The 115,343-nt window shown below is 46.2% G+C and carries 90 protein-coding genes and 1 pseudogene (2 of these 91 running past the window's edge); 22 read left to right on the top strand and 69 right to left on the bottom strand.

From position 1 onward, the window contains the following. The 3 genes from ACR8BL_RS17480 to ACR8BL_RS17470 all read right to left on the bottom strand — a co-directional run. Positions 1–1,272 carry the 5' portion of a helix-turn-helix domain-containing protein gene (locus ACR8BL_RS17480; protein ID WP_434748786.1) on the bottom strand. Its footprint begins 111 nt before the window's first position, so only the first 1,272 of its 1,383 coding nucleotides appear in the window; its start codon is at positions 1,270–1,272; its stop codon lies off the left edge, out of view. Between the two features lie 307 nt (positions 1,273–1,579). Then, complete coding sequence (locus tag ACR8BL_RS17475; RefSeq protein WP_434748785.1) at positions 1,580–2,497, bottom strand: aldo/keto reductase; 918 nt, start codon at positions 2,495–2,497, stop codon at positions 1,580–1,582. A gap of 192 nt (positions 2,498–2,689) precedes the next feature. After that, the gene (locus ACR8BL_RS17470) at positions 2,690–3,580 is read right to left on the bottom strand and encodes a diacylglycerol/lipid kinase family protein (protein ID WP_434748784.1); all 891 of its coding nucleotides are present in this window, start codon (positions 3,578–3,580) and stop codon (positions 2,690–2,692) included. A 238-nt stretch (positions 3,581–3,818) separates the two neighbouring features. Here ACR8BL_RS17470 and ACR8BL_RS17465 point away from each other — a divergent pair, with 238 nt between their 5' ends. Both ACR8BL_RS17465 and ACR8BL_RS17460 read left to right on the top strand, forming a co-directional pair. After that, positions 3,819–5,345, top strand: a complete 1,527-nt coding sequence (locus ACR8BL_RS17465; protein ID WP_434748783.1) for a leucine-rich repeat domain-containing protein — start codon at positions 3,819–3,821, stop codon at positions 5,343–5,345. A gap of 325 nt (positions 5,346–5,670) precedes the next feature. After that, positions 5,671–7,011 carry a glycoside hydrolase family 30 protein gene (locus ACR8BL_RS17460; protein ID WP_434748782.1) on the top strand — a complete coding sequence of 447 codons (1,341 nt, stop codon included), beginning with the start codon at positions 5,671–5,673 and terminating at the stop codon, positions 7,009–7,011. Positions 7,012–7,209: 198 nt separating this feature from the next. On the opposite strand, the gene ACR8BL_RS17455 is transcribed toward ACR8BL_RS17460, so the two are convergent. After that, complete coding sequence (locus ACR8BL_RS17455) at positions 7,210–8,172, bottom strand: endo-1,4-beta-xylanase (RefSeq protein ID WP_434748781.1); 963 nt, start codon at positions 8,170–8,172, stop codon at positions 7,210–7,212. 253 nt (positions 8,173–8,425) lie between these two features. On the opposite strand from ACR8BL_RS17455, the gene ACR8BL_RS17450 reads away from it, so the two are divergent. The 4 genes from ACR8BL_RS17450 (at position 8,426) to ACR8BL_RS17435 (ending at position 14,641) form a co-directional block, all read left to right on the top strand. Beyond that, the gene (locus tag ACR8BL_RS17450) at positions 8,426–10,762 is read left to right on the top strand and encodes a 5'-nucleotidase C-terminal domain-containing protein (protein ID WP_434748780.1); all 2,337 of its coding nucleotides are present in this window, start codon (positions 8,426–8,428) and stop codon (positions 10,760–10,762) included. Between the two features lie 316 nt (positions 10,763–11,078). Continuing rightward, positions 11,079–12,524, top strand: coding sequence for a DEAD/DEAH box helicase (locus ACR8BL_RS17445; RefSeq protein WP_434753156.1), 1,446 nt, complete (start codon positions 11,079–11,081; stop codon positions 12,522–12,524). A 138-nt stretch (positions 12,525–12,662) separates the two neighbouring features. Beyond that, entirely contained in the window at positions 12,663–14,108 is a 1,446-nt protein-coding gene (locus tag ACR8BL_RS17440; protein WP_434748779.1) for a helix-turn-helix domain-containing protein, read from the top strand. Beyond that, positions 14,105–14,641 carry an ABC transporter substrate-binding protein gene (locus ACR8BL_RS17435; RefSeq protein ID WP_434748778.1) on the top strand — a complete coding sequence of 179 codons (537 nt, stop codon included), beginning with the start codon at positions 14,105–14,107 and terminating at the stop codon, positions 14,639–14,641. The genes ACR8BL_RS17440 and ACR8BL_RS17435 overlap by 4 nt, the downstream gene beginning before the upstream one ends. Positions 14,642–14,757: 116 nt before the next feature. On the opposite strand, the gene ACR8BL_RS17430 is transcribed toward ACR8BL_RS17435, so the two are convergent. Further along, positions 14,758–14,958, bottom strand: a complete 201-nt coding sequence (locus tag ACR8BL_RS17430) for a hypothetical protein (RefSeq protein WP_434748777.1) — start codon at positions 14,956–14,958, stop codon at positions 14,758–14,760. A gap of 195 nt (positions 14,959–15,153) precedes the next feature. Continuing rightward, a complete protein-coding gene (locus tag ACR8BL_RS17425) occupies positions 15,154–15,543 on the bottom strand; it encodes an FRG domain-containing protein (RefSeq protein ID WP_434748776.1) in 390 nt (129 codons plus the stop codon). A gap of 314 nt (positions 15,544–15,857) precedes the next feature. Between ACR8BL_RS17425 and ACR8BL_RS17420 the strand changes: the two genes are divergently transcribed. Beyond that, the gene (locus ACR8BL_RS17420; protein WP_434753155.1) at positions 15,858–17,675 is read left to right on the top strand and encodes an AbfB domain-containing protein; all 1,818 of its coding nucleotides are present in this window, start codon (positions 15,858–15,860) and stop codon (positions 17,673–17,675) included. 123 nt (positions 17,676–17,798) lie between these two features. Beyond that, a complete protein-coding gene (locus tag ACR8BL_RS17415) occupies positions 17,799–19,715 on the top strand; it encodes a CAP domain-containing protein (RefSeq protein ID WP_434748775.1) in 1,917 nt (638 codons plus the stop codon). A 111-nt stretch (positions 19,716–19,826) separates the two neighbouring features. On the opposite strand, the gene ACR8BL_RS17410 is transcribed toward ACR8BL_RS17415, so the two are convergent. The 3 genes from ACR8BL_RS17410 to ACR8BL_RS17400 form a co-directional block, all read right to left on the bottom strand. After that, complete coding sequence (locus tag ACR8BL_RS17410; RefSeq protein WP_434748774.1) at positions 19,827–20,402, bottom strand: hypothetical protein; 576 nt, start codon at positions 20,400–20,402, stop codon at positions 19,827–19,829. Between the two features lie 242 nt (positions 20,403–20,644). Next, complete coding sequence (locus ACR8BL_RS17405; protein ID WP_434748773.1) at positions 20,645–20,911, bottom strand: CD3324 family protein; 267 nt, start codon at positions 20,909–20,911, stop codon at positions 20,645–20,647. Between the two features lie 284 nt (positions 20,912–21,195). Next, positions 21,196–22,128: a helix-turn-helix transcriptional regulator gene (locus ACR8BL_RS17400; RefSeq protein ID WP_434748772.1), complete on the bottom strand. Its 933-nt coding sequence runs from the start codon at positions 22,126–22,128 to the stop codon at positions 21,196–21,198. Between the two features lie 179 nt (positions 22,129–22,307). On the opposite strand from ACR8BL_RS17400, the gene ACR8BL_RS17395 reads away from it, so the two are divergent. From ACR8BL_RS17395 to ACR8BL_RS17385, 3 genes are all read left to right on the top strand, one after another. Further along, the gene (locus ACR8BL_RS17395; protein WP_434748771.1) at positions 22,308–22,877 is read left to right on the top strand and encodes a hypothetical protein; all 570 of its coding nucleotides are present in this window, start codon (positions 22,308–22,310) and stop codon (positions 22,875–22,877) included. 404 nt (positions 22,878–23,281) lie between these two features. After that, positions 23,282–24,298, top strand: coding sequence for a phosphotransferase (locus ACR8BL_RS17390; protein ID WP_434748770.1), 1,017 nt, complete (start codon positions 23,282–23,284; stop codon positions 24,296–24,298). A 129-nt stretch (positions 24,299–24,427) separates the two neighbouring features. Continuing rightward, a complete protein-coding gene (locus tag ACR8BL_RS17385; protein WP_434748769.1) occupies positions 24,428–25,000 on the top strand; it encodes a dihydrofolate reductase family protein in 573 nt (190 codons plus the stop codon). Between the two features lie 96 nt (positions 25,001–25,096). Here the strand turns inward: ACR8BL_RS17385 and ACR8BL_RS17380 are convergent, their stop codons facing one another. From ACR8BL_RS17380 to ACR8BL_RS17355, 6 genes are all read right to left on the bottom strand, one after another. Next, complete coding sequence (locus tag ACR8BL_RS17380; protein WP_434748768.1) at positions 25,097–26,566, bottom strand: GDSL-type esterase/lipase family protein; 1,470 nt, start codon at positions 26,564–26,566, stop codon at positions 25,097–25,099. A gap of 265 nt (positions 26,567–26,831) precedes the next feature. Beyond that, positions 26,832–27,554: an amino acid ABC transporter ATP-binding protein gene (locus ACR8BL_RS17375; protein WP_434748767.1), complete on the bottom strand. Its 723-nt coding sequence runs from the start codon at positions 27,552–27,554 to the stop codon at positions 26,832–26,834. Then, positions 27,551–28,207: an amino acid ABC transporter permease gene (locus ACR8BL_RS17370; RefSeq protein WP_434748766.1), complete on the bottom strand. Its 657-nt coding sequence runs from the start codon at positions 28,205–28,207 to the stop codon at positions 27,551–27,553. Before ACR8BL_RS17370 ends, ACR8BL_RS17375 begins: the two co-directional genes overlap by 4 nt. A gap of 18 nt (positions 28,208–28,225) precedes the next feature. Beyond that, entirely contained in the window at positions 28,226–29,023 is a 798-nt protein-coding gene (locus ACR8BL_RS17365; RefSeq protein WP_434748765.1) for a transporter substrate-binding domain-containing protein, read from the bottom strand. A gap of 304 nt (positions 29,024–29,327) precedes the next feature. Continuing rightward, a complete protein-coding gene (locus tag ACR8BL_RS17360; protein ID WP_434748764.1) occupies positions 29,328–30,224 on the bottom strand; it encodes a response regulator in 897 nt (298 codons plus the stop codon). After that, on the bottom strand, positions 30,196–31,512 hold the full coding sequence (locus ACR8BL_RS17355; protein WP_434748763.1) for a sensor histidine kinase: 1,317 nt from the start codon (positions 31,510–31,512) through the stop codon (positions 30,196–30,198). Before ACR8BL_RS17355 ends, ACR8BL_RS17360 begins: the two co-directional genes overlap by 29 nt. Before the next feature lie 244 nt (positions 31,513–31,756). Here ACR8BL_RS17355 and ACR8BL_RS17350 point away from each other — a divergent pair, with 244 nt between their 5' ends. After that, the gene (locus ACR8BL_RS17350; RefSeq protein WP_434748762.1) at positions 31,757–32,254 is read left to right on the top strand and encodes a DinB family protein; all 498 of its coding nucleotides are present in this window, start codon (positions 31,757–31,759) and stop codon (positions 32,252–32,254) included. Between the two features lie 199 nt (positions 32,255–32,453). On the opposite strand, the gene ACR8BL_RS17345 is transcribed toward ACR8BL_RS17350, so the two are convergent. The 4 genes from ACR8BL_RS17345 to ACR8BL_RS17330 all read right to left on the bottom strand — a co-directional run bounded on the left by ACR8BL_RS17345 (position 32,454) and on the right by ACR8BL_RS17330 (position 38,825). After that, the gene (locus ACR8BL_RS17345) at positions 32,454–33,425 is read right to left on the bottom strand and encodes an SMI1/KNR4 family protein (RefSeq protein ID WP_434748761.1); all 972 of its coding nucleotides are present in this window, start codon (positions 33,423–33,425) and stop codon (positions 32,454–32,456) included. A 235-nt stretch (positions 33,426–33,660) separates the two neighbouring features. Beyond that, the gene (locus ACR8BL_RS17340; RefSeq protein WP_434748760.1) at positions 33,661–35,286 is read right to left on the bottom strand and encodes a rhamnogalacturonan lyase B N-terminal domain-containing protein; all 1,626 of its coding nucleotides are present in this window, start codon (positions 35,284–35,286) and stop codon (positions 33,661–33,663) included. Between the two features lie 268 nt (positions 35,287–35,554). Then, positions 35,555–36,172, bottom strand: coding sequence for a hypothetical protein (locus ACR8BL_RS17335; protein WP_434748759.1), 618 nt, complete (start codon positions 36,170–36,172; stop codon positions 35,555–35,557). A 181-nt stretch (positions 36,173–36,353) separates the two neighbouring features. Then, a complete protein-coding gene (locus ACR8BL_RS17330) occupies positions 36,354–38,825 on the bottom strand; it encodes an S-layer homology domain-containing protein (protein ID WP_434748758.1) in 2,472 nt (823 codons plus the stop codon). Positions 38,826–39,033: 208 nt separating this feature from the next. On the opposite strand from ACR8BL_RS17330, the gene ACR8BL_RS17325 reads away from it, so the two are divergent. Together ACR8BL_RS17325 and ACR8BL_RS17320 are read left to right on the top strand one after the other, a co-directional pair. Beyond that, positions 39,034–41,367 (top strand): AraC family transcriptional regulator, encoded by a 2,334-nt coding sequence (locus ACR8BL_RS17325; RefSeq protein ID WP_434748757.1) that lies wholly within the window; start codon positions 39,034–39,036, stop codon positions 41,365–41,367. 26 nt (positions 41,368–41,393) lie between these two features. Beyond that, positions 41,394–43,049 carry an extracellular solute-binding protein gene (locus ACR8BL_RS17320; RefSeq protein WP_434758260.1) on the top strand — a complete coding sequence of 552 codons (1,656 nt, stop codon included), beginning with the start codon at positions 41,394–41,396 and terminating at the stop codon, positions 43,047–43,049. Positions 43,050–43,416: 367 nt separating this feature from the next. Here ACR8BL_RS17320 and ACR8BL_RS17315 read toward each other — a convergent pair whose 3' ends face one another. Then, on the bottom strand, positions 43,417–44,160 hold the full coding sequence (locus ACR8BL_RS17315) for a hypothetical protein (protein ID WP_434748754.1): 744 nt from the start codon (positions 44,158–44,160) through the stop codon (positions 43,417–43,419). Positions 44,161–44,609: 449 nt separating this feature from the next. On the opposite strand from ACR8BL_RS17315, the gene ACR8BL_RS17310 reads away from it, so the two are divergent. After that, positions 44,610–44,978, top strand: coding sequence for a hypothetical protein (locus tag ACR8BL_RS17310; RefSeq protein ID WP_434748753.1), 369 nt, complete (start codon positions 44,610–44,612; stop codon positions 44,976–44,978). A 174-nt stretch (positions 44,979–45,152) separates the two neighbouring features. Here the strand turns inward: ACR8BL_RS17310 and ACR8BL_RS17305 are convergent, their stop codons facing one another. Continuing rightward, positions 45,153–47,234: a TerD family protein gene (locus ACR8BL_RS17305; RefSeq protein WP_434753154.1), complete on the bottom strand. Its 2,082-nt coding sequence runs from the start codon at positions 47,232–47,234 to the stop codon at positions 45,153–45,155. Positions 47,235–48,059: 825 nt separating this feature from the next. Next, positions 48,060–49,205: a response regulator gene (locus ACR8BL_RS17300; RefSeq protein WP_434748752.1), complete on the bottom strand. Its 1,146-nt coding sequence runs from the start codon at positions 49,203–49,205 to the stop codon at positions 48,060–48,062. A gap of 172 nt (positions 49,206–49,377) precedes the next feature. Between ACR8BL_RS17300 and ACR8BL_RS17295 the strand changes: the two genes are divergently transcribed. Beyond that, a complete protein-coding gene (locus ACR8BL_RS17295; RefSeq protein WP_434748751.1) occupies positions 49,378–52,494 on the top strand; it encodes a hybrid sensor histidine kinase/response regulator in 3,117 nt (1,038 codons plus the stop codon). A 128-nt stretch (positions 52,495–52,622) separates the two neighbouring features. On the opposite strand, the gene ACR8BL_RS17290 is transcribed toward ACR8BL_RS17295, so the two are convergent. The 18 genes and pseudogenes from ACR8BL_RS17290 to ACR8BL_RS17205 all read right to left on the bottom strand — a co-directional run bounded on the left by ACR8BL_RS17290 (position 52,623) and on the right by ACR8BL_RS17205 (position 68,036). Beyond that, complete coding sequence (locus ACR8BL_RS17290; RefSeq protein WP_434748750.1) at positions 52,623–54,128, bottom strand: malate:quinone oxidoreductase; 1,506 nt, start codon at positions 54,126–54,128, stop codon at positions 52,623–52,625. 404 nt (positions 54,129–54,532) lie between these two features. Continuing rightward, entirely contained in the window at positions 54,533–55,315 is a 783-nt protein-coding gene (locus ACR8BL_RS17285) for an ABC transporter ATP-binding protein (RefSeq protein ID WP_434748749.1), read from the bottom strand. Beyond that, on the bottom strand, positions 55,312–56,112 hold the full coding sequence (locus ACR8BL_RS17280) for an ABC transporter ATP-binding protein (protein WP_434748748.1): 801 nt from the start codon (positions 56,110–56,112) through the stop codon (positions 55,312–55,314). Before ACR8BL_RS17280 ends, ACR8BL_RS17285 begins: the two co-directional genes overlap by 4 nt. Next, positions 56,109–56,963: a nickel transporter permease gene (gene nikC / locus ACR8BL_RS17275; RefSeq protein WP_434748747.1), complete on the bottom strand. Its 855-nt coding sequence runs from the start codon at positions 56,961–56,963 to the stop codon at positions 56,109–56,111. The genes ACR8BL_RS17280 and nikC overlap by 4 nt, the downstream gene beginning before the upstream one ends. Then, complete coding sequence (gene nikB, locus ACR8BL_RS17270) at positions 56,960–57,907, bottom strand: nickel ABC transporter permease (RefSeq protein WP_434748746.1); 948 nt, start codon at positions 57,905–57,907, stop codon at positions 56,960–56,962. The genes nikC and nikB overlap by 4 nt, the downstream gene beginning before the upstream one ends. Continuing rightward, complete coding sequence (nikA, locus tag ACR8BL_RS17265; protein ID WP_434748745.1) at positions 57,907–59,478, bottom strand: nickel ABC transporter substrate-binding protein; 1,572 nt, start codon at positions 59,476–59,478, stop codon at positions 57,907–57,909. Before nikA ends, nikB begins: the two co-directional genes overlap by 1 nt. 190 nt (positions 59,479–59,668) lie before the next feature. After that, entirely contained in the window at positions 59,669–60,823 is a 1,155-nt protein-coding gene (locus tag ACR8BL_RS17260; RefSeq protein WP_434748744.1) for an immunity 26/phosphotriesterase HocA family protein, read from the bottom strand. Between the two features lie 42 nt (positions 60,824–60,865). Continuing rightward, a pseudogene (locus tag ACR8BL_RS17255) lies at positions 60,866–61,263 on the bottom strand (Imm7 family immunity protein). A gap of 59 nt (positions 61,264–61,322) precedes the next feature. Further along, positions 61,323–61,745: a contact-dependent growth inhibition system immunity protein gene (locus tag ACR8BL_RS17250; RefSeq protein ID WP_434748743.1), complete on the bottom strand. Its 423-nt coding sequence runs from the start codon at positions 61,743–61,745 to the stop codon at positions 61,323–61,325. A 20-nt stretch (positions 61,746–61,765) separates the two neighbouring features. Next, the gene (locus ACR8BL_RS17245) at positions 61,766–62,179 is read right to left on the bottom strand and encodes a hypothetical protein (RefSeq protein ID WP_434748742.1); all 414 of its coding nucleotides are present in this window, start codon (positions 62,177–62,179) and stop codon (positions 61,766–61,768) included. 76 nt (positions 62,180–62,255) lie between these two features. Then, positions 62,256–62,528, bottom strand: a complete 273-nt coding sequence (locus ACR8BL_RS17240) for a hypothetical protein (protein WP_434748741.1) — start codon at positions 62,526–62,528, stop codon at positions 62,256–62,258. 189 nt (positions 62,529–62,717) lie between these two features. After that, positions 62,718–63,320: a pentapeptide repeat-containing protein gene (locus ACR8BL_RS17235; protein ID WP_434748740.1), complete on the bottom strand. Its 603-nt coding sequence runs from the start codon at positions 63,318–63,320 to the stop codon at positions 62,718–62,720. 14 nt (positions 63,321–63,334) lie between these two features. Continuing rightward, positions 63,335–63,661 carry a hypothetical protein gene (locus ACR8BL_RS17230; protein ID WP_434748739.1) on the bottom strand — a complete coding sequence of 109 codons (327 nt, stop codon included), beginning with the start codon at positions 63,659–63,661 and terminating at the stop codon, positions 63,335–63,337. After that, the gene (locus ACR8BL_RS17225) at positions 63,658–64,200 is read right to left on the bottom strand and encodes a hypothetical protein (RefSeq protein ID WP_434748738.1); all 543 of its coding nucleotides are present in this window, start codon (positions 64,198–64,200) and stop codon (positions 63,658–63,660) included. The genes ACR8BL_RS17230 and ACR8BL_RS17225 overlap by 4 nt, the downstream gene beginning before the upstream one ends. A 108-nt stretch (positions 64,201–64,308) precedes the next feature. Further along, positions 64,309–64,812 (bottom strand): hypothetical protein, encoded by a 504-nt coding sequence (locus tag ACR8BL_RS17220; protein WP_434748737.1) that lies wholly within the window; start codon positions 64,810–64,812, stop codon positions 64,309–64,311. Positions 64,813–64,823: 11 nt separating this feature from the next. Further along, on the bottom strand, positions 64,824–66,101 hold the full coding sequence (locus ACR8BL_RS17215) for a WXG100 family type VII secretion target (protein ID WP_434748736.1): 1,278 nt from the start codon (positions 66,099–66,101) through the stop codon (positions 64,824–64,826). 221 nt (positions 66,102–66,322) lie between these two features. Next, positions 66,323–67,141 (bottom strand): hypothetical protein, encoded by an 819-nt coding sequence (locus ACR8BL_RS17210; protein ID WP_434748735.1) that lies wholly within the window; start codon positions 67,139–67,141, stop codon positions 66,323–66,325. Positions 67,142–67,223: 82 nt separating this feature from the next. Continuing rightward, complete coding sequence (locus ACR8BL_RS17205; protein WP_434748734.1) at positions 67,224–68,036, bottom strand: DNA-binding protein; 813 nt, start codon at positions 68,034–68,036, stop codon at positions 67,224–67,226. Positions 68,037–68,202: 166 nt separating this feature from the next. Here ACR8BL_RS17205 and ACR8BL_RS17200 point away from each other — a divergent pair, with 166 nt between their 5' ends. After that, complete coding sequence (locus tag ACR8BL_RS17200) at positions 68,203–68,541, top strand: helix-turn-helix domain-containing protein (RefSeq protein WP_434748733.1); 339 nt, start codon at positions 68,203–68,205, stop codon at positions 68,539–68,541. An 83-nt stretch (positions 68,542–68,624) separates the two neighbouring features. Here the strand turns inward: ACR8BL_RS17200 and ACR8BL_RS17195 are convergent, their stop codons facing one another. The 18 genes from ACR8BL_RS17195 to ACR8BL_RS17110 all read right to left on the bottom strand — a co-directional run bounded on the left by ACR8BL_RS17195 (position 68,625) and on the right by ACR8BL_RS17110 (position 93,140). Then, a complete protein-coding gene (locus ACR8BL_RS17195) occupies positions 68,625–70,274 on the bottom strand; it encodes a hypothetical protein (RefSeq protein WP_434748732.1) in 1,650 nt (549 codons plus the stop codon). Between the two features lie 299 nt (positions 70,275–70,573). After that, positions 70,574–72,280 carry a diguanylate cyclase gene (locus tag ACR8BL_RS17190; RefSeq protein ID WP_434748731.1) on the bottom strand — a complete coding sequence of 569 codons (1,707 nt, stop codon included), beginning with the start codon at positions 72,278–72,280 and terminating at the stop codon, positions 70,574–70,576. Between the two features lie 414 nt (positions 72,281–72,694). Continuing rightward, positions 72,695–72,874: a hypothetical protein gene (locus ACR8BL_RS17185; RefSeq protein ID WP_434748730.1), complete on the bottom strand. Its 180-nt coding sequence runs from the start codon at positions 72,872–72,874 to the stop codon at positions 72,695–72,697. Between the two features lie 49 nt (positions 72,875–72,923). Beyond that, positions 72,924–73,694 (bottom strand): AAC(3) family N-acetyltransferase, encoded by a 771-nt coding sequence (locus ACR8BL_RS17180; protein ID WP_434748729.1) that lies wholly within the window; start codon positions 73,692–73,694, stop codon positions 72,924–72,926. Positions 73,695–73,947: 253 nt separating this feature from the next. Further along, positions 73,948–77,337, bottom strand: coding sequence for an ATP-binding protein (locus tag ACR8BL_RS17175; RefSeq protein WP_434748728.1), 3,390 nt, complete (start codon positions 77,335–77,337; stop codon positions 73,948–73,950). A gap of 82 nt (positions 77,338–77,419) precedes the next feature. Then, positions 77,420–78,421 (bottom strand): substrate-binding periplasmic protein, encoded by a 1,002-nt coding sequence (locus tag ACR8BL_RS17170; protein WP_434748727.1) that lies wholly within the window; start codon positions 78,419–78,421, stop codon positions 77,420–77,422. Position 78,422: 1 nt separating this feature from the next. Further along, positions 78,423–78,638 carry a hypothetical protein gene (locus ACR8BL_RS17165; protein WP_434748726.1) on the bottom strand — a complete coding sequence of 72 codons (216 nt, stop codon included), beginning with the start codon at positions 78,636–78,638 and terminating at the stop codon, positions 78,423–78,425. A gap of 58 nt (positions 78,639–78,696) precedes the next feature. After that, positions 78,697–79,428 (bottom strand): SDR family oxidoreductase, encoded by a 732-nt coding sequence (locus ACR8BL_RS17160; protein WP_434748725.1) that lies wholly within the window; start codon positions 79,426–79,428, stop codon positions 78,697–78,699. A 30-nt stretch (positions 79,429–79,458) separates the two neighbouring features. After that, positions 79,459–80,202, bottom strand: a complete 744-nt coding sequence (locus ACR8BL_RS17155; RefSeq protein WP_434748724.1) for an SDR family NAD(P)-dependent oxidoreductase — start codon at positions 80,200–80,202, stop codon at positions 79,459–79,461. Then, positions 80,199–80,504: a phosphopantetheine-binding protein gene (locus ACR8BL_RS17150; protein ID WP_434748723.1), complete on the bottom strand. Its 306-nt coding sequence runs from the start codon at positions 80,502–80,504 to the stop codon at positions 80,199–80,201. The genes ACR8BL_RS17155 and ACR8BL_RS17150 overlap by 4 nt, the downstream gene beginning before the upstream one ends. Before the next feature lie 66 nt (positions 80,505–80,570). Beyond that, the gene (locus ACR8BL_RS17145) at positions 80,571–82,982 is read right to left on the bottom strand and encodes a beta-ketoacyl-[acyl-carrier-protein] synthase family protein (protein WP_434748722.1); all 2,412 of its coding nucleotides are present in this window, start codon (positions 82,980–82,982) and stop codon (positions 80,571–80,573) included. Positions 82,983–83,001: 19 nt separating this feature from the next. Further along, positions 83,002–83,889 (bottom strand): GNAT family N-acetyltransferase, encoded by an 888-nt coding sequence (locus tag ACR8BL_RS17140; protein ID WP_434748721.1) that lies wholly within the window; start codon positions 83,887–83,889, stop codon positions 83,002–83,004. Continuing rightward, positions 83,861–85,090, bottom strand: a complete 1,230-nt coding sequence (locus ACR8BL_RS17135; RefSeq protein ID WP_434753153.1) for a dicarboxylate/amino acid:cation symporter — start codon at positions 85,088–85,090, stop codon at positions 83,861–83,863. The genes ACR8BL_RS17140 and ACR8BL_RS17135 overlap by 29 nt, the downstream gene beginning before the upstream one ends. A 211-nt stretch (positions 85,091–85,301) precedes the next feature. Further along, complete coding sequence (locus ACR8BL_RS17130) at positions 85,302–85,685, bottom strand: NHLP leader peptide family RiPP precursor (RefSeq protein WP_434748720.1); 384 nt, start codon at positions 85,683–85,685, stop codon at positions 85,302–85,304. A 101-nt stretch (positions 85,686–85,786) separates the two neighbouring features. Further along, positions 85,787–88,705, bottom strand: coding sequence for an NHLP bacteriocin export ABC transporter permease/ATPase subunit (locus tag ACR8BL_RS17125; RefSeq protein ID WP_434748719.1), 2,919 nt, complete (start codon positions 88,703–88,705; stop codon positions 85,787–85,789). Between the two features lie 27 nt (positions 88,706–88,732). Beyond that, entirely contained in the window at positions 88,733–90,889 is a 2,157-nt protein-coding gene (locus tag ACR8BL_RS17120; RefSeq protein WP_434748718.1) for an NHLP family bacteriocin export ABC transporter peptidase/permease/ATPase subunit, read from the bottom strand. A 59-nt stretch (positions 90,890–90,948) separates the two neighbouring features. After that, positions 90,949–91,908 (bottom strand): NHLP bacteriocin system secretion protein, encoded by a 960-nt coding sequence (locus ACR8BL_RS17115; protein WP_434748717.1) that lies wholly within the window; start codon positions 91,906–91,908, stop codon positions 90,949–90,951. Between the two features lie 41 nt (positions 91,909–91,949). Further along, positions 91,950–93,140, bottom strand: a complete 1,191-nt coding sequence (locus ACR8BL_RS17110; protein WP_434748716.1) for an ABC transporter substrate-binding protein — start codon at positions 93,138–93,140, stop codon at positions 91,950–91,952. A gap of 270 nt (positions 93,141–93,410) precedes the next feature. Here ACR8BL_RS17110 and ACR8BL_RS17105 point away from each other — a divergent pair, with 270 nt between their 5' ends. Beyond that, the gene (locus ACR8BL_RS17105) at positions 93,411–94,136 is read left to right on the top strand and encodes a response regulator transcription factor (RefSeq protein WP_434748715.1); all 726 of its coding nucleotides are present in this window, start codon (positions 93,411–93,413) and stop codon (positions 94,134–94,136) included. A gap of 111 nt (positions 94,137–94,247) precedes the next feature. On the opposite strand, the gene araA is transcribed toward ACR8BL_RS17105, so the two are convergent. The 3 genes from araA to ACR8BL_RS17090 form a co-directional block, all read right to left on the bottom strand. After that, positions 94,248–95,672, bottom strand: coding sequence for an L-arabinose isomerase (gene araA / locus ACR8BL_RS17100; protein ID WP_434748714.1), 1,425 nt, complete (start codon positions 95,670–95,672; stop codon positions 94,248–94,250). Between the two features lie 512 nt (positions 95,673–96,184). After that, the gene (locus ACR8BL_RS17095) at positions 96,185–96,880 is read right to left on the bottom strand and encodes an L-ribulose-5-phosphate 4-epimerase (RefSeq protein WP_090923505.1); all 696 of its coding nucleotides are present in this window, start codon (positions 96,878–96,880) and stop codon (positions 96,185–96,187) included. 2 nt (positions 96,881–96,882) lie between these two features. Then, the gene (locus ACR8BL_RS17090) at positions 96,883–98,502 is read right to left on the bottom strand and encodes a xylulokinase (RefSeq protein WP_434748713.1); all 1,620 of its coding nucleotides are present in this window, start codon (positions 98,500–98,502) and stop codon (positions 96,883–96,885) included. Positions 98,503–99,001: 499 nt separating this feature from the next. Here ACR8BL_RS17090 and ACR8BL_RS17085 point away from each other — a divergent pair, with 499 nt between their 5' ends. Next, entirely contained in the window at positions 99,002–100,093 is a 1,092-nt protein-coding gene (locus ACR8BL_RS17085) for a GntR family transcriptional regulator (RefSeq protein WP_434753152.1), read from the top strand. 56 nt (positions 100,094–100,149) lie between these two features. Here the strand turns inward: ACR8BL_RS17085 and ACR8BL_RS17080 are convergent, their stop codons facing one another. The 3 genes from ACR8BL_RS17080 to ACR8BL_RS17070 form a co-directional block, all read right to left on the bottom strand. Further along, positions 100,150–102,090 (bottom strand): hypothetical protein, encoded by a 1,941-nt coding sequence (locus ACR8BL_RS17080; protein WP_434748712.1) that lies wholly within the window; start codon positions 102,088–102,090, stop codon positions 100,150–100,152. A 118-nt stretch (positions 102,091–102,208) separates the two neighbouring features. Then, on the bottom strand, positions 102,209–103,423 hold the full coding sequence (locus ACR8BL_RS17075; RefSeq protein WP_434748711.1) for an ATP-binding protein: 1,215 nt from the start codon (positions 103,421–103,423) through the stop codon (positions 102,209–102,211). Between the two features lie 173 nt (positions 103,424–103,596). After that, positions 103,597–104,142 (bottom strand): 50S ribosomal protein L25, encoded by a 546-nt coding sequence (locus ACR8BL_RS17070; protein WP_434748710.1) that lies wholly within the window; start codon positions 104,140–104,142, stop codon positions 103,597–103,599. A gap of 338 nt (positions 104,143–104,480) precedes the next feature. Between ACR8BL_RS17070 and ACR8BL_RS17065 the strand changes: the two genes are divergently transcribed. Further along, positions 104,481–105,953: a hypothetical protein gene (locus ACR8BL_RS17065; protein ID WP_434748709.1), complete on the top strand. Its 1,473-nt coding sequence runs from the start codon at positions 104,481–104,483 to the stop codon at positions 105,951–105,953. Between the two features lie 164 nt (positions 105,954–106,117). Continuing rightward, a complete protein-coding gene (locus ACR8BL_RS17060; protein WP_434748708.1) occupies positions 106,118–106,981 on the top strand; it encodes a hypothetical protein in 864 nt (287 codons plus the stop codon). A gap of 116 nt (positions 106,982–107,097) precedes the next feature. Here ACR8BL_RS17060 and ACR8BL_RS17055 read toward each other — a convergent pair whose 3' ends face one another. The 4 genes from ACR8BL_RS17055 to ACR8BL_RS17040 all read right to left on the bottom strand — a co-directional run bounded on the left by ACR8BL_RS17055 (position 107,098) and on the right by ACR8BL_RS17040 (position 113,906). Further along, a complete protein-coding gene (locus ACR8BL_RS17055) occupies positions 107,098–108,957 on the bottom strand; it encodes a hypothetical protein (RefSeq protein WP_434748707.1) in 1,860 nt (619 codons plus the stop codon). A gap of 11 nt (positions 108,958–108,968) precedes the next feature. Next, the gene (locus tag ACR8BL_RS17050; RefSeq protein WP_434756380.1) at positions 108,969–111,260 is read right to left on the bottom strand and encodes a glycosyltransferase family 2 protein; all 2,292 of its coding nucleotides are present in this window, start codon (positions 111,258–111,260) and stop codon (positions 108,969–108,971) included. After that, positions 111,260–112,354: a GtrA family protein gene (locus ACR8BL_RS17045; protein ID WP_434756379.1), complete on the bottom strand. Its 1,095-nt coding sequence runs from the start codon at positions 112,352–112,354 to the stop codon at positions 111,260–111,262. Before ACR8BL_RS17045 ends, ACR8BL_RS17050 begins: the two co-directional genes overlap by 1 nt. Before the next feature lie 283 nt (positions 112,355–112,637). After that, complete coding sequence (locus tag ACR8BL_RS17040) at positions 112,638–113,906, bottom strand: L-lactate MFS transporter (RefSeq protein ID WP_434748705.1); 1,269 nt, start codon at positions 113,904–113,906, stop codon at positions 112,638–112,640. Positions 113,907–114,149: 243 nt separating this feature from the next. Between ACR8BL_RS17040 and ACR8BL_RS17035 the strand changes: the two genes are divergently transcribed. After that, positions 114,150–114,878 carry a YheC/YheD family protein gene (locus tag ACR8BL_RS17035; RefSeq protein WP_434758259.1) on the top strand — a complete coding sequence of 243 codons (729 nt, stop codon included), beginning with the start codon at positions 114,150–114,152 and terminating at the stop codon, positions 114,876–114,878. Between the two features lie 130 nt (positions 114,879–115,008). On the opposite strand, the gene ACR8BL_RS17030 is transcribed toward ACR8BL_RS17035, so the two are convergent. Next, positions 115,009–115,343, bottom strand: partial view of a hypothetical protein gene (locus tag ACR8BL_RS17030; RefSeq protein WP_434748703.1) — the 3' portion only. 1 nt of this gene lie beyond the right edge of the window; 335 of the gene's 336 nt are visible here — the last part of the coding sequence; only part of the start codon is in view: it crosses the right edge, with 2 bases visible at positions 115,342–115,343; it ends in the stop codon at positions 115,009–115,011.

The following is a 115,343-nucleotide window of genomic DNA, read 5'->3' as shown; positions in this document are numbered from 1 at the left end:
CTCAAACAGTCCGACTCCTCTAAGCATACCTCGTCCGCTGCTAATTTCAATAGCAAATTTTAAACTATCTAACACAAATCTTATACCTGAGTGATACTCTTCTTTCCTTAAATAATATGCACCCAAATCCAATAAAAGTCGTAAATATCGATCATCTGTAACCTGGGTGCTGACTTTACCAATTCGGTTACTTTGCTCCTGATATATAAAATAGGATTGGTAGTCCCGCAAGACATGATCGATATTCTGGTTATAGTGTAGAGCTGCCTTCACAATATCACAAAGTGCTGGGAAAATTTCGTTCTCTTTACTTGAAATATACTCCAGATAATCAGGCAAAACTTCAAACTGTCCAGCCATCAACTTGTAGATATACCGGTTAGCCTCCGCCCATTCCTGGAACTGATTCATGACAACGCGTTCTTCTTCATCGGGGTCTTTCACCCAGCTGTTATTTGCGTATAAAGCAACATACTCCAATGCCGTATGGTAATTCTTTTGATGATAATGCGCGCTTCCTGAGGCAAGGTAGGAATAGAGAATATAAAAAACAATCGGCCTTTTGGTCTCCTCCTGTTTCCTCCTGCCGTTAAGTTCATAATGGACTGTAGCTTTAATTTTTAATTTGTCGGATAGTTCCTGTACTTTGTTCCATCTATGCAAAGCTCCGAACGCATTAATCAGTTCATTTAGTGCATCCAGTTGATAACGTTCATCCAGCCGATCCACATAATATTCAAATTGAGCTGCAATAATGACATTCCGCTGCTGATCACTCGTCAGTCCAAGCTTGAACAGGCGATACTGACAGAGCGCAAGCCGTTCAGAATGCTGCATTTTCTCACTTTCGGCGATCGTTTCATATAAAAGAGTTGCCGGTTTCCTTTTGCCAGCATGGTAGAATTCCTCGGCCACATCAAATAACAACGGGATATACGACAGGTTGTCCATCATCAGACGAATGACCTCTTCGATACAGTCCAGCTTGTCGAGTTCAGCACATCGATGCAGGAAAGGCCCTAATCTCCGCCAATCCGGGGTAGCATGCACAAAGCACTCATCAATATACAACTCGTAGAAATGGCCCGCCTCAAGCTTCATGGCTACTGTAATACGATCCAACTGCTGCATGGAGATCGGTCGATTCTTGTTCAATATGTTGCTGAGAGTGCCAGAATTAATTCCGGACAGCTCTGAAAAAAGACTGATCGACATCTGTTCACGCTTCAGATAACGTTCTAAATGATCGCGTATCGTGGTTGTCGGCTCCAAGGGAACACCACCCTCCAAAATAAAAACACCAAAAACGAGACTGTGTGGTACGCAAAAGTAATTAAAAGTAATTATATGTAATATGTACGTGCTTTTCAATAAAATAATTTCAACTAATTTGTATTAATTACATTTTAATCCTTTTAGAAGGAATAAATATGTACCTATATTTTATATCGAAATGCGCTGTTCTTCCAAGCCCTAAGTGTACAAAAAACACGAGCCGGACGGGCCCGTGTCAGTCAAGTATTTATCCGTGCACATGTTCACTACACTTCCTGTTGTCTTATAACTCAATTTGTCTAACTTAAGGCAGCACATTACCTGCAGCACGGTAAATCTCATACCACTCTGGACGAGTGAGATGAATTTCACTGGCTTTCACACAATCTTGCAGACGTTCAATATTCATCGTGCCCGTCACAGGTTGCATATGTGCAGGGTGACGAAGCAGCCACGCAATCGCAATCGTTGTATTACTCACGTTATACTTCGCAGCGATCTCATCGATCTTGGCATTTAACTCCGGGAACTTCTCACTACCCAGGAAGACACCCTCGAAGAATCCATATTGGAACGGAGACCACGGCTGAATAGTAATGTCATGCAAACGGCAGTAATCCAGAATGCTGCCATCTCTGTTCACCGCAGCATCATTCTCCATATTCACATTGATGCCGCTGTCGATCATGGTGGTATTGGTAATACTCATCTGCAGCTGGTTGGCTACCAGCGGCTGTTTGACGTATTTTTTCAACAAGGCAATCTGATTCGGGTTCTGGTTCGATACGCCAAAGTGACGCACTTTACCCTCACGTTCCAACTGATCGAACGCTTCTGCTACTTCCTCTGGCTCAACGAGCGCATCCGGGCGGTGCAGTAACAGCACGTCCAGATACTCGGTTCTCAGACGTTGCAGAATACCATCTACCGAATTCAGGATATGCTCTTTGGAGAAATCAAACATGCCTTTGCGAATACCGCATTTGGATTGCAGAATCAAATTTTCACGAACTTGGGGATTCATCTGCACAGCATCGGCAAAAATCTCCTCACATGTCCCTGTGCCGTAAATATCGGCGTGATCGAAGAAATTCGCTCCTACTTCCATGGCAGAACGTACAAAATGCTCCGCATCCTTACTGTCCAATGAATTGATTCGCATGCAACCTACAGCAACTACAGGCACATCGAGTGCACTGCTGCCCAGTTTAATGGTTCTCAAGATGTTTCCCCTCCATATTCAATAAAATAGTTTTGGTTTGCATGAGACCTGTTACGTGATATGCATGTCCATGCCTGTCTTCCGTCTATGATTGTGACATATATCTGCAATCGGTTTCAATAGACTTTCCCCACATTTATATGGAGAAATGATTCGTTTTTCACCGGGACTGACGGACCAGTGGAAGAAATCTTAACTTTTTTCCGGCACGATGACCTTCATATAACCAGGCTGAACACGAATATCTATGGGCAAGGCAGGCCCTTCCTCTCCATCTACATTCGTACGAATGGTTTCCTCTGAGCGGACACGTACTTCTTTGGCTGTAAAATAGTCCACGTCCTTATGCTCCTTCAGGTTTCCGAAGAACAATGAAGTACCCAGGGTCAAGCTGTTGAACACGCCGATGTTCCGGATCACAAAGCAGTGGATCAATCCGTCATCCACCTCTGCATCCGGTGACAATTTTTCGAATCCCCCAACCGAGTTGGTGAGTGCTGCCAGAAAGAGCGGTGACTCTCCCTCCCATGACTGCCCGTCATATTCGATCTTCAGGGTGTTCGCAGGTGTGTTCACCAGATCCTTCAGTCCTTCCTTCAAATAAGCGAACGAGCCCAGCTTCGACTTTTCCTCTGCCGAAACAGAGAACAGTGCCTCCGCCAGCGATCCAGCAGCCACCACATTGGCAAAAAGCCGCCCATTCACCATGCCGAGGTCTACCCACCGAGTCTGTTCCGAGCGAAGTTGCTCGATCGCTTCATCCGGGTCAAGAGAGATATGTAACGCCCGCGCAAAATCATTTACCGTTCCTAGTGGAACAATACCTAGAAGAGGACGATGCTCCTGATCCAGCATACCGTTGATGGTTTCATGCAATGTACCATCTCCACCGATGGAGATCACCAAGTCACACCCATCCTTACAGGCATTCAGACCGTAATGAGCAGCATCACCTTCCCCAGCCGTTTCGTTAACGACCACCGCGTACTGCTTGGCTTGCAGAATAGCCTGAACCTGAGACACGTACTGCTCCGCTTTTTCCTTGCCTGACGACGGGTTGCTAATGATCATCGCTTTCTTCATCAATATCTCCCTCTCCACATATGGCATCTGTACATCTTTACCCTTTTCATAAAGGAGTTGAATACGATCCCATACAAATCTGTTTAATTTGTACAAAGATATTCTGAAAAAGTGCAGGGCAAGGCCTTCATCATATAGAATAAAGGTATAGATCAATGCAAGTTATATAATCACTGTTCCTATTTCCCCAAGACGGGTTAATAACTAGAGAAGTTATGATTTGGAGGGAAGGCATGTAATGAAAAGAATTACACTGTTATTGATGATATGTATTCTAAGTATAGGTGCAGCAGGGCAAGCGATGGCCTATCCGGCCTCTGAAACAGAAAATCCCCTCATCAAAGATCCTGCACTGGAAGACGGACTTAAGCTGATTTTGAATATATCTGTAGGTGAACCCCTAACGTCCAACGATCTGAGGCAGCTTCGTGTGGTGGATCTGAGTAATGTCGGTATTCAGAATCTGTCCGGGCTGGAACATGCCGTGAATCTGACCCATCTGCGTCTATATGGCAACGAAATTAAAGATCTTACACCACTGGAACACCTGACTCAGCTTCGCGAGATTGACGTACGCAATAATTACATTACATCCATTCAGCCTCTTGCTGCATTGCAGCAACTGGGACGACTATATATCAGCAACAATTCGATAACCTCCATTGACGTTGTGCGGGAATTCCCCAGATTACATACACTGCATGCCAGCGGCAATCAGATCTCAAGTCTGGACGCTCTATCCGAACTGCGTTCGCTGAAATGGCTTGAAATCTCAAACAATTACATTACAGATCTCACCCCACTTACAAAACAGACAGAGCTAACACAGTTAAATGTGGCAAACAATCATATTTCGGTACTTGATGCACTCTCTGATCTGCCGAATACACTGCGAGAGCTAAATGTAGCAGGTAATCATATATCCAGTCTTACACCCTTGAGCCACATGACACAACTTCGATCACTGGATATCTCGGGTAACCAGATTCAGCGACTGAGTGACATTGCGGTATTAACAAACTTAACCGAGTTAAACGCGGATTCGAATCAGATCTACGATCTGGAGCCTCTGCGCAAGCTAACCAAACTGAACATATTGAAGTTATCCAACAACCGGATATGGGATCTGGCACCAATCTCTGAATTATCTCTTACACCTGACAATTCAGGGCTTCCAAGTGTAGATCCTATCTCCGCTTCCACCTCTATGTCCTCTGGCGCACAGAATGTGCTAACAGAGACAGAGGCTACCGGACTAACTGTACAGAATAATTATCTGGATGTGGCCAGTGGCAGTCATACGATGCACCTCCTCAACCAAATGAATGTCAGAGAGCAGAAACGCACGCCCCAGGGACGTTTTCAACGCCTAATCGAAGGATCTGCCACGGCATATGTAGGTGACCGTGCGTACGTACTGGATGCAGCTCCTTTTATTGATAAGGGCCGGACATATGTGCCTCTGCGCTTTGTATCCGAGCAGTTAAATGCTCGTGTGAACTGGAATAGCGATACACGTGAAGCTGTAATTACACAGGAGGATCTAACGATTCGCTGGAGCGTAGGCAATAAACAAGTCGCGATCAACGATGAACTCACCGTGAATGATGCTCCGCTGTTAATGAAAGATGGGAACGCCTATGTTCCGGTTCGATTTATTTCAGAGCAGCTTCATACCACCGTTGGATATATAGCCAATAGCAAAACGATTCTGATCTTTGAAAATAAACCGCAGCTCGAAAATGTTGTTACACCATCACCTTAAGCAAGGTAGTTCATTAATACATCTCATTCATTGCAAAATGTGACTGCATCCCCGCCTGAATGCCCAGCGGGGATTTTTGTTCTCTTTTTCATGAGGAACAGGACATATTATTCTACCCCTCTGATGGCCCAATCCGTACAGCCTACATCTGTATTACACGTATACTGGCCTTCTCCTTCCCTTTCCATGATGGTTCATTTCTAAGCTCTCCACCTTGGATTTGGGTAAATAATGCACGGTTTAGCACATCTGCTTTTGTAGCGAAAGTTGGTATACTGAACGTAATCAAGCGAGTCACTGAGAAGCAACCAAGGAGGATCATCATATGACATTTACGTTTAACGGATTTTCGACTACCCCCACAGATCCATGGATGGAGATACCTGCTGTACTCTCGAATGAAAGCGCTAACTTAAAATTCACCGGTGAGCAACATCAGCTTGTCGAAGGATTCGGTGGCTGTTTTAACGAGCTGGGATATCTGGCTTTGGCTCATTTAAGTGACGAGCAGCGGCACGAAGTCATGCACTCCCTGTTCCACCCGGAAGGAGAGCATCGGTTTACAATCTGTCGCCTGCCGATTGGCGCGAGTGATTATGCGGAGCAGTGGTACAGCCACAACGAGGTCGACGGAGATGTGGCCATGAACCATTTTTCCATCGAACGAGACTTCAAATATCTGATCCCTTATATCAAGGAAGCTTTAAGTTATAACCCGGAGCTGCAATTATTTGCATCACCATGGAGTCCGCCAACCTGGATGAAGTTCCCCAAAGCCTATAACTACGGAACACTGCGCTGGGAAAAAGAAATTCTGGAGGCTTACGCTCTATATTTTGTGAAATTTGTTGAGGCTTACCGTGAAGCTGGCATTACAATTCATCAGGTGCATGTGCAGAACGAAGTGATCGCGGATCAGAAGTTCCCGTCCTGTATGTGGACAGGCGAGCAGCTGCGTGAGTTCATTGCTGATTATCTGGGGCCTGCTTTTGACAAGCATGGTCTGGATACGGAAATCTGGCTCGGCACCATTAATGCGCCTGATCCATGGGAAGAACTGATGAAAAAGAAAACGACCGGATTCGATGAATACGCCGGGCTGGTGCTCAGTGATCCCAAAGCTTACTCCTATATCAAAGGAGTCGGATATCAATGGGCAGGCAAACACGCCATCCAGCGTACCGTGGCAAGTTACCCGGAGCTTCGTTACATGCAGACCGAGAATGAATGCGGAGATGGTAACAACTCCTGGAATTACGCCAAGCATGTATATAACCTCTATCAGCACTATTTCAGCAACGGTGTTAACGCTTATATCTATTGGAATATGGTGCTGGAGCCCAAAGGTCGCAGTACATGGGGCTGGGAGCAGAACTCGATGATTACAGTGGATCCTGCACACAAGGACGTTACTCGCAATCCGGAGTATTATGTGATGAAACATTTTGCTCACCATGTCGTTAACGGCGCTCGCCGGCTGGGTCTTTCCGGAGCATGGGGCGGCAAGGCGGTTGCTTTCCGTAACCCGGATAACAGTCTGGTCATCGTGATTAACAATCCATTCCCGGAACGCCGCGACCTGCACCTGGCTCTGGGCGAAAGAGAGACCGTTCATGTGAAGCTTGAAGCCGATTCATTCAACAGTATGGTGATTACAACACATTAAAATAGTGATTCAGAACAGCAAGAAACGAAACCAGAATGCTGGTATAAACTTAAAAAAGCCTGTCCGCATGGTTAGCGAGGCAGGCTTTTTTTGAGGGGATAATGCAGGTTAACTGATTTTAAAAGTAGAATGAGTCCGGTCTGCTTTTGCTTATACTGAGATTTATACAAAAGCCAACTCTAAAGCCTGTTCCTAGACTTAAGGGTTGTTAGCCAGGTAGCTTTTCAGCCATTGCATTGCAGGACGTTCTGTACCGTTGCTTCTTACCAGGTGAGAACCACTAACCCAAGTTTGGTTTTCGTTGTAACCCCACAGCGTAACACCTTTAACAGCCGGGTGCTTCCACAGTACTGGGAATTTTTGTTGGTAACGTTGCAATTGAGTATTGTCATCACCTGTCATATCCAGCTCGGATACGTACACCGGAAGACCTGTTGCTTGCAGCTTGTTCAGAACGGTGTTCATCGTGTTCACAGATACGTTGTCCATATTAAAGTGATGCGCTTGAATACCGATCCCATCAACAAGGCCTCTGTTTTTCAGAAGGTTGATAATTTGGATGTATTGATCTGCTTTGGCAGGATCACCGATAATGCCGTATTCATTGATCAGCAACTTGGAATTCGGGAAGGCTTGTCTCGCTTGTTGGAATGACCAGATGACCCAATCCCAACCCGTCTGTCCCTCTCCGCCAATTGCATTGCGGAAGGCTGGCTTCGCATGCAAAGGCTCATTAACTACATCGACATACTCCGACTGGGAATAGCGCTGCCCTGCCGCTCTGATCCATTGAAGCACTTCGTTTCTCTGATCTGTTGCAGAAAGGCCATTAATCCAGTTAGGTGCCTGACTTCCCCAAACAAGGGTGTGGAATTTGAAAGGCATTTTATTGTTTTTCGCATAGTTGTAAGCCATATCTGCCTGGCCCCAGTTCATCACATTACGCGTGCCTTCTACTGCTCCCCATTTGGTGGAGTTCTCAGGCGTTACCTGATTCCAGTAGGGACTGAAATTGTTTGGCACCTGGCTAGCTATAATATTCCCCAGGAATTTACTGCCTTTAGCCAATCCGGCACTGACACTGCCCACCGCGACTGACGCAGCCAGCACACCCGCCAGAGCAAGTGTACCTACCGTCTTAAACCATTTGGACTTCAACATAATATTCCTCCTTGGTTTGGTTTATTTTATAAAGCGCTTACAATGACATCATAATGGATAATTTTGGTTTTATACACATATAAATCATACTATTTACTTTGAAAAGAATACTTCTTATTGCTTTATTTTTTCCCCTACTTTACTCAACTGTATCAAACATATATGTTACATCAGCGTTTACATTACGTTGATGTTTCTCTAGTATGGATTGATAGATATCATTACACACACTACAACACAAGGGAGATTACACATGCATACACATGGTTTCAAACGTTTTGCCAGTTGGTCATTATCCATTCTGTTAGGCTCTTCCCTGCTGCTCACGCCGCTTGCTTCGGAAAGTGCTCACGCAGCTGCAGCAGATCAGGAAACTAAAATCACTTTGCTTGGCACATCCGATATTCATGGCCGATTTATGCCATGGGACTATGCATTGGATGGCCCCAACCCTGCCGGCAGCATGACACAGCTCTATACGATGGTGAAAAAGGTTCGTGCTGAGAATCCCAACACCATCCTGCTGGATGCAGGAGATATGATTCAGGATAATTCAGCCGAGCTGTTCAATGACCAGCCCAAGTCTCCGATGATGGTGGCGATGAATGAGATGAACTATGATGCCTGGGTTATGGGCAACCATGAGTTTAACTTTGGCCTGGACGTGCTGGCGAAAATCTCTTCGCAGTTCAAGGGCCAGGCGCTTGTCGGTAACATTTTCAAAGAAAACGGCGACCGTTACATGCCTGCATATACCATTATTGAGCGCGACGGCATCAAAGTAGGCGTAATTGGTATGAACACCCCAATGATCACCGAATTCGAAAAAGGAACTGATCACCTGGATGGTGTAATTGTGAAAGACCCTGTCGAGGAGACTCGCAAAGCCATTGCCGAGCTGAAAGGCAAAGTCGATGTGATGGTTGGCCTCATGCATATGGGACTGGATAATGAGAACGGAAAACCGGGAACCGGGGTAACGGATATCGCGAATGCCAACCCGGAGCTGGCTGCTATTTTCGCCGGACACATGCATCAGCTGATTGAATCACAGACGGTGAACGGTGTGCTGATCTCCGAGCCCAACAAATATGGTACACACATGTCGCGCATTGACCTGACGTTTGCCAAAGAGGACGGCAAGGTTGTGTTGAAGAGCAAAGAAGCCAAAGCACTCGCTGTCAAAAAAGCAGACGGCACTTATGAAGTTTCCGATCCTTCTCTGGAAAAAACACTGCATCCGTTCCACGAGTTCGCTCGTGCCGATGCTAATATCGTGGTCGCTGAGTTGAAAGGAATGAATCTGGTTCCGGCGGATGAGATCAAAGGCATCCCTGCCGTACAGATTCAGGAAACGCCACTTTCCGATTTCTTCACCGAAGTGATGCTCCATTACAGTGATGCAGATGTTGTTGCACATCAGATTGATAATGACAAAGCCAAACTGGACGTTGGCCCAATCAAGAAAAAGGATATTGCATTCAACTATCAGTACACGTTTGGTGAAGTAACTGTATACGAAGTGACCGGCCGCGATCTGAAGGATTACATGGAATGGTCTGCGGGATACTTCAACTCTACTCGTCCCGGAGATGTAACCATCAGCTTTGATGCGAAGCGACGTGCTTCCAAATATAGCACCGATGATTTCTTTGGTGGTGTAACCTATGAGATTGATCTGACGAAGCCATATGGCAGCCGAATTACGAATTTGAAGTACAGTAATGGAAAATCCGTTCAGGCCAATGATATGCTCAAGCTTGGTATGAATGCTTATCGGATGGAAGCACTCATTGCCAAAGGCGGGGCACTTGAAGGACGCAAGTTCAAACAGCTCTGGTCCTCCAAGGATGCTTCGGCTTTCGGTGAGATTCAGGGGACTATCCGTAACCTGTCGATCGCCTATCTGAAAGACGTAATGAAGGGTGTCTACGAACCGAAGATTCAGCATAATTGGAAAATCACTGGTGTAGACCTGACTGCACCGGAACGTGCAGATGTCGTAGAACTCATTAATGCTGGCATTATGACCGTTCCGACTACGGAAGACAGCAAATATACGAACATTGCCTCCATTAACATTTTGGACACGGTAACAGCGGATGAGATTGAAGCCCTCTCTTCCAAAGCAGGGATAAATGCAGCACAGTTCAAAGGCGTAAAAACAAAAGGCGCGTTCTATCAGCAGTTGAACAAGGCTCGCAAAGCTACACCCGGCCAAGGCACTGATGGTACCTCCCCATCTCCAGTACCTGCATCGGAGAAACCGGTAACTCCAGCGAAGCCGAAACCAACTCCGGTTCCTACACCTGGAGCGCCAAAACCAGGCACTCAGAAACCAGGTAAACCACCTGTGTCTTCAGACAATGGCAAGCCAACTGTCGCAGTTCCAGGCAAACAAGCCAAGGTCACGGCCGCTCATCTGAATGTACGTGCGGGTGCATCCTCCAAATCTAAAGTGATTACTTCTGTGCCACAAGGTACGATGCTTGAAGTAGTTAACACAGGCCCTGCCTACGGCTGGGTCAAAGTGAAGTTGAATGGACAGATGGCATACGTTTACGGCAAATATGTGAGTATTCTAAAATAAAACGAGATGTATCAAGGGCGATGCCCCCATGTGATGATGGGAAGGTATCGTCCTTTTCCTATTCTGAGCTGTCTATAGATGTAGGATCACTGCGGAATGCTACAAAACGTTTCACGTGGAACGTTGCACATATAGGAGAGTCTCTTTATTTGCCACACGCTTCTCTTGCACATAGAGTATAATAAGCAGGTATATGTTACATGTACGGTGCAATGCTTGTAAGTGAGATCAAGTAAGTAAGATCATGGACATGTCGATTGAACCAACACAACGTAAGTACACTGCATTCCAAACTAAAACGCAAAAGAGGTAAATGATGAGCACTCAGCAATTTAAAGACTACGGTCTTGGTGAAGAAATTATAAAAGCACTGGACAGCCTGGGTTACGAGAACCCTACCGAAGTTCAGACCCGGGTCATTCCCGTCGCACTGGAGAATCAGGATCTTGTGGTAAAATCACAGACCGGTAGCGGCAAAACAGCCGCATACGGTATTCCGCTCTGCGAACTGGTAGACTGGAACGAAAATAAACCGCAGGCTCTGATTCTGACTCCTACACGAGAGCTGGCCTTGCAGGTCAACGAGGATATTACCAACATTGGACGCTTTAAACGTATTAAAGCAACCGCACTGTATGGACAGTCACCTTTTCATATTCAAAAAGCCGAGCTGAAACAACGAACCCATGTGGCCGTAGGCACGCCAGGCCGGGTTTTGGATCATATTGAACGGGGTACGCTGCCGCTGGATCGCATCGCATATCTGGTCATTGATGAAGCGGATGAGATGTTGAACATGGGCTTTATCGAGACAGTTCAAGCGATTATCCAGGCATTGCCACAGGCACGGACAACCATGCTGTTCTCCGCAACGTTCCCGGAAGATGTAGCGAAGCTGTCACGGAAATATATGAACACACCTGTAGAGATTGAGATCAAGGCCAGCGGACTGACTACAGCCACCATCGAACATGCTGTGGTTCACACTTCGGAAGTGAACAAAACCGCACTGCTACAGGACTTGTTGATTACGGAAAACCCGGATAGCTGCATTGTATTCTGTCGTACACAAGAAAATGTTGATAAGCTGTTCCGGGTCATGGCTGATCTGGACTATCCGGCTGATCGTATCCATGGCGGCATGGAGCAGGATGAGCGAATTGAAGTCATGAATGCGTTCAGACGTGGACAATTCCGTTATCTGATTGCTACCGACGTTGCGGCGCGTGGGATTGACATCACAAACATCACCCATGTCATCAATTATGATATCCCCCTTGAAAAAGAAAGCTATGTTCACCGTACAGGTCGTACGGGTCGTGCAGGTAAAACAGGCAGAGCCTTTACTTTGGTAACCCCGAAGGACGGCAGACGTCTTGCGGAGATTGAATCCTATATTGGATTTGAGATCCCGGTTATGAAAGCTCCTTCCGAGGAAGCGGTCGATCGCCGCAGAGAAGAATTCGAGAAGCGCCTCAAGATCGTGCCTGAACGCAAAAAGGACAAGCGTGAGCAGTTGAACCAGCAGATCATGAAGCTGAACTTCAACGGAGGTAAGAAGAAGAAACTTCGTGCGGTTGATTTTGTAGGTACGATTGCAAAGATTGAAGGGGTTAGCGCAGACGATATCGGGATTATTACCATTCTGGATAACGTAACGGATGTGGAAATCCTGAACGGCAAAGGGCCGCTTGTACTGGAAGTTATGCAGCATACTACGATCAAACGTATGCAGCTCAAGGTACGTAAAGGTCATAAATAGACCGATCATAGGATCATATATAATGAGGGATAACGGAGAATTGCCAAGATCCGTTATCCTTTTTTTATCCCTTTACGTTGAGAATCATTATCAATATAATAAAAAGAAATGCCCACGCACGGCAGGAGGTTCGTACGAATGACAATAACACTAGATGATCATATCCGAGTATGGAATTATTCTTCGGTCAAAGTCATGGATATTCGCCTTGCCGTGCTGGAACCCGGAGAAAGAGTACAGCGATACCAACTCCCCGCACATTCATTCATATACGTGCTGGACGGACATGCTCAAGTGCGCCTGGATCAATCGCAATATAACATGAGTCGATTTCATATCCTCCATGGAGGGCGCGGCGCGTTCATAGATATTGTCGCAGAGGATCGATTGGAATATTATTTGATTCTTTACAAAGCCGTGATGATGTTACCCACTTCTCATCCACTGCTTAAGCACCATGGAGTCGATTCTTCCTTTAGATATCAATATGCTTTCGTCCCGGGTCATCCAGCCTCTTTGCTGTTGAAGCTGGATGATATGTATGAAAATTGGACGACTCCCGATATGCTCCATCAATTTCAGGCTCGGACACTATTCTACCAGTTTGTTCATGCACTTCTTTTACAGATGAAACAGCAGGGAATTGAACCCGTGGCCCCGGATTTGCTCTCACAGGTGTTGCATTACATGCAGGAACATTATATGGAACCCATCACGCTTAAATCTCTGGCAGAGCTGTTCGATTGCAGTGTCAGCTACCTGACCAAACTGTTCAAGTCTCGTCTGAATGACAGCCCCATACGGCTGTTAGCCAAAGTTCGTGTACAGGAGGCTGCCAAGATACTGGCACGCAGAGGAGCTTCCCTTCAAGAAATCGCCGAAATTGTTGGTTATCCGGATGCCCATACCTTAAGCCGCAGTTTCAAAAAAGTATACGGCATTACCCCTGCTCAGTACCGGGCAGCTGTCTCCCAGACGGGGAACCTGATACCGGATATGCCCAAGCTGCGTACCCGATCTGCCCTTGTTGTGACTGAACCTCAATGCTATAGTTTCAATGATTACGATTCTCATTTATATTTAAGCGGAGGTTTATCCATGGTTAAGACAAGCAGATCATCATCCATTGCCACAGCGGCATTGCTCTTGTGTTTCACCTTAATTCTCTCGGCATGTGCCGGTGGATCAACAGCACCCCCTACTGCAGCATCCGGAAAAGGGACTGTTTCCGAATCGGGAACGGGGCAACAGAAACAGGCCTCCACATCTGAGGCAACAATCTCAGCTACCCAGACATACACCGACAGCAAGGGAACGATCACCATTCCGGCTCATCCGGAGCGGATCGTTGATCTGACTGGCAGCGCAATTGGTAACTTGTTAGCACTTGGCGTAAAACCTGTGGCAGCAACCTATGATGCTATGCGAAGTCCTTATCATAAAGGCATGCTGGAAGGCATCGTTAATTTGGGAGAAGGAAGCAACGCTGAAGCCATACTGAATCTGGAACCTGATCTGATCATCACGTATGACTATCTGGAGGATACGCAGTATGAAGCATTATCTCAGATTGCTCCAGGTTGAAGTATGGCGGGGCAACTCCGCAAGATCTACTGCTGGAATTCGGCAAAATAACGGGTAAAGTGCAAGAGGCTCAGGCTTGGGTTGATCAATGGAATGCCAAAATTGCAGAGGTTAAACCCAAGATTCAAGCTGTCGTGGGGGATCAAACGGTTTCTATCCTTCAGCCCTATGCCAAAGGCATCTACGCATGGGGAAACAAGGGTGCACGTGGGGGAGAGATTTTATATCGAGATCTCGGTCTCAAAGCCCCGGCTTTAATCCAGAAGGATCTGATTGATGGGGAAGGCGCAGGTGCGAATCTATCACTGGAGCAGCTGCATGATTATGCGGGTGATTACATCTTCACAAGTAATTGGGGCTGGGATGACGGCAACCCCGAGGTCGTCTATGAGAGCAAGGTGTGGAAGGGACTGCCGGCGGTTCAAAAGAAACATGTCTATTTCATCAATGTGGATGGCTCGTATTATAATGACCCTATCTCTTTGGAGGCACAGCTCCAATTCATTGTAGATAGCTTTTTGAACCCATCTTAATAGAGTCAGAGTCACTGCTTTGACAACAAACAAGCTGACAGCTCAGGCAAAATCCCCTCCTTCCAACACACGGAACAGGAGGGGATTTTGCTCTCAATACTGCCGAGGTTCTATTTTCACCTGTACAGCCCCAATCGGTGATGAAGTTGCTCTCGAATCTCTGTCTGATTGCTCACTTTAACGATCAGTGAAGGTGTGTACTGCTGCTGCATAATTTCATAAGAAAACTCCGGACCGGATGATGGGGAGACCGTCTGAAACAACTGGTAGAAGTATAGTCCGTTCGGCTCGTCTGAACCGCTATACTTGTACGACACCTGATAAGTCAGGAAAGGGAATTGCGCCAGATCAGTTCTAGAAGATACCTCGTTATCGTTACCCGATAGTAGACATATTCACCATGGGTCATCGCACATATCCTCAATCAAGTTATAACGAGGTGAGTTCATATTTACATTTGCCAATATTAGTTCAGTCACATCAGCTGTATTTTCTCTCGCAAAACCATACACCTATCCCTCCTGACTTGGCTCCCCGCCATGATCGGTACGACTCAAACAGGCAAAGTACAATGCGCGCAGCGGAGACACGGTCAGTTCCAGCAAATTCGTAGGTAAACCCTCGTGATGACACCAGGCCAGCACATGCTCACGCTCCCACTCTCCGGCTTGATCAGCCGTATCTCGGACATAGTCGTTTACTGCATCCATATAATATTCCGGGTTAGCTCGAAGCATTCGTGCCATTCCTGATCGCAGTAAGGATGATGATTGCGTGTCATACCGCCTGTTTTCTCCACGATAATAACACCCATCCTGACCATTCGGTAACTCTTTGATAATCGATATGTAGTCTTCAACAGAGCTTATCTCGTAGTACAAAGGATTTTTCGTTGCATTCATCTCATCCAGTACCTCCAGCGTTTATGTGTAACTCTTAATCACTTTTTCGGAATACTCTCTGTCCGTTATACGCCAAAATCTCCCCATTGGCTTCAAATCCAATCCCTTGTTTTGGACTGGGATCGACGCTATCTCTGCTTACTGTCTTAAGATAGTACTTTGTTCAGCAATAATTGAATTGTTCACTTGCTAAATATTGTAAATCAACTACAATATATTTGAAAGCGCTTTATTTATTTACAATCTTGATGGAGGTGTACGTAATGGGAAAACGTAAGACGGTCTGGCTTCTGGTTTTCACACTCGCATTAACGATGTTTAGTCTACATCCTGAACGAAGCAACGCGGCAAGTGTAGCAATTACCAATGGTACCGATTGGCTTGATACGGCCGGCAATCCCATTCACGCCAACAGCGGTAACATCCTGCAAGTCGGTTCAACGTATTATCTGTACGGAGAACATGCGGTGGGCGGCAAATTTGACAGTGTAAACGTCCACACCTCAACGGATTTGAAAAATTGGACGTTCAGCAACGCTATTCTGACCAAAGGCTCCGCGACAGAACTCGCCTCCAGCAAGATTGAACGTCCAAAAGTGATCTACAACGCCTCCACCAAGCAATATGTACTCTGGGCTCACTATGAGAACGGTACGGATTACAATCTCGGCCGCGTTGCTGTAGCCACAAGCAGTACACCCAACGGTAAATTTACGTATGAGGGCAGCTTCCGCCCGCTTGACTACGAATCCCGTGACATGACTGTTTTTGTGGACACGGACGGTACAGGTTATCTCGTAACTGCCTCCCGCAAAAACGGCGGTGCGAATGATACGATGGCTGTTTTTAAAATGAATGCAAGTTACACAGGGGTGCAATCTTTTGAAGGATGGTTGTTTGAGAATGCATACCGTGAAGCCCCTGCTGTTGTGAAAAAAGGGAATCGCTACTACCTCTTTACCTCCCAGGCGGCTGGCTGGTATCCGAATCAGGGTGCATACGCGACAGCCACATCGATGACCGGGCCATGGTCTGCACTTACACCTTATGGGAACCCGTCCGCCTTCGGCTCCCAGATTCATGATATTGCCACGATCCAGGGCAGCAGCAACACTTCCTATATCTATATGGCAGATCGTTGGAATCCGATGAACCTTGGCGAGCACAAACACATCTGGTTGCCCCTCACGTTGAATGATGGCAATGGAACGGCCTCGCTGGAATGGTATACGACATGGAATATTGACGCAGCAACAGGACAAATCACGCTGCCTGCACTCGTGAATCACGCCCAAGGTAAAACGGCTTCCGCCAGCTCCACGGCCTCTGGCTCATCCGCTTCTCTCGTTAATGACGGTAACTACCAGACCTCATGGGTGGCTTCCTCCAATAGCTGGCCTGCGTGGTGGCAGGTAGACTTTGGAGCACCGAAGACCATTACGGAGATCGATATTTCGTGGTTTATGTATAAAGGTTCTGAAGGGTATTACAAATACAAAATCGAGATTAGCAACGATGGCGTCAATTACTCCACGCTAGACCGCACCAACAATCTGACATATGGTTTCACCACGGATTCGGTGCACTTTACCGCCCGCTACGTGCGAATCAATATGGTCAATGCCGTCTTGTGGAACAATCCGAGCAACTGGTACACCCCAACGCTGCATGAAGTCAAAATGTTAGGACCATCCACGCCTGAAGCTACAGGCTACAGCCAGTTTACTTCACACAATGTTCCGGATCGAATGATCCGTCACGCCAACTATATCGCTCGCATTGATGCAAATGTCTCCCCGGCTCTGGATGCCCAGTTCCGCGTTGTACCAGGTCTTGCCAGCTCTACAGGTGTTTCGCTAGAGGCAATCAACCACCCTGGTTATTTCCTGAAACGTAATGCAAGTAACAAAATTGTACTTGAGCCCTTCACAAACACCACCACATATAAGGGTGATGCCACGTTCCTGATTAGCCCCGGCTGGGCAGACAGCACCAAAGTATCTTTGCAATCCTATAACCAACCCGGATTTTACATCCGACATTACGATTATGTGATGCAGCTGGATGCCGTGAATGCTACCAGCAATGCTACAGTGAAGGGCGATGCCACGTTTGGTCGATTGAATTTCTAGTCTGTATAATTAAGGAGCGGTTTTTCTAAGCGGATTTGCATCTTAGAAAAGCCGCTTTTGATTGGGAGGATTTACAAAGATTATGTCGAATTTTATCATATTAATTCCAAAGGAGGTTACATTTTGTTAAAGCCAAAACAAGCTTCAAAGCGGCAAACAAGCTTTATTAGTAAAGTTACATATTTATCAGTATTATTGTTTCTTCTTACCCCAACGGTTGCCGTCTTCAGCCACAATGCTGTATCACAAGCAAGAGCAGACAGCAGTTCAGTTTCGGAGTATAGTCAGGATCAAATCGAAGCCCTTGATTTTCTCAACTCAGTTCGTGCCAAAGTCGGTGTACCACCAGTAAAGTTGAATGCAGCGATCACGCGAGCTGCTGAGAGTCACGCCTTATACTATAATTATAATGTTAACAAAAGTGAGCTTCCCGATTTAAAAACACATTCAGAAATTAACGGCACCCCAGGATTCACTGGAAAAAATGTAAAAGATCGCTTGACTAAAGCAGGTTATAAATCTTCGAACCGGGATTTTCTCTACGCAGAAGTTATACATTTTCAGCAAAAGAGTAGCTCGGATGCGATGCAGGCATGGATGGATACCGCATACCATCGCCAAATTGTTTTAGATCCTGACTTTGACGAAATAGGGATCGCTTTGGTTGATGGTACAGTGGTTGCAGATTTCTCCCAATCTGGAACAGGCTCAGTTGGCGAGGGCTCACTAGCTGTATATCCTTATGATCAACAGAATGATGTTCCTGTGGGATTTTATGGACATGAAACTCCCAATCCATTGGATCAATTTCAAGCTGAATTCTCCGGTTATATCATTTCCGCAACCTCAACAGCAACAGACATAATCAATGATTATCAGGTAGAGATCAAGGACAATCAAGGCAATGATATTCCTTATTATGAGGAGTTATACGACAAGACTTTGTATATCTATCCCGAGTCTATTTTAAAAGGCAATCATACGTATACAGTCTCACTTACCTATTCCACCAGAAATCGTTCAGAGACCAACTCAAAAGTATGGTCGTTTACTACAGGAGAGGGACACCATCTGGCTTCCATTCGTCCTTTTACAGATGAAATTACTTTAAATCAAGATGAGCAGCAGCAACTGAACTGGATTAGTCACTATGATGATGGGGCTTTTGATGAGGAAATAGAAGGATTCCTCCGATACATAAGCAGTAATGATACAGGACTTCGTATATCTGCAACGGGAATGATTACCGCAATCAAACCTGGAGATTACACCATCAAAGCCACATTGGAAGGAAAAGCAGCGTTAGTCAACATTAAGGTCTATCCCAAATGGAAAACGAAGAATTACAACATTGTGTCAAAGAAATTGCCTCCTGATTCTATCGGTCACCCTTTACTAGCAGCAATAAAATGGGGACTGAATTCTGCTATTGTTACCCCAACAAGCAATGGAAAACTGCAACCCAATGCCACGGTAAGCGAAGCAGAATTTTGGATAATGTTATTAAAAACATACCGGGTTAATATCGCATCCTATCAAAGTACCAACAAAACACTAGTTGACACCACATACCAAATTGCTAAGGATCGAAACTATCCACTTACAGGTATAACAAAAAAGGAGTACCGCAATCGACCAATCAGTCGTCAGAAAATAGCCGAGATTATATCTGCCGCAGATGGGAAACATTTTAGGGATACCAACGCTATTCACTATGTACTCGCTAAAGATTATATTCGGGGCATAACCGAATTGTCTTATTCTGGATATAAAGGCTCCCGTACTGTCACCAAGGCAGAAGCCCTTGCTATATTAAAGTATTTACACGGCTCACTCGATAGTTTGAAAGGTAGCCCCTTAAAGCCCACGGACATATCTACTCTCCCTGAAATGCCTGAGAGAGAATTATATATAAAACCTGTCACTTATGAAAATTATACGTTCTTTGCTCAATACCGGAGTGATGGACGTCTGGTGATGGAGGGTAAATTCCTGAGCCTAAAGGGACAGCGCGTTGTTATTCAAGTACAGCATATCTGAATATCGTCACTAAATCGTGCTTCAACATTTCTACAGGCAGACACTACAGATGTTCAGAGCTTATTGTCTGCCTGGTTTGTTTATCAGTTCGTATGAAGGGGACACAAGTACCTATTTGTCAATTTCAACGGTATGATTCGAGAAACGAAAGATTAATTTGAGCCCATCCTCGTCTGCATCTGCGGTTATTGCAACGTTCTCCTCGTAAAATCCTTGCGTATAATTCGCTACCGTCTTGCGCCAGAAATGCTGGCCCACTTTGTTTTTCTCCCCTGGATTGGTGAATATCTCCCAGTTGCCTTTAAACATAGCGAAAATTTTTACCGCTGCTTGCTCCGCAATGCCCATCCCCCGATACGGCTGCAGCAGGAAGAATTCGTGCATGAAAAAATCAATACCCGGTGCACAATGAGGTGGTGTAGCCACAAATGCAAATCCAGCAGGCATATGCTCAGCCATGATCAGGAAAGGATAGAGACAGCCCGACTTTTCCCACCATATATTTTGCACATTATATTGGTCTTGTAACGTTCGGTAAGCAGAACTTTCCTCGTAAATGCCATGTTTATTTGGTCGATGTCCCTCCTGCAGACCATAATGTCCAGACAGGTCATGCAGGTATAACGGATACATGTTTTTGATGATATATGCCTTATCCAGATTCGTCAGTTCCACTTGGATGTTCATGTTGCAGATCACCGTTCCTTCCGCTGGTTACGCCCGCTTCCTTACTCTATATAAATAAACGTGCCCTCTGGACTCTATTGTACGGATGCTGTCGGTAGACAGATATGTAATATTCGTTTTCTAACCATTCTGTACACCCGCATCTCTGCACATGAAAAGTGCATAGTAAAAAGCCACATCCAATAGCTCGAATGTGACTCACACTTCATCCAATCTCATTTCGCTTTGATTTCAACTTCACTTCACTTTTTGCAATATACAATTTTCTTGATGCTCTCGATGGATAAACAATATTGCTCGGCCAGCTGATCCACGGTTGTCCTCGAAGCAAACTTCTTGCGAATCTCGCTGTTTCGTTCCTGAATCAGTTGCCGACCTCCCGAATTCTCTCCCCACTTCTTATGGGTATGCTTCGGCTTCGGAATATAGATTAATCCACCGGAAACGTGACGCTGTATTTCTTCGAGCAATTGTTCTGGAAAGATAGTATCGGCATTAATATATTTCATTGCACTCCACTCCTTAAAAGTTAAAATCTTTAAGGTAGCAGAGTCTTACGAGAAACTTCTGACTTTATCGCGTCAATGATGGCGGAAAAGGATATCAGGCTCTATGCAAACAACCGCCGTTGTTCCTCGCATGGACTCTGCATAGAGCGGATGGTAAAACTTCTTATGAATCGAATCATGGTAGCCCCCCATTCGGTGAATAGATATAAGATCGCGTCAGGTCTTTCTCACGCATACTCAGATTACACTCCTATATCTTCCATATGAGAAGCCGATATCCTCTATTAATTTTCCCATTTGTCCCTAAATTCGTTCCTATACTGCGCTAAACCTTGCTCCAACATCACACGAACCCGCTCCTGCAATTCCGGTGGAGATACCACCTTAACCTCGGGTCCATATGAGAGCAGCCTACGCGCGGTAAAAGAAAACTCCGAGCGCGGCACGATCCCGCGCCACTCCTGATCTGAAACCGTACTGAATAACGCATCGGACGCGGCTATTCTTGCCCCAAATTCTGTGAATCGCAGCACAACCTCTTCGCCATCTCTGTCCTCTGCCTGTTTCAGCCATGTCTTTAGTGTGGGTACAGATTCATCCCTTTGATCCAATACCATCACCTGCTGCATTCGATCCACGCGATATAACAACACATGATCTTTATTTCGCGCAGGCATGTACCAATATCCCTGCTCATAATAGATGCCAAAGGGGTGCGCTTTTACTTTTTTCAGACCGTTGCGAGCCTGGTACATGAATGAAACAGCTCTCTTCTCGACTGCGGCCGTTAATAGATCGGATGTTAGAGACTCGCGATGTTCACCCGGATGCTGCATAAATGCAATGTGTTCCCTCATCCCTGCAATCCGTTCCTGTACGTCCGCAGGCAACGTGGAGAAATACTGCTCGGCCAGATGCTCCCGGATCATACCATACGGAAAATCAGGAATCTGTTCCAAATATTCAAGCATCATAAACAGGCCCAGTGCTTCTTGCTGTGTCAGCTGTAGAGGCGGCAAAATCCGATTGGGCAGCACCCGATACCCGCCGTTAACACCTACCTCGGTATATAAAGGAAATCCCATCGTCTGTAATGCATCCAGATCACGCTGGATCGTACGAACCGACACTTCAAATCGTTCTGCCAGCTCGCGAGCTGTGAACTTATGTCTGGAATCCATGAGACGCATTATCGCCAACCGGCGTTGATTCATCATAACCCCACCTTAATTACGTCACTTCTTGTCATAGTAAAATTGTAACACACCTGAACTGATTCACGAACAAACACGCTGTACAACATCCTTGAATAAGTTTGTGTGACAAGCAGGCTCTTCGCACACCAATGTAGAACTATAGAGCATTCACCATTAAATGTCGGGAGTTGAAAACAACGATGAGCAGCAAAGAACTCTTTCCTGCAGATGTACGTGAGGTTATGGATTACATTGAACAAGGCGATGTATTGAAGGGGCCTTACCTTTCGGTTACCCATGACGGCGCAGGGAATGGAACAGCATCCGAGACACAAGATTCGTTTGCGAATCTGGAGGAAGCCTTGCTTTTTTACCAAGATCAAGACGTTGAGCCACCTTGTTATTTTCTACTAGACATTACCGCAGACGCCTTAGGAGATATTCCTCCCGCCTCTGGTGAGGAGCAAAGGCCCCTTGCCCGTGCATTTATCCTATATGAAGAAGAACAAGACTTCTATGGCATGATGAAGAAAAAGTTAGAAGGACAGGCCGACGAACTGGGCCTGAAGCCTGATCAACTTAATCATCTTGCTGATATCATCAGCAGTGATCTATTGCAGATTGCGAGAGCCCGATTGTTATGCAAGGAGCCACATCCCTATTTTGAAGCCATGTTTAATGTCTATAAAAATCAGGGACTGCCTGTAGGCTGGGTAGGTAGTGAATCTGCCAGCGATGGGCAATTCATTATCTATATGAGACAGGTTTAGTGATATATAACAGAGTCAGAAATCAAAACATTTCACCTAAAATGAATTTGAAGTCCGCACTATTTTTACATTGAATTATTTTCCATTACAGGTTATGGTAAATAAAGCTTAGCGATAAGCGAGTTCCTTACACGAAGGGAGAGGTTTTAATTGACTACTACTTATATGGATATGGTGGTTCAGTATTAAAACTGAATAACTGGCACATCTGAAAAAGCGGGATGATTCCCGTATTCTTTGTTATGCCATCCGAGTAACCTTTCGTGAATATTGCTGTTTGCAGATACGATGAAGGTCGTATCTTTTTTGCGTCCTGATGCCGCAGAACAGTAGCTTCGTAAGAGGCTGCTTGTTTGCGGCATTTTTGCGTCCAAAAACAACATTAAAGGAGCTAACCAGAACAAATGAAGCTATCGATGGAAACCTTAACTCATGTTTTAAACCAATATTTTAAGAAAAACATTATTGCAGCGGACTATGATACAACGACTCTGCATGGCGGAACTGTGGGTAACGTAAACCTGGTAACTGGAACGGCCGAGACCGTGAATGGTCAAAAGTTACCTTACCAAATTGTGCTGAAGGTTCAGAAACAATGGGACCGTTATAATGATCCAGGTTCCTGGCGCAGGGAATATGATCTTTACATGTCTGCTCTTGGAACGACATTCTCGGAGACCTTTCGCTGGCCCACATGTTATTACGCCGAGATGAATGCCGAGGAAAATGAATTTCAGCTATGGCTGGAAAATATTGATGGCGTGTCCGGTCTAGACCTGTCTGGTGACATGTATGAACAGGCTGCGCTGGAATTAGGGCGCTATCAAGGGAAGCTCTATGCGGAGCAACCAGCAGTACTGAAGAGTCTAAACAACTTGAGCCACGCCGATCTAATGAAAAATACGTATCTGCACTATCGCTCATGGCCTGTCGTATATGACTATATCCGTTCAGAGGACTGTGAGTTCCCACCCCATATTCGGCGAATGTTGATCGATATGGATGAACACTCGGACGAAATATTTGCTCGCATTGAACAGCTACCGCTTGTGTTAAACCATCGAGATTTCTGGGGGACCAATCTGATCTATGCCGATGGGAACATCGCGCTCATCGATTGGGATACATCGGGGTGGGGATACTTTGGAGAGGATATCGCCAGCCTGGTTGCCGATGAGTGCGATATTGAGCATATGGTCGATTATTATCAGCGCTGTGTTCCTGCGTATTATAAGGGCTTTGCGGAATATGCGGATGCTCCTTCACTCGCTAGCCACTGCGTGCATGAGATGATTCTGATCGTGTTCGGTTACAGACTTGTCGAGGGTTATGTACATGCAGAGTCCGACGCAGCGAAGGAAGAAAATCAGCGTATACTTCAGAAAATATACGAAATGAAATGTAGTCCGTTGAAGGTATAGATTTCATTTTGGTCCATTGCTTGTCCAGGCTCCCTCCTTAGCATTTTTTGAATAACTTCTTAAACTACGTCAATTCATGTCATAGTTACGTTGTATCTTATAGATATTAAAGGAAAGGAGTGGTGAACTGTGAATAATTCAAATTCAAAAACGATTCTCTACATTGCAATGAGTCTGGATGGATATATTGCCCGACTGGATGGCTCCGTCGATTGGCTGTTTGATGTACAAGGTGACGGAGGCGATAACGGCTACGCCGCATTCTATCAGACCATCGGGAGTGTAATTATGGGACGTTCTACGTATGAGGAAGTGCTTACTTTATCCGAGGATTTCCCTTATTCAGATCGTCCTGCCTATGTACTTTCCCGCACGGAGCAGCCATCTGCACCGCATGTACAATTCACATTCGAGAACGTGGAAACGCTGATTTCCCGGTTAAAACAGACCACCGAGGGAGATGTGTGGGTTGTAGGTGGAGGCCAGCTTGTTCAGTCGGTGATGGAGCAGCAAATCCTGGATGAGATTGAGGTTGCTATTATCCCGAAAGTACTAGGTGAAGGTATTCCGTTATTTCCAAAAGGCACCGTGCCGACCCTGCTGAAAACCATTCGTACCCAGACACTTGGTCAGATCATATCCATCCGTTATGAAGTACAGCGTAGTCTTGTAACAGAGGTTCCCTCAGACGACCAGACTTGATAAAACAACTCAAAGAAGACCGTACAGCGTCTTGCTGTGCGGTCTTTTGTTATCCCGTGGCATAGAATGATCACTGTAACACCCCATGGGGAGAATCTATTTCAGAACTCTTTGTATATAATCCGTTAAAACATCTGCCGTTCTACGATGTGACAGCTCGCCTGGGTGTGTCCTTGCACCTATTGTTTCCTCGGTTGTATTAGGAAGCTGAAGGATCGAGACAGCATGATCTCTTGATTGCTTCTGATATGCATCCACCGCACGGTATATCGCGGGAAGCAGGGAGGCTCCAAGCATGCCATAAGCCCAGATAATATGCGCATGCGGGTTATTTTTTCGCAACTTGATCAGAAACTGCTCCACCGCCTTCTCGAATTTGGCCAAATCTTCTTCATGATACGTGCCATCTTCGTTTAAGCGCTGTTTGTACACCTGTCCCGTGAGTGGATCTGTCCAAGCTGGAGACTGGAATGCACCATCATCATTACTGCCCAGATTGACCACAACCACATCAGGCTGCCAGGAGCTAAAATCATGCGGCTCCAACGCGCCAAGCCTTTCATTCTGTACACCTTTCAGCAGACCACATACTTGCTCATAATACTCAGGCATATTACCATTCGGATTGTTATCCCAACTGCTTAATACACCCCATCCACTCTGAGAAATGACACGGTACTCTGCATGCAAGGCCTCAGCCGTCATGAATGTGTAATTGTGCAGTGCACTGAACCACATGGGAATCCAGTCCTCTTCCGTCTTCGCACCAATAGCTCCTTCACCCGAAGTGATGCTGTCTCCGACAAACTCGATTTTGAGAGGCTTCTCTTCCACGGGCAGGATTGCACCATTGGTCTTCACTGCATGAAACTGCAGACTGTTGCCCGGGTCAACACTCATCGCCTGTACATCCTTGATGATACGTACATTTTTCACCACAGCCGGGTTCATCCCACGGAATATACAGATCCAGGCCCTGCCTCTGATTAACATCTGCCGACTCACTGGAACACCATTAATAATGATGCTGATCCAGGGTTCAAGCAAATCATAAGACGATTCTATTTCTACCCAAAATTCCGCTCCCTTTACGTTACATTCAACCGCACTGCCTGTCCAAAACAAGGTTACCGGCGACCGTTGTCCTGTTGTTCTTCCGTGAATTTTCATATGTGGCACAGCTGAAATAGCAATGGTCTCTAATTCTTCATTAGCGCTGATATTCATATGGACCCTCCTGTTAAGTTCACTATTTGCTTCTCGTTTCTGTTCTGCCTCCACCAAGGAAACATCAATCCATAGAGGAACTAACGGGACATGCCAGCATAACAGATTCACAGCCTCGTCCACCGTGAATTGCCGATGCTGCACATTATTCGGGGCCAGTACAACCAGCCGCATCATCTCGTCCGCACCATTTAGAGATTTGTCCGGCTCGTGCATCGGTTCAACGAGCAATTGAACCTCCTCGTATTCCAGTTGATCCCGCATTCGGATCTTATCCATCGCTTGCATCAGATGTGACCGAAAAATCTCTTTATCCATCTGAGTTACTCGCTCCATCATGATGACCTCCCACTCGTGGATGTTTACTGATGATGCTATCAGTGAAGCTGTCTATATATGTTGGATTTATAGTTTACATGGACACTCCAACTTATATAGAGCTTCTATATGTATTACGCACGACAACAAAAATCCCCTGCAAGTAAACCTGTTCAAGTTTATCATATCAGATGTGCTTGATCTGTGGTTTACCCGCAAGGGATATGCTCATTATTTTGATAATAGAGAGATAGTAGTAGCCATATTTTGCTCTGGATTATGCTTGTTATAGCACCTTGCCAAGAAATGCCTTGGTTCGCTCATGAAGGGTATTCTGAAAAAGATCCTCCGGTGTGCCTTCCTCGACAATATAACCACCGTCCATGAAGATTACCCGATCCGCAACCTCACGGGCAAAGCCCATCTCATGTGTCACAACAATCATCGTAATGCCTTCATGTGCAAGGTTCTTCATAACTTGCAGCACTTCCCCAACCATCTCGGGGTCAAGAGCCGAGGTAGGTTCATCAAACAACATGACACTTGGATTCATGGCAAGTGCGCGTGCAATGGCTACACGTTGCTGTTGTCCACCAGACAACTGCTCGGGATAGGCATCCTTTTTCTGAGATAACCCCACCTTGCCTAGTAATTCCAGCGCTTTTTTCTCATTATCAGCTTTGCTCAGCTTCCGGATATGCTTTGGAGCTAACATGATATTCTCCAGCACCGTCAGATGCGGGAACAGGTTGAACTGTTGGAACACCATACCCACATTTGTGCGCAGCTCGTCGATGTTGGTCTTGGGCGAGGTAACTTCCACTTCGCCAATGATCACTTTGCCTGACGTGACTTCCTCCAACAGATTGAGGCAGCGCAAGAAGGTACTTTTGCCAGACCCCGAAGGGCCGATCACACATACGACTTCCTGCTCCCGAATCGTTGTGGAGATATCCTTCAGCACCTCGTTCGTACCAAATTGCTTTCTTAGGTTCTCTACCGTAATCATCGGATCGCATACCTCCTTTCAATAAATCGGGAAGCCCGGGATAACAGGACAATAATAATCAGGTAGAACACACCGACTGTACCCCAGATTTCAAATGCCCGGAAGTTCGAGGAAACGATAATTTCCCCACTCTGTGTGAGCTCCGCAATTCCTATCGCTGATAATAACGAAGTGTCCTTAATGGTGATAATAAACTGGTTTACAAAGGTAGGAATCATACGCCGGGTTGCCTGCGGCAGTACCACAAGCCACATGGTTTTGAAACGACTTAGGCCCAGCGACCTTGCGGCTTCATGCTGCCCTTTGCCAATGGACTCAATACCTGCCCGGAAGATCTCCGAGATATATGCACCGGCATTCAAACTAACCGCGATAATCCCTGCCGTCATAGCCGGAATGCGCATATCCAGAAACACCGGCAGACCGAAGTAAATGAAGTATACCTGCACCAGAAGCGGTGTGCCACGGATGATATCCACATAAAGCGATGCCACCAGGCGCAACAACCGATTCAGGGAAGTGCTCATCAAGCCGGAGATCAGACCAATCACCATTGCAAAGATGAGCGAGATCACAACAATTTTTAACGTAACGACCGTTCCCTCTAACAGAAGAGGCAGTGCGTCCAGTATGACTTGCCAGGAGGAATCCATCCGTATCACCGACCCTTTCTACTTCGCTGCTGTTCCTAAATATTTTTCAACGATCTTGTCGTATTCGCCGTTTGCCTGCAATTTTTTCAGTCCGTCATTGATCTTCTTCTGCAGTTCGGTATCCCCTTTGGCAACGGCAATGCCGTAGAAGTCACCGTTCAAGCGATCACCAACAATTTTGAGTTTGGAATTCGGGTCAACGGCAATTTTGTAAGAAACCACCGGGAAGTCTTCCAGTGTTGCATCCGCGTTTTTGTTGGCTACTTCCTGGTACATGGATGGGCTATCATCAAAATATTTCACGGTTGCACCATACGTTTTCGCATACTCATCTGCGAGGTTGGCACCCGATGTACCTTTTTTGATCGCAATCGTTTTCCCTTTCAAATCTTGTGGGCTCTTAATATCGTTGTTAGCTTCATTCACAATTAAGGACAGTCCGGCTTGATAATACGGTTCTGAGAAATCCACAACCTTTTTACGCTCATCCGTGATGCTGATGCCTGCAATCGCTCCGTCCAACTGATTCGCGGTAATGGCTGGAATGATGCCTTTGAAATCCATTGGTTTGATCTCTACCTCGAAGCCTTCTTCTGCCGCAATGGCATTCATCAGGTCAATATCAATCCCAACATATTTTCCATCCTTTTGAAACTCAAACGGAGGGTATGTCGCATCCGTACCAAACGTATATTTTGTTGCTGCCGATCCACTTGCAGACTGGGCATTACTGTCTACTTCTGATTTTGCTGTGCCACAGGCACTAAGGGCCAGAGCAAGAACTGAAACCATAACGATGGATGCTACCTTTTTCATGGAAAAACCCCTTTTCCTGATTAGATTGGGATCGACCGAATCGATCATTTGTATTTATGTACGTATTGTATTTCTACACCTACGAAAACTTACGCAATCCTACACTTTTTATTAACAACTCATGAAAAATAAATTAACATGTAAACCGTTTCAACTAAAATAACGCCTAAAAACCCCATAAAAATCATAGAAAACCCTTACAATATGTAATGTTATGTTACACAAAATAAAAAAAGACTCTCGACAACGTTCTTCGAGAATCCTAATTTACATACTCAAACATTAATTCCACACATTTTCCGTTTCAACTATTTACTTTTTCTACCGTCTCCATGTAAAACACTTGCAGGAACTTCTTAATATTCACCTTGCTCTTGTTGTCGCCTGCCTGCTCCTCTTCCATCGCTCTCATCTTCATACGCACATCCTGAAAATCAAAATAAAGCGGCGCGTAATGCTCAAATTTATGATTGCTGTAATCCGTAAGTCCAATGGAGGCCAGATTCGTCAGTGCCGTCAGAACCGTTCGGCGAATGCGTTGTTCCATCGCCTTGCACTCCTTCTCCACTTCCTTGGGCGTCAGCTTGTATTTTTGAGCTACCGCTTCATACGATTCTTTCAGCGGCGGCAGCTCGGAGGCCTGCTTTTGTTCGATAGCATACTCCATCAATGCCACAATATCTTTACTTCCACTCTCACCGATGATGCCCAGATCCATTAATATGCTTCGCGCCGAATCGCGGACCGTTCGGGTCTGAGCAGGAGCCTGGACTTCAACCAGATTCAGCCGAGCCATGGACTGTTTGATCTCCTGTACATATCGCTCATACTTCCACTGCTCGTTCACTTTGTTCAGCACATGCTCCACTTCTACCCGATTGATCGGTTTATGAATGAAGAATTCGATCCCCTTCTGGTAGGCCGCCCCCACCATCTCCTTGTTGACCACTTGTGAGATCATGATAAATTTCCCGCTATAGCCGCTTTGCTTCAGGTTCGCTACCGTTTCAATTCCGTCTTGATCGGGCATCAACAGGTCAATCAGCACCACATCAGGTCTGAGATCCAGAATCATACGCTGTCCTTCCAGACCGCCCTCAGCCATGCCTGCAAGCTCTAAGGTTTCACAAGTCTCGATAATATCCTGAAGCATGCTGCGGCTCACCACATCATCATCCACGATCATGATCGAAAGTGTCATCGGCATCGGCCCCCTTCATTAGATTGACCCTCGGGATCATGACTCTGAACACCGTACCCCGTCCGGATGGAGCAGCTTCTACCTGAATCTGTCCTTCCAGTGACTGAACGATATCACGTACATGGGACAAGCCAATACCTGTGGCAGCAATGCCAACCTCATTGAACTTCGTCGTATAACCGGGTTCAAAAATAACCCCCCGCTTCGCGTCAGGTACCCCTTTTCCAGAGTCCATGACTACAAAATGAACATTCGCATCCTGTTCAAACACCTGTACTCGAATGATGCCTTCCCGCTCAATCGCCTCGACCGCATTAGCCAGCAAGTTATTCATGACCGTAAGCAGTGGAATGTAGTATGGAGACTCACCTTCATACTGCTGTTCAATCTCGATCTCAACTTCTTTGTGCAGCATCTCACTGTATTTTCGATTGGCCTTACCTGCAAAATGCACCACTTCCGACAGGCTCATATTTACCGTCTTCTCATTATCATAAAGCTTCAATAGCCCCGCCAGAATGCGCTGGGAATCCTTCTTCACTTCATGAATCTGTTGAGCGATGCCCAGTGTACGCTGACTGTATTCATTCATGTCCTGCTCGCGCAGATCGCGATATAGCTCATAACTGTTAGCCGTAATGCCTTCAATGGTATTCATCGCTTTTTTCAGGTAAAAGACCTCACCATACAGTCCTGAGTTCACACTTAACATCTGTTCCATCCGCTTTTCCTGTTCTGCATGCAGGAGTCTGATCTGTCTAACCGCAAAACTGTTATACAGCCCGATGACAAAGTAACTTCGCAGACCGCCCACAATAAACAGATACAGCCATTCACGCATATAAAAAATATTTGTTCCACCCAGTACACCGCGCACGAATAATTCTACCAGGTTGGAGGAAAAATCAATTCCTGTGATAATGCCGCCAAGCAGAAGCGGTGGGATTTCGTGAAAACGGTGCTTGAGCTTGCTTAGCCCATAGGCAAAGACCACATAGTACAAACCTGCTCCCAGGTTATCTTGCATGCTTTCCAGCACGGATAAGGTGTGCACATGGTGAATCAGATCTGCCGATTGAAAGGCAATGCTCGCCAGACCCGTTAGAATCCCTGTTTTTATATAAGATAAATGGGGCATAATCATTAGCAAAAATAAAAGAATGCTGACCCCGAGGCCGATCCGGAAATAATCTTCCCGAAAGGGATTAATTTTGAACTGTGCGCCTACGGACGTAGCCAAGGCAACGGCAGCCATTTGCACATTTTCATTCTTGACCCAATTACGCATCGCCTTTTCCACCTACTATACCGACGTTTATAAGCGCGTACTGCCGGAAACCGCGCTTCTGATGTTAAATATACTAACATACGCGGGAAACATTAGAAATAATTAAAATTTGGGGAGTATACGATCTCCGATGACAGACAACTTAAAAGGTGGAAGTTTGATCTATTTTAATTTTTCACAATTTAATTGTATAATAGATATGATGACAGGCCAAAGAACTGTTCGTAAAGAGAGGAAGATTAACATGTCAGATATAAATCAAAGTTTTGGACAAGCCCTTGTGAAATCCCTGGTCGGAGAGCGCGGACATATTCGTATCGCCAAAGCACTGCCTGATATCGATGTTGAGCTTGCGGGACGCACACATGAAGCTATGCCTTATACCATCTACCAATTGGTCAAACATATGCACTACTGGCAGAATTTCATGCTGGAACATGTGGAAGGACGCAAGCCGCAAATGCCAGCCAATGTAAGCGAGAGTTGGCCAGTGGAGACAGGCCCACAGGACGAAGCGACTTGGAAAGAGGATATTCGGGCATTCCTGAGCGGTATTGATCAAGCGGTATCCATCGCAGAGACAGCACAGCTGAATGATCCATTGCTCTATTTCCCAGGGGAAACCAAAGGTGGATTACTGCGTAATATCGCCTCACATAACTCCTATCATCTGGGTGAAATTGTGCTGCTTCGTCGTTTCTATGGCTCATGGCCACCTCCAGGCGGCGGATTCCCGGCTTAAGATATTAGTCAGTCACACGAAAGTGAAACAAGTTTTACAGCCCAGATATACTACTATTCAGCATGTTTAACATGTACTGCAGACAAGAAGCCGCAAGGGTGCACCCCTGCGGCTTCTCGTTGTTTAAATCATATCTCTTGCTCGTCCGTCTCCAGCAAAGAGAATGATAAGTTGTTCAATATGAACTCTTGGCATTGTCTTAGACTTCGGGCCGCATTAACCCTTGGATAAACGCCTCAAAGTTCGGTGCAAGCGGAGTGATTTTCCGCTCATTCTTATCGACGTACACGACCTCCGGCTCACCATCATTGCCGAAGGAACGGTAATCCAACATGACAACCCCTGCTTCGGAAGGTGCTTTTGCAATGACCACACCAATCTCCGGATAACCATCACGTTCAATCACGGCCCAGCTACCCTCTACACCACATAGCGCATGGCGTTTCTCACGACCAATACCTAATATCCCCTCAATCTCGACATACCTGGTTTCTCCAGACTCTTCGTTGGTCACCGGGAAAAAGCGATGATATGGAATGCCTCCGTTGTGTTCCTTCATCATCTCAATGTAGGAGACAGGCAAGCGGAATACAAGTTGCTCCTCCACCGATTCAATCAAGCCGTTGCTTGGCGGATCAGATACATATTGCTCCAGAGCCAGCTCACTATCATTCCAGAACTCACCAGATAACGGTACTGGTGGATCAACATGAGCTACATTTATAGATGAGATCACCGCAGGCTGCTCTTCGGCTGTTCCGTTTTCCAACTCGACACCTTCCTGCACCTCACCCGCTGAGTCCTCGTCCTCTTCTTCCTCATCATCCCTGTTTCGAATCCATTCCAGAAACTCCAGCGTATCTTCATCCCCCGGCTCCAGCTCGTCGGACCGCTCGAATGCCTGCTCCGCCTTATCGTATTGCTCCAGATAGTAATAAGCCAGTCCAATCCGGTACTGCCAGAGCGGGTCATCCGCGCCCTCTTCGGCCACGGTCAGGAATTGTGCCACTGCTTCTTCATATCGCTCCAGATTGTTTAAGGCTCGGCCCAGGTGATTCACCAGCTCATAGTCTCTCTCTTCTACCGGAACCTCCTGCACCGCATCAACAATCTTCTCGTACTCATCTTGCTCATGCCAACTTTCCAATTGTTCCAATAACTCTTCGTTCATCACTGTGCCTCCGTTCCTTCATCTCATCATTATGTATTGAAAATTATACCACTATACCGAACCGCTTCTCCAGTAGAGAAGAAATCGGTCTATTCATCATAGCGTTCTACCATAGCAGCACGGATTTCCATTCAACCAAGTGATTCAGCCAATTGAAATAACTTGAAAAGCATAAAAAAGCAGCCCAACCTCATGTTAGCATTCGGTCAGGCTACTCAAGTTATAGCTTCCTTCGTTAATTCAACAACTCCACACAATCGTAGACCCAACCAGCACTTAACCATTTCCCCAGATCGCTGGAGCCGCTAATCGGTGTAATGGTTATGGTATTTGCACCGTTAACAAAGTATGACGCGGGAATATTCCAGCTAAAGGTTGTGTTATTGCCTCGATACGTGCCGATGGTGAAACTACGAGAGTTTGGCTGAGCAGAAGGGGCTGGATTACTTAATGTGCGTCCATTAATGGTTACGCTCGGTCTTCCATTGTTGTAAGCGGCCGTAATCCCGATGTTCAGAACATGCGAGGAAGATGCCTGTGCTGCATTCAGATTAAAATTCACCGTTGTAGGCGAGTTCTGGCCCCGGAACTGAATCGCGGGAAAACGGTTTGTTGCACTGCCTGGGGTATACGTTACCGGCCCCCAGCTTGGATTGCGACTGTCCGAAGGATGACGAATAGCAATCGTCTGTCCGTTCAGGAATTCGCGTGGTGTCCCATCCCAGTTCCCAATACGCCAGATGCTGGGGGCTTTGCTCGGATCATTGATGATCGTGCGGGTGTTCACCGTTGTGGTTTGTCCCGAATTCACAGTTACATTCTCCTTGTATACCGCAAGTTCACCTTTATATACGGTCATGGTGTATGTACCCGGAATCATGCTGTACTTGGTAGCTGCTCCGTTTGAAGAAGCATTTGCCCAATACTGGGCACTGCTGTTCGCAAACCCGATCGTGTAGGCGTACCCTGTCTCCATGCCCGAAAGTCCATTCAGTACTACATTGCCCCGACTGGCAATCCACCCTTGCAGATTCAAGCCTGACATCCAGCTAAAATCAGGTGCCGCAGGTGTTCCTCCCGTTGTAAAAATAAGTGCATACGGCCCATGTAAGCCGAGACGCCAATTCTCTGTTTGGGCATGTCCTGAGTTCATATAATTATAAACTTCGGTTTCGGAGCCGCCCTGGAACTGAATATCACGGAAGAAGGGTCCACCCGAGCTTTTCTCCCGGTTGCCGTAAGCCATGAATACCCCCACTCCGTTGCCGGTTACCCCTCGTACAGACAGGTCTTTCGCCTGATCATTGCCATAATATTTGGAGGCCGATTGTCCATTCGCGAACCCGAACACATCCTGGCTTTCAATCGCTCCTGTATTACCTCGGTTGTTCGAATTGACGGGAACACCTGTCAGCACACTCCCATTGCCACGGAAAATATAACGAAGCTCCCCGATTGAAGGCTGTGCCGTAATATGGGTTGCCATATAGATAATATTCTCGCCACCACGCGAAGCATAATAATGAGTCAGCGTGTTGGTTGAAACAGTGATCAACACCGTGGAACCCGAGGGAGATCTATTCCACGTTACACTCGCAGAAGACCCTAATCCCGACCCAATATGTGACCCCCGGCTGCTATTTAGTTCCGTTCCGTTCATTTTGGCCGAGATGATATCTCCATTTGTTTTATTGACAACGTACACAAGTCCCGACCCGGTATTCACTTCGATTCTGGAGCCATTATCTGTCACCTGGATGGTGGCAGCATGGCTTGTGGAGGCAGGAAAAGCGAAAACCGAGGCAACCATGACGATGAACAGCAGCATACTCACTCCCTTTTTAACGAAACGTTGAGTCACGTCAATATCCCTCCTAATTATATTTTAATTATGAAGCGCTTACATTTTGGATTAGGCTCAACCCTCTACGCTGAATTTGGCTGTGCCACATCGTTTGATGTGCACCCCATAGTTGCAATACTTCGTTGCTTATTTACCTCCTTTCCCAAAACATCTTGTGATCATTTGATCTAACCTTTCTTACAATTACAACAATATAATACCATTATATTACATATTACCACAATAGCACGCCTCTCGCCCTTATCTTGTTTGAATACCGCTCGTCCTATTTGGTGTCCATTACAAGTTCGTATTGATCAAAAATCCAGCCACTCCTGATCTGTTCGGCAGCCTTCTTGCTAATACGCACAGAAGGTTTTTGCACCTGTAACCCATCTGGTTCGGGTACCGAAAACCACAGCAGTTTTGTTCTGTTTTTAATCTCACTAAGCAGTTCTTCATACAACTTATATGTGAAAGGCCGATGTTCCCGGATATCCTCATAGGTATAATCTGCTCCTTCGTTACCTTCGGCTTGAATTCGGATGTCTTTGGGGAGCGAAATCATAATGCTAGGCAGCTCATCTACAGCCCATTGCTCACGATACGGGAAACTGATGCCTTCATTTCTGACGAAAAACCCAGCCATCCCCTGATCCATAGTAAGTACGATGGAATATACAAAGTGCGGGAAGTAGTCCGGTGCCTTCTCCGTAGCTACATAGTAATCATAAAATTGCTTATATGCCTGAAGCACCTGTTGTTTGTCATACGAGGTCTGGGCATAGTTCGTTGATACAAACGAAGCTTCTCGATCCTTAAACAGCTCCAGGATCTCGCCCCACTCTTCCGGTGTGATCCAAAACTTGATTTTATAGAATCCGCTATTAGTCAGTCGACTCATGTTCTCCCCGCCCTTTACGTAAGTTAGATTCGTACAGGTAATAATCCATATTTTACTACAAACTCAGATGACATAGATGTCTACAGCAGCGTTCACAACAAAAAAAAACCGAAACGGCCCGCATATGCGAACCGCCCCGGCAATCTTGATCAGATCCAAGTAGGATGTGATGAGTTTACAATTACAGACCTACAATTACTGACTTGATTGTGCTGTCACTTTCCAGCGCACGGATGATAATCGTTACCGCTTCAGCGCGAGTAGATTTGCCGTTAGGCAGAAATTCGGAAGCAGTCAATCCATTAACTAACTTCGCAGAGGAAGCCTGTTCAATAGCGCTAGCTGCCCAGTTATCGGATTTTACATCGCTAAAGCTGATTTTCGTGCCTGTTGCAAGTTTGTTCAGATCCAGTACACGAGCAATGATCGTTACCATCTCGGCACGAGTGATCGTTGCGTTTGGCTTGAAGGAACCATCTGCATATCCGCCGATTACACCTTTATCTGCGAGCGTGCCAATGTATCCAGCCGCCCAGCTTGTGTTTGTATCTTTGAAGCTGTTAGCTGCCTTATTCTCGCCAAGACCAAGTGCACGAGCAATCATCGCTGAGAATTCAGCACGCGTTACAGAAGCGTTGGGTTTGAATGTGCCGTTCTCATATCCGTTGATCACACGTAGTTTCAATGCAGCATTAATATTTTTGTTGGCCCAGTGTGTGGAGATATCACTCATCGCCAGCTGTTCATTTTTTGTAGCTTCAATTGCTGCATTTACGTTTTTCAATACACTATCCTGGCTTACAACATCTGATTTAAACGGATTCGTCGTTACGCCACCCGGATTTGTAGTATCCTTAACAGCAAGGACAACACGGTCATTCTGATACATAACCTCCGTTGTATATTGGCTTGGCAGACCTTTCACATCCACCGAGGCAAATTTACCATTCAGTTTGTTCGCACCGAAGCTGATCAATGTGAGGTTGCCTTGAGCCGGTACATAGTTGTTGTCAAAATTCACTTGCAGCTTACCGTTCGCATTAACGGCACCTTTAACATCCAATACATCACTCGCGCTGCTCACATTAAGTTCCAGTGTTCCGCTTGATGCTTGTGTGAAGTCACCTTTAATGTTCCATTTTCCCTCTACTTTTTCTGCAACCGTACCGCCATTATTCACGACAGAACCCGCGCCAAATGCATTGGCTGAATCACTTTCCAACGTACCGGCTTTTACTTCAGTACCACCGGAATACGTATTATTACCTTGCAGATGAAGCATTCCGCTACCTTCTTTGGTTAGCTTGCCTGTACCGGAGATGTCATTGCGCCATACGTCTTTTGCATTAAATCCACCTTTAGCTGCATCCATAACTACCGTTACATCGGTGTTAAACGCGCCATATCCGTCAGCTGCGGCAAACAGGTTCAGACGTCCCCAACCTTCCGGATCATCCAGTACCGGATACCCTGATGCGATACCTGTTGTGGACAGCACCGCGCGGCGTTGTTGATCATTCAGGTAAGGCTGTCTTGTTTCAAGCAATACTTCCGCACCTTTAGGTACTTGTACTGCCTCTGTTGTGGAGCCGATTTGCGGGAATCCATATGTCATGCGCTCTGTGAATTCGGATTTGTTACGAGCGTAATCTGTAAAGTGGTCTTTACTAGTGCCTGTCTCTTTCAAAAGAATTTCATGTGCTTGAGCATACGCTTGCTCTTTCAACTCTTTATTATCCGGATCATTCAGTGCAGATGCTGCGAATGCCGTTGCCAGCACACGACCGCCCATAACATCCAGCGGGGAGTGCATACCAGCTACAATTCGGTCATCACCCATTTCAGAAGCACGAGTCATAAGCTCCTGGTAACGTTCAGGTACAGCGTAAGCAAGAGCAATAGCCGCAAGGTAGGACGCATTCGTGTGACCGCTTGGGAAACCACCATCCGTCTCCGGTTTGCTGCTCTGCACAGCAACCAGAGAAGGTACGATCAGTTGTTCACCCTGCCAGCGGAACGGGCGTTTATATTGGTAGAACATTTTCGCCTGTTGTGTTGAAGCATAATCACCGCGAACTTTACCGATCAGGTCCACCATTTTCCCCAACTCGGAATTAGAATCGCCTGCTTTGTTTGAATCATTTTTATCCGAATACTTGGTTGTCGCTGCATCTGCAGGAATACTTGTAATGGAAGTGAATGTGCCTGACTTCTCACGATACACACCGGCCAATTTCCCCAGACCCTCTACTGCGCCATAGGATTGATTCGTACGGTCTGTATAGTACGCAGCATCTTCGTCTGCTTTGGAACGTGTTTTAGCACGTTGTGCCACATAATCAATGTTGTAGTCCAGTACGGCGCTGTTCAGCTTCGTACCATTATCCCACGCACTTCCTGGTGTCCACAGATCGAGGAATTTGGATAACGTGCCAATCGCCGGATTGCTGTCTACCGTCATTTTATCCGGTTTGTTATTTTTGTACGTGTCTACGAAGTAACCCCATGCTGGTTGTTTCGGTAAAGCCACGGTATCATTATTCTGTGCTGCGAGTGCAGCGCCTGGTGCAATAGAACTTGTTAGAACGACCAAACCTAGAGCAGCAGTGAACAATCTTTTCTTGTTTTTGTTTGTAGCAACTTTTGTTTTCAAATCATGTCGACTCCCATCGTTTAATAGTTGGTCTCGTTTCGGTCTCAAATGTAGCATTGTAGCCGTAAAACCAGCAATAAAACAATTTCGTCATTGTATCAATTTCGACGCAATATCATAAATCCTCAACATTTTACATGAAGTTAATATAAATCGTGAACCTTACTGAATTCGGGTAGTGTATAATTTGGGCCGGGAGGAATGTTTGATGAAAAAGTGGAGCTCTGCATGGGCCGGACTAGCCCTTTCCTATGGTTCAATCGTCATCGTCATTGTGCTGTTAATCTGCTCATTTTTCTATATCTATTTCTCGCGCAGTTACAATGAAGAATTAAGAAATAAGAATCAGCTGATTCTTGAAAATACAGCACGTACCATTGAAGGAACCGTACTCAAACGAGTGCAGCAGATGTATGTTGATCTATCGCTTGATAAATCAGCGAACATTCGTCTATTTGCGGATCAGGAGGATCGAAACGGACTGAATCAGGTGGTAGACCTGCAAGAGTTGCTCCAAGCCAAGGTTGCTGCCAATACCGATATCGTACAAGGTATTCATCTCTATTATCCTGCACGGAATATTATGCTCTCCTCCCTCTATGGACTGCGCTACAAAGCAGATCAGAGCGAAGGCTCCGTGTATTATGCAGACTGGCTTCAGGAGATGCGTACCAGCAAACATAACAGCATGTGGACGCCAGCACGTCATATTCCCAAGGACATTTTCTCCAGTCAGACAAGCGAGAAGACCAATGGTTTGTTTACGTATGCGCACAGCTATCCTTTCCGTTCAACAGGGGAAACCAGTGATGTGATCATCGCTATTGATGTGAAAGAAGAAGCCGTGAATAACATCATCGAAAGTATGATGCCTTCCCAGTATCAACATACTGTGATCGTCAATGCTGCCGGGAATGCAGTGAGTCAACTGCAAGTACAAAGCTCCGGACAGGCCGATATGTACACGGCAAGTCTGAAAAAGGTTCTTGAGCTAGGCCAGGCCAAAGGCAGCTTCGACGAGAAGATTGGAGATGCACCTTATGTCGTTTCCTATCAGACACTGCCATCCACTCATTGGATGATCTATAGCGCGACGCCATCCAACTACTATTATGAACAGTCCATCATGATCCAGAAGCTTATTCTCGGGATCTGCCTGATTGCACTGTTGATCGGTCTGATCTTATCAGCCGTGCTTGTCCGTGCGAATTATAGTCCGATCAAACGTCTGGTAGGCCGGATTAAGGATCTGTCAGGAACTGCACCAAATCAGGTAACCAATGAATTTCGCCTGATTGATAATGCCTTTCTTCATCTCAAGGAACAAGTGAACAATCTCGAAGAGACGATGATTGCGAACAGCGCGGCCGTGCGGCATAAAGCTGTGCTTAACCTTTTGCAAGGTAACCCGGAACACAGGCCTTGGAAAGAGGAACGTGCCGCTCTAGGTATCGCAAGACCGTATGCTGAATACTGCTGTATGCTGATGAATACCAGGCCTTCACTTGCTGAAAATGACTCTCCCAAACAGCCTGACGCCATCGCCAGACTTATGCATGGGCTGGAATGCTTGTCCCTGCAAGACAGTCGCCTTATTGCAGAAGAGCTGCCGGATAAGAGGCTTGCCGTCATTCTCTGTACCGATGTGGCTTCAGAAGCATTATTGGACAAGTTCTCCCAGCTGCTGCTCGCGGAGACACGGCAGCAACTGCAGCCAGATATTCAGCTGTCTACAGGCTGCTGGGTCAGCGATCTACGAGATATCCATCAGAGCTTCAACGAAGCACAGGTACTGATGAAATATGCTTATTTTTTGCCAGAGTTGCACATTCTGAAAGATCATTCCCTGCTTCAGCGCGAGCACAGCCTGGATGAAATTCCGCAGACCCTGCTTGCCAAGTTCAGAGACAAACTTCAGAGCAGGCAGCTTGATGAAGCCGTGGGTACCATTGAACAGGTGGTTGAACAAATGCAGGAGGGACAGCACCCTGCGGATTATTGCCATTTTATCCTGTCAAATATGGTGTTTATCTACTCCGATGCAGCTAAAAACGTACGTTATAAACACCCGCTGCAGTTCGGGCATCCCGATCTGTATCACGAATATACCAATCTGCATGATATTGTGGCATACCGCAGCTGGCTGGCAGCATCGATCACCACATTTATGGAAGACACCGAGAATCGAAACAGTGACCGTGCTGTCTCAACCATTGAACTGGCGAAACAATATATTGAAGCTAACCTTTCGGATGACCTCTCGCTTGAGGCCGTTGGAAGCAAAGTATTCCTCAGTCCCAAATATTTGAGCAAACTCTTTAAGGAAGAGATGGGTGTCACCTACACTGATTATGTGACATCAAGGCGGATGGAGCAGGCCAAAGTATTGATCGAAAACAACAACATGACGATTGACCGGGTGGCAAGCTCGGTGGGTTACGGCACAACAGCGTATTTCATTAAACGCTTCAAGGAAATCTACGGCTGCACGCCAGGCAATTATGTACGCAGCCTCTCTTCGGCAGCCATGTCAGAGGGCTAATCATGAGGATAAGGAGGATGGGTCGGATGAATATGAAGGAACCGCAGGCGGGATCGAGTGTCGCTTATCGCTATCGGATATTCATGACTACAGCATTGCTGACGGTGCTGGGTGTGATTCTTGGCGGTTGCAGTCTGCTGACCGGGCCCAGTGCCATGGTTGAATCACAGCCAGACGGCACGGCATCCTCTCTTACGGACAAGGCCCAATACCACATCTCGTGGACATTGCATCAGAATCTGCCTGTTCCGCAAGATGCCGAAATGTTGAAGCAGGTGGAGGAACAATTCGGTGTCGATCTGGACATCTGGAATATGGAAAACAATAAATACGAGTCACTTCTCGACATGAAGCTGGCTCAAGGGAACATTCCGGATCTGTTTCGCATCCGGCAGCCGCAGGATCTGTTGAAGTACCAGCAGCAAGGGGTGCTTACCGAGATTCCGGTAGAAATGCTGAACCAATATTCACCGAATCTGATGCGTATCATTCATGAACAAGCCCCGGCCTATGAAAATGCAGGAGTCATCGACGGGAAGTATTACGGCATCCCTGTCATCAATCCAACCAACATCTATCGTACACCGGTGGTATATCGAGAGGATTGGCTGCACAAGCTGGGTTTGCCTGTTCCGCAGACTTTGGCGGAATTCGAGAACATGATATATGCGTTTACCTTTGATGATCCTGACGGCAACGGTATTCAGGATACGTATGGTTTGTCCAGTGAAGGCATGAACGTTGTGTTTGGAGCCTTCGGTCAGATTGTTTTTGCCGATCAGCTATATTTCGGTACGAAGGATGGGAAAAAAGTTGTTGGGGCACTGGAGCCTGAGATGAAAGAGGCACTGACCTATCTGCGTAAATGGTACAAGGACGGTGTGATCGATCCCGAGTTTGTTACTGGCGAGAACAAAGGTGGCTACAAACATCTGTCCCATGCGTTTATTAATGGAAAAATCGGGATGACCTCGATGGGCAACTACTACCACTGGATTCAGGATGGCGATTATGAGGATTGGCGTGTTGAACGTGGCGGGCAAGTTGTACGAAATCCTGTTCAGGCTGCATTTAATGTCAAAGAATTAACGGCCAAGTTCCCCGAAGCTCAGGTCACATTAGGCAAACCCTTCACGGGGCCTCATGGACAACGCGGCTCCAAAGGCAATGACATGTTAATGAGCTTCACAGCCATTGGAGCCGATGCCGTCAAAGAACCCGGCAAGCTGGAAATGATTCTACGCATTTTGGATAAAGTTAGTGCAAGCCCTGATGCAGACCAAGCAGCAAGCATGACCTACGGTGTGCAAAATAAACATTGGGTTTGGACGCCAACCGAGCCCAAGAACATCGTCATTATGCCGCCATATGACACCATGTTCGGATATCAGAATATAATTGGTGCCAACATTGGCATGACCGTTCCGATCAAACAGACGGGAGAACGGGAACAATGGGCAGCCACGCTGCACCTCGACCAGGACGGCATTTATAATGCCCTGGAGGTCGCTACCCCCGCTCTCGCCAAGTATAGTGATTCGTTAATCCGCTTGAAAAACAAAGCCTACATCGCCTTTATTACAGGCGAGCGACCACTCACTGAGTTCGATGAGTTTGTACAGGAGTTCATGTCTGCAGGCGGTGCAGAAGTGGTGAAGGAAGCCAACGCATGGAAGCAGTAGGGAGCGGTGTAGTACGTGGGTGGTGTAGTACGTGAGTGGTGATTGGAGAGAGTTTCCCGCAGGCGTGCCGGAGAACGCCAAGGGAAAGTGACGTAGCAGGATTGAAAGGTGAAAAAATCCATTTCAGTGAGGTTTAAGACACGACCTAGGCAACACGCTCAACTCTAACGATCACCAGTGACCTTATTAGGCTGATTTTCACACCTTTAGAAATCTAACGATCTCCAGCGACGCTATTTCAGCCAAAATGCATCAAAAACGATGATTTTCCACTTAAAAAACGCAAATAGCGTCAACTGTGATCGTTAGATTTTCGAACAAGCTGAAATGCTCCAAATAGCGTTATCTGTGATCGTTAGCCGCTGTGTCATATCGCATGCCCCTCCTTCTTGGCCACCGTCAAATATGCCCAATCTTCTCCACGCTTGATCGGACTGCTTATATCCGTTTGAAACTTGATGACCGCCTCGTCATACTGCTGTTTCTGCACTTCACTTAGACTCGCAACGTATCGCTGCCTCGCCTGTTCAAATTGTTCATCTGTACCGTAGCGATAGTAAAAATAAAGGCTGAGTATTTTGTCTTTCCGCTTTACATGGTTCTTATATTCCTTATATTCCTCATATTCCTTATATTTCTCATGTTCGCTTTCTTCATTTTCCTCATTTGCCTCTATCACACCTTGGGGATCAGACATAAGCTGCTCGATTAACGGTATCTCGTGTTGTGTAATGTACTCCATCATCGATAGAAGGCTATCCTCAAATGCCTCTTTCCCCAATAATTCATACCATTTTAGCTCTGAATGTTGATAGTAACTTTCCGGTAGACCTGTATATGACTTATGCTTGATGTGCGTAACTTTACAGTGCAGCATAACTTCTATACTCGTTCCTGCTGTATTATGTCTATTGGCCTGCAAATAGATGGATATCAACAATTCCTTCGTTTTCATATCGAGCGCTTTGCGGGATTTAACAACCTTGAAGCCAGCAAGTGGCCATAAGTCCTGCAATGATTTTAATGTAAACTCGATCAACTCAGTGGTTGATGATTGCTCGTTAAATGCATACTGGCCAAGAATAGAATCCAGGCTTGTATTTCTGCTCATTGTAGATCACTCCTTTGAGCATTACTTTGAAAAAGAAAGCAACAACCCCTTATAGCCACGCAAAGGTTACTATAAAAATGGAACTCGGCGTCAAATCAGGTCCAGTTAACAGTAGAACGTTAGCACGTGGAACCCGAGGAATGCCATCAATTGCAATTTGATTTTCCACGTTTCATTGGCATGTGTGTCAGATTAAAATGAAACTCTCAATCGATATGTTCCTGTGTATCTTCTGTGTATCTTCTGACTATATTCCTTGTCAGCTGTTATCTTCCAAGCCAAAAAGGAGCAACCTTACGGCTGCTCCTTTTTAGTTAGTCCTGTCGAACATTTCTCAGAATCCAGAAAAATCCCTACATTCTTTCTCTAATTAAACAGCAATTCCTTATTTCCTGTTAGTTCACACAATATTCATTGAATAAAAATTATATGTTAATAGTTATATATTTATGGATATTATTGCTATACAATGGGTTTGTATTCCAAATAGAGAAAGGGAGATTAAGATGAAAAAGAAGATTATGATTGGTCTGTTAACTGCCGTTGCATGCATGACTATGGGTTCAACTTCTTTTGCAGCTATTGCTACTACACCAAACAACAACTCTGCGGAAAGTGTACACGCTACTCCTTTTGCCACTAAATACGTTAAAATTCAACAAATCTTACCCAAGTCTCAATATCCTACTCTAGGGGATATCCCTACAACATTAAACTATGCTGAAAACGACTTGTATGGTGTTTTGCAGTTATTATCAATGGATCGTCAAACTGGCTACACTTGGACAGTTACCTATGGAGGATATATTTCTAATTAATTGTGATTAAACCGGAAAGAGAATACACCAAAGGTAATACTGAAAGGTGTATTCTCTTTCTTAATGAATTACAACAAATAATTGTTGATATATCCATAATTACATATAACTCTAGTCGTGTTCCCACTTATCCAGCTTGATCACAATACTCCGCTCCAACTCATCCCACACTGCTCAGGCCAGATATTCCGCCATAATCTCCTCCATATCATACGGTGTCACACCTTCATCAACCGCATAGATCGTATCGGCCTGCTCCTTCGCATCCACCAATTCACCTCTCGCTGTGGCATGCAGCATGAACAAGTCATACAACTGAGGTTTGCGTAATGAAGTCATCGCTTTCCCCATCAGCACGATGCCTCCCCGATTGCCTTCCACATTGTTGTAATAGTCCGGATACCTTGTCAGCGCCAGATCCGTCCAGATGATTGTACGATCGACCAGATCCAGAATGACGGGAATGGTGATCTGCGTATCAGCCGTAATATCAATCTTGTTCTCCACCGTGGATGGTTCATAGATTTCGCCTGAACCGGGCTTCTTACGCATCATCCAACCTGCAAAACATTCCGGCAAATTACAGTACGGATGGCTGGTGAAGGAGTGCAGTGTCGTCACCACATACCGTCCGCCATAATTCACAATCGAAGGGATATGCAGATCAATAAACTCACTCGCCCCATAAGGTGCAGTCACAATATCCCCGCTGTGGACAGCCTTATATTTAACAGACTTCAGATTCGTATATGAGATATGTTCAACATAGTTCCAGTCTTTGTCATACATGACCGCAGACAGGTCAATATCTACACGCCCTGTAGGCGTGCCATCTACCTCGCCCTCTTTCCACCAGCTGAAGAAACGAATCGTGTCACCCTCTCCCATCGGGATACGGCTTCCTCTCACAATCGTTCGTAAGGCTTTGCTCGCGGAACGCTGTGAAAAAGGCACCAGATAATGCTGCAGCCGCTCATCAACATACGTCTTCCCGAGCGAAGGGAATTCAGCGAATCTTGTGATCAGGGCCTGCTCGCATAATTGCACCACTTCCTGACAGACAGCTTCGTCAAGCTCCGGTAGCTCATTCGGGATACCAACCGCCTTGGCGACATTGCCTTTCGGAAAAAATACCCGCATTTTTGACGCTTCATTCCGCTGTGCAAAATGCTGCCTCACCTGCAATAACACCGGCGTGGACACCTGTGCAGTGACCTCTCCAAAAGCAAGCAGCACATATTCTTCATTGTCTGTAATGCGCAGCATATGATCCAGCTTCCGCGCGAATTCACCTGGACGCTGGGACAACAAGTCGATCAGGCTCCAGATATTGCGATACTGGAATGCCAACTCCACGCTGCCGTTAAATGTTGAGAACGGCTTGTTGTTTCGCAGGATATCAAAGGCTTCCTGGCTCCGCGGATACCGAAGCTTGTATTCGGAGGGGTGAAGAATTTCCCCCAGCCGAATCCAGCGATCCTTGTAGCGCAGCATATCCTCCGTGATGGAGCCGCATTTCTCCAGCAAGCTAAGGAGCAGGCGGCGCTCACGACGTTTGAATTTACGAAAAGGCGTGGCGGTTGCCAGACTGACGTCCCCTTCTGACCAGGATACTGCCAGTCGGAGCACATCGCTTGCCGTTTTAAAATAAGACCCGATACGTTCCATGTTTGCCAGTTCATATTTTAATAGCACCGCAACGACGAATCCTACATTCTCCTTAAACGGAATCTCCTCCGGCAACAAGGTCCCGACCTCACTCGGATCAGCGTGTTTCAACGCTAGTTTGATATCTTTCTTGTCAGTATCCGAGATGGAACCCTTCGCTTCGATTAACTGACGGATCAGCTTCAGGAACGCTTGCTTGCTCCCCAGATCAATGATTCTCAGCTTCGTTTGCTCCAGGGAAGGAGACCGCGCCCCAGCAGCCATAGCCGAAGGCTCGAAATCGTCGAGCGTAAGATGCGTCAGGTAATGAAACACAGCATTCAAGTAAAGCTCCGCTTCGTCTGCTTCCATCACCTGCTCCGGGAATCCCGCATACATCGGTTTGTACTTCACATGAGCACCGACCATCACTTTCAGGTCTTTGACCAGCTGCCCAATCAACGCTGTAAATTGTTCTTCGGACAGTGTCCGCAGTGCCTGCATCAGCTCAGTGGAGAAAGTGAACCCGAGAGATTCTATATTTTTGAGTGCTGTCGCCAGAACTTTTTTGGGCAATGGATGCTGCCGCTGTTCGCTCGGTTGAATCATAAGTTTGCCGGCTCTGCGCACATAGATACTGTTCATTTTTATATTGCTGTAATCTACATGATTATCGACATTTACTTTCCAATTGTCAGTGTTACTATTACTGTTATGGATATTGTCGTTATATTTATTGTTCATGATCAAAGAGTCCAGGAAAGCCATATCCCTATATAACATTTGGTGGTTAGCTTTAGAAGGAAGGAATATGATAGCCTGGACGCCTCCTCTCTGATTTGAAATCTTCAGGAGAGCGGCGACCCTAGTATTCTCCAATGATGTAGAAGGAAGGACCGCCATAGCCTGAAGGCCAAGAGCTCGAAGTTCCGAAGTTCGTCACCCGAACCTTTGGTGAACTCATCATCTCAGATTTTGGCATCCATGAGCAGGGCGAAAGTATTACGACATAATTTTTGGGTGCTTTCTTGAGAAATGTCCATGAGGAACGATCAGAGGATACAAACCAGAGAGCACAGTGAAGATCGAGACAGAAGTGCAGGAAATCCAAACGTATTTTTGAAATGAGGGTGCCTAAGAAAATGAAATTACAAACGTTATATAACGATTACATTCGTCTTGCAGTTTCATCATCAGCAAAATGTTCACAGACACCACCTTTCTTCAGAAGATGATGCGACAGCACCAGATTGATCTGAACCAGTACCCGGAAGTGACCCGGTTCTTTAATAATGAGGCTAAACTATGGTATTTGTAGTACCCATACAATAAGTAACAAATGTTACTTATATAGAAAACAGCCTCATCCATGAGGCTGCAGAAGGTAAGACATATCCATTTTTTTCTTACTCTATCTATCCAATAAACAGACATTCACATGTTTCTGAGCTTCCATTCCTGATACCATGACTCCACTTCGAGACCCGGACGTATGCCTGCCTCTTGTTGTAATGCGGCTGCCAGCTGATTATATTGAGCAACCACCGGGTCTTTATTGCCTAATCGATCATACAGCTTCATCAAAGAAAGACTGACTTCCTCCATCATCGGATCAAACTGCTGCAATTGATGATATAATACCAGCGCTTCATTGGGATGTCCTGATTCAATATAATATTGGGTAAGCTTCAACGCATGATTCTGCCAGAGCGCATGCAACCGCTGACGTTCCAACTCCGCCCATGCATAATCATCCTCACCAAAATATTTGCCTTCATATTGATTCGAAACATATCGATGATCAGCAAGTGTAGACGGTGATAATGAAGGTAATCGGTTAAGACGGCTCTCCCACTCCTCCGCATCAACCCTGAACTCACCCGTTTCCAAAATATATCCGAATTGTTGATAGCGCACCGAAATCCGGTCTTCGCCCATGAATTCGTTCAGCATGCCGCGTAAGCGATGAATGCCACTGTGCAGGTTCGTTATACCTCTTCTCTCATCCAATTCCGGCCATAACAGTTCAAGCAGGGTGTCACGTTTGATCGGTTTATTGCGATGATGGAGCAAATATGCGAATAACTCTCTGATTTTGGTCGTTCTGAACTTGAGGTGTTTAGGTGGATCATACGGATGCAGCTGCACCTGAAGCATTCCCATACAGCGAATTAACATTCCACGCTCTTCCGGGTCTTCGATCATATCCAAGTGTGCCGGCACGGCTCTGCGTTGATACATTTTCATCGTTTTATCCAGCCGATTCCGCGTTACAGGCTTCATAATATAATCCAGCACTTCAAGCCCATAAGCCGTCAGTGCGTGTTCGTTATATGCGGTTGTGAAAATAACTTCCGTTCTGGGGGAAACCTCATGGATTCGTTCGGTTGCTTCGATTCCATTCATCCCCGGCATTTCAATGTCCATAAAAACGAGGTCAGGCTGTTGATGCTTGATTTGCTCTATAGCTTCTTCTGCCTTCAAGAAAGAACCGATGATCTCGCAATCTTCTCTCTCTAACAACAATTTATTCAACCTGCTCAGAGCGAGATTTTCATCATCTACCAAAATCACTCTCATATGCACGCTCCTCCGACTCGCTTGATCATCCTTTAATCTATAATTTTACCATAAACTTTAGATTGTGAACGCTATCAATTTAACATAACCGTCTATAACTCTGTCCAAAAATTCTCCTGTTTGGATTTGGGTGCAGGAGTTAGGCATATTATGTCGAAAATTAGAATCTGCCATGAAACCAATAACTAATGTGAAAATACCTAGATATGCCGTGTTGTCGCTTCTATTTTTGACTATTCTACTTGGATTCCGCTGGGTGTGGTCTACCACTTTTGCTATCCCCGATCATCCCAAACCCGTTCAAGGTGTGCTGGATCTTCGAGGCTGGAACATTGCCGATGCTTCACCTATTTCCCTTGATGGAGAGTGGGGATTCAAACCTCATGCATTGATCTCTGGCGGAGAGGATCGGGATACGGATTCGGATACGTCGCCCACATGGGTTCAGGTCCCCGGTGACTGGCGCAAAGCGTTGCCACAAACCACATCGTCTTTCGGATATGGGACATATCAGCTTCGTATCCTGCTGGACCCATCCGTGAAAGAAATCTCTCTCTGGGCTCAGAAAATTCAGACTTCATCTCTCATCGAGATCAACGGAACAGTCGTCGCCAAGTTCGGTCGACCCGCCAATGATGCCGAAAACTATCAACCGGAAAGGACTGCATTTGTAACTACCTATGCCCCAGGCGAGTCGAGTGAACTTACTCTACTTGTACAGGCTGCCAATTTTGATGACCCGTTCAGCGGAGGAATCACACGTTCTCTGTACTTTGGTTCTCCTGCAGCCATCGGGAGTGAACGAGGTTTATCGATTGATTTGCAGAAAATAACGTTTGCCGTACTACTTCTTCACAGCCTATATGCCTTTGTGATGTTTCTGTTTATCCGGAAGCAGCGAGCGCTGCTCACCTTCACTTTGTTAATACTGGCAACAGCCTTAACGGTTGTATCTGACCATGACGGTCTGTTATTAAGCTGGCTCTCGCTAAACTTCACTTGGATGGTTAAAGCCAAGGCAATTTCATATGCCTCATTTGCGCTTTTCCTTCTCATGCTAGCCAGGAGCTTTGCGAATCCCGTTCATGGGCGAAAACTCTTTCTTGCTTATGCCAGCGTTGTAGGAGGATATCTATTATTTTTGCTAATTGCTCCTGTAACGCTTGTGTACCGTGCACTACATACTCAGATCCCTGATTTCCTGTATTTGTTCGCCATTGGCTGGTCTGTGTTCCTGTTCTTCAAAATGGCTGCAGCCAAACAAAGTGACGCAAGTTTCCTGCTCTTTGCAGCCATGAGCAGCTTGTCCAGCGTTCTCTGGGGTATCGTGAATTCACACAATGAAATAACTAATGTGTACTACCCAATTGATGTTATTGCAGCTATATTTGGCTTTGCTGCCTACTGGTTCAGGAAATATTTTCGTAACTCCACGGAGATTGAACAACTGTATGAACAACTCAAAGAGGAGGACCGGCAGAAAGACCAGTTTCTGGTGAACACAGCTCATGAACTGCGGACTCCCCTGCATGGAATCATCAACATTGCTGAAAGTATTGCGGTACGTGAACAGCGTCAATCCGGGGGACAGCATACGGAAGACATGAAGCTACTCGTGAACATCGGAAGACAGATGTCCCAATTGATTGATGACCTGCTGGATGTCATTCGTCTGAGGGAAAAACGCATCATACTGCAGAAAAAACCGCTATCCCTCGCCTCGGTCATATCTGGCGTCATTGGTATGTTCCGATTCATGGCTGAAGGCAAACGAGTCCAGATCATCGTGGATACTCCCGAAGGATTACCGCTTATCCACGCGGATGAGAGGCGACTTGTTCAGATCCTGTACAATCTGCTGCATAACGCGCTCAAATTCACAGATGAGGGTACCATTACGGTATCGGTTAGAGCCGATGAACACAGTGTGATCATGCAAGTTTCGGATACAGGTACCGGGATCAGCGAGGAATTACAAGCCCGTATATTTGACGCGTATGAACAGGGTTCTGCTCAGGCACGTTTGAGTGGAGGGATCGGACTCGGTCTAAATATTAGCAAGCAGCTCACAGAGCTTCATGGTGGTGAACTCACCGTGAAATCGGTAGTTGGACAAGGTTCTATTTTTCAAGTCTCGCTACCCCGAGGAGACACAGCTGCCTTAACCGATCTGACGGATCAGACGGAGCAACCGCGATGGGGTGCCCCATATGATGAGGAAACTGCTGCGAGTGCAAGTGAAGAGCAGTTTCCTGTGCATCCCGTTATGCCTGGGAAGACGACTGCCCGCATCCTCGCTGTCGATGATGATCCGGTAAACTTACGCGTGCTGATCTCGATGCTGTCCAATGAACCATATGATATACAACCCGCAACTTCAGCGTTAGAAGCGCTTGAACTATTAAATACACAGTCATGGGATTTATTAATCGCGGATGTGATGATGCCTCATATGTCGGGTTATGAACTGACAGAAAATGTACGTAAGCGTTACTCCGTATCTGAGCTACCCATTCTGTTGTTAACCGCCCGCAACGAGCCGGCTGATGTCTATGCCGGGTTCATGGCGGGTGCTACCGATTATGTGACGAAGCCCGTCGATGCCGTGGAGTTAAGACACCGCATTGGTTCATTAATTGTGTTGAAACAGTCAATCGATGAGAGACTGCGCATGGAAGCCGCGTATTTGCAAGCTCAGATCCAGCCTCACTTCCTGTTTAACACACTTAATTCCATTATGATGCTCAGTGAGATTGATACGGATCGGATGCAGCGTCTGGGGGATGCTTTTATCGAGTATCTGCAAACGAGTTTTCATTTTGTGAATTCGGAGAAAATGGTGGAGATCACCCACGAGATAGAGCTTTCCCAAGCCTACCTCTACATTGAGAAGGAACGATTCGGGGATCGGCTCAACGTGGTCTGGGACATGCCGCAAGACATCGATGTCATACTGCCTCCGCTAACCATACAGCCGTTGATTGAAAATGCTGTCCGCCATGGCGTTCTCAGCCAAGTCGAAGGAGGCACGGTATGGATTCGCATCATCACTCAAGACACTGGCACGCTGATCGAGATTGAAGATAACGGCTCAGGCATGCGACCGGAACAGATTGAACGTGCTTTGGCATGGCCTAAACCAAGTCCGTTAGAACCTGGAGGCATTGGTTTAACCAACACCCATCGGCGCTTGAATCAGCTCTATGGGCAAGGTTTGACGATCGTCAGCTCTCCGGGGCAAGGGACGAAGGTTTCCTTTTATATTCCTGACCCACCCGACGTAGATTAAGACGTAGATTAATATGAAATAGTCGTCAGAATAAACCATAAAAAGCTGAGCCTGGACTTGATCCCGGCTCAGCTTTGTTTACTGTTTACTTACGTTTCTCGCATCATGATACGATCCATTAATTCAATTTACACATGCAATGCTTGCTTCTCATCCGACAATCCCAGCGATTTTGCTGTAGACAGGTTCACCTCACGCAACAGATCGAGGTTGTCCGCGAGCGATATGCCATAAGACGGAATCATTTCTTTGATCTTTGGCTCCCATGCTTCCATATTCTGCGGGAAGCAGCGCTGCAGAATCTCCAACATGACTTGAACCGCTGTTGAAGCACCAGGGGATGCGCCTAGCAGTGCCGCAATGGAGCCATCCGCCGCAGTCACGACTTCGGTTCCGAATTGCAACGTGCCCTTGCCACCCTGAACAGTGTCTTTGATCACCTGCACACGTTGACCTGCCAGCACCATATCCCAATCCTCACTCTTGGCACTTGGCACGAAATCACGCAGTTCCTTCATGCGTTGTTCCTTCGTTAACATGAGCTGTTGAATGAGATATTTGGTGAGCGAGAGTTCCTTCACCCCAGCCGCAAGCATCGTTAACAGGTTATGCAGCTTCACCGATGCGATGAGGTCTGCGTTCGATCCGGTCTTCAGGAACTTCGGTGAGAAACCGGCAAATGGACCAAACAGCAGTGACTTCTGGTTGTCGATGTAACGTGTATCCAGATGCGGCACCGACATCGGAGGAGCACCTACTGAAGCTTTGCCGTATACTTTGGCGTGATGCTGCTCCACCACCTCCGGATTCTGGCACACCATGAAGATACCACTTACCGGGAATCCCCCGATATGTTTACCTTCCGGAATACCGGTCTTCTGGAGCAAATGTAGACTTCCGCCGCCCGCACCAATGAAGACGAACTTCGCCCGATGGCGTTCAACGGCTCCACTCGTCAGATTTTTCACGGTCAGTTCCCATGATTTGTCGCTCTTGCGTTTGATATTCTTCACGCTATGTTTATAGTGGACTTCCACTTTTTGTTCTTGCAGATGTTTGATCAGCATACGCGTTAAAGCACCAAAGTTAACGTCCGTACCGGAGTCAATCTTGGTCGCTGCAACCGGCTCACTGCTTGTACGGTCTTTCATCATCAGCGGCATCCACTTCGCCAGCTCCTCCCGGTTGTCCGAGAAATCCATGCCTGCGAACAGCGGGTGGCTCGATAACGTGTCATATCGTCTTTTCAGAAACTGCACATTGCTCTCTCCGTGCACGTAACTGAGGTGAGGAATCGGCATAATGAAGTCCCTCGGATTACGAATCAGACGACTATTCACCAGATAGGACCAAAATTGCTTGGAAACCTGGAATTGCTCATTCACCTTAATGGCTTTACTAATATCTACGGTTTTGTCTGGTCGTTCAACAGTATAGTTAAGTTCGCACAGCGCGGCATGCCCTGTTCCAGCATTGTTCCACTCATTCGAGCTTTCTTCTCCTGCGGTGGCAAGCTTCTCAAAAACCTTAATATTCCAGTCTGGTGCCAATTCTTTCAGCAAAGTTCCCAAAGTTGCACTCATAATTCCGGCACCGATCAAGATTACATCTGTACTCGTTTGTCCCTGGCTCATGTTTACCGTCCTTATACCCTATATTTGCCAAAAGGATGTAAGCGTTATCGATTTGGCATTGGCTGCAAGCCCACTCTTCGAGGGTTCACGCCTTGTCTGAATGAATATAACCTTGAACTAGTGTATCAATAATATGGAGCAATTTAAATATGCAATTTCAAGATATTAGCTATTCCCTCAGTATACGCTAGTTTGTCACGGTTCGTTAGCCCGGTTATAGGCCTGAAAGATTTATTTGTTCAAAGCAAAGAAGGAACTCCGCGATTGTTGGCAAAAGACCCGGTTCATCAGCCTATGATTATCTGTGTAAAAGGGTGCATAAAGAGCCGTATGCATGGTAACCCTCGCATAACGGCTCTTATTATAGAAAGAAGTCAGTTCACATGCTCATACACGCTGTGTTCTCAGAATATCGAAATCAGTTCCTTCGTATACGGATGGCGTTCTTCGGAGAATAACGTATCCGCGCCAAACCGGTCTACGATTTGTCCAGACTGCATGACGATAATCCGCTGGCTCATCCGGTGCACTGCCGCCAGATCATGCGAGATGAACAGATAGGATAAGCCCAGCGATGTCCTTAAATCAGTGAGCAGTTGAAGGACAGCTCCTTGCGAAATGACGTCCAGACTGGCGGTGGGCTCATCCAGCACAACAACATCCGGCTCAATGCCGATGGCTCGGGCAATGGTCACGCGCTGCCTTTGACCGCCACTTAACTCATGTGGGTAGCGATTCGCCAGTTCACTCGGAAGTTCTACCGCCTCCAGTAGCTGACGGATGTAGGCTTCTTTCGATGTATAGGTGAAGTGTACGAGTTTGGCATCCCGGCCTAGCTGCTCATAGGGGTCGATCAAGGATGCGCCGACCGTCAGCTTCGGATTGAGCGCAGCCGAAGGATTCTGGAATACGATCTGAATCTTGCGACGGTGCGGGCGCAAACGACGTCCATCCAGCCGGGCAATATCCTGCCCGCCAAGCTGGATCGAGCCATGATCCGCGTCCTCGATGCGTAGCAGACAGCGGGCCAGTGTGCTTTTGCCACAGCCACTCTCTCCGACAAGACCCAGGCATTCGCCATGGTTCAGCGTGAACGAGATATCATTGATGGCAGGGTGTTCCGCACCACCATAGGTGCGGGTGAGCTGTTCCACACGTAACACAACTTGGCTCGCTTGGCTTCTCACTCTGCACCCACCTCCTTCAAACCAGACTTCAACTCGCTGCTCAGTATAGGAGCCGCTTCAATTAATTGGCGTGTATATTCATGCTGGGGGTGATCCAGAATCCGGTGTTTACCACCCGATTCCACGACCTGCCCTTCTTTCATAACAGCCAGACGGTTCGCATATCGGCGCACATGTCGCCAATCATGTGTGATAAACAAGATTGCACAGCCCGTCTCCGCCTGCTTGCGTGCAAGCAGTTCCATTACGCGATGCGCAGACATGCTGTCCAGCGCTGTCGTTGCCTCATCAGCAATGAGCAGCCGCGGGGAGAGCATGAGTGATGTCGCGATGGATGCTCGCTGCAACTGACCGCCGCTCAGTTGAAACGGATAGCGGCGAAGCAGCTCGGGGCTGAGTCCAACAGACTCCAACGCTTCTGCGGCACGCTTTTTACGAATGGAAGCAGACTTCTCCCCATGCACCTTCTGATATTCATCAAAGTGCCCGCCAATGCTGCGAAAAGGTGTGAATGCCCCCTGATAGTCCTGAAAAATATATGAAATGTCACGTCCACGTAGTGCACGCATCTCCTTCGGCTTCCGTTTGAGCAGATTGCTACCTTCGAACAGGACGCGTCCTGATGCGCGCAGGTTCGGAGGCAGCAGTTGTCCAATGGCCTGCGAGAGCAGGCTTTTACCACTGCCGCTCTGTCCCACGAGCGCCATGAATTCCCCTTCGCGGACGGCAAGGGACACACGGTCCACTATCGTGTGCTCTCTGCTGAAGATGCTCAGCTCCTCGATGGAGAGAATCATGACTGCACCTCCTTTTTCACATCGAACCGGTCTCTCAGGTAGTCGCCCAGCATATTCGCCAGCAGTACAACCGATACAATAGCGAGACCCGGGAATATCATCAGCTCAGGTCTCGATTGGAAGTATGGACGTGAGTCATTCAGCATCGATCCCCATTCGGGTGTTGGTGGCTGTGCGCCGAGTCCGATGTAGGACAGGGATGAGATCAACAGGATGATTTTCCCGAGATCCAGACTCGCCAGTACCAGCACATGACCTGCAATATGCGGCAGCAGATGTTTGGTCATGATTCGTGCATCGGACAGACCGTTCGTCCGGGCCACACGGATGTAATCCTTTTGCGACTCGGACAGGACTGTGCTTCGAACTAAACGCGCATAACTCACCCATTTCACGATGACAATGGCGAATACCAGATTGCCAATGCCAGCACCAAGCAGACCACTCAGCACAATCGCCACGATGGTGTCGGGGAAAGCTAAAAAAGCATCCGCAATACGCATAAACAGCTTGTCGATCCAGCCCCGTTTGTACCCTGCGATCAGGCCAAACGGAATGCCAATGAGCAATGCTGCGCCTAGCGCAAGCAGGCTGTAACCCAAGGTCTGACCACCGCCGAGAAGCAGACGTGTCAGCACATCGCGACCCAGATGGTCGGTGCCAAGCGGATGAAGCGCACTCATCCCCTGTAACCTGCTGCGCAAGTCAGTGAGGGTGTGATCATGTTTCAAATATAGAAAGGCATAGAGGGAGGCCGCGATAACCAGCAATGCAAACAGCATGCCGATGATGGCCTGCCAGCTGTGCTTTTTTGTTTGGGTTGACGGCATGTGCAGGGACATTATTTTCATCGGTGGGCCTCCCTTTCCTTCAGTTTCATTTCGGGGTTCAGATAACGGTACGACAGATCAACTGCGGTATTCACCAGGAACACAACAACCGCCATGATCAGGATGTACCCTTGAATCAATGGATAGTCGCGCTGGCGAATGGCATCAACAACCAGCTTGCCGATCCCCGGATAAGCAAATAACACTTCAATCACCACAACGCCGCCAATCAGACTGCCCAGACTAACTCCAAATACGGTGATCACTGGAGGCAGACTGTGTCTGAAGGCATGCAGGAAGAAGATACGCCCCTCCGAAAGTCCTCTGGCCCGGGCAGAGCGCACAAACTCCTGACTTAGAGAGTCCAGCAGGCTAGAACGCAAAAGACGCACATAAACGCTGGAGATCGCAAGTCCCAGCGTCAGTGATGGCAGAATAAGTGAAGTGAATCCGTCTCGCCCCATCGTTGGCAGACTGCCAAATTGCACGCCGAACAGGTCAATCAGGATAAGTCCCAGCCAGAAGCTGGGTACAGCTGCGCCCAGGATCGACAAGATGCGGCTACCCTGATCAATCCAGCTACCCCGATAGAGTGCCGACAGGGAGCCCAGCGGGATGGCCACGGTTAGCATGACCAGTAGTGAACCTAGTGTCAGCTCAGCTGTTGCCGGAAGTGCGCGCATCAGTGTCTGCATTACCGGCTGGCCTGTTGAGTAGGACACACCGAAGTCCATCCGCACAAAATCAAGCAGCCAGCGGCCAAACTGCACGGGAAGCGAATCATTAAAGCCCATCTCCTCGCGCAGTGCTTCGACCTGCTCCTTGCTCACCGATAATTCCTCAACATTCAGGATGGTCAGCACCGGATCGCCGGGAGCAAGCCGAATGAACAGGAAACTCACGAACATAATGAAGAGCAGAAATACAAAAACCTCTAGAAACTTGCGAAGCAAAATGCGAAACATTACATCACATCCAGCTTGTTTGTGATCATGTAATATTCACTGCGCGTGGTGATCCAGTTCTTCACCTTTTTGCCGTTGTAGGCCACAATCGTTGCTGGATGCAGTACAAAGGAGTTCAGCACGTTATCGTTTACATAATTGGCTGCTTTCTCTGCCAGCTCCGCGCGTTTCTTCGGTTCCACCGTAAGGTTCAGTTCGTCAATAATTTTGGTCAGTGCCGGGTCTTCCGATCCGCTAAAGTTCAGGGCACCCTTCGGATGGTATGTTGCATTCAGATAATAACCTGCGTCCCCGCGCGGAGCGGTCAGATTACTGTATGTAGCAATATCCCAATCGCGGTTGGAAGCCATGTATTCTTCCGGTGCATCAATCTGACGAATCTGCACATCGATTCCGATCTTCTTCGCATCCGATTGGAAGACCTGTGCAATGAGCGGGAGATCGGCGCGTGATGAATAGGTGAGCAGCGTCAGCTTCAATGGTTTTCCGTCTTTGGTCATCACACCGTTCTGCTGGGTGTAACCAGCTTCGCCTAAATATTTTACAGCCACATCCGAGCCAGTCTCTGTTGTTGCATGTGTGTATTTAGGTGCAAATGGTAGCGATGGCAGGAATGGGCCAATGGCAGGCTCACCGTATCCAAGCAGGATCGTATCAACGATGCCTTTCCGGTCAATCAACGCATCCAGCGCACGGCGGACATTCACATCCTTCATGCTCTCCCGCTGCATATTCATCGTTAACTGATGCACGCGGAATGTGGATGTGGATTCAACTTTCATGCCATCGATGGCTTTGAGGGATTCCAGACTTTCCACTTCCGGACGGTAGACAACATCTACTTGACCAGACTTCAGTGCAAGCGAACGGGCATTAGCATCTTCATTAAACGAAAATGTCACGGAATCCAGCGGCGAAGCCCCGTCCCAATATCCGTCATATCTGCTCAGCTCCAGCTTGCTGCCTGCCGTGAAGGAAGTCAGCTTAAACGGGCCTGTTCCGACAGGCTTGTTCACCATATCCGGCTCACTAACATCAATAATCGCCGTGTTCGGGTTCACCAGCTCCGATGCAAACTCAGGGAACGGTTGGGTGGTTGTAATCTCCAGTTTGTTCCCCTCGGCTTTGATCGTATCCACCTTCAATGTATTCTGGATGGCCACGTTCTCTTTCAGCGACCGCTCCAGGGATGCCTTAACCGCTTCCCCTGTCATCGGTTTGCCGTTCTGGAAGGTCACATTGTCGCGCAATGTAATCGTCCAATGCAGACCATCTTTACTCTCCCAGCTCTCCGCGAGCCACGGTGTAACCGTCAGATTGTCCTCGTCCAGACGCAGCAGCGTTTCCGTAATGCCCGCACGCAGCGGCACATAACTTGAATCCACATGTGGATCAAGGGAACTGGTCGAGAAGTTATATAGGAAGTGAACGTTCTTATTCCCTTGGGTATTGGTATTCCCTTGCGCCGCAGGACTAGATGTAGATGCTCCGCAAGCGGTGAGTAACACAGCCGCACTCAGGGCCAAGGAGATTAGCGTCAGCAAAGGCTTCTTTTTCGTAAACAAGGTCATGCCCCTCTCTCATTTTTATTCGTAGTTGTTAATCGTAATTATTATCATTTAAACAATGAGTATTATCTTATCGTAATGATTACGTTTTGACAAGATATTTTTGGTTTCGTTGGACACAAAAAAATCCGACTCTCAATTGAGAGCGGATTGGGTATGTTTTTGTATATGAGATGCGCAGGATTTAATTCTCTCATTCTGTAGGGATGCGATACTTTCTTTTTACATAATCGATATACTGCGAGCGGGTCATAGCCCCCGTTTTCCGGCAAAATTCATCATATGTAATGTCCTCAGATAATCCGAATTCCTCTAACGCCAGTTTACGCTCCTTCGCATACTGCCGATGGGCCAGGTCCCTCTCATGCATACGCTCAGATGGCGGGCCAAAGCATTCGGTGGTCAGACCCGAGCAGGCTCCGTGATTCATGAAATTCCGTTCCAGCCTAAATGGCGTTTGCTCCTCTGGTTTATGCAACGTGCCCAAGCCCCAGCTCAAACGGACTACACGCTCATTCGTCACGCTAGTTGTCGGTCCGTACCCTATAGGAAACAGGATATCCTCTTCCTCCAATGGTTTATGATACACAAACTCATATCCTCCACGCAGAAAAAAGTCATCCATCACAATCCTCGTTGTCTCCGACATCGGGGCCGCCAAAATATCCACTAGCGAAGGGGAACGCTCCGTTGTCTTCCATAAGAAGGGCCTTACAAACAGCGGCATGGTCATGACCGATCTCCAGATGCTTTGCTCGGAAAATAAATCATCCTTTTCCATCTGACGAAGATTGCCAATCACAAGCACATACCCATCGGTATGCAAATCCAGCTCTACTCTGAAAATATCACCTGGCACCGCCTGATAACGTTGGTTTGGCATATTTTTCAATCGATCCAGCTTGCGGTCATAGTCATCCCGCACGGTGCCCGGAAAATGCTCCAGCCAGGAGATGATCTCTGCTTTGGATGTCATGTGGGAACAGTCCGAAATCGGTAGACTCACGCTGTTACGTTTATTATAAGCTGTAACGTAGCTCTTGCCATCATATGAACTGATTCCAGCGGAGAACGTAACACCTTCTGCCTTAAAGCCGGATACTGTGGTGTAGGTCAGTTTCTTCTCCTTGCCTCTGCTCGTTTTGGGCACAACAAATTGCCGATCTCGCACCTCAATATACACATCTTCTTCCACATAGCTCTCCGGCAGGCTCGATATTCGTTTACGAATAACGTCTCCATCAAAATAAACGTAGTAACCCTTCTTGATGTCTACCCTATCCCAATGGGATTCAACAGGCTCAAGACCAACATATGCGCGGTTCCCATTGCTCAGCCATGCATCCATAAGCAAAATCTCCTTTCCAAGTAATACTTCCCTGTCTTTTTATTAGCACTCATCCTCTAATTTAGGCACAAAAGGTGAAAGAAATGGATCTTCTTGCTCTGCGATCTCCCCTCGTATTAATGTGTACACCTTGAATTGATTAGATGATGCCGTCTTATCACTATCTCTTACGTAAAGAATGCCGTAAGAACCGGAGCTAGTTTACCTGTTTTTCTGAACACTTCAATCGGATTATAATTGGTTTCAGGTCTGTGGTTATCAAGGCCAGCAATCCAAAGCTGAAAGTCACCATTAACAGCTCTCAGATCTAGTACACCTGAAGGCCAATTCAACTTCTCAATGTACTTTTGCAACTCCTGAATAGCTGCATCATATTGATCGTCATCTTCTTCAAACGAGGCGCTTTCTCTTATTGTTGCCCATCCATGGTATTCGAACATGGCTTCAGCTCCCCTCGGCGTTTGTCTTATGTAAAACGGTGACCTTATGATCTGACATCTCAGATAGTATTCTCTTCTAAGAATTTTGCGATAAACCGTTGCACTAAGTCAACGTACTCTTCTTGTTCCTCTTGATGAGTCCATTCGAATTGTGGAAGACTAGCATGAATATGCCGGAGTAATATTTTCAACTGTTCCAAATCTTGAAATTCATCCAGTTCGGTACCATACAATAGTTCTAGCAAATGACCGTCGTACATCTCCCCAGCAAGAGGATACTCGGACAAAATTTCCATCGCCTTTTCTATACCCAGTTCCAAAAACACACGCTGACCCAGCATTCGGCTTACATCTTCTAAGTTAAGATCATCTACTTTTTTGTTAAGCAACCTACCGTACCACTGCTCTAAAGCCACAGGATTACTGTTGTCCATATGGCTATCATAATCTACACAATAAATGTCCATAATCCGTTTACTCAAATGCACCTCTCCGAATCTCGTCAGATTATTAAGCCTCTGAGAAAGTCCTCCAGTACCCTTCGTTCCGCAATGCCTGCTCCAGACAGTGCACCATCCATACGCTCTAGTAACAGAGGTTCATCCATTAATCTTTGTTTATGATCAGGAGATGTATAACTCCTTAGTGTGTCTATACATATTTCAAATAACTCTCTATCCTCAACAGTCAGTAGAGAAATCAACAATTCAAATTCGTGCATCTCTCGAGTACTATCCAAGCAGTACGCAAGCTTCTTCTGCCAGTTGAGGGGTTTGCTCAATACTTCTCTAGATAAAATATCCCAATCATCTGGCTTAAAACCTTCAAGAATTTCTGTGGCTATAACACAACCGTCATCATACCAGGAATCAACTGTTGTCTCGGCGGATAAAAGATTATCAAGTTGTTTGTACATACTTCTGATTACCCCATCCAATTATGATGTCATACACTTTTAGCTCTTGGTAAAACGTCTGTGCGTCCATCGAAACTCATTCGTTCTGAGACGGGAGAACTGCTATAAACGGTGGATGACCGGTTTCTTGATTTTGTAATAAACTGGGCTTGCGGAATCTCAAGCTTGTCTGCAATTCTATGATAAGTGCTTCATCCTCTGGATTTTGAAGTGAAACTTTTACCCAAATGGGGCACAGCGGAACTCTGCAACCTAACATTTTAATAACCGAATCGAGATCGAAAAAACGACCTTTTAAATTATCGGAGTTCAGCACTCCAAGTTGTATGTATTCATCTGTAGAGTTCAACGTCTTCCCCCTCTCTTCGACAGGAGTAAGGATAAACGTGCTGTGATCCCCCAGTTCCACCTTATGATAAGTAGACAACTCATCTAGTGTCTTAAGTAAATATCCTCTGAAGGAATCGAGATTCATATATTTTATCAAATGGATCACTCCAAATTAAAAAGATACATAGGTGATGGATTGCTTTCGATTTTATATGTTTTCTTCGGCCTTCATGCGGAGCCAATCCTTTGCTTCCTGCCCTTTGAGAATTAGAGGTTTATCGGCAGAACCAATATGAATACTGTGGAAATTGGCCTCTTCTAGTCCTTTGGTGTTTCTTAACGTTACTCCGTAAAACAAAACCCCTTCAAACCTTGCTTCACTTATGTCTACATCTGTTAATGAAGCATGGCTAAAATCAGTTAAAGAGAGGTTGCAGGCTGAGAAATTACAGTTTTTAATTGTTGCATTATCAAATAGTGTTTCCCATAAATCTCCTCTTGAAAATCGAACTGTATCCAAATTAGAGTTGGAGAATTCTGCATATGACAAGTCTGATTTGTAAAAATCACAATGGATCACGTTGCTATTTTTATATAATGACGAACTTAAAACAGAGGCATGAAAATCTATGTTGTTAAGACTCAGACCCTCAAACGTACAACTCGCCATAAATGACTGCTCTAAACAAATATCAGAAATATCGAATTCGCGAAAATCAACCTCCTGCAAACGAAGTTGCTCACCTTCCTGACCGCTAGTATCTACCCATTTTCTATGAAGTTCGAATCTGTTATACATATCGTTTCTCATCCGTCCCTCGTCCTCTAATCCATGTAAGAAACAGCTGTGTTAATAACATTAGTCAATTTCAATTCAGGGTATTTTTGGTCGATACCCTTGAGCGTGTTAATATATTCAACACTTTGAAGATGATAAGCTATCTCTTCGAACACCTCACTGACCCAAAGAGCTTCCTCTTTACTACATTTTTTCAGAAAATCGATGGTATCTTTTTCGTTTTGGCTTAAGATATGAATTAGTTCCTCTCTATATTTCTCAATTACGGGATCATTCATATGAAGAACCGCTCTTTTTTGTATGATCTCCTTAACTTCTTGGTGCATATAGATACACGCGCCCTTCCATTTCAAGTTGAGGGCTCCTGCTCTAAATCAGATAACTTCGCATTCATTCTTGCAACATTTTCACTTTTCAATAGTTTAGTGTTGACTTCAGAGATGAAATCCAGAAACAGATGTGTATTACGTATGATTTCTTTGACAACTGACTTCAAATCTATAGAAACCCCACTCCATGTTGAGTACTTGAATTCCTCAAGCGGTTCAGTAATAAATAAGTCCAAAATAACTTCACGATCCGTATCTTCCACTAAGCTAACTAGCAGTTCTTCTCCATGTGCTTTAAACTCCAACCATAGATTAGCACTATCAGGAATTCGATAAGCAACGTACGGATTCACACCTACCATCTGAGCCACCGTCAGTAAGTCACCAAACCATCTGATGAGTCTCTCATTACCGAAAGGGCAATCATCAAAAAACATACCATACGTACTTCCTTTGAAATCCAACTCCATCATTCCATCTATATCTTGTTTGGCTTGATCAAACTGCTCTGCAGACATTTGCTTCAGCGCATCCAAATCATCTATGGCTTTAAACGAAATCATGAACATATTTTGAGCACACTCCGGTTCCACTCAATCGTATTCAATATATACTTTGCATCCGTCTTGTTTCTTCACTACTATGACTGAGAAAAATCTGTATTGGAACTTTTAAAATGGCCTTTCATCAAGTATTTGTAGAGTCCTTTCACTGATATCTTGTTCTTCAATAACCTTATCTCTCCAATAAATAAGGGGATATGTTGAATTTCCCACCATCATTTCACCTTGCCGAATTGTGAAGCTCCCACCTCTCTCCAAAAATTTAATAATAGGTTCAAATAAATCAATATGTTTATATGCTTCTTCTACATCTCGATCTGCTAATTCTGAAATTTCTAAAAAACTATAACAGACCGCCTTTATATATACATTTTGAAAAATATTTAGTTTTGGAAGGCAATCATATACTTCGTCGTTTATTGTTTCTCCTATAATCTTGGCAAAACTAAATATAGGATATCGATCTATGCTAATAGCCTTCCTGTCCAAAAATAAATTAACTCTTCTGAAATACTCTAAGATTAAAATATGATGGGATTCTTGTAACTTCTCTTCTGTCACATCATTTATTGACTTTAGACGTTCAACAGCTTTATTTAATAAATATCCCATTTATCTTTCACCTACTTAAAAGATTTATTAAAGAAATACTCTTCATATCCAGGAAAAGAAGCTCTAGGTTGTTTAGGAGCATTCTCATGGGCTCCAGGTGGAAATCCATCATATCTTCCCGTTATTGGATTCCATGATTCTAAAGTCCGATACTTTTGTCCCTGTGCCATCAACTTCCGCTCAACTAGCTCATGATCTGCCAATTGCTTGAACCAAGATTTTTGTTCAACGCTCAGTTCACCCTTTTGAGCAGTTTTCCATGCGTATGCTATTTCGTCGTCTGCTATGAACCGTTCCATTTTAAACTCTTTACCACCAGGTTGAGGAACCTGATGCTTTCCAAAGAATAAATGCTTCTTCATGGCTCTTATTTCATCTACACTTAATCCAGTATTTGCCGCAACGTCCTTGATATCATGCATTTTTGTTTGTCTTATGGACTCATACTCCATCTCCGCCACTTTATCATAATCCTTCATCCCGGAGCCGGTAAACTTTTGACTTGGGTTCACTTCGTGAATCTTGTTGTTTACGCTAGCTTTCTCTGCATTTGCCACATTAGCCTTCATCTTCACCACCGCCGGATGAGAGGAAGGCAAGCGAAACGGGCCTTTGCGCCCAGGCATACTTCCGCGAACCATCTGAAAAGCCATTAGAACCTGACTGAACTTCAGAGAAGTCACCATCATCTGTGCATATCGATCATTCACTGGCTCGCCTGTGAAGGGATGAATTCTATTTTCAAACGCTTCGATCTGCAAAGCAAAAATATCTTCCCCAGGTTCCTCAGTCTCTGTAGCCTGCATCCGATTAAAATCCAAATGCCCCTGATCCTTCTGATACGCTTGCAGGGCTGCCTGATCGGTAACACCATCCTCGTTCACAGGCATCTGCACCAGTCTCCCAAAAACGTTGACTTGCGCCATCCGGTAGCCTTTATCCTCCGAACCCGCACCACTCCCCGAGCTCTTCATCATCGCTGCCGCACCCACAGCACCAATAACACCACCCAGACTGCCCTTCTCGGCATCTGCCTGCTCAAACCGCGTAGCAATATCCTTTAACTCTTTTGAAGTATACACCATGCTCTCCAGTGCTTTCTGTAGTACGGGACGTGACTGTGCAAAATCACCATAAAAACGCTCCTGCGTCACACCCAGCCATACAGCCTGAAGAAACATGATCTGCCTTGAGAGGTTATCCTGGATATGCTCCAACTGTTGTCTCGCCTGATCCACCTGATTGGATACGTGATGTAATTGTTCAGGGGTCACTTTGATTGTACTCATACGCTTTCTCCGCTCATTTGAAATAGGATTCTCCTATGTTAGCAGAAGTATAATATGTAAAACTATCCGGCTAACATCCTGAATTTACCTATACCCCGACATCTGACACACCACTCATCGGTGCTATAGTCCTATATGCATATACCCACATCCAAGCATCTTTATCCGTTTAAAACCAATAATTATTTCAAATGCACTAAAACCATTTATCTTATGATTGTTTACGCTCTCTTGAGTGTTACCTTTATAAAAAAAACAACATATAGTATAGATAATGAAAATATGAATAAAACGATATACCAATCATGTGTAAATAGAAAGACCACCGGAGTGAAACAAAAGATTATGTAAAATGGAAAATTATATCCTTTGTAATTGAATCTCTTCTTCATAAACCCTTCACTAATAACTGCACATTGAAAAATAAAGTAAATTACAAGATCAAAAAACAATAAAACTATTGATAATCCCTTTATTATTGATCCCACTGTAAAAAGAGAAACAATGAAAAATAAAATTACAAAAACCAAGACAAATATTAGATAAGTATGAAAAACTGGCAGTAAAAAAGGGGCTACTTTAGATTTTGCAAAGTTCTCGATGGTTGCCATGAGATCACCACTACTATCACTCGTGATTATAGGGTTAACTTGCTCGCTTTTTAACAAAGTAATTTCTTTGTTAAGCTCCTTTCTAAACATAATGATGGCAGCTCTCTGATCGATATGATTAGTCTCCTCTTTTAGTTTATTGAACATCTCAACTAATCTAGGTGATAATAACACTAAACACTTTGAAATCTTTTCTACGGAGAGGTAAAAATCACTTTTGTTATTTATATACTTGAACGTCTCTATTTCAGCCTCTGTATATGTTTCTAGAGCTTTCTCGATACGTTGCTGATCATTCTTTCGATTTTCTAAGAAACTTGCTCTCAATTCCTTGTACATCCAAATCATAAAAATAATAAAAACAGTCATTAGAGTAGAAGTGATATCGCTAGGTGATAAAGCTTTAATAAGTTCAATAAATTGATTCATACAAGCCCTCCTGTATTATGCATATGGATATCCATACGCATAATACGACAAAGCGGTTACATTTGATATTATAATACTCGGATCACCCCTTACTGTGAATTCCCTCCAAAAACATCCGATACCTCTCAATCTGCTCCTCTGTCGCCATTTCTCGCAACGACTCCAACACCGCTGTACACTTGATAATATGCCGTTCCTTCCCCAGTCTGTCCGCTACACACATCGCCTTCAAAATAAATTCCATAGCCTCCTGCGGCCTTCCCATCCACTGTTCATATAAAGCCCTTTGGTAACAATAGTGGTACATATCATCGTTGTTTAACGAACCCTTCCCCACTCCTGACCCATCAACCTTCTCCTCAAGCATCTGTATGACAAAATCAATTCGCCACCCATGCCGCACCGCGGCCTCTGTGATCACCTTCAACCCTGACAAGCGTTCCTCCGGATACTCCAGCAACAGATTCACATACCCTTCCAGTAGCTCAACCTTCCCTGCTTCAATCTCAAGTGCATACCGATGAATTTCGGCTTTACGTTCGAACTCCTGCACAACTTGCAACTCTGCTTCATCTAGTCCTTCCATACACCCCAAAGCTGCATACTGACGGGTACAAACTCGCGCCTGATCGATCTGCCCCAGCTTCTGATAAGCCATACCTCGCATCATATGACTCCATCCCATGTAATAAACCAATGGACGTTCCGTATGGATATGAAGTTTAGACCCACCTTCCTCCTGATGCTCCACCCGTTCTTCATATATACACTGCGCGCACTGGTACAACACATCTGCCGTCTCCAGCACCTTGTTCCAATTTTCAAAAGCCACAGCCATATCCAGCATATCAACAATAATGTCCGGTTTGAGGGATTTCAGGATAGATGATCGCAAAAAAGGAAGCCTCCTTAATTATCCATTTTCTTATAATTGTATAGATAAATCAAAAGAAGATCAATATAAATTGTACTTATAAGTACTGTAATTCCCAAATCAATTTTACACATATTAGTCTGTAAGGTTTCTACAACCTCTTCTAACCTTAAATAGAGGTGATCAAATGAGTTTGCCAGAGGATGTTGGTAATCGAATTCGGGAATTAAGAAAGGCCAAGGGCTGGACTCAGGAGCAACTGGCTGAAGCCGCTGGGCTCCATTACAGTTACATAGGTGGAGTAGAACGGGGAGATCGCAATATTTCTTTGGAGACTCTCGAGAAAATAATTAATGGATTGCAGGTCACTGCTGAAGAAATCTTTAAATTCAAAGAAGACTCTGAGTACAAAAGAGCCTTAGACGAACATATAACTTTGGTCTCTGCTCTGAATGCTGAGAAACTGATATCCATAACGAAAATAACCAGAGAAATAATCAATAGCTTTCATAAATCTCAAAATTAAGTTTTAGGGGGTCCTTTACTAATAAAAGCTAGAAAAGACCAGTTAATTATTCTGGTCTTTTTTCCTTATAAGAATAAATTAATCTATATCCTTGCTATCTCTCTTTCATTTTCAAATAGCTGCATATCGCCATCCTCTGAAATTTTTAATCCAAGTGCGTAATATGAAGCTGATAACGCTGCTAATGTCCTTGCTCCCCTATACACTCCACCTGAAGCGTTTGGTCTAGAACCAATCATTTCAGCAAATGACAATATGTTTAGCTTATAGTCAAGTATAATAGCCCCATCAATAGAAGCAATTAGTTCAAATAGATATGGGTCACAACTTCTAATATTGATTGGATGTCCATTCTCAGTTTGTACAATTGCACGATACTTTTCAGTCGACACTTTACCATCTTGTAGCATTGCTTTAAAAATCGTATTATTTTTTTGTGGACTTCTTCTTAATATACATATTAATGAACCAATATTTTTTTCTGATAATCTTTTAACTAAATTGTATAAGTCCAAGACTCTGGGTATTGAATAATTTATCTTCTCAATTGTATACGGGATGTTGGAGAGTGAATATTGAGACATGACAAATCTTGTGAGTATGCTCCTAAGAACAAAATAGTTTCTAAGCTTCCATCTCCCGTTCATGTAAGAAATTATATATTCGTATGAAGAGCTCCAATTTATTTGTTTATTCTTGAAATAAACAAAATCAACTTTTTTTAATTCTTTTTCATTTTGTAGATCTTGAATTTTTTCCTTTAAAAGATCTGCTAAGTATAATGTAGCTGTTTCTTCTTTTGCAAAAATATCCGTTTGTTCCTCTAAGATTTTTTTTTCTTTTTCAAGTAGTAATACATAGACTATCAATTTCTTAATTAATTGTATTTCTTGCTCTTCTGATAAACCCTTTTTTTCTATTTGTTTCGTTAATTGGTTTATATCCGTTTCATCATTATTAATCTCATGTTCTTTCTTCAGTTCATTAACTACTTCTTTCTGCATATCATTGAGCTTTGTTAGAGATTCGGAGAATGAAGAGTAATCTGGTATCTGTGAAGCTACATAATAATCATGGGACATAACTTTGATATCCCTTTCTTCAACAAACCTATGTCTATCCATCATGATATCTATAATACTTTGCTTATTTTTTGTCTTCTGAACAAATCCTATTACCTTATATTCAAAATTTATTACAAAACTCACTGATTTCGAATCAACTATTTTCAGGGTTTGTTTATCTTCTATAAAATATTCTAAGTCTCTGGGAGAAGATAGAGGTGTATATTTTAAATCTCTCCTATCTAGAAACTCATGAACATCTACAGCGGCATCCTTAAAAATTATAAATCCCATCTCAGTACTTTCAGACTCATAAGTTTTTATACACAATCTCTTTAAGTTTTCAATAAAATATGAGAATGTTCCATCTATTTCTGGATAAGATCTATCAATAAAACTGTATGCTAATTCTTCCGTTAATAATTGTTTGAATATTGGACGAAATTTCAAATTTTTATGGCTATCATAAAAATTTATAAGTACTGCCTTTACAGAACTGGAAATAACCTCAATGTTCTTTTTGTTTGTTTCATGCAGCTCTTTTTCATCCCCACCTAATATTACATTCGATAATACCCCTTGTTCGTTGTAATCAAGAATTACTGATAACCCAATAAATTGACTTACTGCATCTTCAAAATCAGTAAAATACATTTTATGCGTTTGCATTAAACCACTCCTTTTTATAAACTACCACTTTTTTGTAAGTCAAACCCGATTTTATTTTAAATGCTCTTCTCATCTTAATTTAAACATAATATCTATAAAATTCCTGATATTCGAATAAACTCTAAGTATCCGTTTTAAATAAGTACTCATACTACTTAAAAGTAACACTGATGTATACCCCCTTTGGGCACTACAAATTATAAATGACTACAAAGAAATCTGCTAAATTATTTCTATTCTCACCCTCACCCTCACTATTTCTGAGAAAATTTTTGCCCTCTTAAACACAAAGATCTACTTTATGAGCTAACCACACCCCGCTCCAACACCCCATACTCCACCCGGTTCCGGCCTTTTTGCTTCGCCTGATACAGCGCCTTGTCCACTGCATCAAATAGCTGAATTAAATAGCGCTCGCCATCCTCCGGCACGTCTTCATCCTCATACGCAAAATCATCAATCGATAGAATCCCGACGCTAATGGTAATTGCTATTTCCCCCATCCCATAATTCAATGAAATACGGTTCGACTCCACGGCCTGTCTTACACGCTCCGCCATATCCATCGCTAGATCATGCTCCGTATGCGGCAGGTAGATCATGAACTCCTCTCCGCCATAGCGAGTCAAAATATCAGTACTGCGCACAGATTGCCGAAGTGCCTCTGCCGTGCGCACCAGTACTTCGTCCCCAACAACATGACCATAATGGTCATTAATGGCCTTGAAGTGGTCGATATCGAGCAGCATGAGGGAAAACGGCGTTTTATATTGCAAATTCGTGAGTACTTCATGATTCAGATGTTGCGTCAGGTAACGGCGGTTATAACACTGCGTCAGACTGTCCGTCAGCACCAGCTCTTCCAGCTTGCGGTTGGCATCGGATAACTCCTGCCGAATCAGATCCAGTGCCTCATTGCGCTCTTGTAGCGTCTTGTACTGCTGGTTCATCGTTTTAGCATAGAAGCGCTCCTGCGAGACATCCTGGAACGTCAGCAGATGCCCTAGCGGTGCAAGCGCCGAGTCTACTATCGGAGAAGATTGCAGAATGTAGTGACAGAGCTGATGATCCTTCTCCACGATCACTTCGATCTGACACAGCTCCATTTTTTTCAAACGATACTTATTCAGAAACGTCCGGGCATCCCCCTCCACAGACACCCCTGCGAGAAATGCGTCCATGTCCCAGACATCCCCCACATGTTGTTCTATGAAAAAACGAGAGGCTTTGTTCACCTCCACAATCACTTCGTTCTCGTCCAGCACCATTATGCCATACGGGATCGTATTAATGACGTCCTCATGGGCGATGGAGACCAGATTGAACACGTTGTACCTTTTGATCACATACACGAAGAACAGGTCGGACAAGAAGATACCCAGCGAGGTCAGACCCGGAATAATCGGCAGCCAGCGGCTCAGCAGTACATTAAGAATCGCATCCAGCGTTGCAAACATGGCCAGCACAAAAATACCCCAAAGGGTGATTTTGACCTGTTTTTGAATCATCGCGGGAGTCTTGGGCGAAAATACAGCGCGGAACATAATGACGAGGGAAGAAACGAAATAGCTCACCAAAATGAACATCACAACCCAGAACCAAGGGCCATAGGCACGCTCGATATATCCTCCCTCCAGAGGGGTCACAAAATCATGCCATGGATTCGCAACGACTCCAATCGCTCCAATCACAGCGGGTACAAACAGCAACAACAGCCGCCTTTGACTCAGTCGTTCTGCATAACCGGTAATAAACAGCGTCAGCAGCAGCCACCCACTCCCCAGCAGAGAGACTGCCACAAAGGACAGCAAAACATAGAACAACTGCAAGCCCGGATCATCCGTAAGCGTACTCGCAAATTGACAGAAAGGCCACATCATCATCAAACCGTGAAACAAAAAATATACCTTATGTAAATTCGTAATTCTAACTGTAGCAAACACATACACGCCAACACCAAACAATAGCACGAATAACGAAAGATCATACCACACTAATGGGTTCACGAATCTTCTCCTTCTTGGATGCGACAATGATTCCATGGTTATCAGGGATAACTCTGATACGTTAATATACTTTTGAAAATGAGTACTGCTCTACTTCTGAACTTCTGTAATTCTGTTATTTCTAAAATACGTTTATCCGATGAGTGATTCAAATGTGTACTTCTTCAAAGCCACTATTTTACGCTGGTTAAATTACCCATATCGTACCACACCCCTGATACGCTGAGTAGCCCATTCACTGGAAGTCTGCCCAACCTCTGATTGAAATCACAATCATTTTTTTGCATTTTTGTGAACGTTTTTTTGCAAGCTCCACGTCAAAAAAACGCCCAGCTTTCAACTGAGCGTCATCCAGCCCATAACGGGATAAGTGATCTATTTATTGAAAAGAGAGCTTCACCACCGGTAACTCCCTTATTTCCATGCTACTTTTATTTTTCTTTTTAATCTGTCCATAACTTGCCCATGATCCATTAAAGGTTCTTTAGCAACAATCTGCTTCTCCGCAACGATTAAACGAAGTTGAAGCTCGTGTCTCGCCTCAGTTAGTCCGTTGTTTCCATCCAATTCATTAGAAAACCGTTTGCTTTCCATAAAAAATCAGACTCCCTTTTCACACCTGATATCGACGCTTCAACTCCACTTACTTCACATCTGCCAATGGCTCATTGTCCGAAAACAGATCCGGGTTTTCCTTCAACATCTCTGTAAGCACATCGGTTGTTTTGGCTGCATCACAGACACTTGCTACAGCATCCCCGAAGCTTCCTTTGTGCATCGCACCTTCTTGAACTAACACATCATCCACCTTCCAGAAATGCTCTGACCAGGATAGTCCGCAATGTCTGCGTGAAGGCACGGATATTTTAGTTCCATCTGGCAAAACGGTATACAGCATCTCATGTTCATCGGTCATTCTGCCTGGAATGTCCACCCACTCCTCGATACCATGGATGAACGTATTCCGTTTCAAGTCCACGCCCACCAGCAGGATTGTCGCTTTGCGATCGAGCAACTTACCCCATGCAGAACCTCTTGCACATGGCGTATCGAAGAGATGGTCGTCCTGCGTGAACGCCCGTGCGTCCTTACCCAATGCCGCTACAGAGTGAGTAGGATGCCAGGAACGGACAACGTTAGCACGTTTACGGAATAACTCCGGCAGAATGCCCACACAACAGGAAGACGTTTCCACGTGGAACAATGGATTGCTTTTGTTAATGGTAGACCACGTATGCGTAGGCAAAACGAGCAACCCATCCTTCATATAATCACTTAATGCATCCAGCACGGTATCTGCCCCGCCTTCCACCTCCCCCATACTCTTCATGGAAGAATGCATCAGCAAGGTGCCGTGACGATCAATGCCTAATTCCTCTAGCTGAGCGATAAGACTTTCGTATGTATGTGTCATCTTGGAATAACCTCCTTTCGGTCATTATAGCAAAATCAAAATATAACAAAAGGCCGAGAGTTCACCCTCGGCACAGAAAACAGTTATCACGCATGTTGTTTTAACTCAAGGCTGGCTACGTGATGCGATGCAACCCCTCACACCCGTGCTACACCGCAAACCAAAAATTCCACGCGGCGCGAGAAAAATTGATCCAAACTCACAGATCGATCAATCGCTTTACTCCATGTCTTTGCTCTCTTTCATCACTTCCCTACGACTCCATTACATATAGCGGAAGTGTGAAATAGAACGTGCTGCCTACCCCAAGTGTACTGTGCACATGAATTTCGCCTTCATGATACTGCACAATCTCTTTAGCGATCGCTAAACCAATTCCACTGCCCTGAATAGCTGGATTGCGCTTCTCCCGGAAGAATCGATCGAATACAAAGGGTAGCGAATCCTCTCCAATGCCTGCACCGTTATCTTCGACGCTTATCGTAAGTTTGCCTGGGGTATCCTCTTCCGTCGTCTGCCACTCTTCAACCTCACAACGGATTCGGATTCGACCTTCAGCGCCCGTATGCTGAATCGCATTAAATACCAGGTTCGTCAGCACTTGTGTAATTCGATCCATATCGATGACGACCTGGTATTCATCCAGTTTGGCCGGATCGCAGATTAGCTGGAAGTCATATTGCATCTTGGCACGCACAACATCCAGCATGAATTTATCCTTGATCGTGGATACCAGTTCCTGTAGAGGCATCATGACAAATACCATCTCCGATTTGCCCGATTCCAGCCGGGACAGCTCGAACAGATCATGAATTAATCGGTTTAACCCCAGCGCTTTGACAAGAACCATCTGCAAATATCGGTTTTTATCCTCTTCATGTTCCACCAGGCCAGATACAATGGCTTCCACATATCCTTGAATCGCCGTCATTGGGGTGCGAAGCTCATGGGAAATATCACTAAGTAACCGTCTGCGAGATAGCTCCAGCGAACGCAAATTTTTATTTTTGCGCTGTAATTCCATGGTTCGTTCCCCGATCCGATGTTCCAGATTGGTGTTCAGTTCAGAGAGCTGTTCATTAAGTTCGGCAAGTTGCTGTGCATTCAGGCTCAATTCTTCAACCGACCGCTTTAATTGCAGTAACGTCAGGACACGGCTCACCAGTTCATTACGTCCAATCGGCTTCGAGATATAATCATTAGCCCCTGCTCGGAAGCAGGCTTCAATGGTCTGATCTCGGTTACTTGCGGTCATAATCAGGATCGGCAATTCAATCAAACTGTACCGCTCCCGGATCAATCCGCATAGCTCATAGCCTGACATACCAATCATCATGAGATCCGCAATCACCAGATCGACTTCATGTAATTCATCGATCCGGGCGAGTACTTCGGCACCGCTGGTGGCCGTCTCGAACACACAAGACAATGACGTCAATTGTTGGATAGCCACTTGCAGGTTGACCGATTCATCATCCACCACAAGTACACGATAAGGACGTTGTGCAGACATCTGCTCTGAATCCAAGCTCAGAAGGGTTGGATGATATGCAGCGGTAACAGAAGTTGCCGCTAATTCATCCACATTTACACTGGTGTTAACCCCCAAGGTATCTCTGGCTTTCCGCGGCTGCTTTAACAACCGATTCGCCAAATGCACTGATCCATCCACCGGCTGGTTACGAATGGTGAAGCTGAAAATAGAACCCATACCCAGCTTCGACGACACGCTGATCTCCCCTCCGTGCAATTCAACAAGTTGCTTCGTTATTTTAAGACCGAGACCTGTACCTGTATCATCAATCGATTCCAGCTTTTCAAATGGATTAAAGATCATTTCGAACTTGTCTTCGGCTATGCCGATTCCGGTATCTTCGACGTGAATCTCGACATGGCCGTTATAATGAACCGCGCTCACAATAACATGTCCTGACGGTGTGTACTTAATCGCATTGCCTACCAAGTTAAACATTACTTGCTGCATGCGATTATCATCTGCATAGATCGGTGGAAAATCCGTCCCAATCTGATTAGTCAACACCACATTTCTGCCCGTCACCAGCGGCTTGACCACTGTCAACACCACCTGTGTGAGCTGATGAAGATCGATTTTGGTTATATGCAGACGCATATCATTATTATTGAGCAGGGCATAGTCCAAAATATCATTAATCAGATACGACATACGCTGTCCGCTCGATACAATCATATTCAGATGCACACGCTGAGTATCCTCCATCCGGTCATCCATACTATGCAATAGCGACTGGGCCAGACCAATGATGCCGTTCAGCGGTGTTCGAAGTTCATGTGATGTGTTAGCCAGAAATTCATCCTTCACTTTGTCCAGATCAAGAAGCCGCGAAGATAAGCGCTCATTGGTCTTAAGTGCATTCGAGAACTTCGTCGATACGATAATGGATAGACATATAATGAGAGACAATAGTCCATAAGGAAAATACGTTCCCGTTCTAATCGTCTGGTTGCTCATCAGAATATCATTCACAACCGTGAGGAAGAAAATGAAGGCTCCTGCTAACATTAAGTTGGCGCCGGGCACTCTGTTCATCGCAGCCTTGACGACATACTGTAATAATATCAACCCGACCACTGCCGCATAAATCTGTAAAACCAGCGCAAATGATGTATAGACCTGAACCGGTGATACCGCAATAAACAACGTAAGCAATACACCCGGAACCGATAACCATGCGCGCATTCGTTTGGTCATCTGACCTGGAAAACTGTAATAGAAAAACATGACAAATAACGGGGTGCTCCCGAGAAAACCCAAATATTCGATTTTAATAAAGTCCGTATCATTAAGGCTATGAAAAAAGATGGATAGGATGTACTGGGATTGAGCGCTATTTTTCATAGCTAGCAACACACAGATCAAGCCGAAGAATAACGATTCCCAATTTTTACGTAAGAGGATAAATAATACGATGTGGTATAGTCCCATAATGAGCACACAGCCAATTAAAAGACTCTCGAACACAAGCTTTTGTTTCATCAAATCGTTCAGGCTATCGTACTTCCCCAGTGTCAGGGAATCGAACAAACCTGCTTTTCGCTGCGTATAGTTGGATACTTGGATGACAATGTCTGCCTGTGCAAGCCCGGCATCGAGATGAAGAAGGGATGGAACCATATATGGATTCGATTCTGCCTCACTGCGGCCGACGGTTCCATTCTCCGACACCAGCTTTCCATTAATCCAGATGCGGCTCGCAGACGTGATACCTTTCAATAGGAGGCCCAGCCCCGTGTCGGTCTGTGGCAGCTGTACGACCAGGTGGTAGGTGGCATACCCCTTGCTTGAACGATGCTCTCCAGCAGATTCATCCAGATGCCATGAACTGGGGACATGAACATAATCAGCCTGACCTGTTTTACCGGCTGCAAAATCAAGCGGCTCCAGCAGCTCGTTCCAATAAAATTCCCATTCTCCATCCAGTGTATTGCCCTCATCCAGAAGCTGATCCTGTGAGGTAATCGTTAGCTTCCCCTTACTGGCTAGAGGCTTGTCTGTTGTACCGGAAGTCCATTGGATGATCATAAGTACAACGAATACAATAAGAGCGATAACCAATGGAACGAAATAGTAGAGCAAAGGTACCCGTTTTCTGATAGAAGCCACTCCGCTGATTACCCCTTTATATACATGAGATCAATGACTGCATAGCAACGATGCTATTTATGGATCATAACACAGGTTTTTTCTAAATATCATTCCTTTCAAGCAGCTTTCGAATTTCTTTTTTTTCCATGTGAAGATACGTATTAATCCACTGTTGTAGATGGTAGCGCCGCGGATTCACCGCAACGGCAATATCATCATCCTGTTCATCCAATTGCATGAATTGCAGCTCAAGGGAAACGGCCGGATATTTTTTGAGATAACGCGAGATTTCAAAAGCATCATAGACCACAGCCAGCACATCTCCCTGCTTCACAGCATCGAATAACTGTGTCGAAGTTCCATACCCCACTTGAGTCTGTCTTGGGAAAAGATCATGAGCAAACCCGGCATACGAGGTACCTGCTACAATCCCAATCCGATCACCTCGCCCTTGAATCAACGCAAGTGGGTCATGCACATCCCCTTCATGATCAATCGCCGCAAGTTGCAAACGATTTATTAAAAGCGCCTGTTTCAGATTCAGGTAAGCATCGGAAAACAATACGCGTTTCGCTCGCTCCAATGTTGTGCTTAACTTGGATACACCAATATCGGCCTCACCCGTGGACACCTGATTTATAACTGCATCAAACGAAGGGGCCGTACGGATAAATTCAGCTTCGACTCCCAGCTTCAATGCAATATCCTGTGCTAGTTCAATATCACTCCCGCGAAGGACACCCTTGGCATCGACATAGAAAAACGGATAGCGATCCTCATGATAAAGGGCTACCCGAAGTTTGCCTCTACTCAAAATATCCCGGATATCCTCCGGGTACGCCTTGAGCTGCTCCTTGGTATACACCGGGAGCTTTGTTTGATCCGCTTCTTGCTTAACCTGCTGCGCTCCAGCTTCCGCTTTGGAAGACCCGGTAGCTGTTCCAGCGGCTGGACTCATGACTGTAGCGTGATCTGCCTCAGCCTGCGGGTCTGACCTCAAAAGTTCGGCCAGTCGTGACTTGCCTGCACACGATGTCGTTATTATGGCGATAACCATGACCAACAATATGTAGAAGGCCCAGCGTTTCCATTTGGTGATCATGCTAGTCTTCCTCCCCTCCATGCGAAACTTGAGCTTTTCGGAAGCAAACTGCGCACACCGTCATATCATACACAGCGATACGAACATAGCAGAGCTTGCATCTCGGAATCGAAACCGTTGCAAGCCCTCCAACGACCTCCTCCAGTTCCACTTCCAATAGCTCATCATCTGGTCTGCTTCCTTCTTGGTGATCGTTCTCAGCCTGCTGGTGCTCCATTCGCCCGCCTCTTTTCAAAGGTTACCTCTCGGCCAAGTCAGGTCCTCCTGTTGTTCGACTAGAGAATAGACTGAATACCGTAACCCCATGTCGTATTTTGACCGCTCATTCCATGTCCGTAGTCAAGAAGCAGACCCAATCCTTGGGCAAGCTCCTCCATTTCAGGCACGGGTGGTTTTAATGCATAAATATCAAAGGCTTTGCGATTACTGCGGCCCGCACCTGCTTTTCTCTCCATGCGAAAATAACCAAACGTCAATGCGTTCACACTGACTCGAAACGGAGAAAGCTCCTTCGCGAAACTTTTAACAAAAGCCAGTGCACCCTGGTTATACACCGAAGATGAAGGGAAACCGTCATAATGTAACGTATCAGACAACATAGGTACAATGATCTGTCCCCTTTGCTTGCGTGCCATCACACTTCCTGCCGCCCGGCTGTACATAAACAACTCATTCAGCAAGCTATAGCTCTGAAGTGCAAACTCGGCAGGTTTATGCTGCAACTCTTCCCGTTCGTCTACCCAGTGATTACTGTGAATATAAAAGTCCAGTCCTTGCATCTGTTCGGCTTGCTCCATCATCAACGTATCAATGGCTTTCATCTGTATATCCGGGGCAACCGCGGTATGGAGTCGTTCCTGCAACGATTGCGGCAAATCTGCCCTGACCTGTTCGGCTGGCTCCGCTGTCTGAAAGCTGGCCGTCACCCGCATATCCCGTTGCAGCAAATATCGCATGATGGCTGCACCTGAAGCCGACTCCGCATGATGTACAAATGCCGTTTTCATATTCATCCCTCCAAAATCCATCCAGTCAAGTTAACGTAAAAATCCGCCATCCATTTTCAAGGTTTGACCTGTATGGTAGCTAGCCAGAGGCCCGGCCAGGAAGATAACAGCATCCGCAATCTCTTCTGCTGTGCCAAGTCTTCCCGAGGCTGTATGCTTGATGAAATCTGCCATCTTCTCTGCCGGTATACCTTGAGCCATATCCGTTTCAATCATCCCGGGTGCAATAGCACTAACCTGAATGTTATGCGGGGCATACAACCTGGCGTACAGCTTCGTCAGACCCATGATAGCGCCTTTGGAAGTGGCATAGTTAGTTTGGGCTTCACGCCCATAGACACCACTGACCGACACCATGTTGATAATGGCTCCTTTTCCTTGCGGCAACATATAACTCACGGCCTCCTGCGAGCAGTAGCAGGTTCCGAGAAAGTTCGTATCCAGCACATCTGCCCATTGCTGCTCATCCATAAATAACGCCATCTGATCATTCGTGCGCCCCGCATTGTTAACCAGTACATCCAGTCGTCCATAGAGACCTGTGACTTCCTTCATGACTTCGGCCACAAACGTCGGGTCACTGACCGAACCTTTATACAGTCTGATGTGACTCCCCATATCCTCGGCGATGTGCTTCAACTGCTGCGCAGCTTCATCGTCCTGCATATACATACCGGCAACTATAGCACCTTCTGCCATAAACCTTAGTGCGATGGCTCGCCCGATGCCTCTTGTTATACCCGTAATCAGAACGACGTGATCACGGAAGATCATAGTGCCTGTGTTCCCCTCGGCTGACTAGCCATAATCAGGTCAGCGATCGACTGTACATTTTGCAGATGAATCTTCAATTCGTCCGCCGGAATCTGCTCCACTGCCACCCCGTACAATTCCTCCATACCAACCATCACTTCAAAGGCTTCCACCGAATCCAGCCCCAGTCCTTCACCGAACAGTACCAGATCATCCGTAATCTCCTCCGCCGTGATATCCTCAAGCCGAAGTCTGTCAATTAACAGCTTCTGTTTGATCGTCTGTTTCACTTCTTCCATATCTAAAGACAGGTTTGCGTTCATATTTATGGCCTCCTTAGGGTAGTAACTTGAATTGAAATGAATCAAATTGAAATGAGAATACGAAAATCAATCGTTCCATGCACTGACTATGGCGGCTGTATAGCTACCATTCACGGTCGAACTCACCACAAGGACATGTCGAAGCTGATCGGTTAGAGGTACGCCCAGATGAGCATATTCGCCATTGAGTCGGCTACTCGTAGCTCTACCGCTCACCAGCTCCGCCGCAGCCGCCAGATGCAGCATGGAACTGTACGATTCTCCATATCCGATATAAGCATTCAGACTAACCACTCGCGGTTGGTGTTTCTTAGCAAAACAAGAGGACAACGCCTGCTGCTCCGCTTCGGTCTCGCCAGGTCTGCCGATGGTATTCAGCAGAATCAGGTCCAGTTGTGCTCCATCCATACCTGCTTCATCGAGAGCGGCAGCCACCGCTTGAACCATTGCCACGTCCCGACGGGAATCCGGCATTGCTGTGCCAAAGGCTGTACCAAACCCACTTAATACGGCATATATATCTGACTGACTCTGCACAGCTTGCTGCTCTTCACGAAGCACCATGCAGACACTGCCTTCTGCCATCCGTAACTCACTTGCATGCAGGCCTTTAGCACGATCAATATCACTCGATAGCGCCGAACATTCATCCCCTGCCCCAATGAGGCAAGCATCTAACGTATGCTCCCGAATCTTGCCTGCTGCATACAGGGCAGCCGTTAATCCCTCGTTGCCTCCTGTGCTGAATGAGCTATTAAAGCCAGTCAGTCGAAGCTTCTCAGCCGCCTGCCCGGCAACGGAATTAATCACGGTATGGGGAAAATAAATACTGCTTGCATACTCCGGCCCCTTCACAAAAACGGACTCCAAGTATTGAGAGATGCTATCTGTGCTTCCTCGGGCTGTGCCAAATATAAACCCGAGCTCTTCCTTCTCAGCCTCTGTGAATTGTGCGTCCTGCAAGGCAGCAAGGGCGGCTCCAATTGTATTTTGCGATAACCGGTTCATCCTGCGCTCATATTTGCTTTTGTCATATTCCTTCAGGGAAAAGGAAGCCACTTCGGATGGTTCAGAGGATGAAGCGGCCTCTGCAAGCCAGTCCAGGATTCCTCCTTGATGGATATGCCCGTCACCAACAGCACCAAGACCTGTAATCACAACACGGCGTCTTTCGTGTGATTCCCGTCTTTCGCCAAGCGACGAGGGAACTGCCGAGGATACCCCACCGAGATCCGTCCGTAGTACTAACGAAACGTTATGTCCGCCAAAGGCAGCATTGTTGCTGACGATATACTTCGGATGCATCGGGCGCATCTGATGCTGGATAATATCGACTCCCTCGCAGCCTTCACGCGCCGTATCGAAGTGCAGGGTCGCCGGCACATAACCTTGTTTGATCGCATATAGCGATGTCACCAGTTCCAGCGCAGCAGCCGTACCCAGGCTATGCCCGAAATAGGCTTTACTTGAGCTAACCGGAATAGGAAGTTGTTCTCCAAAGCTGAGCTTCAGACCATTAATCTCGGCACGATCATTCGCCTGTGTTCCCGTACCATGCGCATTCACATATTCGATATCCTCTTTCTCCACCTGTGCCAGACGAAGTGCCATATCGACTGCCCGTTGCATCCCGGCGCCTTCGGGGTGTGGTGCCGTCATATGATGGGCATCATTGCTCAGTCCATAAGCGCATAACTCTGCATAGATGGTTGCCCCTCGGTGAACAGCAGCATCGAACCGTTCCAGCACAATAAATGCCGCACCCTCTCCCAGATTAAGACCAAACTGGTTGCTGAACGGTGAAGAGGGCATCGGATTAAGCGCACGGAGTACATTAAATCCGGCATATACACTATGCGACAACGGATCTGATCCACCTGCGAGCATGACATCAGCATACCCCCAACGAATCATATCGCTCGCATAGCCAATCGCATTACCACTAGCGGCACATGCCGTATTTAACGTTGCCACAGGCCCCTGCACACCGAGCCATCTTGCGGTATCATCACCCTGCTGATAAAAGGGATAGTTCGCCGTATTCTCCTCGTCCAGCGCCGATAGATTCCATTGTTGTTCCAGCGACAAAATCCCGCCATTACATGTACCAAGCGACAGCCCCATCCTTGCAGCCGGGATCTGGTGTATAGCAGGTGTACCTTCTTGCGCTTGTTCTCCCACACCCAATAGTTCAAGGCCACTGTTATGAAGCGCCTGCTTCGCGGCTGCGATGGCATATCGTGCACACCAATCCATCGATTGCCCTTCTGTATCCGCAAATGCAGCTTCTCGCCAGGAATCCTGCAGTTGTCCGGCAAGCGAGCTGAGCAACGTCTCCGTATCGAAACGAGTGACTTCTCCAATTCCGGTCTCCGATGCAAACATCCGTTCAAAGACGGCCTGCGGTTCATTGCCCAGCGCACACAACACCCCTATACCTGTTACTGCGATTCGCTGGACACCTTCGTTGTTGTTCATTGCTCATTCCCCCACATTCCTACTTCAATGGCAAATAACTAACCCGCTTCTCACTTGTCTTCCATGCATAAGGCGCCAGCCATTGCTGTGCAAGTTTCATCATGACAGGGGTTCCCCGGTTCACGGTGAACATGCCATACGGAATACCTGCCTCCAGTTGAAGCCGAACCGACCGTGCCAGCATCTGAAAAGCCAGACCGATCTGCTGATACTCCGGTGCAATATACACCGCATCATACAAGATGGTATCCTCGGTTAATCGATAGGTCATCGACCAGCCCTTAATCCCCTCGTCCGACATCAGTCCGAGACTATTCCTTGGCTCCATAGGTGCAAAAGATTTAAAGGGTGACAGAAAAGCTGGAATGACCGCTGTCTCATCCATGGATGAGATCAGTTCTTGTTCCGTTCTGTCTGCCCACTTAAACAATTCCAGTCCACTTGGCAGAGGCCGTTCTCGCAACCAGCTTGCCTGAGCAATATCACTCTGGATATGGAAAACAACAGCATCACATATCGGCTCTGTCCAGCCGGTTTGTCGCAACCAGGCTTCTATGATATCGGTGGAAGATTTACCAGAGTAGTAATATAGTCCAAGGTTATCAATCTGTTTTTCCAGGCATATGCGCCGCACTTCTTCCAGGATGTTCGAGGCAATTGCTTTTCTGCGCCATGCTCCTGCGACGAACAAAGACTGCACGATCGCATATCTCTCTGTTCCTCCGTCCACCAACTCCAGTACAGCTAGCCCGACTGGAATATCGGCCACTTCGGCCCCAATCATCATGAAGCGACTATGCTCGCCGGGATTCTGTTCACTCTGCTCCAATTGCAAATAAAGCCACTGATACATGAGCGGCTTATATTTCAGTTTGTCCCTAAGCGCTAATAGCTTGATCTTGTACATGAGATTCCTTTCTGGCTGCCAGAAGTGAAGCCGTCGCACAATTCATGGATACGTTGGCTGCCGTAATGATCGGGTCAATAATCGGATTAATGGCTAGCAGTAATATGATGGTTACTTCAGATGGGATTTTCAACATGCTTGCTATAATGGCGATCATACCAATCGATACAACACCCGGTGATCCTGCACCTGCGACAGAAGTGAGTACAGCCCCTACAAGCACCAGCATCCACTGCATAACGGTAAAATCGTATTCATACAATTGGGCGGTAAAAGCAATGCCGAGTGTGTACACAAGTACCATGCTGTAACGACACATAATCATGCCAATCGGCACGACAAGTTGAATGACACGAGACTGCAATTTCAATTCTTTGCTTAACGCCTGCATACAGGATGGAACCGTAGCAATACTGTTTCGCGTACCAAACGCGATAATAAGTGACTCCTTGAGCGCCTGTACAACGACCTTTACCGGCTGACGCATTCGTAATGATACTACGGCGATAGAACCGATAATCAAGACAACACTCACCAGGTAAAATACCAGAATCAGCTTCACCATGGCAGGCAGAATATCCAGGTTCAGACTCGCGAATTGTCCAGCCATCATACAATACAAAGCAAACGGTAACGCGTACATGGACCAGGAGATCGCCTTTTGAAAAGCACGAAACAACACATCGGCCAGTTGCAGAACATCTTCCCCTTGCCTTGTGCGCATCATACCGACAGCAATACCCACAATGACGGAGAAAAACAAAATTTGCAGCGTATTGTTCTCCAGAAGTGCGGTGAAAATATTGGACGGAATCATATCCAGCAAAAACAGCAAAATGCCTTGCGATTTCTGCTCTTCTACTGGCGTTCCATTGGTACTGGAGTCATTGACGATCGCTCCAAGCACTTGCTTCGATTGCTCAGGCAGTCCTGCTCCCGGATGGCCCATCTCTCCAGCAACAATGCCAAAACCACCAGAGATGATCAGTGCAACAGCGTAGATCAGACACATACGGCCAATGGTTTTCATTGCACCACTTTGGATAAACAAGCTGCCAATGCTGGATATAATTGCAGTCATCATAATCGGGATGACACACATTTTCAGAAAGGATAAGTACAGATCACCGAAACTCGCCACAGCATGAGCGATATCCGGTGCATATAAACCAGTCGCTATACCTGATAGCATACACAGCATAATCATCCAGAACGACTTGATCCACTTGAATGATGAAAAAGAAACTACGGACACACCAGCACCCTCTTGTTAGGCTTTATGACGAAGCAGCCTCCATGCCCATGATCTGTCAATGGCTGTCCTGCGCGTCAATTCACTATAAATTTGGAGCGATATCACACCTGATTGGTGGATATCACTCCAATGAAAGGTTTATATTTTATAATAGGAATTAGGAATTTCTGATTCGATCAGCAGTTGCATCGCCGATGTTCTCACCAACACGAATTGCTGTGTTAGCCGCACCCTCTGCAATTCGACCTACACCATTGAAGAAATCATTCGCGCCATCTTTACTGCCGCCAGCAACGGATTCGAGTTCAGTTTCAGTCAACTCATCTTCTGCTCCGCGTGCTTCTGGCAATACGATGGTTGCATGGTAACCTGTTGCATCAACGAGGTTAATTTTGAATTCTTTTGGCACTTCATGTCCTGTTGCTTGTTTGATGGCTGCATAAACATCGCTTACGGCCAGAGCGCGGAACTCTGCATCCTCATTTGCTTTTGCGATTACTGCATTTACCGTATCCGTTACTTGCTGTTCATTCCAACTCATGTTTTAATTCCTCCAATAAAGTAGTTTTGTTTCTTACAGTTATAAGAATAACAGCCCGTTTTCAATCTGTTCTCAACTCTTGTTCAATTTTAGTTCAAATCTTATGCCAACTGACGGCTGGCAAGCTCAGCAAACAATCCACGCTGCTGCAGAAGCTCCTCATACGTGCCGGATTGAATAATCTGCCCCTTATCGAACACATAGATGTGATCTGCCTGTGTAATCGTGCTTAACCGATGTGCAATGACGATTCTCGTCACTTGCAACTTGGTTAAACTTTGGCTGACGATGCTTTGCGTCCGGTTGTCCAGAGCACTTGTAGCCTCATCAAAGAAGAGAATTTTCGGTCGCTTGGCAATGGCTCTGGCAATCATCAAGCGCTGGCGCTGCCCACCGGAGAGTGTGCCCCCGCCTTCGGATATTACCGTATGCATCGCCATCGGCATGCTGCGGATATCCTCATCAAAGCCAGCCATCTCCGCGGCTTCCCAGGCATCCTGAAGCGAGAGATTGGAAGTGCCAATAATGTTGGTGAAAATGTCACCGGACATCAGCTTGCTATTTTGCAAAACAACACCAAACTGACTTCTCAGTAACCCTACATCCAGTGAACGCAGATCCTGCCCATCAAAATAAACCGAGCCGCCCTGCGGTTGTTCAAATCCAAGCAACAGTCGCATCAAGGTTGACTTCCCGCAACCGGATGCACCGACAAAAGCAACATATTGTCCCGCCTTGATATTCATCGACAGATCATTCAGCACCAGAGGCTGATCTTCCTCATAACGAAACTGGATATGGCGAATCTCAATCGCACCGCTGACTTCACCCGGATCTTCAAGCTGATCATGCAGCTCAGGCAACGTCTTCAAAATCGGTTTGGCTCGCTCATACAGCGGCACAATATTGACAACAGACAGCAAGGCAGAAGCCATACCCAGCATCGCCATCAAAAAACTGGAGAAGGCCGCGAAGAACGCAATAAATTGCCCCGCCGACAATTCTGAATTACTGGACACCACCAGATAAAATAACACCATGGAGGTGACCAGTGGGAAAAAGGATTGGAATACACTGGAGTAGTTATCCAGCATTCTTACCTTAAAGGACAGTTTCTTTTGCTCCGCGAAGGCTCTTGCCCAAAGGAAGAACGCACGGTTCTCCGCCGCTGCCATACGGAATTTGCTAATACCATTCAATAGTTGTAATACGGTACCTGAGATGCGGCCCTGAATATCCAGCAATCTGCGCTGGTAACGAATCTGCAATAGACCAATACCTACCGTAAACGACATCGATATGAGTACAAGAACTCCGGCCACCAGCGCCAGGCTTGGGCTGTAGCGAAACAGCAACACGTATTGAAATACTGAAAATACTCCTGTAAGCAACGAACCCAGGACAGCACCGGATAACAGTTGCCTGATTGTATTAATACTGCTTGCTCTCGAAGCCAAATCACCAGCCGTATAGTTACGGAAGAACGACACAGGCAGATTCAGAAGCCGATCCCAAATCGCCGCCTGAACAGAGCTCTCTACCCGGCCTTCCATACGCATGGAAGCAAGTGAACTGGTTAATCGGAACAGGGCAATCGACAGAACAGCGGAGATCAGAATAAGCCCCATCTGCACGAGAGGTCCACGATAGGATTCGGGAATCACGGTGTCTACCAGAATTCCGGTAGCTACGGGCATCATGATGCCGAGTAACCCTGCCAGTACGCCCATGAGCAGAATCATAATCAGATCACGTCTTATCGAATGATGTGCACCAAATTGCAATATATCTTTCACTCCGAGCATTCGAGCCGGGAACGTACGATAGAACATATAAGCCACAGGCTCCATACGTGCTGCCATGTCGCTATCGATCATCCCCTTTTCCCCCGTATGCGGATTATTCCATGTGTAGGAGCCTGCTGAGGCTGGGATCAGCGCAACAGGTTCCCGAGATTGCTCCATGAAGGCAAGAAGTGGACCATTATCCTCTTTCCACCAATCCCCTTTCAGGATAACTTGGCGGGAGCGGACACCGGAGGCTTCGGCAATCTCCTGAATCGGAGAACGTTGCGAGTTCGTTTTAAGCTTTCGGACGACAGGTTTGATCGCAATGCTGGCATACTCACCAACGATGCGTGAGGCCATAAATAGCGGATCGGCTGAATTAAAAACAACTTCCTGCTGTTGATCCCTCCCCGTAACAGCAAGCAATCGCTTAAGTGCATGGTCCATCAGTGAATCATCATGCTCTGTCCGCAGAATTAAACGCTCATGCTCCTGTAACCGTTCCTTCATCAACAGCACATTCAAACGACTGGCCACCAGCTGATGAAAAGCATATAATCCTTGCAACGGTTGATCGCTTTCGAGCCAATTCACTGTACTTCGCATTTCCGTCTCGGCAGCCTGCTTGGTCTCCAGCCAACTGGATGAATTGAGCGGGATATAACACGGCTCCTCCGCGGTAATCGGATGCTCAGAAACCCAGTAAACCGTACCTTCACGCACTTTAAACCACACCGTCTGCAACGAACGCCAGTTGTGATCTGCGGTCAGCTCCCGTCTTACACCTGGCTCCAGCAATTCAAACTCCAGAGGAGCTCCCCGTACACTCAGTGCCGCAGACCAGCAACCTACCCACTGATCTATTAACGGAGCGAGTTGTTTGTTGTCCAGATTGAATTCCATTCGGTGACTCATGAATCGTTCCCGATTCATCTGAAAAACCTTCGTTCCCATGGACGCGGTTAGCAGCAACCCTGTTTGCTCTGCACCTGCATAATCCTCGAACCCGAATAAGAGTGCCCCCGCATCCAGACTAAACAGATAGCGGCGCTTGTTTCTCGTTCCGCCTTTTTCCAGACCAAGAGTCACTGCAAAAACATCCACATAACCAGAGTCGACATACCAAATATCATTCTGATCGCTCACCAGCAGCGGTCTATTCCCTTCTACTTCATGAGAAACACCATATTTCTCAAAAAAAGAATGCTGGTTCATTGGTAAGGCATCAGCCATGTTCCCACCTCCTTTGTACTCGATGATCTATTGATTTTGAATGAGACGTGTGTAGTATCCGTTCTGTTCCATAAGTGCAAGATGTGTACCCCGTTCAATGATTTTCCCACGCTCCAGTACGACAATTTCATCCGCATCCCGAATGGTGCTGAGTCGGTGGGCTACTGTAATACAAGTCAAACCTCTGCGCCGAAGACTATCATCTACCTTTTTCTCCGTTGCCGGGTCGAGTGCACTCGTGGCCTCATCCAAAATAAGAATGGACGGATTGCCTGCAAGTGCTCTGGCTATCTCCAACCGTTGCCGCTGCCCTCCGCTGAAGTTGCCGCCATTCTCCGCGATCATATGTTCATAACCGCCGCTGCGCTCTGCAATATGATCATGAATGACCGCATCCTTGGCGGCTCTCACAACATCCGTTTCAGGGATCGTCGAATCCCAGAACGTAATATTCTCTTTGATCGTTCCTTCCAGCAGTACAATATCTTGATCCACAACCGCGAGTGAGTTTCCCATCCGGTTACGGGATATGTCATCCCGTGTCAAGTCATCAAAACGAATCTCGCCATCCCACGGCTCGTAGATGCCCGCAATTAACTTGGCGATGGTTGATTTTCCACTACCAGAACCTCCAACCAACGCCACCTTCATTCCCGGCTGAATGGACAGATTAAAGCGATCAATCAGCGGAGCCTCCAGTTTGCTATAACCGTATGTCAGATTGCTAATTTCGATATGTCCGGACAACTTCGCCGTATCCGCAGATTCGCCATCCTGCTCAGGGCTTGCGTTCATTTGTCTATCGATTGGATATTGCAACACATCATCCAGGCGCTTCATGCTTCCTCCCGCTTCCTGAATGGTACCGGACAAGGCTACCATCTCATTGACAGGTTGACTGAAGCTCGCAGCCAGACTTTGAAAAGCAACCAGTGAACCAATGGTTAACGCCCCATCCATAACCTGAAATCCACCGAGGAGTAAAATGGCTACTGCACTCAGACTCGTCAGTAATGCAGGTATTGCCGTCAGGAACTGATTCGACACCCCAAATTGTTGTGTCGAATTCAGCAGTTTCGCTTGGTAACCTGACCATTTAACGAAAAAGTCTGACTCAGAGCTGTTTGATTTTAAAGTTTCGATCACTTGAAGTCCGTTCATCGACACACCCTGCATCTTACCGGCCTCTTGCAACAACCGCAGATTCTGATCATTGCGTTTGCGTGTGATCAGCCGCATAAAAACAAGGTTAAGCAGTGAAGCACCCACCGCAAGTCCCGTTAATGACACACTGTATTGCAGCATTAACAGCAGATAAAATACAATCATGAAGCAATTTAACACGGCCACCGCAAGTTGCCCGGATAATAGCTGGGCAACGCGGTCATTGATCGCAACCCTTGCAGCAATATCACCACTGAATCGCTGGGAGAAAAATTCGATCGGCAACCGCAGCACATGCCAGAAAAAACGGCTGGATGAGCTCAATGCAAGCTTCATTTCCAGCCTGAGCAAGTAGTAGCGTTGCAGCCACGTCAGAAATGCCCGCAGCAAAGCAGTCACGCCCATGCCGATCAGCAGTGGGAATAACCAATTTTTCAAATTTCCAAGCATGACCTGGTCAATAAATACTTTACTGAATACGGGAATAACAAGACCCGGCAAGACAAGAAACAATCCGGCTAGAATAGCGAAAATAAGGGCTTTCTCCGACCCCTTGATTCGGCTGGATAACGACCCAAGCACACTCGGTGCTTTTCCTTGACGCACATAGGTGGGAGAAGGCTTGATCGAGATCACTACTCCTGTAAAAGACTGATCAAATTCCTCGAAAGTGATCTCACGCGGACCTGTAACCGGATCATTCAAGAACACTCGATCCTTCTCCATACCTTCAAGAACAAGAAAATGGTTAAAGTTCCAGTGAATAATCAGAGGCCAAGCCATCGTTCGCAGATCTTCCGGATTTTTGCGATATCCTTTGGCCTCCATGCCGTATTGACGCGCCGCCTTGAGCACATTACTGGCTTTACTGCCATCCCGGGATACTCCACAGGCAATCCGTAATTCCTCAAGGGGGATAAAGCTCTTGTAATATGCAAGCACAATAGCAAGAGAGGCCGCTCCACACTCCACAGCCTCCATTTGCAATACTGTTGGAGTCTTAACTCTTTTTGAAGCCACGAATCTGCTCCCTCCGCCAGGGCCTGATGACCAATTATGTGTCACCGAGCTCTGATCAATTATTTAAAATAAGGAATAACCGTTGCAATCGGACGCTGTGAGTTGACCGTAATGGACCCCTCCACCATCATGCCACTGTTGAGCCGAACGGGCGCCCCCCCTTTGGTTGTCCAGTTGTACCCACTCGACATCTCGGAGTTAGGTGAAAGATTGACACGAACCTCAAGGGACACCCCCTGTGATGCCATCTGTTGAACCAGTCCCTCGTTGCCAAGCGTGGACATCATCCCCTGAACCGTCACCGGGAACTCAGATACGGAAACCACCTGACCAATCAGTGATCCGAACTCTTCACGGTTAATTGAACCTGGCGATACGCGCACATCCATACCCGGAAGCAGTTGTCTGCCTTGGCTAACCGGGACATACAGCACGGCGATCAGTTCATCTGTCTGCGTGCCGTAGGTCTCCATTCGAATGATATCCGCACCAGCACTCATATAACTGCCTGTCTTCACCAATACTTCTTTCACTTTGCCTGTGTAGGGGCTGATCACTCTTGTGCTGTATTCATAGCTCAGTTGCTGTTGCTTCAACTGCTGCCTCAAGTCGTCAAGCTCGGCTACACGTTTATTCTTCTCTGATATCTCCAGCGCTTCGAGATTCCCAATAGCCAGCTTGGTCTGTTTGATCTGATCAAGCAGCTTCGGTTGTTCCATGCGGCCGATGATCTCACCTTGTTTAACCGTGTCATTCTCAATCACACGGATATCGGACAATGCCCCGGCCGTGGAGACATGGATGGTTTTGAGTCCACCTGGACGAATGAGCACACCCGATGCGTCGGCTTTGATGGTCATCGTACCAAAAATCCCCCAGTACAGCGCAGCCAAAAGGATCAAACCAATTCCGGTTAACATCAGCCACCCGCGTGGTGAAGTTACTCGAACCAAATTATCGAGCTGTTCTGGAGAAGACAACCGCTCGACAGATACTTTACGAAACACATGATTATTCATCGCTACCTCCCAATATTGAAGCCTGAAAAGGCTATACGGTTCTAGAACGAATTCGGAATGCGCACTTCATCAAGCCGTTTGAACTTCCCTGCCTCCAGCTTTTTCATGACGATGCTCATGCCCTGAACATCACCCTGTGAATCAAAGTAATGCTGCCCTGTAACCCCTTCCCAGCCCTTCATCGCGAGTAAAGCCTTCGATATCTCTTTCGGACTACGCGAGCCTGCTTTCTCGATACCCTCCGCGAGTAAATTCAGAGAGTCATAGGCCTGAGCAGCCCATTTGCCTGGCTCTTTCCCATATTTATTCATGAACTGCTGACGGAAACTTTGATTAAGCTTCGATTGACCCATCTCATGATATACTGAAGCAACAATCGTTCCCGATACGACATCTCCCGCATTGGCGAACTCCGCAGAATCCAGTGCATCTCCACCGATCACGGGAATATTCAACCCCGCTTCGCGAATGGCTTTTACAAAAGCAATTCCATCGCTGGCTCCGGCAGCCACCATAACAAGATCACTATCCAGCGTCTTCCACTTGTCTACGATTCGTGTGATGTCCGCCATATCCTTATATCCCGATAATCGGTCTACAACATGGAGTCCTGACTGTGCTGCCTGATCTTCAAACGCATTGGCGAGTCCTCTTCCATACTCATCATCCGTATAATAAATTGCAATATTCCGATGTTTGGTTTCTCCAGCGTACATCGCAAGTGCTTGCCCAAGCTGGTTGTCGTTAGGAATGTTGCGGAATATATAGGAGCTGTTCACATCTGTCAGTTTCGGGGAGGTTGAAGCTGGTGTCATTAGCACAATGCCCGCATGTGCATAGATGCGTGAGGCAGGCACCGTAACGGCAGAACCACGGTGTCCAATGACTGCACTTACCGCAGGATTATCAGTCAATTGTTGTGCAATCGCCATACCTTTGGTTGTTGACGCCTCATCATCCATTTCAAGCAACTGAATTTTTTTACCGCCCAGGATTCCCTTCTGATTGATTTGTTCAAGAGCCAATTCAAGGCCCTCATGGAATTGATCATTCTGTTGTGCAAATGGCCATACCGCGCCAATCACCACATCCCCGTTTGAACTGCCGAGTGTCTTGGATCTTACTTGATCAGGCTCCGAGTAAGAAGAACATCCGCTGATCGTCAGCACAATGCCAAGTAATACACTCTTCCAAAACAGCCCCTTCCGGCTTATTCCTCCAATAACGTTCACTAAGTTATCTCCCTTCAAAACTAATCCGTTATACCTAATAGGTCCTACTGCCCTACATTATAAAAGACCCTAAAATGTTAAACCATCAATTCAAATTCAAGATAACCTCAATTTCATTTAAAATATCAGTAATCCAATCGACTTATATGAAAGAACATGCGATACTTTAAATAAAATGAAGTTGAATTTAAAGCAGTATTTTCGCTGCTGGGGGAGCTACGTTTGCTTGCATCTTGCCAGTAAGCTGTACATAAGGGGAAAGGATCTTATATGTCTTCTAAACATACAATTTTGATCGTGGATGACGATCAGGAAATTAACGAATTACTGACGATCTCTCTGAAAAGAGAAGGGTTTCATACCTTATCCGCTTACAATGGCTTGGATGCTATCAAAGCCGCCCAGGAGCACACGCCCGACCTGGTTCTACTGGATGTACTTCTACCAGGAATGGACGGGTTCCAAATCTGCAGTGAGATTCGCAAAACGAGTACCGTTCCCATCCTGTTCGTGAGTTGCAAAGACGAGGATATGGACAAAGTTCTCGGCTTAGGACTAGGCGGGGATGACTTCATCTCGAAGCCATTCAGCCCCATTGAGCTGATCGCTCGGGTCAAAGCACATATCCGAAGAAGCAGCATGCTTCATCAACCCACGGATGAAACGGACAAACCGCTACAGTTTGATCAACTCCTCATTGATCCTTCTACACACCTTGTGCTGGTCGATAACAAACCGGTTTCCCTTTCAGCCAAAGAATTCAAACTTCTCTTCCATCTCGCCAAAAATCCAAATCGGGTATATAAGAATGAGCAGCTATTTTCGCTTCTATGGGATGATGTGCATATGGGGGATACCCATACCGTCATGGTGCATATTTATAATCTAAGAAAGAAGCTTGAGAAGAATCCGGCAAAACCCCACTATATTCGTACCATTCGCGGTGTTGGCTACAAATTCAATGACAAACCTGTCGAGGTTGAGCTGGTGGATTAAGTAGTTGATTAGTCACCTATCCAGATAACAAAAAAAGCCGAGGGATAACCCCCGGCTTTGAAAAATGAACTTATGAACTATACATGTACCATTGCAATTTATACTACCTGATTACTTGATAATCACGTACTCCAGATTTACCAGCTTCGCATACGTTACGATCTGATCTGTCGTCAGGTTCAGGGATACGACCGTGTGGTGTCCGCCGCCGTTTTCGATCCAAGCTCTGACTCCATCCTGGAAGTTCGGTTTAACCGCCCATAGTACACGTGCGACTGGCAGATTCGGCGCTGCCACCGTTGGTTCGAAAGCAGATACTTCGTTGATTAGCAATTTGTAGTGTGTACCGAAGTCTGCCATGGATACCACGACACCTTCACCAGCTTTGCCGTCAAAGACAAGACGAGCTGGATCTTCACGATCGCCAATCCCCAGTGGGGACACGATGATTCTTGGTTTTGTGCTGGCAAGTGTAGGATCAACCTCAAGCATGTGCGATTGCAGAATGGCTTCTTGGCCAGATGCCATCTCATATGTGTAATCTTCCATGAAGCCTGTGTTTTCGTTGTGAGCCATAATTTTCAACAAACGATCCAGCGCTGCTGTTTTCCAATCTCCTTCACCCGCGAATCCGTAGCCTTGAGCCATCAGGCGTTGTACTGCCAGACCCGGAAGCTGCTTCATGCCGTGCAGGTCTTCAAAGTTCGTTGTGAAGGCTGTGTACCCGCCGTTATCCAGGAACTTTTTGATCGCAATTTCATAGCTTGCTTGCACGCGTACGCTGGATTCCCACGCTTCTTTGCTGTTGGTGCCATAATCGAATTCGTACAGATCCGCATATTGCGTGATCAACTCATCAATTTCTTGCTCAGTTACAGCGTTCACGTACTCGACAAGGTCACCGATGCCGTAGTAGTCCACCGTCCAGCCAAACTGGATTTGAGCTTCGACTTTATCCCCTTCTGTTACGCCTACGTTACGCATGTTATCGCCGAAACGAGCAACTTTGATATTAAAGCTCTCGTTGTACGCCACCGCTACGTCCATCCAGTCTGCAACCTGCTGTTGCACTTCCGGACGCTCCCAGTAACCCACAACAATTTTATTTTGTTTTCTCAAACGAGCATTGATGAAACCATATTCACGGTCACCGTGTGCTGCTTGGTTCAGGTTCATGAAGTCCATGTCGATGGTTGCCCATGGGATGCTCTCGTTATATTGGGTTGCGAGGTGAAGCAATGGTTTTTGCAGCAATTTTGTACCGCGAATCCACATTTTTGCTGGAGAGAAGGTATGCATCCAAGTGATAACACCTGCTACTTCATCGCGATAGTTCACTTCTTTCATAACGCTGGTGATTTTATCTGCAGTTACGGCCAGGTCTTGCAGTACCAGCGGATAAGGGAGTACACCGCTAGCGTTGAGAGCATCCGTAATTTTCTGTGCGTTCGCTTTAACCTCACCGAGAGCTTCTTCACCATACAAATGTTGCGAACCGACAACGAACCAAAACTCTTTTGCTGCTGTTACTGACATGGAATCATCCTCATTTCGTTAGTTTTTTAGTTGGATAAAATGGGTTTACACCGGGTCACTCCGATTGCAGTACCATCTTCCGATCGCTGGTTATCCTCGGATTTCTTTTTCTTCCCCTCCTAAGGGGGAAATCCGATGATAAACGCGAGCGCTTCGCTTCTCCAGATTGGTTCTGCACTCTCCGTTAGTGGTGTAAAAAAGGTTATACAACTTTGGGTCGGGCAAGGTAGTTACACCGGGTCACTCCGATTGCAGTACCATCTTTCGATCACTGGTTATCCTCGGATTTCTTTTCCTTCCCCTCCTAAAGGGGGAAATCCGATGATAAACGCGAACGCTCCGCTTCTACAGCTTTCTTCTGTCTGCTTCGTTAGTGGTGTAAAAAAGTTCTATACAACTTAGGTTGGGCAGGGTAGTTACAACAGGCCACTTCGATGACATTGCCATCTTCCAGTCGCTGGTTAACTTTCGGGATACTCTGATTGCAACATCCCAACCTCTACAGTTCCAGATTACTTCTGGCCGTAGTATGCGTCCTTGCCGTGTTTGCGCAAGTAATGTTTATCCAGAATGCCTTGTGGCAGTTCCTTAGCAAAGTTGTTCAGCTGACGCGCGTACAGGTTCATCTTGCACACTTCTTCCAACACAACGCTGTTTACTACGGCTGACTTGGCGTCTTTGCCCCATGTGAACGGTGCATGACCATGCAACAGCACTGCTGGAATTGCCATCACATCCAGTCCGCGCTGTTCAAATGTTTCAATGATCACACGACCTGTCTCCGCTTCGTATCCGCGATCGATCTCATCCTGGTTCAAGAAGCGAGCACAAGGCACGGCTCCGTAGAATGTATCCGCGTGAGTAGTACCCATGACAGGTACGTCGAGACCCGCTTGCGCCCAGATCGTTGCCCAGGTGGAGTGTGTGTGCACAATGCCGCCAATTTCCTTGTAATGTTTATATAGGACAGCATGGGTTGCGGTGTCCGAGGAAGGTCTCATCTCCCCTTCAACCACGTTACCGTCGAGATCGACGACAACCATGTCGCTGGCTTTCATTTTTTCATAATCGACTCCGCTTGGTTTAATAACGAATAGACCGCTTTCCCGATCAATCGCGCTAACATTACCCCAAGTGAATTTCACTAGTCCGTGCTTCGGCAGCTCCAGATTGGCCTCGAATACCTCTTGTTTCAGTTGTTCCAACATGTTTAATTTCCTCCGTTCTCTACCAGATGCTCTACAGCTGCGTGCTCAATGGCAAGTCCGCTCCGGTAGCGTTCGATAAATGCTTCAAAGCCCTTCACATCCGCTGCATCCGGTGCCACCTCGACCCCTTCTACATCCTTGAACACCTTTTGTTCTAGGAACACATCCAGCGTTTCTTGCTGATCCTGATTAATCAGGTACGAAGCCAGCAAGGCCATTCCCCACGCTCCGCCTTCACCAGCGGTAGACATCACAGATACCGGAACATTCATAGCCGCTGCTACGATCCGCTGTCCCACTACAGGTGTTTTAAACAGACCGCCATGTGCCAAAATGCTGTCGATGGCCACCTGCTCCTTCTCGGTTAGAATATCCATGCCCAGCTTGAGCGCGCCGAAGGCGCTGAACAGATGCGTGCGCATGAAATTCGCCAGATTAAACTTGCTCTCAGGAGAGCGAACAAACAGCGGACGTCCTTGCTCCAGTCCTGTAATATTTTCACCAGAGTAGTACCCGTAGCTAAGCAATCCGCCCCCGTCCGGGTCAGCCTCAAGCGCCTTATTGAACAATACGCTGAACAGCTTGCCGGAATCAGCCTCGATGCCCATTGCTTGTGCGAACTCACGGAACAATCCGATCCATGCATTCAGATCACTCGAACAGTTATTGGCATGCACCATGCCGACCGGACTACCATCTGGCGTGGTCACCATATCAATCTCGGGATATACGCTGGACAATTCCTTCTCCAGTACGATCATGGCGAATACGGACGTGCCCACCGAGATATTACCGGTCCGTTTGCGCACACTGTTCGTGGCAACCATACCTGTTCCTGCATCACCTTCAGGTGCACACAGTGGAATACCTGCTGCCAGTTCTCCTGTCGGGTCTAGCAACTTCGCTCCAGCTTCCGTCAATGCACCTGCATGTTCTCCTGCGAGATACACTTTAGGCAGCAAATCCTCGACCTTCCACGGATAACCTTTGCCAGCGATATGCTCATCGAACTGTTTGACCATTGCCGGATGATAACTATGTGTCGTCTCATCGATCGGGAACATACCCGATGCATCGCCGATCCCAATCGCCTTATTCCCTGTCAGCAACCAGTGAATGTAACCTGCCAGTGTGGTCAGGTAATCGATCTGAGGTACATGCTGCTCTCCGTTCAGAATCGCCTGGTACAGATGGGCAATGCTCCAGCGTTCAGGGATGTTGAATTTCAACAGTTCTGTCAGCTCGCGTGCAGCCGCACCTGTCGTGGAGTTACGCCACGTACGGAACGGCACGAGCATTTCCCCCGCTTGATCGAGCGCGATATATCCGTGCATCATCGCCGAGAAGCCGATTGAACCTACGGTTGTCAGTGGTACACCGTACTTCTGCTGTACATCCTCCTTCAACTCGCGGTATGCCGTCTGCAACCCGGTGATGATATCCTCCTGATTGTACGTCCAATACCCGTCCTTCAGCAGGTTCTCCCACTCATAACTGCCGGAGGCAATCGTTTCAAAATACTCGTCAATCAATACTGCTTTAATGCGCGTTGATCCAAGCTCAATCCCAAGTGCGGTTGCACCCTTGGCAATCGTCTCTTTCACATCCACATGACTCGTCACTTCGGCATATCCCCTCTCTGGTCGCCATTTACATCCGAGGAATGGCATCTATTCCGGTGCACGTGTAATAAAGTGCAGCTCCACTTCCGTTTATGGCTATAATCTATTTCAGCATTCCAAGAATGCGCTTTCCTGTTCTGACAGCCTTAGTATATTTTTTGTACGTACATTTGTCAATGAGATATCCAAGTTATACTCACAAAGGACTAATTTTGCTAAATAACCTGCTACACCAACGTATTTTTATTCATTTTCCATGTGAAAATATAAGATCCAATTCGACAAAAAAGATCTTAGTTGTATGTATCATTTCAGAAAATGTACGGTTTACCTTGCAAGTAAAGCGAATCATGCTAGAATATGTACGTACAACTTAAATGCAGATTTACTAACGTATATATTGAACTAACATAACTAGAAGGTTATTCTCTCATCGAAGCGCAGTGCAAGAGCCTATAGTTCAATTTATATTGACGTTACAATGAAAGAAGTGGACAATGTGAAACCCAAATACCAAGTGATTATTGATGATATAAAGAGCCATATCTTGTCGGGAACATACAGCATTGGCGCGCAGATTCCCACGGAATCGGCATTACAGGAAAGTTATAACGTGAGCCGTCAGACCGTTCGTAAGGCTATTTTGGAGTTATCTAACGAAGGATTTTTACGCAGCGAAAAGGGTTCCGGCACCTATGTCAGCAATCAATACCGATCGCGTGCAGGTGGCAGCACTTCCAAAAAGACAATTGGTGTCATCACCACCTATATCTCAGACTATATTTTCCCATCCATTATTCGCGGTATCGAGCGTCGTCTGAACGAGGACAACTATTCCTTGCTGCTTGCTAGCACGAATAATGATGTTGCACAGGAGAAAAAAGCACTTGAAATGATGCTGTCCTATGGCGTAGATGGTCTGATTGTTGAACCGACCAAAAGCAATCTGTACAATCCCAATATCGCGTACTACCTGTCGTTTAAGGAGCAGGATGTGCCGTTTACGATGATTAATGCGTTTTATGAAGAGTTAGAGGTGCCGTTTTTCTGTCTGGATGATGTGCAGTCCAGTTATCTTGCTACCAAGGAATTGATCTCCAAAGGTCATACCCAGATTGGTATCATTGCCAAAATGGACGACCTGCAGGGCAAGTACCGGATGAAGGGGTACATCAAGGCATTAGGGGAGGCAAAAATGAGGTTCCATCCCGAGCATGTGCTCTCGTTTGACACAGCATCTAAAGCTGATTTGTCCGCGAATGTGACCACGTATCTGCAAGAAAATCGGGATGCACTCACCGCGATCGTCTGTTACAACGATGAGGTTGGGCTGGAGGTCGTGCAAGCTTGCCGTCAACTCGGGATCTCGATCCCGGATGAGCTGTCGATTATCGGTCAGGACAATTCGTACATCGCCAAAAATGCCAACATCAGACTCACCACACTCACACATCCCCAAGAGCAGATGGGGCGTGACGCTGCCGATTGGGTCATTCGCAAGCTGCAGGGGAAGAAAGATCTCCCCAATCAAACCTACTATCAGCCTGAGCTGGTGGAAGGCGAGACGGTGAAGGAGATAGAGGCAGAGTAGACAGTGTACAGACAAAAAAGGCTGCCCTGCGGCAGCCTTAATTCAAATCCTCCTCATTACTTCAACACAGGAAAGTTAGCCGTGACAATTTTGCCCGTGTTGCCAAAGACATATATCTTGCCTCCAAACTCCACCGCCGTATACCAATCTTCCATCGATAATACCTCTTGCTTGCTCCACTTTTCTGCATCTTTGGATACGAAAATGGAACCCTCACTACCTACCGCGATAAACAGCCCACCCGCATATGTGATACCAAAGAATCCTGTACCCATCCCATGAGCGTATAATTGATCAGGGAAACCGGATTCTTTCCACTTGAGGCCATCAGATGATGTCAAAATAACCGCTGTACTCGCATTGCCATAATAACTGGCTGTTGTCACGACAAATTGGCCGTCACCCCATGTTATATCGTAGTTATGTCCTGGGAAAAGTGCCCGGATCTCGTTCCATGTTACTCCATCCTGCGAGGCCAATAGAAGTCCGTTCTCCCCTACAGCAACCAGCGTCTTGCCATCTGATGCCATGGCATTGATTTTTTTCTTCACCTTCGTATTTAACGTCTTCCATGTCTTACGGTCTTTGGAGGACAGGATCGTGCCAGCCTCACCCGCTACGTAATAGGTATCACGATTATATATCACACTTGTGAGAGACCGAGTTGTAGGCGATTTGATACTCGTCCACTTTAGCCCGTCCACCGAAGTCATCATCTTCCCATTATCTCCTACGGCGAAGAAATCCTTACCAGACCAGATCACATCCCGTAGCGGAAAGGTTTGTTTCACTTGCGCAGATGCCCATGTGCCTGATGTATTCATTCTTGCCGATCCTTGGGAACTTATCGATATAAAATCCAGCCGGCTGCGCTCCCCACCTACCAAAACCAGCCTATCCTTGTTTACTGCGGCTCCATATACGTTCGTCGGGATTTGAAAAGAATGCTGTTTGGTCAGCTTCCACTGCTTTCCATCCACCGAGGTTTGAATACCGGCATCTGTAATCGTCACATACTGCTTGCCGTTATGAAGGGTGACGTATGGATATTGTACAGGCTTGGATGCAAAACCTGCGTCACTCCAAGCCTTACCATCTTTGGAGGTCCAATTGATCTGCCTCAGAATATGTTTCTTTCTATCCACATATTCAAAACCTGTAATGTAAAATCGATCTTTCGCCCAATGGACACTCGACCAAAACACGTTGGATGGTACAAAGCTCCACTTCTGACCGTCTCTGGAGGTCATGATTGTCGCATCACCTACGGCAACAAAAGCCCCACCGCCATAGGTCATATTCCAGATTTGCTCAAAATTTGGCTGATTGGTCTTCACCTTTTTCCATGTGATTCCGTCTTTGGATACTGCGGTTATTCCTCCCTCATATCCTTGAGCTACAAACATCTGATTACCCCATGCTACACCAGTGAAGTTGGTTTCGACTCCTGTTTTTCGCTCCGTCCACTTCACACCATCTTCAGAGGAAAAAATCTCCCCGTCGTATGATGTGCCGCCAACAACGACATATCTTTTTCCATTCCATGCTGCGCTTCTCGGAAAACTTATATGTATCGGCTGATCTGATTTCTGCCAAGAAAGGCCATCCTTGGATGTCCATACACTGACGAATTGTGCTTCCTGGCGAAAACCTACAAATTGATTTTCCCCCCATATGATCAAACTAAAATCTACTGGATAACCCGTATACGTCGTCTTCCAGGACATGCCGTCTTTTGACGTCTTCACATTACCTCCAACAGCCGGCATCACATATGTCCCGCTGCCATACGCAACGGAACGGGAAAAGTGATCATTCAACTCGTCCAGAGATGACCACTTCAACTGCAGTGGGTTGTCCAAGCCAGCCTCATTCAGGTTACTTTCCTCATCCGCCGCGTAGGAAGATGTAGCGAAAACCGATAGTAGTACAAATAACATGGCTGTTATAAACAGCGTATACCCCATTTTTGTTGAACCACATTGTTTATGCATCATACTTACCTCCTTCATGATGTACATTACAGCTTTACGAAAAATTAGATATTACTTCGGATTAACCCCGACATAGCTAAGTTCGCCGCAAGCGGGCAGGGATCTTCACTCTACGTGCGATTCAGCTGCCGTCTGCCGCCGGAAACGTTAAAATTACCGTCGTTCCCTCTCCCTTCTCGCTCTGATACTTAATGGTTCCACCAACTTTCTCCACAATGTTGAAGCAGATCATAAGCCCGAGTCCCGTACCATTCGTTTTCAGTGAGTAAAACGGCGTGCCCAGGGCCTTCACTTCTTCTTCGGTCATTCCGCAGCCCTGATCCACAATCTTGATCTCCACCTTCTGCTTCACATGCCTTGCTGTTACGTGAACCATAGCTCCTTTATCAGAGGCTTCAAGAGCGTTCTTGATCAGATTAATAATGACCTGCTTGAACTCAACGGCATTCATCAGGATGGCGCAACCCTCGCCAATCTCGATCTCAATATGTTTATTCGATAACATGGCGTAGGAGCTCAATAGACTGGCTACGCCCTCAAGCACCTCCTGCACATCCACTTTCTCATCAACCAACATCTCTCTGTTCGGTTTGGCAATGGATAAAAATTGAGAGGTCACCTGCTCTACCGTATTCAATTCATCGATCATTAGCGCAAACTTTGATCTATCCGAAGCGTCAAAAGCAGGATTTTCCCGATACAACTGCAGGAACCCCCGCACCACCGTCACTGGATTGCGAATTTCGTGAGCAACAGCTGCCGTTAGATGTGCTACCATTTTGAGGCGTTCAGATTGTTGGACCTGTTCCAAATATAATTCCTGCTTTCTTATACGATCAAAGGTCAGATAAAAAATAAGAAATAAGAGTAATTGACTCGCCATAATATTAATCAGATTGCCAGCCAGATCAGTATGTATATACTTGTACACATTTTCTTGCTTATGAATGTAACTCGTCACAACGACCAGCAGAATAACATTGAGACTGAGTGAAATATAAAACAACTTGAAATCATAGAACAGAATCGCGAGTGCCGGCAGCAAACAGATCATAATGTATGTTGTCCAGGTCTGAGGATAGATCAAAGCAAGCGTGTAGAAATAGACAAATCCGAGTAAAATGATGCTCAATCGAAACGCAAATGTTTCATATCGGGGATAAATGAGAAGACATACAGGTATAGTAACAACACATAACAAATGAATTACATACCCGGTTGTAATACCCTGAAGCTCTGCGGTAGATACGCCTAATCCAGCTACCATTAGAGCAATCATCAGAAACATGGATATGTAATAGGTTTTTCGATTCACTGGACTGTGCAATTCCTTCATAGATTCACCACCTTTGTTCATGAAATTCATATATATAGTATTGTAACTTATTTCCTATATTACCTTCCATGGGTAAGGAATATTTTCTTTCTAAGCCCCCATCAAAAAGAAGCTGCATGGATGATTAGTCCATGCAGCACCTTCTCAAAAAACTTTTCAAATATCAAAAATCGTTAAGGTTTAATGACGGAGAGAAGTGATTCGTTCCCCTCTGAAATCACCGTTACTTCCGGTGCGAACTTGGCGTCCTCAACATGCAGAGTTTCTCCAATCTTCATTGCACTGATATCAAACTCTACCACGGTTGGCAGATGACGAGGCAACGCCTCCACTTCAATAGCAGCTAACTGAATCTGCACAACCCCACCGTACTTCGCATCCTCCGGGGTTCCATTGAACTTGACCGGAATTTTGGTGCGCAGCACCTCGCCGCTCTGTACCTGCTGAAAGTCAACGTGAATCAAATCTCGTGTAACCGGATCACGCTGCAGATCTTCCAGCAACACGGTAAGTGAAGGTTTCTCTTCGAACTGCAGTTCAATAAAACCGGAAGCACCTTGTTTCAGCCATTTCTGGAATTGAATCGCCGGTATATGAATCATCTCATTCTCTGTATTTTTGCCAAAAACAATGCCTGGCAGGCGGCCAGATTGGCGCAAATTCTGAAGTCTTGAAGGTTTTAATTTAATACGGGTCTCTGCTTGTATAAAAGTAGTCATGCTATGTTCGCTCCTCTGTTTTCCATGTTTTTTTGTACACATTCACTTTCCATCATCCAACATTCCCCTACGGGGGCTAAAGAGAGAAACATAGCATCACCACCTCCACATGGCATTCATTTTAAAACCATTAAATGTAAACTCCCATAATATACAGCAAGGCACTCTACTTGGAAAAGTAGAATGCCCTTGGTATGCTTCCAGCCTATCATAGAAAGCTTTTTTTGTCGATGAACCTACTAACTGTACTACCATGATAATCATCACTTAACAAATGCATTTATTTGGTATATTATAGAATTGTAGCAAAAAATTATAAGAAGAGAGGAGTTTACACTTTGAAAAAGACACTCTCCATGCTCATCGTCATGAATTTGGTTCTTACCTTTGCTTTTGGTTTCAACGCTTCGGCTAACAATGATTCTGAGGGTAAAGAGTTGCAGGAAACACGTATTACTGAACAGGTCATACAGCCAGACAAAGAGGTTATTACCGAGCTTAGCAAGGTTCCCACCGAGCTGGATTCTTCCCGATTGAAGGAACACCAGCTCAAGGCAAACGTCAATCTGAATGAGGCTTCTGCCACTTCCAGAACGCACAAGAAACAAGGAATGCTGTCCACTCCACAACCGGAGAATACGGATAACACAGCAACCTCAGCAGAGACGACTACATACACTGGCTACATCCAGGAGGAAGGTACCTCCAGCTATCTATACCCGGTTTATGCACAACCCGGTCACATCCTGCAAGTACAGATGGATAATCCCGCATCCGCACAGCTTGATTATGATCTATATCTCTATGAATTCAACATGTCCACCGGGGAAGTGAATCCGACTCCAATCGATTACTCCATATATGGTACGTACTTGAACACTTATGGGAATCAGTCAAGAACCTTATCTGAAAATGTGGGCACGAAAAATACCACTTCTGGCGCCAAAGCCTATTTAATTGAAGTCTACGGCAAGGTTGGTGCCAGCATAAACGAAGCGTTTACCCTAACGGTCTCTACAAGCTCAACGTATGATGCCTTCGAGACAGACGAGAACGCGCTGCGGGCCTATCCGCTTACCGTTGCTGCGGGCGGTTCTACACTCGCAAGCCGCTCGTTGAATTCGGAGATTGATCAGGATTGGTACAAAATCACAGTTCCTGAGAGCAGAAACTATGATGCGATGCGCATCACTCTGGATCAAGCTTCTACAGCAAATGGTTATAAAGCTGAATTGTATGGTGCACTAAGTAACAATCGAATGACCTTGATGCCCACCACGAGTGGTAATGTATCGCTAGGCACAGGCACTTATTATTTGAAGGTTTACACCACCAATACTTATTCCGATAACAACTATTCACTGCATTTACAACCCGTATTACGAGCGGATAAAGTGGTCATCACAGGATACAATTCGAATGGCGGGCCCAATGATTACCCATCTTATGCGTATGGACGCTATTACCGTATCACCGGAAATAGCTTTACCGTGACAGGTGTTGCAGCGACATCCGATAATTATGCCGTAGCTAATGCGGAAGTCGAAGTAATTTGGGCAAATGATGCCTGGTCTGACAGTAGCAATAACCGCTACCGGACGGCCAAAGTCATGACCAACAGCAGTGGCCAGTTTACAGCAACGCTGTCCCTGCCTCCCTCCGCGGGAAGCCTCAGTCAGTACTTGCCAGGAGCCATAAGCTTTACCCATTATTATGATCTTTGTGCTGTGCTGGCCAGAGTGACGAGCCGCCCAAGTGTAAATACAACCGATATTGTTTATCACTTCGCCTATAGTATTTACGGCGGCTAATTGAACCTAGTAGAGCAACGAGCGGTGGAAGGAACCGTTCGTTGCTTTTTTGTTATTTTGTCCATTTATATTAAAAATATGGAATATTATTCCGATAACAAGAAGAGACATGTATGATAGGGAATTTGAAGCATCTAACTTTTAACGAATAGGGGTGTTAACGAATGAAGGTTCAAAGCACAACTCCGTCTGACCTCAATGCCTATACTCATTCACAACAGCGCACGGGACACGCAACTTCACCAACGATGGTCACAGGGAAATTCGAATTGTCCCATAACACAGATACCGTAGAGATCAGTAACGCTTCGAGACAGCTCGCCTCCTCTGATATCATGAACCATGCGGCGGTTTACTTCGGAACGGTTCAGATTAACGAGTCATTGGAGCGCCTACTCAAGGATCAATCTACGGAGGTAAAAGAAGCGGTGTATGGCATCATTCAATCCAATCTGATTACGGATGTGACAGAAGAGGACAGTCGATCCGCTTTGCTCGAACTTGGTCTAACCCAAGCACAATACATAGCGGGCAACTACATGAAGGGTGATCAGGCCGCCGAGTTCATGAATACGATCCGCCAGATCGGAGCAATCTCCACAACACGAACGATCAACCCTGAAACAAAACAAATTCAGTATGATACACCGCTACAACGACCTAATGGTGCACCAGAAGACTACATCAATCTCCATGACATGATGCGCAAATTCCAGCCCAACACCTTTGGTAAGCTGCAAGATGCTATTGTAAACAACAAAGACTGGAGCAGCATTCTGCAAAATTTTGCAAAACAGGCAGCCACGAATCAGGAATGGTTAAAAGAATATCGAGAGGATGCGGTCCGATCTTCTGGCAGCCTGCCTGCGCAGAACCGATTTGAGAAGGCTGATTCGACCAGCCTAAGCTCATTTGTGCATGCGGTTAAGGAGATCATCACCCAGACTGATTCGCCAAACAACAAGCTGCTGATCGATAATATCGAGGCCTTTATGCGGAAGCTTCAACCGCAGGGCCATGCCATCTGAGCAGCAGTTCCGCTGTTCACAGATGAAAAAGCTCCACTCACGAAAACAAACTGTGAGTGGAGCTTTTATCTATTCTATTCTGTTCTTTCCTGCAGAAAGAGCAGGAAAGGACAGAATCAAGTTAACGTCAGCACGATTCGGTCACCGGAACGGCTGATTTTGTAGATTCCTTTTTGCATATCAATGCCGTAGTGTTTTTTCAATAACATTTTAGCGTTACGATCCGTCTCGATCACGACAAGGTAATCGTAGCCACTCAGCAGATTGTCCATATTATCCTCGTAGAACAGCACGATACCGTCCACATTCGGAGCATATAAGAAGTATCTGCCAACATACTGCATGTAATAACTTGTCACCTGCTGATCCCGGTCAGAGCCATAGAACAGATACTTGTTCATATCCTCGTTACCGCCCGTGTACCACCGATCCCCCGTCACGGCATGAACCTCGTAGGGAAGGGTCTTGTCATACGTTTTGGTGATTGAAATCATCCCGTTATACTCCGACAAGAGGGTAGTCGCGGCCAGTGCCATACAGGCAATAATTCCCTGTTGATAATGCCTCTTCGTCTGCACTGTCTTGAAAGCCTGATGATCGGGAACCTCACCAATGCGGTAATGGAACGTACGCTCAATATCAACAGCCGCACAGAGCACCAGCCCTCCAGCGAACAGCACAACGATACTTGACGCATAACGCTCGAAACCCGCCAGCCTTATGGCTTCATCCACCGGCATGGAGAACAGATACAGGGCCAGAATGCCCGCATAGTATAGCAAGACCACCACATTCAGTGCAATCAGCACTTTCCACAGGTTCCACTTCTTCTTGAGCACTACATAGGCCACAATGGAAGCAGTGATCGCAGCTAGCTCGAAAAGGACAATCCCCAGCACGGGTCTGGTTGTAATATCCACGCTCGATTTCAGGAAGAGCACTAGAATATCCCACTTTTGCTCCGCTGTTTTACCAGACTTTAGTGCCGCAGCAGCTCCCTCGAACTTGTTATTCACGCCGTGGAATACCGTTGCCATACGCCAGCTCCAGCTGAAATAGGGCAGCAATGCCCCTGCGATCGTACCCAGCACAGCAAGTCCGACCTTCCAGTTGGCACGTTGCTTATTCGTCAGCCACATGTATACGAGAAAGATCAGCCCAACGGCAGCAAAAATAATGCCCGTGCTCTTGATGACTGTCAGCAGACCTGCCAGCGGCAGAATAATGATGCAAGCTCGCTTAAGATCATGGCGATACTGGTATATCGCTGCCACAATCGCGAGCGCATAGATTGGAAGCAGGAAATCGACCAGCAGGTTGGTAATTCGAATGGTCAGATTGAAAAAGGACAAGGTCGATAACCCTAACCCGAGAAAAGCGTAGAGCAAGAACCTTTTTTTCTCTGACACAACGCCAAACATGGCATAGAAGCAAGCAAAGATCAGCAAGCCCTGTGCCAGCAGCATGATCGGCTCAGCATGCCCCATAAATCGGCAAATGTAATAGATAAACGATGAAGTACCAAGTGGGTAATTTTTAAACTCGATCAAATCTGAATTCGGCGTTGGAAATGCATTGGTGCTAAGCATCTCTTTTACCACAATTGCCCAGTGCGAGAAATTATCGTAGTGTGTTAGTTCCGTCTGGAACAGAATGAGTAGAAATATAAAACCCACGCCCAGAAAGCTTAACTGAAACAATGAAAATGAAAAGGACCATGTCCCCCGTTTGCTCTGATACAAAGCGTGGATAACTCTGCCTCTAAACATGAGTAAGCCTGCAACCAACACAACGATGCTACCCGTGAAGAGCTGTCCTGCTAATCCGGCGAAATAGACGATACAAGCGATAGCCGAGAACACAAATATCGGAATGAACTCCCACCGGATGGACATGAATTTACGGACAAACTGCATATAACCTACCATCGATATTATGAGTAACATGCCCATCACAAGTTGAAGCAAAAACAACATTTCTATCTCTCCTAACCCTCTTTGGTGAACCGCTCAGCTTGTGGACGGATCAAATCACTCAGCAACTGATCAATCAAACCACGCCCCAAGATCTCATCGATATTCTCTACGGAGAGAAGCACTTCACGTTTATTCGCCGTTGTTTTTCCAGTATGTTTTAAGACCACTTCAAGATTGCTGTCCGTATAAAAGGTAACCTCTGACCCTTCGGCTATGTTACCTTGCAGCCCTGTGGCAGAGAAGAAACGATAATTGAAGCTGAGCAGTGTACAGCTTGCATGATTTGTGAAGGTCACAGGAAGATGAAGGGACAGCCTCGGCATTTTCCGCTGATCGGATTTGGGCTGTATAATGCGTTTCTTCACATTCCGTAGCATGTCATCATACGCGGTGTCCCATAGATTCATCTGCTCCGGCAGCGAGTGTTTCCGGTCGTAGATGAGCTGCATATATTGACGATTATCCGCTTCATCAATCGGTTGAACTGTTGCCGAATAACGCCAGCCTTCCCCATCTGCTTTTACATAAACGATAACGGCATCGAGATTCGCTTCATATCGATCCGATTTGACCACTAATGAAATCGTTTTTTTCTCCGGCAAATAAATGGGGTACGGAACGTAAAATGCAATGCCGTTCTCCGAAAGATCAACGCTTTTGGCCTCATATCGTAGCGTGCTGTCCGGATAACGGATGATGACGTCCTCCTCTGCCCGTATCCGTTCATTCTCCCGGTATGCCCGGCGCCCGATCATGAAGAAGAGAGCATAGAGCAAGGCAATCATATTGTGAACGAGCCAGAAAATAATGATGCTGCTGAAAAACAAAGCGATGCCGTACTTGCCATTCACATACCGAATAATGGCGGCGATGGATAATAGGAGTAGAAAAATATGCGGTAGCGCATATTTCATCGAGGCGATCCACTCGCGGCCCGTTGAACGGTTTTTATTCGTTACCTTGAACTTACGCTCACGGATGCCCACCGTCTCCAGAATGACTGGCCAGATTAGATAAGGCATGAAGATGGTATCGATGACCTGACTCCAGCGCTGGTTCCGTATGTTACTCGACAGATAACGCATCGACAGGCTGTAGAAGAAATACGAAGGCAGCCAGAAGATCAGAATCTGCCAAAAGGTCGTATTTACGATCTGGAAATCAAACAAAGCAAACAGAATAGGAGACAAGATAAAGATCAGTCGATTAAAAAAAGACCACCAGTACAGAAAACTGCTTACATAGGTTATCCTGGTCCAGAAAGGCAGCTTCCTGGAGATCGGTGCACGCGTATTTTGCAAACTCTGAATAATGCCCCTCGCCCAGCGAATCCGCTGTTTGATCATGCTTGGAATCGTGGTTGTAGTCTGCCCCGCAGCCTGAACCTCCTGCGTGGCATAGGTAATGTAACCTTCCTGCTGCAATCGGATGCTTGTCTCAAAATCCTCCGTAATGGTGTTTAGCGGGAATCCACCGATATCCACCATTCCTTGCCGGGCAATCACTGTATTACTGCCTGTATACGCAACCGCATTGGACGCATTGCGCAGAATGTTAACCTCGCGGGAGAAGAAATCCTGTTCATTCGGAATCCCTTGCTCTGCATACAGATTGAACTGGAATAGATCCGGGTTGTAGAAACTTTGTGGTGTCTGCACCAATCCCAGCTTAAAGGTGGGATCGATCTCGTCTTCACGCCGCAGGCGCCATTCTCCATTTTCCTGGGTAAACGTAGAGAGCATAAAATAAGGTACGGTTTTCATCAGAAATGTACGCTGTGGAATCATGTCCGCATCAAAGGTAGCAATCAGCGGAGAAGACGTCATGCTCAGCGCATTGTTCAAGTTGCCGGATTTGGCATCCTTGTTACCTGGGAACCCCAGATACCCTACACCGAACTGCTTCGCCAGTTCCTCCACCGCAGGTCGTGCGCCATCATCGCAAAGGTAGATATGCACCTTCGACTTGTCCGGGTAATCCATAAACGTACAAGCATTCACCGTTTTATATAACAGGTCAACCGGTTCGTTATGGGTAGCAATAAACACATCGACATGCGGATAATATTCATCCGGGATCACCGGAAAATCGAGCTGTGCCCGCTTCTTTTGCATCTTTTGAAAAAATAACTCGAAGGTCGTGCCGACCGTGACCGCCTCCGCCATAATGAGCAGTATGCCAAATATGACATTCAGTACCCCTTCGCCCCATGGCAGCGTAAAGAACATACGCCAGATCAGATAGATGGTCATGAGAATCATGGTAATGATGAAAAAAACATTTTGCCTTTTCTCATTTTGCACTACAGCTGCTTCCTCCTTGCTGCAAATACCCACCTCCGCTGCAGTTGAAAGCTTAGCAGGAACAGAATGGCGTCACATACAAACTTCGCCACCTTCTCGTCCACGAAGAATAAGGTATGGAATAAATATACGCCTGTACTCGACAGCAAAATAATCAAGCCGCACAACGTTAAGTAACGCCACAGGCTGCCCCTGCTATCTTCTTTCCGGAACACAAAATATTTGTTGAGTACATAATTCACGACTATAGAGATTACTCGGGCGATGACCGTCGCGAGCAGAATTCTCAAATAATGCTGATCCCCCATCATTGGACGCAAGAAATCAATCAGGAACCAGGCAATGCCCAAATCGACCACAGAGCTTGCAACCGACGATGAGATGAAACGAAAGAAATTGGAGAACAGCACACCCATCACCCGTGCACTATCCTGGATGGCTTTGAAATGTGTACCTGCATTGCCGTTTTCATAGATCACCTGAATGGGCACCGTATGAATGGAAATACCGGATTGAATACAGGAGATCAGCATCTGCAGCTCATATTCAAACCGCTTACCGCGTACGCCTAACATAAATGGTAATAACCCTGCCCCGAAGGCACGCAGCCCCGTCTGAGTGTCCGACAATTTCTTCCCATATAAAAGGGCAAAAATATACGAGGTCATGCGGTTGCCAAACAAGGACTTGGGCGGAATATCACCTTCACTGAAATTACGCACACCGAGTAGCAATTCATTGGGATGAAGTTTGGCCTCCTGAGCAATGCGATACACATCTTCCGCTGCGTGCTGACCATCCGAATCTGCAGTAACGACGTTGTATGTCTCTCCATAATGCTGTGCTATGTAACGAAATCCGGTCTTCAGCGCTTCACCCTTCCCTTGATTCTGCGCGTGTCGCAACAAAACACATCCAACATTTCCTAATTCTTCGAAAATGTGCTGGTAGGTTTCACCAGAACCATCATCTACAATGACCAATTTCGTAAATCCGTAGTCTCGCAACTGACGTACATAGGATAAAAGTCTGTCATCTGGTTCCAGCGAAGGAATGAGGATGATCGTTTTGTCCTTTTCTTTTGCTATAATCATCCGAAATGAGCCTCAATTCGACATATTTTCATGAAAATTTGTTGTATATTAGCGTTAATACCTTCCTTGAATATAGCAGAGTATACCACCGAAAAGGTAGGGCGTAAACGAATTTTTTGTAATCTAATGGTAAAAAAGTTTTACATTTTCAATGTACAGGTTAGTCGTATCAGACTATACAACTCTAATAAACTACTCCTGTAGTAAATTCATATAATAACAAAGAACCCCCATTATTAAACGGGTGGTTCGGGTTTGTCATATCTACCTGAGTTTCTTTTCCTTAAACAGTCACTTTATGGTTGTTACTTGCTCGCTTGTTCTGATTTTTGACGGACCACTTATATACAAAAGTTAGAATAAATCCGGTCAAGCCACAGATCGCTGCAATAATAAAGGCTCTCTGATAGCTGCCATCCGCGCTGTACACATTTCTCATGATTGACGGTCCGAAATACCCTGCCAGTGCAAAGCCGATAAACATAATTCCATAATTCACACTATTGTTTTTGGCCCCAAACTGATCTGCAGTGAAGCCAGGGAATACGCCCATCAGAGATCCAAAGCTTAAACCAATCATCGAAATTCCCATATAAAATGTCACTACACTGCTCTCTCCTGAAAGATAAAGCATAATCAGCCCAGCTACAGATAACAGAGACGCAATGGCAAGGGTATTGATTCGGCCGATTTTGTCTGAGATATATCCGGCCAAAATCCGGCCACCTGTATTAAACAGTGCCAGGACAGAAACAACTGTTGTTGCAGCAGCAGCCGACAATCCCACCATTTTCTGAGCGATCGGTGAGGCTTGGGAGACGCACATCAGTCCGGCAAAAGCTCCACTGATGAGCAGCAAGATCATAACGTAGAAGATCGGGCTTGCCAGCATGCCTTTCCAGTTCTTATCTTCTCTCACAGCTCGGCCAAGATTGGCTGCCTTCGGTGTCCAACCTATCGGAACAAAATCGGCTGGACATTTCTCAATAAAGAATGAAGCCACGCAGATAATAAGAAGAAAGGCGCTCCCAATGATAAAGAATGCAGAGGTTACACCCGAGTTACTGATGAATATATTGGCAATCGGAGGAATGATTACAGAGCTTAATCCATAGGCAGCCGTGGTGACTCCCCCAACCAATCCGCGTTTATCCGGGAAAAACTTGATCGAGTTGCTGATGGTGCACCCATAGATCATCCCTGTTCCCAAGCCAAGTACAATCCCGTAAGCAAATACCAAAAAACCTACAGAAGTCGCAAAACCGGATAAAATCATACCTCCCCCAAATAATAATCCGCCAATCAGAATGACCTTTTTGGGTCCGAACTTGTCATTAATCCATCCACCCGATATCATCGTAATCGGCCCGACGGAGTTGCATATGGTGAAAACAATAGCCAGATCCCCTGGTGTTAATGTACGCCCGGTGAGACCACTTAGATAAGCAGCCATCGGTGCAGCAAATACACTCCATGCATAGATGGAGCCTATACATAGATTAATGAAGCAGCTTGCAACCAGAATAATCCATCTCTTTTTTGTCAGTTCCACTGAGATCGTTTCCCCTCATGTTGTATTGTGAAATTATTCACTAACTTATGCGATAAAGTGTAGCACAGCTTTTCCTATCCATCTATGACAACACGTATATCTTTATAGGGGATTTTTTGCAGTGGTTCAATATGGGGAAGGGCCTATCATTTATAGACGAATGGTGGCTTATACCACACACGGGTTTAGACTAAAATGAAAGGAGAGTCGTAGACCCTGATTTGACCCTGACCAAAGGCTGTGATGTCAATGTTAGTCCAACGGGACAAATGGCTGCAGTATCGTGCCCTCAGCAATGTACCTAAACTTGCCCGGCGACTACCAGAAACACTGTTGCTGGAAAAAGAAACATTACACCATATGCTGCTTCAACATTCGAGTGTCGTGCTGAAACCCTGCGATGGACGTTATGGAAGAGACATTATATTCATCCGGTGTCTGAAGAACGGCACCTACCACATCCAAAATGAGAATAACACCATTACGATGCAAAACAGAGATGAATTGCAGGATTGGTTTGATCAAATCGACAAGAATCGTGAGTATATTATTCAGCAGCGTCTATATTTAGCTCGCATTCAGCAAAGGCCGTTTGATCTTCGAATTATGGTTCAACGCCAAACGGCAACCCCATCCGCTTGGAAGGTGACCGGATCCTACGCTAAGGTCGCATCACGCGGATACCTGATAACCAATGTGACTAATCGCACCATCCCTGCGCTCAAAGCGCTGCAATTAGCACGTATCGGGGGACGCAAGTTGCTGCTCCAAGTCGAACGTACTGTGTTGCTGGCTGCCAAGAGCCTGGAAGTGCACTACCCTGATCTGAGACAAATCGGTTTTGATATCGGCATCGATAAGAAAGGCCGGGTCTGGATCATTGAAGGCAATTATCGGCCTGATCTGCGCCCTTTTCGGCGCTTGAAAGATTCCTCGATGTATCGCCGAATATTGTGGTACCAGAAACACTAATTTTAAAAGCTTTACGACGCAAAGAAGCGACTCACCGTTGATCTGGAGAGTCGCTTCTTTGCGTTGCATAGATATTTTTCACGCGATAATCTGCTTGATCTCGCCTTGCTCTACCATATTACTGATCATCCTAACATTTCCGGCGATGTCTAGCGGAGCCTACCACACGCGTTACCCGAAACTGGTTCGGGCCGACCTGAATAATAGCAAACTGGCTGTATGATGTCCCTGATGACGTGTACGGTTCAGCCTCAATATTTCCACTCGGTGTGATCACAGTTGCTGTAATTCGGGTTAACAGACACACACCACGCCCAGAAGCCTGCCATGTCCCCTCACGCTGAACACTGTAACGGTCATTGCTACAGAAGATGGATGCATACTCAACCGTTCCATACGCATTAAACGGAGTAGAGTTATAAATCTGAACTGGATCATAACCACCTGTAGGTCTACGATTTCCCA

It is taken from the genome of Paenibacillus amylolyticus (genome assembly GCF_051136285.1).
Taxonomy (GTDB): Bacteria; Bacillota; Bacilli; order Paenibacillales; family Paenibacillaceae; genus Paenibacillus; species Paenibacillus amylolyticus_F.
The sequence above is the reverse complement of the archived record's forward strand: the minus strand, read 5'-3'. Positions and strand labels throughout refer to the sequence as shown.

Coding starts and splice junctions, on each gene's coding strand:
- ACR8BL_RS17470 (WP_434748784.1), bottom strand. CDS start 3,580: ATGAAGAAAGCGATGATCATTAGCAACCCGTCGTCAGGCAAGGAAAAA.
- ACR8BL_RS17465 (WP_434748783.1), top strand. CDS start 3,819: ATGAAAAGAATTACACTGTTATTGATGATATGTATTCTAAGTATAGGT.
- ACR8BL_RS17460 (WP_434748782.1), top strand. CDS start 5,671: ATGACATTTACGTTTAACGGATTTTCGACTACCCCCACAGATCCATGG.
- ACR8BL_RS17455 (WP_434748781.1), bottom strand. CDS start 8,172: ATGTTGAAGTCCAAATGGTTTAAGACGGTAGGTACACTTGCTCTGGCG.
- ACR8BL_RS17450 (WP_434748780.1), top strand. CDS start 8,426: ATGCATACACATGGTTTCAAACGTTTTGCCAGTTGGTCATTATCCATT.
- ACR8BL_RS17445 (WP_434753156.1), top strand. CDS start 11,079: ATGAGCACTCAGCAATTTAAAGACTACGGTCTTGGTGAAGAAATTATA.
- ACR8BL_RS17440 (WP_434748779.1), top strand. CDS start 12,663: ATGACAATAACACTAGATGATCATATCCGAGTATGGAATTATTCTTCG.
- ACR8BL_RS17425 (WP_434748776.1), bottom strand. CDS start 15,543: ATGAATGCAACGAAAAATCCTTTGTACTACGAGATAAGCTCTGTTGAA.
- ACR8BL_RS17420 (WP_434753155.1), top strand. CDS start 15,858: ATGTTTAGTCTACATCCTGAACGAAGCAACGCGGCAAGTGTAGCAATT.
- ACR8BL_RS17410 (WP_434748774.1), bottom strand. CDS start 20,402: ATGAACATCCAAGTGGAACTGACGAATCTGGATAAGGCATATATCATC.
- ACR8BL_RS17405 (WP_434748773.1), bottom strand. CDS start 20,911: ATGAAATATATTAATGCCGATACTATCTTTCCAGAACAATTGCTCGAA.
- ACR8BL_RS17400 (WP_434748772.1), bottom strand. CDS start 22,128: ATGATGAATCAACGCCGGTTGGCGATAATGCGTCTCATGGATTCCAGA.
- ACR8BL_RS17395 (WP_434748771.1), top strand. CDS start 22,308: ATGAGCAGCAAAGAACTCTTTCCTGCAGATGTACGTGAGGTTATGGAT.
- ACR8BL_RS17390 (WP_434748770.1), top strand. CDS start 23,282: ATGAAGCTATCGATGGAAACCTTAACTCATGTTTTAAACCAATATTTT.
- ACR8BL_RS17380 (WP_434748768.1), bottom strand. CDS start 26,566: ATGATGGAGCGAGTAACTCAGATGGATAAAGAGATTTTTCGGTCACAT.
- ACR8BL_RS17375 (WP_434748767.1), bottom strand. CDS start 27,554: ATGATTACGGTAGAGAACCTAAGAAAGCAATTTGGTACGAACGAGGTG.
- ACR8BL_RS17370 (WP_434748766.1), bottom strand. CDS start 28,207: ATGGATTCCTCCTGGCAAGTCATACTGGACGCACTGCCTCTTCTGTTA.
- ACR8BL_RS17365 (WP_434748765.1), bottom strand. CDS start 29,023: ATGAAAAAGGTAGCATCCATCGTTATGGTTTCAGTTCTTGCTCTGGCC.
- ACR8BL_RS17360 (WP_434748764.1), bottom strand. CDS start 30,224: ATGACACTTTCGATCATGATCGTGGATGATGATGTGGTGAGCCGCAGC.
- ACR8BL_RS17355 (WP_434748763.1), bottom strand. CDS start 31,512: ATGCGTAATTGGGTCAAGAATGAAAATGTGCAAATGGCTGCCGTTGCC.
- ACR8BL_RS17350 (WP_434748762.1), top strand. CDS start 31,757: ATGTCAGATATAAATCAAAGTTTTGGACAAGCCCTTGTGAAATCCCTG.
- ACR8BL_RS17345 (WP_434748761.1), bottom strand. CDS start 33,425: ATGAACGAAGAGTTATTGGAACAATTGGAAAGTTGGCATGAGCAAGAT.
- ACR8BL_RS17335 (WP_434748759.1), bottom strand. CDS start 36,172: ATGAGTCGACTGACTAATAGCGGATTCTATAAAATCAAGTTTTGGATC.
- ACR8BL_RS17325 (WP_434748757.1), top strand. CDS start 39,034: ATGAAAAAGTGGAGCTCTGCATGGGCCGGACTAGCCCTTTCCTATGGT.
- ACR8BL_RS17320 (WP_434758260.1), top strand. CDS start 41,394: ATGAATATGAAGGAACCGCAGGCGGGATCGAGTGTCGCTTATCGCTAT.
- ACR8BL_RS17315 (WP_434748754.1), bottom strand. CDS start 44,160: ATGAGCAGAAATACAAGCCTGGATTCTATTCTTGGCCAGTATGCATTT.
- ACR8BL_RS17310 (WP_434748753.1), top strand. CDS start 44,610: ATGGATATTATTGCTATACAATGGGTTTGTATTCCAAATAGAGAAAGG.
- ACR8BL_RS17305 (WP_434753154.1), bottom strand. CDS start 47,234: ATGATTCAACCGAGCGAACAGCGGCAGCATCCATTGCCCAAAAAAGTT.
- ACR8BL_RS17300 (WP_434748752.1), bottom strand. CDS start 49,205: ATGAGAGTGATTTTGGTAGATGATGAAAATCTCGCTCTGAGCAGGTTG.
- ACR8BL_RS17295 (WP_434748751.1), top strand. CDS start 49,378: ATGAAACCAATAACTAATGTGAAAATACCTAGATATGCCGTGTTGTCG.
- ACR8BL_RS17290 (WP_434748750.1), bottom strand. CDS start 54,128: ATGAGCCAGGGACAAACGAGTACAGATGTAATCTTGATCGGTGCCGGA.
- ACR8BL_RS17280 (WP_434748748.1), bottom strand. CDS start 56,112: ATGATTCTCTCCATCGAGGAGCTGAGCATCTTCAGCAGAGAGCACACG.
- nikC (WP_434748747.1), bottom strand. CDS start 56,963: ATGAAAATAATGTCCCTGCACATGCCGTCAACCCAAACAAAAAAGCAC.
- nikB (WP_434748746.1), bottom strand. CDS start 57,907: ATGTTTCGCATTTTGCTTCGCAAGTTTCTAGAGGTTTTTGTATTTCTG.
- nikA (WP_434748745.1), bottom strand. CDS start 59,478: ATGACCTTGTTTACGAAAAAGAAGCCTTTGCTGACGCTAATCTCCTTG.
- ACR8BL_RS17260 (WP_434748744.1), bottom strand. CDS start 60,823: ATGGATGCATGGCTGAGCAATGGGAACCGCGCATATGTTGGTCTTGAG.
- ACR8BL_RS17245 (WP_434748742.1), bottom strand. CDS start 62,179: ATGTACAAACAACTTGATAATCTTTTATCCGCCGAGACAACAGTTGAT.
- ACR8BL_RS17235 (WP_434748740.1), bottom strand. CDS start 63,320: ATGAGAAACGATATGTATAACAGATTCGAACTTCATAGAAAATGGGTA.
- ACR8BL_RS17225 (WP_434748738.1), bottom strand. CDS start 64,200: ATGATTTCGTTTAAAGCCATAGATGATTTGGATGCGCTGAAGCAAATG.
- ACR8BL_RS17220 (WP_434748737.1), bottom strand. CDS start 64,812: ATGGGATATTTATTAAATAAAGCTGTTGAACGTCTAAAGTCAATAAAT.
- ACR8BL_RS17215 (WP_434748736.1), bottom strand. CDS start 66,101: ATGAGTACAATCAAAGTGACCCCTGAACAATTACATCACGTATCCAAT.
- ACR8BL_RS17210 (WP_434748735.1), bottom strand. CDS start 67,141: ATGAATCAATTTATTGAACTTATTAAAGCTTTATCACCTAGCGATATC.
- ACR8BL_RS17200 (WP_434748733.1), top strand. CDS start 68,203: ATGAGTTTGCCAGAGGATGTTGGTAATCGAATTCGGGAATTAAGAAAG.
- ACR8BL_RS17195 (WP_434748732.1), bottom strand. CDS start 70,274: ATGCAAACGCATAAAATGTATTTTACTGATTTTGAAGATGCAGTAAGT.
- ACR8BL_RS17185 (WP_434748730.1), bottom strand. CDS start 72,874: ATGGAAAGCAAACGGTTTTCTAATGAATTGGATGGAAACAACGGACTA.
- ACR8BL_RS17180 (WP_434748729.1), bottom strand. CDS start 73,694: ATGACACATACATACGAAAGTCTTATCGCTCAGCTAGAGGAATTAGGC.
- ACR8BL_RS17170 (WP_434748727.1), bottom strand. CDS start 78,421: ATGATCACCAAATGGAAACGCTGGGCCTTCTACATATTGTTGGTCATG.
- ACR8BL_RS17165 (WP_434748726.1), bottom strand. CDS start 78,638: ATGGAGCACCAGCAGGCTGAGAACGATCACCAAGAAGGAAGCAGACCA.
- ACR8BL_RS17160 (WP_434748725.1), bottom strand. CDS start 79,428: ATGAAAACGGCATTTGTACATCATGCGGAGTCGGCTTCAGGTGCAGCC.
- ACR8BL_RS17155 (WP_434748724.1), bottom strand. CDS start 80,202: ATGATCTTCCGTGATCACGTCGTTCTGATTACGGGTATAACAAGAGGC.
- ACR8BL_RS17150 (WP_434748723.1), bottom strand. CDS start 80,504: ATGAACGCAAACCTGTCTTTAGATATGGAAGAAGTGAAACAGACGATC.
- ACR8BL_RS17145 (WP_434748722.1), bottom strand. CDS start 82,982: ATGAACAACAACGAAGGTGTCCAGCGAATCGCAGTAACAGGTATAGGG.
- ACR8BL_RS17140 (WP_434748721.1), bottom strand. CDS start 83,889: ATGTACAAGATCAAGCTATTAGCGCTTAGGGACAAACTGAAATATAAG.
- ACR8BL_RS17135 (WP_434753153.1), bottom strand. CDS start 85,090: ATGCTGTGTATGCTATCAGGTATAGCGACTGGTTTATATGCACCGGAT.
- ACR8BL_RS17130 (WP_434748720.1), bottom strand. CDS start 85,685: ATGAGTTGGAATGAACAGCAAGTAACGGATACGGTAAATGCAGTAATC.
- ACR8BL_RS17125 (WP_434748719.1), bottom strand. CDS start 88,705: ATGGCTGATGCCTTACCAATGAACCAGCATTCTTTTTTTGAGAAATAT.
- ACR8BL_RS17115 (WP_434748717.1), bottom strand. CDS start 91,908: ATGAATAATCATGTGTTTCGTAAAGTATCTGTCGAGCGGTTGTCTTCT.
- ACR8BL_RS17105 (WP_434748715.1), top strand. CDS start 93,411: ATGTCTTCTAAACATACAATTTTGATCGTGGATGACGATCAGGAAATT.
- araA (WP_434748714.1), bottom strand. CDS start 95,672: ATGTCAGTAACAGCAGCAAAAGAGTTTTGGTTCGTTGTCGGTTCGCAA.
- ACR8BL_RS17095 (WP_090923505.1), bottom strand. CDS start 96,880: ATGTTGGAACAACTGAAACAAGAGGTATTCGAGGCCAATCTGGAGCTG.
- ACR8BL_RS17080 (WP_434748712.1), bottom strand. CDS start 102,090: ATGATGCATAAACAATGTGGTTCAACAAAAATGGGGTATACGCTGTTT.
- ACR8BL_RS17075 (WP_434748711.1), bottom strand. CDS start 103,423: ATGAAGGAATTGCACAGTCCAGTGAATCGAAAAACCTATTACATATCC.
- ACR8BL_RS17070 (WP_434748710.1), bottom strand. CDS start 104,142: ATGACTACTTTTATACAAGCAGAGACCCGTATTAAATTAAAACCTTCA.
- ACR8BL_RS17060 (WP_434748708.1), top strand. CDS start 106,118: ATGAAGGTTCAAAGCACAACTCCGTCTGACCTCAATGCCTATACTCAT.
- ACR8BL_RS17055 (WP_434748707.1), bottom strand. CDS start 108,957: ATGTTGTTTTTGCTTCAACTTGTGATGGGCATGTTACTCATAATATCG.
- ACR8BL_RS17045 (WP_434756379.1), bottom strand. CDS start 112,354: ATGATTATAGCAAAAGAAAAGGACAAAACGATCATCCTCATTCCTTCG.
- ACR8BL_RS17035 (WP_434758259.1), top strand. CDS start 114,150: ATGTCAATGTTAGTCCAACGGGACAAATGGCTGCAGTATCGTGCCCTC.